This is a genomic window from Azohydromonas lata NBRC 102462, from assembly GCF_001571085.1.
GTDB lineage: Bacteria > Pseudomonadota > Gammaproteobacteria > Burkholderiales > Burkholderiaceae_C > Azohydromonas > Azohydromonas lata.
Genome location: NZ_BCTC01000009.1, coordinates 1 through 101,862, shown reverse-complemented (window position 1 = coordinate 101,862; position 101,862 = coordinate 1). Strand labels below are relative to the sequence as shown.

The window sequence follows — 101,862 nt, the reverse complement described above, 5'->3', positions numbered from 1 at the left end:
TAGCTCCCATGTGCAACATAACAGAGTTGCTTTCACTAATTCTCTTTGCGGCCTTCACTGCCGCAGCATCGCGAGCGGGCTTTCGTCAGCAGCGTTTCGCACAAGCACTTCGCTCTAGTGAGGCAGCCGTGTGGGCCGATATTTCCAAATGGCATCGCTGGCATGAAAACTCCGAACTCCATGAGTCCGCAGTGACTTTCTATATTTTGCAGGGTCTTTTTGTATCACTTCCTCAGCAAACTCTTGTCCAACAAGGTGCGCAGTGTCGTCGGTGGCACTTCGCATCCATTGTGGCTCTGGCACTGCTTGGTACTCACGCCTCAATCACTGAGGTCTTTGTACCGCTTTCATGTTTTTAGCAGGTATGGTCGGCATGAATGCCTTTTCGATGAAAATTAACCCGTCATTGCAGGGAACGGCGCCATGAAAATCGGGGCAAGGCTGGGTGGCCTCTTTGGCTTGCCTGGACCAAGCAGCAAAATGCTTTCAGGCTTAATCCCAACCCTGCTTTCCAGCGGGCCGGAAAAAGCTGCGCTTCTTCCGGCCGCTGCACTTGCACGTTAAACATGGTCGCGTTTGGGTGGAACTACATCGTTGCATTGCCATGTGCGGCGGGTTTACTAGTGGTGTTGATATTTGCAATGCGAGTCCATGCGCTGGCTCACGGTCTGTTGCCGAAACTCTCGGCTGTTGTTTGTTTGGTGTCTGGTCTAACAACAGTCGCTCTAATTGATTTGCCTTGGGTGAGCGAAGATTTACATCGCTCAGTTAGCTATTCGCTCGGAGTTATGGGGGCAGTTGCGTTGCCGTTTCTGACTGTCACTTTGGTTTTAGTCTCGGCACCGAATTTTGCAATCCAACCAGCATTTCGGAAACTTTTGGCGTGTGTATTGGCCGCAGCTTACGTTGCCGTGCTACCACCACTGGTTATGGCCGGCGCAATCTTTGGCTGCGCATGGTCCGGTGCTCCTTCATGCTTGTAGGTATTCATCTGACTCTGCGTTCCAGCGGATCGCTTTGCAGCGCACCGTAACCAACGCACACCCCCGGAGGACTCTCATGCCCACGCAACGCCCCCTGGACGATCTGCTCACCAACGCCCCGCGCCACCTCTTCTTCACCGGCAAGGGCGGCGTAGGCAAAACCTCGCTGGCCTGCGCGTGTGCGCTGCGCCTGGTGGACGCGGGCCGGCGCGTGCTGCTGGTGAGCACCGACCCGGCCTCCAACCTGGACGAGATGCTCGCCACGCCGCTGGGACGCCAGCCGCGGGACGTGGCCGGGGCGCCGGGGCTGCAGGCCATGAACATCGCCCCGGAAGCCGCGGCCGAGGCTTACCGGCAACGCGTGCTCGCGCAGATGGCCCCCGGCAGCACCGAGGCCGAGCGCGGCCAGGTGCGCGAGCAGCTCTCCGGCGCCTGCACCACCGAGATCGCGGCCTTCGACGAGTTCGTCGGCCTGCTCGCGGGCGATGCGCACGGCTTCGACCACGTCGTCTTCGACACCGCACCCACCGGCCACACGCTGCGGCTGCTGAGCCTGCCCAAGGCCTGGACCGGCTTCCTGGAAGGCAACGACCGCGGCGCGTCCTGCCTCGGCCCGCACTCGGGGCTGAAGATGCAGGAGGCGCGCTTTCGCGAAGCCATGCAGGCGCTGGGCGACGCCGCGCGCACGCGCGTGGTGCTGGTGACGCGGCCGGACGCGCCCGCGCTGCGCGAAGCCGCGCGCACCCGCGAGGAGCTGCTGGCGCTGGGCCTGGCGAACCAGTGGCTCGTCGTCAACGGCGTGTTCACCGAGGCGGCGCCGGGCGACGCGGTGGCCGCCGCGCTGCAGGCACAGCAGCACGCCGCCCTGCAAGCCATGCCCCCGGCGCTGGCGCCGCTGCCCATCAGCCACGTGCCGCTGCGCGGCTTCGACATGGTGGGATTGCCGGCGCTGCGCGCGCTGCTCAGCGACGGCGCGCCGCCCGCGCCGCCGGCCGCGCCCGCCTCGGACGGCGTGCCGGGCGTGCAGCCGCTGCACGCGCTGGCCGACGAGCTGGCGCGCCAGCCGCATGCGCTGGTGATGGTCATGGGCAAGGGCGGCGTGGGCAAGACGACCATCGCCGCCGCGCTGGCCGTGGCCCTGGCGCGCCGGGGCAAGTCGGTGCACCTCTCCACCACCGACCCTGCCGCCCACCTGGCCGCGACGCTGGAAGGCGCCAGCGTGCCGGGCCTGCGCGTGGACCGCATCGACCCGCACGCGGAGACGCAGCGCTACATCGACAAGGTGATGGCCACCAAGGGCCGCGACCTGGACGAGGCCGCGCGCGCCCTGATGCTGGAAGACCTGCGCTCGCCCTGCACCGAGGAGGTGGCGGTGTTCCACGCCTTCTCGCGCATCGTGTCGGAGGCGCGCGGCGCCTTCGTCATCCTGGACACCGCGCCCACGGGCCACACCCTGCTGCTCATGGACGCCACCGGCGCCTACCACCGGCAGATGCTGCGCGACTTCGAAGGCAGCACCGGCGCCCGCGTGGTGACGCCGCTGATGCGGCTGCAGGACGCGGACTACACCCGCATCGTGCTGGTGACGCTGCCCGAGACCACGCCGGTATCGGAAGCCGCCGCGCTGCAGGAGGATTTACAGCGCGCCCGCATCACGCCCTTTGCCTGGGTGGTCAACCGCAGCCTGGCCCCCGCGGGGACGACCTCGCCCGTGCTGGCCGGGCGCATCGCCGGGGAGCGGGTGCAACTGCGGCGCGTGGCCGACGGGCTGGCGCGGCGGACTTACGTGGTGCCGTGGTGCGCGCAGCCGCCCATTGGGGTGCGGGCGCTGGAGGGGCTGGATGCAGAGGACGCGCCGGCCGCCCGGTAGCCCATCAAGACCGGGTGAGCGGCGGCCTCACCCCCCCGACGCCGCCGCCAGCCCATTCTCGAAATGCGCCCGCATGAGCGCCTGCGCCTTGTCCGCATCCCGCGCCAGCAGCGCCTGCACCAGCGCGCGGTGCTCGCCCAGCGACTCGGCCACGCGCCCCTGGCGGAACAGCGAGTGGTGGCGGTTGAGCTTCATCACCTTGCGCAGGTCATTCACGATCTGGTTGCGCCAGCGGTTGCCCGCGATGTGCAGCAGCCGCGCATGGAACTCCTCGTTGGTGCGGAAGAAGGCATCGCGCTGCGCCTCCTGCGCCTCCAGCTGCTCGTGCAGCTTGGCCAGCTCGGCCAGCTCCGGGTCGGTCGCCTTGCGCGCCACCTCGCCCGCGGCGTCGCTCTCCAGCACGGCCAGCAGGTGATAGACCTGCGACACGTCCTGCGTGGACATCTCCGTCACGTAGGCGCCGCGGCGCAGCTTCATCGTCACCAGCCCTTCCACGGCCAGCACCTTCAGCGCCTCGCGCAGCGGCGTGCGGCTGATGCCCAGCGCCGACGTGAGCTTCTGCTCGTCGATCCAGCTCCCGGGCTCCAGCTCCCGGTTGAAGATCTGCTCGCGCAGCCGCTCGGCCACCTCCTGGTACAGCGGGCGTGCCCCAAGCGGCGCGCCCACGGCTTTGGCCGGGGCAGCCATCGATACAGCAGAGTTGGTGGCAGTGGCAGACATGTCGAACGCTTAAGTTGTATTTTGAATTATGCATCTTGTATGATGGATGGCAAGTCAGAACCTGCCCTTTGAGGAAGCACCCCCATGTCGTCCGCCCCCGAGTTCAATTCCGCCTCGCTGCAGCAATGGGCCCAGGCCGCCGCCAAGTCGGCGCCGGGTGGCGACGTGTCGTCGCTGACGTGGAACACGCCCGACGGCATCGCCGTCAAGCCGCTGTACACGTCGGCCGACCTGGAAGGGCTGAAGTTCACCGACACGCTGCCGGGCTTCGAGCCCTTCATCCGCGGCCCGCAGGCCACGATGTACGCGGTGCGGCCCTGGACCATCCGGCAGTACGCGGGCTTCTCGACGGCGGAAGAGTCCAACGCCTTCTATCGCAAGGCGCTGGCCGCGGGCGGCCAGGGCGTGTCGGTGGCGTTCGACCTGGCCACGCACCGTGGTTACGACAGCGACCATCCGCGCGTGACCGGCGACGTGGGCAAGGCCGGCGTGGCCATCGACTCGGTCGAGGACATGAAGATCCTGTTCGACGGCATCCCGCTGGACAAGGTCAGCGTCTCCATGACCATGAACGGCGCCGTGCTGCCCGTGCTCGCCGGCTACGTGGTGGCGGCCGAGGAACAGGGCGTGCCGCAGGACAAGCTCTCCGGGACCATACAGAACGACATCCTCAAGGAGTTCATGGTCCGCAACACCTACATCTATCCGCCTGAGCCCAGCATGCGGATCATCGGCGACATCATCGAGTACACGGCCAAGAACATGCCGAAGTTCAACTCGATCTCGATCTCCGGCTACCACATGCAGGAAGCCGGCGCCAACCAGGCGCTGGAGCTGGCCTTCACGCTGGCCGACGGCAAGGAGTATGTGAAGACCGCCATGGCCAAGGGCCTGGACGTGGACGAGTTCGCCGGGCGCCTCTCCTTCTTCTGGGCGATCGGCATGAATTTCTACCTGGAGATCGCCAAGATGCGCGCCGCGCGCCTCTTGTGGTGCCGGATCATGAAGGGCTTCAACGCCAAGAAGCCCAAGAGCCTGATGCTGCGCACCCACTGCCAGACCTCCGGCTGGAGCCTCACCGAGCAGGACCCGTACAACAACGTCGTCCGCACCACGATCGAGGCCATGGCCGCGGTGTTCGGCGGCACGCAGAGCCTGCACACCAACTCGCTGGACGAGGCCATCGCGCTGCCCACCGAGTTCTCCTCGCGCATCGCCCGCAACACGCAGCTCATCATCCAGGAAGAGACCCACATCACCAGCGTGGTGGACCCGTGGGCCGGCTCCTACATGATGGAGAAGCTCACGCAGGAAATGGCGGACAAGGCCTGGGCCATCATCGAGGAGGTCGAGGCCATGGGCGGCATGACCAAGGCCGTGGACAGCGGCTGGGCCAAGCTCAAGATCGAGGCCAGCGCCGCGGAGAAGCAGGCGCGCATCGACTCCGGCCGCGACGTGATCGTCGGCGTCAACAAGTACAAGCTGGCCAAGGAAGACCCGGTCGAAATTCTGGAGGTGGACAACGTCAAGGTGCGCGAGGCCCAGATCGCGCGGCTGCAAAGCATCAAGGCCACGCGAGAGGGCCAGAAGGTGCAGGCGGCTCTTGATGCCCTCACTGAAGCCGCGCGCAACAACAGCGGCAACCTCCTGGGCCTGGCCATCGAGGCCATCCGGCTGCGCGCCACCGTGGGCGAGGTCAGCGACGCGCTGGAAGTGGTGTTCGGCCGCCACCGCGCCGACATCCAGAAGGTCACCGGCGTGTACGCCGCGGCCTACGACAGCGCCGAGGGCTGGGACAAGCTGCGCGGCGAGATCGACGCCTTTGCGCAGGAAGCCGGCCGGCGCCCGCGCGTGATGATCGCCAAGCTGGGCCAGGACGGCCACGACCGCGGCGCCAAGGTGGTGGCCACCGCCTTCGCCGACCTGGGCTTCGACGTGGACATGGGGCCCCTCTTCCAGACGCCGGAAGAGTGCGCCCGCCAGGCCATCGAAAACGACGTGCACGCCGTGGGCATCTCCACGCTGGCCGCCGGCCACAAGACGCTGGTGCCGGCCATCATTGCCGAGCTCAGGAAGCAGGGCGCGGACGACATCATCGTCTTCGTCGGCGGCGTGATCCCGCAGCAGGACTACGGCTTCCTGTTCGATGCCGGCGTCAAGGGCGTGTACGGCCCGGGCACGCCGATTCCGGCCAGCGCCAAGGACGTGCTGGAGCAGATCCGCGCCGCCACCGGCCTCCAGGCCCCCGCTGCCGCCTGAGCCCAGCCCCGCCCAGTCCCTTCACCACCGTTCATAAAAGCAAGCCCGCCACCCCGGGATGCACCGCGGCCCCGGGAGGACTCGTCCTCCCGGAGGCCGCACCCTTCACCAACGCAACCGCACAGCCGCAGCAGTACATGAGCCTGTCCGACCAGGCCCTGGCCGAGGCCATCCTCGGCAACCCGGGCCCTGCGCAGCGCCGCGCCATCGCCAAGACCATCACGCTGCTCGAATCGACGCGCGCGGACCACCGCGTGCGCGCCGACGAGCTGCTCAACCAGTTGCTCGCGCACAGCGGGCGCTCGCTGCGCCTGGGCATCTCCGGCGTGCCGGGCGTGGGCAAGAGCACCTTCATCGAGGCGCTTGGGCTGTTCCTCATCGAGCAGGGGCACCGCGTGGCGGTGCTGGCCGTGGACCCGTCCTCCAGCGTCTCCGGCGGCTCCATCCTGGGCGACAAGACGCGCATGGAGCAGCTGTCCATGGACGAGCGCGCCTACATCCGGCCCTCCCCTTCCAGCGGCACGCTGGGCGGCGTGGCGGAGAAGACGCGCGAGTCGCTGCTGGTGTGCGAAGCCGCGGGCTACGACATCGTCATCGTCGAGACCGTGGGCGTGGGCCAGAGCGAGACGGCCGTGGCCAACATGACGGACATGTTCGTCCTGCTGCAACTGCCCAATGCCGGCGACGACCTGCAAGCCATCAAGAAGGGCGTGATGGAGCTGGCCGACCTGGTGGTGATCAACAAGGCCGACCTGGACGCCAACGCCGCCACGCGGGCGCGCGCGCAGATCACCAGCGCCTTGCGGCTCTTTGGCCAGCATGGCGACCCGCACCACGCGGCGCACGACCAAGCCTTGTGGCAGCCGCAGGTGCTGCAGCTCTCGGCGCTCAAGGCGCAGGGGCTGCCGGAGTTCTGGGCGGCGGTCGCCCGCTACCGCGAGCTGCAGGCGGCCAACGGCCGCTTCGCGGCGCGCCGCAACGACCAGGACCAGGCGTGGATGTGGGAACGCATAGACGCCGGCCTGAAGCAACGTTTCCGTCAGCACCCGGCCGTGCAGGCCGCGCTGCCGGTGCTCTCGCAACAGGTGCGCAGCGGCGAGGTCGCCGCCTCGGTGGCCGCGCGCCGGCTGCTGGAACTGTTCAACTGAATCAACCCGGCCGAATCAGACCGAAGTACGAGGAGAGGTACCCATGCACGACATCCAGCAGATGCTCGAAGACAAGCGCGCCAAGGCACGCCTGGGCGGCGGGCAGCGGCGCATCGACGCCCAGCACTCCAAGGGCAAGCTCACGGCGCGCGAGCGCATCGAGATGCTGTTCGACGAGGGCACGTTCGAAGAGTGGGACATGTTCGTGGAGCACCGCTGCGTCGACTTCGGCATGGCGGACAACAAGATCCCCGGCGACGGCGTGGTCACCGGCTACGGCATGATCAACGGCCGCCTGGTGTTCGTGTTCAGCCAGGACTTCACCGTGTTCGGCGGCGCGCTCTCCGAGGCCCACGCCGAGAAGATCTGCAAGATCATGGACCAAGCCATGAAGGTCGGCGCGCCCGTGATCGGCCTCAACGACTCCGGCGGCGCCCGCATCCAGGAAGGCGTGGCCTCCCTGGGCGGCTACGCCGATGTGTTCCAGCGCAACGTGATGGCCTCCGGCGTCATCCCGCAGATCAGCCTGATCATGGGCCCCTGCGCCGGCGGCGCCGTGTACTCGCCCGCCATGACCGACTTCATCTTCATGGTGAAGGACAGCTCGTACATGTTCGTCACCGGGCCCGAGGTGGTGAAGACCGTGACGCACGAAGAGGTCACGGCTGAAGAGCTGGGCGGCGCCTCGGCCCACACCAGCAAGAGCGGCGTGTGCGACCTGGCGTTCGAGAACGACGTCGAAGCCATCCTGATGCTTCGCCGTTTCTTCAACTACCTGCCCCTGAACAACAAGGAAAAGCCCCCGGTGCGCCCGTCGGGCGATCCGGCGCAGCGCCTGGACTACTCGCTCGACACCCTGGTGCCGGACAACCCCAACAAGCCCTACGACATCAAGGAGCTGATCTCCAAGGTGGTTGACGACGGCGACTTCTTCGAGCTGCAGCCCGACTACGCCGCCAACATCGTGGTGGGCTTCGCGCGCATGGATGGGCAAAGCGTGGGCATCGTCGCCAACAACCCGCTGGTGCTGGCCGGCTGCCTGGACATCAAGAGCTCCATCAAGGCCGCGCGCTTCGTGCGCTTCTGCGACGCCTTCAACATCCCCGTGGTGACCTTCGTGGACGTGCCCGGCTTCATGCCCGGCACGGCCCAGGAGTACGGCGGCATCATCAAGCACGGCGCCAAGCTGCTCTACGCCTACGCCGAGTGCACGGTGCCCAAGATCACCGTCATCACCCGCAAGGCCTACGGCGGCGCCTACGACGTGATGAGCTCCAAGCACCTGCGCGGCGACGTCAACTTTGCCTGGCCCAACGCCGAGATCGCGGTGATGGGTGCCAAGGGCGCGGTGGAGATCATCTTCCGCGAGGAGAAGGGCGACCCCGAAAAGCTCGCGGCCAAGGAAGCCGAGTACAAGGCCCGCTTCGCCAACCCCTTCGTGGCCGGCGCGCGCGGCTTCATCGACGACGTGATCCAGCCCCACGAGACGCGCAAGCGCATTTGCCGCTCGCTGGTGATGCTCAAGGACAAGCAGCTTGAGAACCCGTGGCGCAAGCACGGCAACATCCCGCTGTGATCAGGCCCCGAGGAGATAAGACGTCATGTTCAAGAAAATCCTGATCGCCAACCGCGGCGAGATCGCCTGCCGCGTCATCAAGGCGGCCAAGAAGATGGGCATCGCCACGGTGGCGGTGTACTCCGAGGCCGACAAGGACGCGCTGCACGTGGAGCTGGCCGACGAGGCCGTGCTGCTGGGCCCGGCCCCGTCGCGCGAGTCCTACCTGGTGGCCGACAAGATCATCGCCGCGTGCAAGCGCACCGGCGCCGAAGCCGTGCACCCGGGCTACGGCTTCCTGTCGGAAAACGAGGACTTCGCCCGCCGCGTGGAAGAGGAAGGCATCGCCTTCATCGGCCCAAAGCACTACTCCATCGCGGCCATGGGCGACAAGATCGCCTCCAAGAAGCTGGCCAAGGAAGCCCAGGTCAACACCATCCCCGGCTGGAACGACGCCATCGAGACGCCCGAGCAGGCCGTGTCCATCGCCAAGGACATCGGCTACCCGGTGATGATCAAGGCCAGCGCCGGCGGCGGCGGCAAGGGCCTGCGCGTGGCCTTCAACGACAAGGAAGCCTTCGAGGGCTTCTCCTCCTGCCGCAACGAGGCCCGCAACAGCTTCGGCGACGACCGCGTCTTCATCGAGAAGTTCGTGGAGGAGCCGCGCCACATCGAGATCCAGATCCTCGGTGACGCGCACGGCAACGTGGTCTACCTCAACGAGCGCGAGTGCTCCATCCAGCGCCGCCACCAGAAGGTGATCGAGGAAGCGCCCTCGCCCTTCATCTCCGACGAGACCCGCCGCGCCATGGGCGAGCAGGCCGTGGCCCTGGCCAAGGCCGTGAAGTACCAGAGCGCGGGCACGGTGGAGTTCGTGGTCGGCAAGGACCAGTCCTTCTACTTCCTGGAGATGAACACCCGGCTGCAGGTGGAGCACCCGGTGACGGAGTGCATCACCGGCCTGGACCTGGTGGAGCAGATGATCCGCGTGGCCGCGGGCGAGCCGCTGGCCTTCGGGCAGGCCGACGTCAAGCGCGACGGCTGGGCCATCGAGTGCCGCATCAACGCGGAAGACCCCTTCCGCAACTTCCTGCCCTCCACGGGCCGCCTGGTGCGCTTCCAGCCGCCGTGGCAGAACCTGGAAGCCTCCCAGCCCGGCGTGGCAGGCGGCGGCGTGCGCGTGGACACCGGCGTGCAGGAGGGTGGCGAGATCCCGATGTTCTACGACTCGATGATCGCCAAGCTCATCGTGCACGGGAAGGACCGGCTGGACGCCATCCAGAAGATGCGCGAGGCGCTCAACGGCTTCGTGATCCGCGGCATCTCCAGCAACATCCCCTTCCAGTCAGCGCTGCTGGCGCACCCGCAGTTCGTCGCGGGCGACTTCAACACCGGCTTCATTGCCGAGCACTATCCCAAGGGCTTCAACGCCTCGGACGTGCCGCACGAGGACCCGGACTTCCTGGTGGCCCTGGCCGCCGCGGCCAACCGCCGCTTCCTGGAGCGCTCGGCCGGCATCAGCGGCCAGCTCAAGGGCATGAGCGTGGGCATCGGCGAGGAGTTCACCGTCATCGTCAAGGGCCCGCAAGGCCAGAACCAGCACCGCAGCGTGACGGTGAAACCCAACGGCGTGCTGGCCGTCACGGTGGAAGGCAAGCGCTACGAGCTGGAGAAGGACTGGCGCATCGGCTCCATCCGCGCCAGCGGCGCCTGCAACGGCACGCCCTTCACGGCGCAGATCGAGCGCAAGGGCGTGTGGCTGCGCGTGGCGCACAACGGCCTGGTGATCGAGGCCATGGTGCTGTCGCCGCGCAGCGCCGAGCTGGCCAAGCTCATGCCCTACAAGGCGCCGCCCGACACCTCCAAGTTCCTGCTGTCGCCCATGCCGGGCCTGCTGGCGGACCTGCTGGTGCAGCCCGGGCAGCCCGTGCAGGCCGGCGAGCGCCTGGCCGTCATCGAGGCCATGAAGATGGAGAACATCCTCGTGGCCGCGCAGGACGGCGTGGTGGACGCCGTGATGGCCAGCAAGGGCGAGAGCCTGGCCGTGGACCAGCCCATCCTGAGGTTCAAGTGATGACTGCCGTGACTTCCAAGCCGTTCAGGATTCTCGGCATCCAGCAGATCGCCATCGGCGGGCCCGACAAAGGCAAGCTGAAGTCGCTGTGGGTGGACATGCTGGGGCTGCAGGTGAAAAGCACCTTCGTCTCCGAGCGTGAGAACGTGGACGAGGACATCTGCGCCTTGGGGCAAGGCCCGACCGCCGTCGAGGTGGACCTGATGCAGCCGCTGGACCCCGAGAAGAAGCCGGCCGTGCACGCCACGCCGCTGAACCACGTGGGCCTGTGGGTGGACGACCTGCCCAAGGCCGTGGAATGGATGGCGGCCAACGGCGTGCGCTTCGCCCCGGGCGGCATCCGCAAGGGTGCGGCGGGCTACGACATCTGCTTCATCCATCCCAAGGGCAACGAGGAGTTCCCCGTGGGCGGCGAAGGCGTGCTGATCGAGCTGGTCCAGGCCCCGCCGGACGTGGTCGCCGCGCTGGGCTGACGGCGGCCGGGGCGGCCGCGGCGGACTTTTGTTCCAGCCCGGCTTGGGCTGGACGAACAGCTTGCCAACGCTTGTAGGAGGCCCGCTTGCGGGCCGAATCCCCCACGGCCTCCGCCGTTCGGCTCGCAAACGGGCCTCCTGCAAGCCAGGCAAGCGCCCTGGCGCCGGCTGCGAAAATCGGCCTTTGTCTCCCCAACCGGAAGCACCCCCATGAGCACCAACGCCGAGTGGCAGCGCCGCAGCCTGGCCAGCCTCTGGCACCCCTGTACGCAGATGCAGCGCGCCGCGGCCGTGCCCCCGCTGCCCATGGTGCGCGGCCAGGGGCCGTGGCTGTTCGACGCCGAAGGCAAGCGCTACTTCGACGCGCTGAGCAGTTGGTGGGTCAACCTCTTCGGCCACGCCGATGCGCGCATCGCCGCGGCCCTCAAGGACCAGCTCGACACCCTGCCGCACGTGATGCTGGCCGGGTGCACGCACGCGCCGGCCGTGGAGCTGGCCGAGCGCCTTGCCGCGCGCACCGGCGGCGCGCTGGGCCATGCCTTCTTCGCCAGCGACGGCGCCTCGGCCGTCGAGATCGCGCTGAAGATGAGCTTTCACGCTTGGCGCAACCGCGGGCTCGCGGACAAGCAGGAGTTCGTCTGCGTCAGGCAGGGCTACCACGGCGAGACGCTGGGCGCGCTGGCCGTGACGGACGTGAAGGTGTTCCGCGACGCCTACGACCCGCTGCTGCTGCGCGCGCACCAGGTCGGCTCGCCGGACGCGCGCCAGGCCCGCGCGGGCGAGACGGCGGCCGACGTGGCCGCGCGCGCCGCGGCGGAGGTGCAGGCGCTGTTCCAGGCGCGCGCCGGCCGCATCGCCGCCCTCATCGTCGAGCCGCTGGTGCAGGGCGCCGCGGGCATGGCGATGCACGACGTGTCGTACCTGAAGGCGCTGCGCGCGCTGTGCACGCGCTTCAACGTGCACCTCATCGCCGACGAGATCGCCGTGGGCTGCGGGCGCACGGGCAGCTTCTTCGCCTCGGAACAGGCGCTGCCGGTGGGCACCTCGGACGCCGACCGCCGGGCGGCGTGGCCGGACTTCATCACGCTGTCCAAGGGCATCAGCGGCGGCTTCCTGCCGCTGTCGCTGGTGCTGAGCACGGACGAGGTCTACGCCGCCTTCCTGGACGAGGACGTGGCCCGCGGCTTCCTGCACTCCCACTCCTACACCGGCAACGCCCTGGCCTGCCGCGCCGCGCTGGCGGTGCTGGACCGCTTCGAGCAGGACGACGTGCTGGCGCGCAACGCCGCGCAGGCCGAGGTGCTCACCGCCTCGCTTCAACCCTTGTGGCAGAACGACCCCCGGGTGGAACACCCCCGGCGCTGCGGCATGATCTGGGCCTTCGACGTGAAGGCCGAACACGCCGGCGGCAACTTCGCCGAGCGTTTCCATCTGGCGGGGCGGCAACGCGAGCTGCTGATCCGCCCCATAGGCCGCACGGTGTACCTCATGCCGCCTTACGTGCTGGACGAAACCCTGTCGCCCTGGCTGGCGCAACAGGTGATGGCCACGCTGCAGGACGTGCTGGACCAACCCGATGCTGATCGCACACATCAACCGCCAACTGCTTGAGCTGGACGCCGCGGCGCTGCGCCGCCGCCTGCGCGTGGCCGAATCGCCCTGCGATCCGCTGCAAGCCTTCGAGGGCGAGCATGGCGGCCAGGCGCTGCTGGCCTTCTGCAGCAACGACTACCTGGGCCTGGCCCACCACGGCGCCCTGGCGCAGGCCATGGCCGAGGGCGCGCGGCTGTGGGGCACCGGCAGCGGCGCCTCGCACCTGGTCAGCGGCCACATGCGGCCGCACGCGCAGGTGGAAGACCTCGTCGCCCGCTGGTTCGCGCCACACATCCCGCACGCCCGCGCGCTGCTGATGTGCAGCGGCTACATGGCCAACCTGGCGCTGACCACGGCGCTGGGCGACGGCAGCGCCACGCTCTTTTGCGACAAGCTCAACCACGCCTCGCTCATCGACGGCGCGCGGCTGGCCGACGCCGAGGTGAAGCGCTACGCCCACGGCCGGCTGGACGTGCTGGCGCAGCAGCTCGCCGCGTGCACGACGCCGCTCAAGCTCATCGTGACGGACGCCGTCTTCAGCATGGACGGCGACATCGCCGACCTGCCGGCGCTCCTGAAGCTGGCCGAGGCGCACGACGCCTGGCTGATCCTGGACGACGCCCACGGCCTGGGCGTGCTGGGCGAGCACGGCCACGGCGCGCTGGAGCATTTCAAGCTGCACAGCGAGCGGCTGATCTGCATGGGCACGCTGGGCAAGGCGGCGGGCGTGTCCGGCGCCTTCGTGGCGGCGCACCCGGCCATCATCGAATGGCTGATCCAGAAGGCCCGCAGCTTCATCTACACCACGGCCATGCCGCCGGCGGTGGCGCACACCATCCTGGCCAGCCTCAAGCTGATCGAAAGCCCGGAAGGGCGCGCCCGCCGCGCGCGGCTGCTTGGGCTGATCGAGCAACTGCGCACCGGCTTGCGGGCGCTGCTGGCCGCGCAGCCGGGGTGGACGCTGGGCGAGAGCGCCACGGCCATCCAGCCGCTCATCGTGGGCGACAACGAGACGGCCCTGCGCCTGTCCGCCACGCTGCGCCAGCAAGGCATTTACGTGCCCGCCATGCGCCCGCCCACGGTGCCGCAAGGCACGGCGCGGCTGCGCATCACGCTCAGCGCCGCGCACACGCCGGCGCAGGTGCAGCGGCTGCTGCTGGCGCTGGCCCAGGCCATGGGAGAACCGGCATGAGCGTGGACATTGCCAATACCACCAACGCCGGCGCCGGCGGCCTGCGCGGCTGCTTCGTCACGGGCACGGACACGGGCGTGGGCAAGTCCCACGTCAGCGCCGCGCTGCTGCACTGGTTGACGGCGCGCGGCCACAAGGCGGCCGGCTACAAGCCCGTGGCGTCCGGCCTGGACGCGGGCCCGGACGGGCGGCTGTTCAACGAGGACGTGGAGGCGCTGCGCCGCGCCGGCAGCGTGCCGCTGCCCGCCTCGCTCATCGGCCCCTGCCAGCTCAAGACGGCCTGCGCCCCGCACATCGCCGCCGAGATCGACGGCGTGGCCATCGACCGCGTCGCGCTGCTGCGCGGCGCGCAGGCCGTGGCCCAGCACGTGGACTACCTCGTGGTGGAGGGCGCCGGCGGCCTGGTGATCCCCTTGGGCGCCGACTGGGACAGCACCCAGCTCATGGGCGCGCTGCACCTGCCGGTGGTGCTGGTGGTGGGCCTGCGGCTGGGCTGCCTGAACCACGCCATCCTCACCGCCGACGGTTTGCACCAGCGCCGGCTGGGCCTGGCCGGCTGGGTGGCCAACGTGATCGATCCGGACATGCCACACCTGCAGCGCAACGTGCAGACGCTGCGCCATGAGCTGGACCGCCGTTACCAGTCGCCCTGCCTGGGTGTCGTCCCTTTCTTGACCAAACCCCAACCCGCCGCCGTTGCCCAGCACCTGGACGGCACCGCGCTGCAGGCCCTTTTCGGCCTGGAGTGACAATCGACCCTTTGTCGGAACACCTCCGAACACCTCCGGAAAGCAGTAACGAAGCCATGAGCACCGTCGCCACCATCTCCGTCGAATCCCTGCGCCGCACGGCTCCCGTTGAAAAGAAGCCGGGCCGCTGGTCGGTGGCGGACGTGCAGGCCCTGTACGACCTGCCCTTCATGGCGCTGATGTTCAAGGCCCAGCAGGTGCACCGCGAGCACTTCGACCCCAGCGAGGTGCAGCTCTCCACGCTGCTGAGCATCAAGACCGGCGGCTGCGCCGAGGACTGCGGCTACTGCCCGCAGTCGGCGCACTTCGACACGGGCGTGGAGGCGTCCAAGCTCATGTCCATCTCCGAGGTGCTGGGCGCGGCCCAGGCCGCCAAGGACCAGGGTGCCTCGCGCTTCTGCATGGGCGCGGCGTGGCGCAGCCCCAAGGAGCGCGACATGGAGCGCGTGACCGAGATGGTGCGCGGCGTGCGCAGCCTGGGCCTGGAGACCTGCATGACGCTGGGCATGCTGGACAAGGAGCAGGCGACGCAGCTCAAGGACGCCGGCCTCGACTACTACAACCACAACCTCGACACCTCGCCGGACAACTACAACAACATCATCCACACGCGCACCTACCAGGACCGGCTGGACACCCTCTCCAACGTGCGCGACGCCGGCATCAACGTGTGCTGCGGCGGCATCGTGGGCATGGGCGAGACGCGCGAGCAGCGCGCCGGGATGATCGCCGAGCTGGCCAACCTGGAGCCCTACCCCGAGTCCGTGCCCATCAACAACCTGGTGCCCGTGCCGGGCACGCCGCTGGCCGGCAGCGAGCCGCTGGACCCGTTCGAGTTCGTCCGCACCATCGCCGTGGCGCGCATCACCATGCCCACCACCATGGTCCGCCTCTCGGCCGGCCGCGAGGACATGGACGAGGCGCTGCAGGCCCTGTGCTTCATGGCCGGCGCCAACTCCATCTTCTACGGCGAGCGGCTGCTGACCACGGCCAACCCGCAGGCCGAGAAGGACCGGAAGCTGTTCCAGCGCCTGCAACTCAAACCCCAGGGCCAGCGCCCCGAGGTGCAGGCGCACGTGGACGTGTCCGCCGCGGTCGCCAAATGAGTGCCTTGCTGGCGCCGCGCGAGGCGGTGGCGCCCTTCGTCGACCTGGAGTTCCTGCAGCAGGACCCCTATCCCGCCTACGCGCGGCTGCGCGAGGCGGGAGCGCTGCTGTGGAGCAATGAATTCTTCGGCGGCGCCTGGCTGCTCACGCGCCACGCGGACGTGGAATCCGCCCTGCGCGACCCGCGCCTGTCGGCCCGCCGCACGGGCGGCTGGGTGATGCGCGCGGCCGAGCCGCAGGGCCGCGACGAGCTCACGCCCATGCAGCGGCTGTTCACGCGCTGCCTGCCCTTCCTGGACGCGCCGGACCACACGCGGCTGCGCAAGGTGCTGCAGCCGGCCTTCCGGCCGGACCGCATCCAGGCGCTCAAGCCCGTGACGCAGGCGCTCATCGACGAGCTGCTGGACGAGGCGGGCGACGAGTTCGACTTCATGGAGGCCATCGCCCGCCCGCTGCCCGCGCGCGTGATCGCCAAGCTCATGGACGTGGACAGCGCCATCTACGCCGACTTCACGGCCTGGAGCGAGGACATCGCCGCCTTCCTGGGCGCGGTGAACCCGACGCAGGCGCAGGTGCGCGCCGCGCAGCGCAGCGTGGTGGCGCTGGCCGGCTACTTCGAACGCGAGCTGCTGCCCGCGCGCCGCCAGCACCCGGGCGACGACCTGGTGAGCCTGCTGCTCGCCGCCCAGGCCGACGGCCAGGTGGAGGACGGCGCCGAGCTGCTGGCGCAGTGCGCCATGCTGCTGTTCGCCGGCTACGAGACCACCCGCCACCTGCTGGGCAACGCCGTGCACGCGCTGCTGACGCACCGCGCCCAATGGGAACGCCTGTGCGAGCAGCCGGAGCTGCTGCCCAACGCCGTGCGCGAGCTGCTGCGCCACGACACCCCGGTGCAATGGAGCGGCCGGCGCGTGATGGCGGACTTCACGCTGCACGGGCAGCGGCTCCAGCGGGGCGAGCTGGTGCTGGCCATGATCGGCGCCGCCAACCGCGACCCGGCGCGGCATGAGATGCCGGAGCTGCTGGACGTGGCCCGCGCCAACCCGGGCGCGCTGTCGTTCGGCACCGGGCCGCATGTGTGCCTGGGCGCTTCACTGACCCAGCTCGAAACCCAGACGGTGCTCGGAGCGCTTTTGAAGAGGCGGCCGGGGCTGAAATTGAATGGGGTTTCAGTGAGGACGCAGAGTCCGTTGTACCGGGGGTTTGTGAGATTGCCGGTGGCGGGGTGAGCCCCAGGCACCGCCCTTATCTCATCCATCCCATGGACGAAGAAAAGGCCGCAACAAGCGGCCTTTTTTGTGGATTTTTGCCTGCACCACAAAATATACCCACAAGCCACCACAAACCCTGCCTGGGTTTCTAGAGCCGAATATGATCAATGACTTTCGTTCAAAACGCTTATCATTGAAAGCAGCAAATATTATCAATAAAACCTTCAGGTACAATATTTGCTCTTATAAATTAGCAACCAATATCCGTTCTTGAACGCACCCGCCCTGCCATGAAAACCAAGCCCACTCGCCGCTTTGTCCAGTCCTTGCTTTCACTGGCTTTCGCTTCCGTTCTCACTGCCTGCGCCACCAGCACGGCCCCCGGCGCCGTGGGCATTCAGCGCCAGCAGTTATTGATCGTCCCGGCCGAGACGGTGAATGCCGAAGCCGCCCAGGGGTTCAAGCAGCTCTCCTCCACTGCCAGCAGCAAGGGCAAGCTCAACAACGACCCGGCCCTCACGCGCCGCGTGCGTGACATAGGCAACCGGCTCATACGCGAGGCCCCGGTATTCCGCCCCGATGCGGCGCAGTGGGCCTGGGAAATCAATGTTTTTGATTCGGACGAGGTCAATGCCTTTTGCGCCCCGGGCGGGAAAATCGGCGTCTTCACCGGCCTGGTGCGCAAGCTGCAATTGACCGACGACGAATTGGCCGCCGTCATGGGCCATGAAATCGCCCACGCGCTGCGCGAGCATTCGCGCGAGCAGGTTTCCCAGCAAACCGTGTCCGGCGCCGTCGTCGAAGGCTTGGCGGCCGCGTCGCCCAACAACGCCGGCATCGTCGGCACCCTGGGCAATGCCGGGGCGCAGCTTTTCCTGCACCTGCCCTTCTCGCGCGACATGGAATTGGAAGCCGACGTCATGGGCCTGGAGCTCATGGCCCGCGCCGGCTACGACCCGCGCCAGGCGCCGCAGGTCTGGAAAAAGATGCAGCGCCTCTCCGGCGGCCAGGAGCCCGTGCAGTTCTTCAGCACCCACCCCAACAGCGCCAACCGCATCGCCGCCCTGGAAGCCAACGTGCCCAAAGTGCTGCCGCTGTATGAGGCGCGGGTGGGACGGCCGCTTTCCCGCTGAGGTGCCGCTGAGCAGTGGTCCGCCGCATCGCGCGGCGGCATTTCAATTCACCGGCCCGCCAGTTTCCTGATCAATCGCTTCAACCCAGTCCCGACACTTTTCATGGACGCGGCCGCGGTGTTCCCCCGGGCCCGAATGCCTTCCCCCCAGCCCTGCATCCACTCCTTGGCCATGGGCGAGCCCACGGGATAAGGACACTCGCTGTTCACCACCTGCCCGGCCAAGAATCCCTCATTCCACACCGCATTCCTCTTTTTCGACAAAACCACTGCTTTCAAAATTCACCCTGATTTTTTCCGACGTCCATGGCCCGCTTGTTTCTCGGGCTGTCCCGACGTCGCCGTGCCGCCTCTTCGGCCATCTGGGCCGTTTGTTGATCTGCAGCAAGGTGTTTTGCCGGTATTTCTCACGGTGCGGGACCGTCAAGGGGCTGTGATTTGTGCAGCATTGCCGGGTTCATGACCGGCAGGCCCACGGGCCCCGGCCCGGCCTATATTGCTGGCCCCATCTCCCAAGTCGATCGAAAGGACAGGACCATGCTTCAACTCGTGGGCATGCTGGATTCGCCCTACGTCCGCCGCACGGCGGTGTCGCTGCAAATGCTTGGGCTGCGCTTCGAGCACCGGCCGCTGTCGGTGTTCCGCCACTACGACGAGTTCCGCAAGATCAACCCCGTCGTGCGCGTGCCCACGCTGGTGAGCGAGGACGGCGTGGTGCTGTCCGACTCCACGCTCATCCTGGACTACGCCGAATCCCTAGCCCACCCGCGCAGCCTCATGCCCACGGACCTGCTGGCGCGCCAGCAGGCGCTGCACGTGCTGGGCCTGGCGCTGGCGGCGGGCGACAAGAGCGTCGCCCTGTTCTACGAGCGCAACCTGCGCCCGCCGGAGAAGCAGCACGAGCCCTGGGCCGGGCGCATCGCCGAGCAGGTCCGCGCCGCCTACGCCGCCCTGGACCAGCATTTCCAGCAGCACCCGCCCAAGGCGGACGGCGACACGCTGCCGCAGCCCGCCCTCAGCACTGCCGTGTTCTGGCACTTCACCCAGCGCGCCCTGCCGGGCCTGGTGCCGCCCGCGGACTGCCCGGCGTTGGCCGCCCTGTCCGACCTGGCCGAGGCGCTGCCCGCCTTCCGCGCCGCGCCGCACGGCGAGGACGCCGTGCGGGCGCAGGGCTGAGGCCCGCTTCCCATTCGCTGTCGGCCAATCCTTCTGGCCGGGCCAACAGTTGCAGAAAGCAACGGCCTCGCGACGGCACCGGTGCAAGGCCGATGCCGTTGCGCTTAAACGAGGCTGAAACGCGGCGGCGACGGCAGCCGCCGAAACGCCAGCATCGCGACGGCCACCCGCCACGCGGGCCTCTTCCTTGCTGACACCCGGGTGTCGCCCCGGGTCTGCATGCTGGGGAAAAGGATGCGTCGTGAGACCGGCCTTCATGTTTGCCACAGGCATCGAAAACTCCTGTCCCACCATAGACGGCGGCCGCACGCGCCGGGACGAGATGGACGCCTGCGGCCACTACGCGCGCTGGAAGCAGGACTTCGACTGCGTGCAGGAGCTTGGCCTGTGGTTCCTGCGCTATGGGCCGCCCATACACCGCACCTGGCTCGGCCCCGGGCGCTGCGACTGGTCCTTCGCGGACCTGGCCTTCAACGACCTGGCGGCGCGGGACATCGTGCCCATCGTGGACCTCTGCCATTTCGGCGTGCCGGACTGGCTGGGCAACTTCCAGAACCCCGATTTCCCCGAGCTGTTCGCGGGCTACGCCAGCGCGTTTGCCCGCCGCTTCCCGTGGGTGCAGCTCTACACGCCGGTGAACGAGATGTTCATCTGCGCGCTGTTCTCCGCCGCCTACGGCTGGTGGAACGAGCAACTGCGCAGCGACCGCGCCTTCGTCACGGCGCTCAAGCACGTCGTCAAGGCCAACGTGCTGGCCATGCGGGCCATCCTCGACGTGCGCCCGGATGCCCTCTTCATCCAGAGCGAATCGTCCGAGTACTTCCACGCCGACAACCCGCGGGCCATCGGCCCGGCGGAAGTGCTCAATGCCCGCCGCTTCCTGTCGCTGGACCTCAACTACGGCCGCCGTGTGGACTCGCAGATGTACGAGTACCTGCTGGACAACGGCATGACGCGCGAGGAATACCACTTCTTCATCGGCCAGGCCCTCAAGCACCACTGCATCATGGGCAACGACTACTACGTCACCAACGAGCACCGCGTCTGGGAGGACGGCCGCACCGCCGCGGCCGGCGAGGTGTTCGGCTACGACGAGCTCACACGGCAGTACTACGACCGCTACCGCCTGCCGGTCATGCACACCGAGACCAACCTCGCCCAGGGCGCCAAGGGCGACGAGGCCGTCTACTGGCTGTGGAAGGAATGGGCCAACGTGCTGCGGCTGCGCAACGACGGCGTGCCCATCCTGGGCTTCACCTGGTATTCGCTCACCGACCAGGTGGACTGGGACACGGCGCTGCGCGAGGTCAACGGCCGCGCCAACCCGCTTGGGCTGTACGACCTGGACCGCAAGATCCGGCCCGTCGGCCAGGCCTACCAGAAGCTCATCGCCGACTGGCGCGAGGTGCTGCCGACCCAGAGCGTGTGCCTGCGCGTGCCCGTGGTGCGGCCGCGGCACTACGCGCAGGCCTGCGGCGCCGCTGGCGAGCATGCGGACGCGCCGGCCGCGGGGGCCCGCACGCCCACCGAACCACACAACCTGCAAGGAGGCTGAACATGCGCTTCCAGGACAAGGTCGCCATCGTTACGGGCGCAGCCAGCGGCATCGGCCTGGCCGTGGCCCGCCGCCTGGGCCAGGACGGGGCGCGCGTGCTCGTCGCCGACCTGGATGCCGCCAAGGCCGAGGCGGCCGTGCAGCAGTTGCGCGGCGACGGCGTGGCCGACGCCCTGGCCCACGCCTGCGACGTGGCACAAGAAGACCAGGTGGCCGCCACCGTGCAGGCGGCGCTGCAGCGCTGGGGACGGCTGGACATCGTGGTCAACAACGCCGGGCTGATGGTGTTCAAGCCGCTGCAGGAGCACACGGCCGAGGACTGGATGCGCGTGCTGCACGTGGACCTCATGGGCGCCTTCTTCTTCACGCGGCAGGCCTTCGAGCACATGCGCGCGGGCGGCGCCATCGTCAACGTGTCCAGCATCCACGCCGAGGAGACCACGCCACTGGTGGCGTCCTACGCGGCGGCCAAGGCCGCGCTGCTGTCGCTCACGCGCTCCACCGCCATCGAGGGCAAGGCCAGGGGCATCCGCGCCAACGCCATCCTGCCCGGCGCCGTGGACACGCCGATGCTCTGGGACAACCCGAACCTGAAGGCGGGCATAGAGACCGTCAACCGCGCCGACGTCGGCCGGCCGCAGGACATCGCCGCGGCCGTGGCCTTTCTCGCCTCCGACGACGCCGCCTTCGTGCAGGGCGCGGCGCTGCGCGTGGACGGCGGGCGGCTGGACCGCCTGTAGTAGCCCCCCCGCCCCCGCCCCCGCTCCCGCGGCAAGGGTCAGCGCGCGAACCTGCGCGCGCCGGCCACGCAGCCTATGACGGCCACCGCGGCCACCTGCATCAGCCAGGTCACCTGCTCGTGCAGCAGCAGCGCGGCCAGCGTGAGGCCGAAGAAGGGCTGCAGCAGCTGCAACTGCGACACGGCGGCCACGCCGCCCTGGGCCAGGCCCCGGTACCAGAACACGAAGCCCACCAGCATGCTGAACACCGACACGTAACCCAGGCCCAACCACGCCGGCGCCCGTATGCCTTCCAGCGACGCCGGCGCCGTGAGCCAGGCCAGGGGCAGCATCACCGGCAGCGACAGCACCAGCGCCCAGGAAATCACCTGCCAGCCGCCCAGGCGGGCCGTCAGCCGCGCGCCCTCGGCATAACCCAGCCCGCAGGCCACGATGGCGGCCAGCATCAGCGCGTCGCCCACCGGGGCCGCGTCAACGCCCTGCACCAGCGCATAGCCCGCGATCAGCCCGCTGCCCAGCATCGAGAACAACCAGAAGGCCCTGCGCGGCCGCTCCCCGCCGCGCAGCACCGCGAAGACGGCGGTGGCCAGCGGCAAGGCGCCGATGAACACCATGGCGTGCGCCGAGGTGATGTGCTGCAAGGCCAGGGCCGTGAGCAGCGGAAAGGCGACGACGCAGCCCAAGGCCACCAGCGCCAGCGGCACGAGGTCCTGCCCGGCCGGGCGGCGCTGCCGCCACGCCAGCAGCAAGGCGCCGCCCAGCAGCGCGGCGAGCACGGCCCGCGCGCCGGTGAGAAACACCGGGTCGAAAGCGCCCACCGCCAGCCGCGTCGCCGGCAGCGAGCCGCTGAAGATCACCACCCCTGCCAGGCCGTTCAGCCAGCCACGCGTCGTCCGTTCCACTCGAAGCTCCTTCAACAGCCTCGTTTATGGCTTCGAGGGGCCCCGCTCACCAGGGACAATGGCATACGGTTTGAAGAAACTGTTATGCCACACCATCCCATACAGATTGAGGCGGACGCGGCCACCGCCACGCGCGCCGGCACCCGCATCGCCGACGTGATGCAGGCCATACGCGGGCGCATCGCCGCGCGCAGCCTGACGCCGGGCGAGAAGCTGCCCTCCATACGTGCGCTGGCCGCGTCCATGCAACTGTCCACGTCCACCGTGGTCGAGGCCTACGAGCGCCTGTGCGCGGAGGGCGTGATCCGCTCGCGCCCCGGGTCGGGCTTCTTCGTGGCCGGGGCGCTGGCGCCGCTGTCCATGGCCGAGATCGGCCCGCGGCTGGACCGCGCGGTCGATCCGTTCTGGGTGTCGCGCCAGGCGCTGCAAGCCCAGGACGGGATGCTCACGCCGGGCTGCGGCTGGCTGCCGCCGCACTGGCTGCCGCAGGAGGCGCTGCGCCGCGGCCTGCGGGAACTGGCCCGCGCCGACGACGCCGCCCTGGCCGACTACGCCTCGCCGCAGGGCCTGCCGGCCCTGCGGCAGTGGCTCGCGCGCCGGCTGGCCGAGCGCGGCGTGGAGGCCAGTGCCGACCAGTTGCTGCTCACCGACTCCGGCACGCAGGCCATCGACCTGGTGTGCCGCTTCCTGATCGATCCAGGCGACACGGTGCTGGTGGACGACCCCTGCTACTTCAATTTCCTCGCGGTCCTGCGCGCCCACAGGGCCCGCATCGTGGGCATCCCCCACACGCCCACGGGCCCCGACGTGGAGCACTTCGCCCGCGCCGTGGCCGAGCATGCGCCGCGGCTGTACCTGACCAACGCGGCCATCCACAACCCCACCGGCGCCACGCTGTCGCCGGTGACGGCGCACCGAATCTTGAAGATCGCCGACGAGGCCCGGCTGACCATCGTGGAGGACGAGGTCTTCGCCGACCTGGAGACCGAACCCGCCCCGCGGCTGGCCGCCTTCGACGGCCTGCAGCGCGTGGTGCAGGTCGGCAGCTTCTCCAAGACGCTGTCCGCCGCGGCGCGGGTGGGATTCGTCGCCGTGCGGCGCGACTGGGTGGAGGGCCTGGTGGACCTGAAGATCGCCACCAGCTTCGGCAGCGGCCACCTGTCGTCCGCCCTGGTGCTCAACGTGCTCCGGGACGGCCACTACCGCAAGCACGTGGAGGGGCTGCGCGTGCGCCTCGCGCGCGCCATGCTGGAGGTGGGCTCGCGGCTGCAGGAACTGGGCATCGAGCCCTGGCTGCAGCCCAAGGCGGGCCTCTTCCTGTGGTGCAGGCTGCCGCCGGGCACGGACGCCGCCGCGCTGTCACAGGCCGCGCTGGCGCAGGGCATCATCCTGGCCCCCGGCAACGTGTTCAGCCCCTCGCAGTCGGCCCATGAATTCATGCGGTTCAACGCCGCACAGTCGTTGGACGACCGGCTGTTCAACTTCCTGCGCAAGGCCCTGGGCAGCGCGCGCGGGCCAGCGGGCTGAGCCTGGGCCTCAAACTCCCGGCATGGAGTACCCCGTTTTCGTGATCGCCCTCGGCGCCGTGCTCGCCGGCTTCGTGCAGGGCCTGTCGGGCTTTGCCTTCGGCATGGTGTCCATGTCCATTTGGGCCTGGACGGTGGAGCCGCGCCTGGCCGCGGTGCTGGCCGTGTTCGGCGGGCTGACCGGCCAGGTGATCGCGGCGGTGACCGTGCGCCGCGGCTTTGACGGGCGGCGGCTGGCGCCTTTCGTCATCGGCGGCCTGCTGGGCCTGCCGTTGGGGCTGTGGCTGCTGCCGCGGCTGGACGTTGCGCTGTTCAAGGCGCTGCTGGGGACGCTGCTGGTCACCTGGTGCCCCTTGATGCTGGTGGGCACGCGGCTGCCGCGCATAGAGGCCGGCGGCCGGCTGGGCGACGGCGCGGCCGGTGCGCTCGGCGGGCTGCTGGGTGCCCTGGGCGGCTTCACGGGCGCGATTCCGACGCTGTGGTGCACGCTGCGCGGCTTCGACAAGGACGCCCAACGCGCCGTGATCCAGAACTTCAACCTCGGCATGCTGGCCGTGACCTTCGCCAGCTACGTGGGCGGAGGCATGGTCACGCTGCGCATGCTGCCGATGCTGGCGCTCGTCGCGGCCGCCGTGCTGGTGCCCGTGCTGCTGGGCGCGCGGGTCTACGTGGGCCTGAGCGAAGCGGCGTTCCGGCGCGTCGTGATGGTGCTGCTGACGCTGGCGGGCATCGCGCTGCTGGCCTCGGCGCTGCCGGTACTGTGGCGGCGCTGAGCTGGCGCGCTCACCCTTCGCCGCCCGCGCCGCACGGCGGGATGAGCGCCTCCCAGTAGGGCGGCGTGCCGAAGGTCTTCTGCAGGCACTGCACGAAGGCGCGCAGCTTGGCCGAGGTGCGCCGCCCTTCCGGATGGGCCACGTAGATGGACTCGGCCGCGGCCCGCAGGCCCACGTCGATCACGCGCAGGGCGCCGCTGCGGATCGCGTCGCCGGCAATGAAGGTGGGCAGCAATGCGATGCCCATCCCGGCCACGGCCGCGTCGCGCATGACGTCGCCGTTGTTGACGCGCAGGCCCACGCCGGCGCGCACCACCTGCACGCCCTGCGAACCTTCCAGGCGCCAGTCCGCCGCGCCACGGTTGACGTAGAAGATGCCGCGGTGGCGCTGCAACTCCTGCGGCGAGCCGGGCGTGCCGTGGCGCTCCAGGTAGGCGGGGGCGGCCACCAGCAGGCGCCGGCTCGGCGCCAGCTCCCAGGCCACCAGCCGCGAGTCCTGCAGCGCGCCGTGGCGCACCACGGCATCGAAGCTGTCGGCGGCGGCATCGACGCGCCGGTCATCGAGCTCCAGCGTCAGCTCCAGCTCCGGGTGCTGCGCCAGGAAGGGATAGAGCGCGGGGCCGAGATGCATGCGGCCAAAGGTGACCGGCGCCGAGACCCGCAAGGGGCCGGAGAGGGTGCCGCGCCGCTGCGCCATGTCGGCCGTGGCTTCTTCCACTTCGCGCACGATGCGTGCGGCCCGCTCCAGGAAGGCCGCCCCGTCCTCGGTCAGGCTGAGCTTGCGGGTGGTGCGATGCAGCAGCGGGGCGCCCAGGGTGCGCTCCACTTCGGCCAGCCTTTCGCTGACCACTGACTTCGACAGCCCCAGCCGCCGCGCCGCCTCGCTGATGGAGCCCGCCTCGGCCACCACCACGAAACTGGCCAGTCCATCGAGCTTCAGCATCGTTCGGTCGTTCCGGAAAACAAGTCCATTTTTCGCACTCTATTCCGAACGCCCCTGGCCGGACACACGGCGCTCCACCTTTCAACGAGCTTCAGGATCAAGCCACGCCACTTCGGGGCGGGCGACGCGAGCGGGCAGCCGGCGGCGGCGTGGACAGCCGTTCATCCACGGCGAAGTCCGCCGAGGGCTCTATCAACTGGTTGCCCCAGGACGCCACCAGCTGCTGCACGGTCTCGGCCACGATGCGCGACGCGGGCGACAGCTTGCCCTGCCTGGGAAATCCCAAGGTGACGTGGCGAACCAGGTCCGGCTTGACCAGCCGGCTCACCTGCAGCTCGCCGCGCTCAAGCTCCGCCTTCAGCGAGTACGGCCCAAGCACCGAGTACAGCCCGGGCGTGTGGATGACGAGCTCCTTCTGCACGGTCAGGGAGTCCGCCTCCACCACGGCGTTCAACTTGAAGCCCAGGCTGCGCGCCGTCTCGTCCAGGGCGTGGCGCCAGTGGCCGGGACGGCGAGGCAGGACGAGCCGCAAGCCCGCCAGCCTTGCAAAGTCCACCGTGGGCTCGCTGGTGAGCGCGTCGCCCGGGGCCGACACCACGTAGGTGTGCGCCACGCACAGCAGCTTTTCCTCGCGCCCGCTCGGCCGCTGGAAGCGGAACAGGATGGCCAGGTCCACGGTGCCGCTGTCGAGCATGGCGTCCAGCTCCGTGCCCTGCGCCTCGCGGATGTTGAGCCGGATACCGGGATGCTCGGCCTGCAGCCGCTGGAACAGGCTCGTCATGAGCGGGTGGGCCGCCGTGGGCACGATGCCCAACTGCACTTCGCCGACCACTTTGCCGGCGTCCGCCCGCAGCTCGTCCATGAGCTGCTCGGTGTCCTGCAGCCAGTGGCGCAGCCGCTTGGCCGTGTACTCGCCGAACTCGGTCAAGGTCACGCCACGGCCGGTGCGCCGGAACAGCGGGCTGCCGCACTGGGCCTCGAAGTCGCTGACCTGGCGGCTGATGTGCGACTGCACCGTCTGCCGCCGTGCAGCCACCTTGCTGATGCTGCCGGCCTCGGCCACCTCCAGGAACAGCCGGACACTGGCGAGATTCATGGTTTACCCCTATGATCCATGCCTGATAAGGCAAATCTGAATCCTGTGAATTCTATCTAGGCGGAAATCAGGCCGGTTTCTACAGTCCGCTCCATACGCTGACAGCGCCCCTCCCACCCCGGCGCGAAACCCAGCGATCCACAAGAGGAGCCGCTTTTGAAACTCGCCAGCTTCACCCACCAAGGTCGCGCCGCTTACGGCGTGGTCCAGGGCGACCAGTACCTCGTTCCCGCAGCCGACTTCCTGAGCCGCTTTCCCGACCTGGCCTCGGTGCTGCGCGCCGGCGCGCTCGCTGAGCTGGAGGCCGCGGTGCGCAGCGGCGGCACGCCGGTGCCGACGCAGGCCGTACAGGCGCTGCCGGTGATCCCGGCGCCGGGCAAGATCTTTTGCGTGGGCCTGAACTACAAGACCCACGTGGCCGAGATGAAGCGCCCTGACGCCGACTACCCGGCCATCTTCGTGCGCTTCGCAGACAGCCTGATCGCCGCGGGCGACACGATGCTGCGCCCGCCCTTCTCCGAGCGCTTTGACTACGAGGGCGAGCTGGCCATCGTCATCGGCAAGGGCGGCCGCCACATCGCGCAGGCCGACGCCTTCAGCCACATCGCCGGCTACGCCTGCTTCAACGACGGCTCCGTGCGTGACTGGCAGCGCCACACGCACCAATGGACGCCGGGCAAGAACTTCCCCGGCACCGGCGCCTTCGGCCCGCACATGGTGACGGCCGATGAAGTTGCCGACGTCAACCAGCTCACGCTGCAGACGCGCCTGAACGGCGAAGTGGTGCAGCAGGCCTCGCTGTCGGACCTGATCTTCACCATTCCCGTGGTCATCGAATACCTCTCGCGCTTCACGCCGCTGTCCCCCGGCGACGTGATCGCCACCGGCACGCCCGGCGGCGTGGGCGACAAGCGCACCCCGCCGCTCTACATGAAGGACGGCGACGTGGTGGAGGTCGAGATCACCGGCCTGGGCACCCTCCGCAACCCCGTCGGCACGGCGGCCTGACGCAGCGTCCGCACTCCCGGATCATCACCATGGCAAACAAACCCCAACTGCGCATCGCCGTCGACATCGGCGGCACCTTCACCGACATGGCGGCCTTCGACGAGGCCAGCGGCAAGCTGCTCTTCGGCAAGGCCCTGTCCACGCACGGCGAGCTCGTCAAGGGCATCCAGGCCACCATAGACAGCGCCGACATCGACTGGCGCGACGGCCACCTGTTCCTGCACGGCTCGACCATCGCCATCAACACGCTGCTGGAGCGCAACGGCGCCAGGACCGCGCTGCTGATCACCGAGGGCTTCCGCGACATCTACGAGATCGGCCGCGTCAACCGCCCCGACGCCTACAACCTGTTCTTCAACAAGCACACGCCGCTGGTCAAGCGCTCGCTGCGCTTCGAGGTGGCCGAGCGGCTGCGTGCCGACGGCAGCACCCACAAGCCGCTGGACGAAGCCGCCGTGCGCGAGCTGGCCCGCGAGCTCAAGGGCGAGGGCGTGGAGGCCGTGGCCGTGCTGCTGCTGCACTCCTACCGCAACCCGGCTCACGAGCAGCGGGTGAAGCAGATCATCCAGGAGGAGATCCCCGGCGCCTTCGTGTGCGCCTCGCACGAGCTGTCGCAGGAGTACCGCGAGTTCGAGCGCGTCTCCACCGCGGTGGCCAACGCCTACGTCGGCCCGCGCGTGTCCGAGTACCTGGGCCAGTTGGAGAACCACCTGGGCAGCAAAGGGTTCGACGGCGACTTCTACATCGTGCAGTCCACCGGCGGCCTCTTCCCGGTGGAGCATGCCAAGGTCGGTTGCGTGCGCATGCTGGAGTCCGGCCCCGCGGCCGGCGTGATCGGCGCGCAGGCCATCTGCGCGCAGCTGGGCATGGGCGACGCCATCGCCTTCGACATGGGCGGCACGACGGCCAAGGCCGGCGTGATCAGCGAGGGGCGGCCGCTGACCACCGGCTCGGCGCTCATCGGCGGCTACGAGCGCGCGCTGCCCATCCAGATCCCGATGATGGATATCCACGAGGTCGGCACCGGCGGCGGCTCCATCGCCCGCGTCGAGACCGGCAATGCGCTGCGCGTGGGTCCGCAAAGCGCAGGCTCCATCCCCGGCCCCGTGGCCTACGGCCGCGGCGGCACCGAGCCCACCGTGACCGACGCCAACCTGCTGCTGGGCCGCCTGGACGCCGAGCACTTCCTGGGCGGCGAGCTCAAGCTCGACCTCGACGGCTGCCAGAAGCAGATGCGCGAGCGCATCGCCAAGCCGCTGGGCCTGGACCCGACGGAGGCCGCCGACGGCATCCTGCGCATCGCCGTGACGCAGATGTCGCACGCCGTGAAGGCCGTGACCACCGAGCGCGGCCTGGACGCCGGCAGCTTCACCATGGTGGTGTACGGCGGCGCCGGCCCGCTGCACGCCTCGGCCATTGCGCGCGAGATCGGCATCCGCAAGGTGCTCATTCCTTATGCGCCGGGCTACTTCTCGGCCTACGGCATGCTGTTCTCGGACCTGCGCTACGACTACGTGCGCTCGGTCTTCCGCAAGCTCAACGACGTCTCGTTCGACGAGATCGAGGCGGCCTACAAGAAGATGGAGGACGAAGGGCGTGCCGCGCTGGCGCAGTCCGGCGTCAAGCCTGACGGTGTCGTCATCGAGCGCGCGGCCGACATGCGCTACGTCGGCCAGGAGCACGCCGTGACGGTGGACCTGCCCATGGCCTTCTTCGAGTCCAAGGACCGCTCGGCCATCAAGCAGCAGTTCGACGAGCTGCACAAGGTGCGCTACGGCACCTCGGCGCCCAAGGAGCCGGCCGACCTGGTGAGCCTGCGCGTCACGGTGCTGGGCACCATGAAGAAGCCGCCCAAGCACAGCGTCGAGGCGGGCAGCGCCACGCCGGAGAAGAGCGCCATCCGTGCCGTCAAGCCGGTGTACTTCCGCTTGGGCGGCTGGGCCGACACGCCCGTCTACGTGCGCGACCACTTGCGCGCGGGCAACGTCATCGCCGGCCCGGCGCTGATCGAGGAGCACGCCTCCACCACGGTCGTGCAGCCCGGCGACGAGCTGCGCGTCGATGAGCTCGGCAACCTGCAAATCTCCATCGGGAGCGACCGCTGATGAGCACCGCCACCACCACGGGCACCAACACCATGGCCACCACCGCCGCCGCGACCGTCGATCCGGTCACCGTCGAGATCATCCGCAACGGCCTCTACGCCGTGACGGAGGAGATGAAGACCAACCTGACCCGCACGGCCTACAACCTCATCATCTACGAGGCCCTGGACTTCACGGTGGGCCTGTTCACCAAGGAGGGCGACACCGTCTCCATCGGCCTGGGCCTGCCCATGTTCATCCGCGGCATGTCGGAGACCGTCAAGGCCAAGATCCGCCACTTCGGCTACGACAACATCAAGCCCGGCGACATCCTGGTCACCAACGACGCCTACACCACCGGCAGCCACCTGAACCACTTCACGTTCACCATGCCGGTGTTCCATGAAGGCAAGCTGGAGGGCTTCACCTGCTGCATGGCGCACTGGCTGGACGTGGGCGGCACACTGGGCAACGTGACCACCGACATCTTCAGCGAGGGGATACAAATCCCCATCATGAAGTACCAGCGCGAGGGCGTGGTCAACCAGGACCTCATCGACATCATCGCGATGAACGTGCGCCTGGCCGAGCGCGCCCTGGGCGACCTGCGCGCGCAGATCACGGCCATCACCACTGGCGAGCGCCGCTACGTGGAGCTGCTGCAGCGCTACGGCGCGGATGCCGTCAATGGCTCGATCCGCCAGATCATGGACGCCTCCGAGGCGCTGGCACGCAAGAACACGCTGTCCATTCCCGACGGCACCTACGAGGCCGAGTCCTTCATGGACGACGACGGCCTGGACATCGGCAAGCGCATCCCCATCCGCGTGAAGGTCACCGTCCAGGGCGACGAAATGACGGTGGACCTCTCCGACGTGAGCAAGCAGGTTCGCGGCTTCTACAACTCGGGCTTCACGACCGGCATCGCCTGCGCGCAGGTGGCCTACAAGTGCCTGACCACGCCGACCGATTACCCGGTCAACGACGGCTCGTTCCGGCCGCTGAAGGTGGTCATGCCCATGGGCACCGTCATCAGCGCCGAGCGCCCCTACCCGATGCGGGTGTGGATGACCTTCCCGATGACGGTGATCGACACCATCTTCAAGGCGCTGGCGCCCGCCATCCCCGACCGCTCCATCGCCGGCCACCACGCCGACCTGGTGTTCCCCAACATCCACGGCATCTCGCCGGAAGACGGGCGCCTGTTCATCGTGGGCATCGGGCCTCTTGGCGGCGGCTGGGGTGCGAAGTCCAAGGAGGACGGCGTGTCGGTGACGGTGTGCATCAACGACGGCGACACCCACAACAGCCCCACCGAGCAGCTCGAAGCCAAGTACCCGGTGCTGGTGGAAAAGTACGAGATCCGCAAGGACAGCGGCGGCGCGGGCCAGTACCGCGGCGGCCTGGGCGCGGAGATGGTGGTGCAGGCGCTCTCGCCCTTCACCGTCACCACCCGCATCGATCGTGTGCACTGCAAGCCCTGGGGCCTGGAAGGCGGCGGCGACGCCATGGGCAACGGCCTGGCCGTGCGCCACAAGGGCGAGTGGAAGACCGACCACCCCAACGCCAAGATCTTCAACGTGCGCCTGGAGCGCGGCGACGCCTACAAGATGCTCTCGGGCGGCGGCGGCGGCTTCGGCAACCCGCTGGATCGCGAGCTCGACCAGGTGGCCGAGGACGTGCGCGAAGGCTACGTGAGCGAACAGGTGGCGCGCGAGGTCTACAAGGTGGTCCTCGATCCCAAGGGCAAGGTGGATGCCGACGCAACGCTCGCGCTGCGCAAGGCAGGCCCTGCCGGCGCCGGTGGCGCCGCCGACGACCTCGCCTGGGCCGGCCAGTGAGCACCGCCGTGGCCGACGACCTCGCGCACCGGGCCGACGCGCTGCTGGATCTCTGGAGCCGGCTCTCGGCCCACCACGTGGTGCTGGGCTCGGGCTGCGCCTGCGGCGTGGGCGGCGTGAGCCTGCGGCTGGAGGACTTCGAGCTCGACATCGTCGGCTACCTGGAGGACGCCGGCCTGCGCTGCGACGTGGCGGCGGTGGTCGCCTTCTTCCAGGCGCTGCAGGCGGCGCCGCAACCCTCGCAGCCGCTGCTGGCCCTGCTGCACGACATGCAGCAGGAGCGGCTGCCCGGCGAGGTGGCGGCCTGGCTGCTGCCGCGGCTGGAGCGCACGCTGCGCTCCTTTGCCGAGCTGCACGGCCCCAAGGGCCAGGGCTGAAGGCGATGAGCGGGCATTTCACTTCGCTGCTGGCCGCCGCGGCCCACGAGGAGAGCGGCGAGCGCGTGCCCGTCACGGTGCTCACCGGCTTCCTGGGCAGCGGCAAGACCACGCTGCTCAACCGGCTGCTCAAGCTGCCGGACCTGCAGGGCACGGCCGTCATCGTCAACGAGTTCGGCACGGTGGGCATCGACCAGGACCTCATCGCCCAGGCCAGCGACGACACCATCCTGCTGCCCAACGGCTGCCTGTGCTGCGCCCTGCGCGGCGACCTGGTCGAGGCGCTGACGCGTCTTTCCGAGCAGGACGAGATCGCGGGTGCACCGCTGCGGCAGGTGCTGATCGAGACCAGCGGCTTGGCCGACCCGGGCCCCATCCTGCGCACGCTCATGGGCGACCCCGCCGTGCGGCCGCGCTTCGCCGTGGCCGGCGTGGCCTGCACGGTGGATGCGGTGCTCGGCATGGGCACGCTGGACGCGCATCCCGAATCGGTGCAGCAGGTGGCAGTGGCCGATGCGCTGCTGCTGACCAAGCTGGACCTGCTCGACGGTCCGCCCGCGCCGGCGCTGCTGGAGCGGCTGCAGTCCCTCAACGCCAACGCCACCCTGCACCTTGACCGCGAACGGCTGCCCGTGGCCCTGCGCGACCTGATGCAACGCCAGGACGCCTTGTCGGCCGCTGCGGCGCAGGCGGATGCGCGGGCCGAGACGCCGTTCTACAGGCCTGTCAACCCGGCCATCCCGACTGACCAGGCGCCGCGGCACCGCGACGGCATTGCGTCGTTCGTGCTGGTGCGCGACGAACCGCTGCCGCGCGAGGCCTTCTTCGCCTGGATGGACCTGATCGTGGCCAGCCGCGGTGAGGACCTGCTGCGCGTCAAGGGCCTCGTGCACCTGGCGGAGCAGCCCGAGCAACCGCTCGTGATCCACGGCGTGCAGCACCTGTTCCATCCGCCCACGTCGCTGCCGGCCTGGCCCGGCACCGACCGGCGCACGCGCATCGTGTTCATCACGCGTGGCCTGGATGCCGAGGCGCTGGGGCAGACGCTGGACGTGCTCGTGCGGCGCCACATGAGGAACCGGCGCTCCGCACCCTGATTCCTAAAACCCCCAACAACCCGTAGGAGACAAGATGAGGCTGCAGAGTTTTCTCGCGGCAGGACTGGCCCTGCTCGTCGCGCCGGCCTGGGCCGAGGCACAGAAGTTCCCGGAGAGCGGCAAGACCATCCGCGTGGTCGTGCCCTTTGCCGCCGGTGGCGGCGTGGACAACGCGGCGCGCCTGCTCGGCGAGCAGTTGCGCAAGCAATTGGGCGTGACGGTGATCGTGGACAACCGCGCCGGCGCCAACGGCACCGTGGGCGGCAAGGCGGTGCAGATGGCGCCGGCCGACGGCTACACGCTGCTGTTCTCGGCCTCCACGCACGTGCTGGCCAAGCAGGTGATGAGCAATGCGCCCTATGACCCGCAAACCGACTTCGCGCCGGTGGCCCGCGTGGGCGAGGCGCCGCTGATGCTGGTGATCTCGCCGCAACTGCCGCAGGACAAGCTCGGCGACGTGCTGGCCGCCGCGAGACAGCAGCCCGAGAAGTGGATGGCGGCCATTCCCGCCGCCGGCGCGGCCAGCCACCTGGCCACGCTGCTGCTGGCCAAGCAGGGCAACGTCAAGTTCACCTACGTGCCCTACAAGGGCACGCAGCCGGCATTGGCCGACGTGGCCGGCGGCCACGTCAACCTGCAGTTCGACTCGATGATCTCGCTGCTGCCGCTGGCCAAGGCAGGCAAGGTCAAGCCGATTGCCATCAGCTCGATCAAACGCAGCGAGCTCGCGCCCGCCGTGCCCACGGTGCAGGAAGCCGGCGTGCCCAACTTCAACGTCGTCACCTGGTACGGCGTCTGGGCCCCCAAGGAAACGCCGGCCGAGCGCGTCGCCGCGCTCCATGCCGCGATCAACACCGCGGTGGGCGAGCTCGGCAAGTCCGGCGCCTTCGCCAAGCTCGGGGTCGAGCCCGTGACCGAAAGCATCGAGCAGTTCAAGCGCTACATCGCCAGCGACGTGGCGCAAAGCGCCGAGTTGCTCAAGGGAGCGGGCTTCAAGCCTGAATAAAGGAGACAAGGGACATGTTCAAGCAAACCATTTGGGCCGCGGGCCTGGGCGCGGCCTGCGTGGCCGCCATCGCGCAGTCGTCGGTCACCCTAGGCGGCACCATGGATGTGGGCGTGCGCCATGTGAAGAACGGGTCGCTGGGCTCCAACACCTCGGAAGTCAGCGGCAACAACACGACCAGCAAGCTCATCATTCGCGGCAACGAAGAGTTGGGCAACGGCCTGAGCGCCGGCTTTTACCTCGACGCCACCATCCTGGGCGATACCGGCCAGGCCGGCGCCGCCACGCCCGCAGGCCAACTGTGGGACCGGCGCTCCACGGTGAGCGTCGCGAGCAAGACCCTGGGCGAGCTGCGCCTGGGCCGCGACTGGGTGCCGACGCACCTTGTCTGGACCTCGCTGGACCCCTTCTCCACGCTGGGCATTGCCGGGGCCAACAGCTTCCGCAACTTCGCGGCCTCGCGGGCGCTGGGCCAGGCTTTTGGCGCCTTGCCCGACGCTCAGCAGGCCAACCCGACACTGCGGGTGAGCAATGCGATCGAGTATTTCCTGCCCGGCGGCCTGGGTGGCTTCTACGGCCAGTTGGTCGTCACGCTCGACGAGCGCGGCACCACGGCGGCGGGCTCCACCAAGGGCCGCGGCTTTCGCCTCGGCTGGGCCGGCAAGGGCCTGGACGTGGGCGCGGCCCAGTTCACGACCAGCAACGCCACCGGCGGCGAGAACTTCAAGGACCAGGTCTACGGCGCGGGCTACGACTTTGGCTTCGCGCGGCTGAGCCTGGCCCAGCGGCGCTGGGTGTTTGGGCCGGACCGCAGCGTCAACACGCTGCTGGCGGCGCAGATTCCTGCCGGCCCGGGCTTCGTCAAGCTGACCTACCTGCGCCTGGACCAAAAGGGCGCCACCGCCGCCCAAAGCGCCAACGACGCCCACCTGATAGGCGCGGGCTACGTCTACAACCTGTCCAAGCGCACGGCGCTGTATGCGCACGCCTCGCGCATCTCCAATGATGGCGCGGCGAGCTTCGCCGTGGCAGGTGGCCCGGCCGTCAGCGGCAACCCCGCGGCGGCCAACTACTTCGGTGGGCAGCGCTCCACGGCCTACGAGCTGGGCCTGCGCCACGACTTCTGACGCGGCTGCGCGGTCAGCTCAAGAGGTAGCTCAGGAGGCCGGTGCTGCCGTTTGGGCGTCGGCCTCTTCCTGGGCGTCCAGCCCCCAGGTCGCCCAATCCTCGCCAAACAGCTCAGCCGGGTGCGGCGAGCGCACGGAGCCGTTGCCGCAAGCCATGGCGTCGGACGGGCAGTACTTGTCGCAGCCCCAGCACACGCGGTGCGGGTTGGCGGGCGCTATCGGGAATTTCTTGGCCATGTCGGCATTGAAGCCCCCAGCGGCCCAGCCCGCCTTGAAGTAGTTCAAGCGCGGGCATACAAGCACCGGGCCGCGCAACGCCTTCAGTCCCCTGCCGCGCCGGCGCTGTCGTCCAGGCAGCGCCGCACCTCCGCGTACAGCCCCTCGCTCTGGAAGGGTTTGCGCAGCAGCCGCACGCCGGGCACGGCCGTCCACAGCAGCTCGCGCTCGGCGTGGCCGCTCACGAAGACGATGGGCAGCTCCGGCTGCAGCGCGCGCAGCCGCCGCGCGACCTCTATGCCGCTCATGCCGGGCAGCCCAAGGTCCAGCAGCACCACTTGCGGATTGAAATCCGCGTAGGCCGTGAGCGCCGCGCCGCCCTCGGCCGCACTCAGCACCTCGTAGCCGTTGCCGCGCAGCAGCTCGGCCATGGTGCGGCGGATGTCGGGCTCGTCGTCCACCACCAGGATTCGCTCGCCCCGCCCGGCCAGGTTCAGCGGCATCTCCCGCTCGGCCAGCGCGCCCAACGCCGCCCCGCTGCCCGCGGCCAGCCACAGCGACACCTGCGTGCCCTGCCCCGGCTCGCTGGCAAGGCGCGCCCCGCCGCGCGACAGCCGCGCCACGTTGGCCACCTGCGCCAGCCCAAGGCCCGTGCCCCGCCCAACGGGCTTGGTGGTGAAGAACGGGTCGAAGGCCTTGGCCAGCACCTCCGCGGGCATGCCCACACCGGTGTCGGCCACCGTGATGACGACGTAGGCGCCGGCCGGGAGATCGCCATCGGCCTCGCCCAGCTCGCGCGCGCGGGCGTCGATGTGGATGCTGCCGCCCGCGGGCATCGCGTCCTTGGCGTTGAGCACCAGGTTCAGCAGCGCCAGCTCCAACTGGTTGGCATCGGTCACGGCAACCAGCTCGCCACCCTCCTGCACGGCGATGTCCAGCGCGATGGCGCTCTCCACCGCCTGCCTGAGCCAGTCGCGCATGCCCAGCAGCAGCGTGCGCACGTCGGTGGGGCCGGTCACGAGGTCGTTGCTGCGCGAAAACGCCAGCAGCCGCAGCGTGAGCTGCTTGCCGCGCTCGGCGGCGGCCAGCGCCTTGTCCAGCAGCGCGCTGATCTTGGCGTCGCCCGCCATGCGCTGCACCAGGTGGATGTAGCCCACCATGGACGCCAGGATGTTGTTGAAGTCGTGCGCCATGGTGCCGGTGAGCTGGCCAATGGCTTCCATCTTCTGCGACTGCACCAGCACGGCCTCGGCGCGTTCGCGCTGCGCGATCTGCTCCAGCAGCCGCACGTTGGCCTGGTGCAGCGCGCGGGTGCGCTCCTCGATGCGGCGCTCCAGCGTCTCGTTGAGCTGGCGCGTGCTGCTTTCGGCGTCATGCAGCCGCAGCAGCGCCCGCACGGCCGCGACCAGCTCGTCCGGGTCTATGGGCTGTATCAGGTAGGAGTCGGCACCGCCTTCCAGGCCCCGCGCGCGGTCCGCGGCGCTGGTGAAGGTGGCCGAGGTCTGCAGCACCATGGTCGTCGGCCAGCGCTGCTTGATCTGGCGGCACACCTCGATGCCGTCGATGTCCGGCAGCCTCACGTCCAGCAGCACCAGCGCCGGGCGCCGTGCCTCCATCTGCGCCAGCGCGTCGCGGCCGCTGACGGCGTCGGCCACGTCAAAGCCCGCATGGCGCAGGCTGCGGCTCTTGGCGTAGCGCGCGGCCTCGGTGTCGTCGACGTTGAGGATGGTGGCCCGTGCGTTGCCGCCCACGGAGGCGGCAGGGCTGCTGTTGGCGGTCATGCGGTCCTCCTGCCTTGACTGACGATGTCCTGGATGAGCGTGGTCAGCCCTTCGCGCGAGACATCGTGCTTGGGAACGATGGCGTAGGCCGCGGCCAGCGCGCGCTTCTGGTCCAGCGACAGCGACTGCGAAGTGCACACCACCACCGGCGTTGCGCGCAAGTGCTCGTCGCCGGCCAGGGCTTGCAGCACGCCGAAGCCGTCCAGCCTGGGCATGTGAAGGTCCAGGATCACCAGGTCGGGGCGGCTGTCGCGCACCAGTTGCAACCCCACCTCACCGTCGCCCGCCTCCAGCACGCGCAGACCCGCGTCCTGCGCGATGTGGCGGATGACGTACCGGAATGCTTCTTCGTCATCGATCACCACCAGCTGCGCAGCATCCGGCGTGCCCTGCCCCTGCGAAGAGGTGGCGGCAAACTGCCCGTAGCGCACGGGCAGGAACAGCTCGAAGGCGGAGCCCGCGCCCACGGCGCTCTCCAGCAGCGTCACGTCCCCGCCCATGAGCTGCGCCAGGCGGCGCGACAGCGGCAGCCCCAAGCCCGTGCCGCCGCGCTGCAGCACGCCCTCGACCTGCTTGAACTCCTCGAACACGTACTGCTGGTGCTGCGGCGCGATGCCTATGCCCGTGTCCCGCACCGTGAACACCATGCGCGCGGCCGTGGCGTCGTGCCGCACGGCCACGCGCACCTGGCCCTGCTGCGTGAATTTCAGGGCGTTGGAGATCAGGTTGCGCAGCACCTGCGCGACCTTGGCCTCGTCGGCATGCAGCACCGGCAGGCCGGCCGGGTCGTCGAAGAACAGGTCCACCGCCGGGTTGACCAGCAGCGGCTTGAGCGAGCCGCGCAGCCCGGCAAACAGCGCGTCCACGGTGAAGTCGGCGGCGCGGATGTCGAGCTTGCCGGCCTCGACCTTGGCCAGGTCCAGCAGGTCGTTGACCATGTCCAGCAGCCCCTGGGCCGAGCGGCGGATGTACTCCACCTGGCGCTGCTGCTCGCTGTTGAGCTCGCCGTCCACGCCGTCCGTCAGCAGCCTTGAGAGCGCCAGGATGGAGTTCAGCGGCGTGCGGAACTCGTGGCTCATGTGCGAGAGAAAGCGCGACTTCATGTCGCTGGCGCTGCGCAACTGCTCGGCCTTCTGGTCCAGCTCCGAATACAGCGCCACCACGCCGCGGTTGGTCTCCTCCAGCTCGCGGTTGAGGCGCTGCGTCTCGACCTGGCGCTCCTGCAGGTCCGTGAGGCTCTCGATCAGCTCCTGGTTCTGCTCGTGCAGCACCACCAGCGGGTCCGCGCGCGCACCGCCCAGGCCCGCGCCTATGGACTGCAGCGCCGCCGCCGTGAGCCGCGCCCCGGCCGCGCGCGGAATGCGCTGCCACAGCCGCACCGTGGTGCCCGCGGGCGTGGACTCGATCTCGAAGCGATCCACCAGCCGCCGCGCGCTGGGCAACCCCGTGCCGCGGCCCGGGGCGAAGCTGCGGGCACCGGAGAGCAGCGCCTCCAGGTCGTCGATGCCGCGGCCCTGGTCCGACACCGTCACGCACAGGTGCTGCGGCTGCGCCGGGGCGTCCACGGCGTACTCCACCTCGCCGCCGCCGGCGTGGGCGAAGGCGTTGCGCGCGATCTCGGAGACGGCGGTGGCGATGCGCGTCTGCGCCTGGCGGTCCAGCCCGAGCCGCTCGGCCACGCGGTGCGCTCCCTGGCGCGCCAGCACCACGTCGGCGGCGGCGGCCACGGACAGCCGCGCCAGCGTTCGGTTCATGGCAGGGCTCCCTTCACGACGGGCATGCGCGCCAGCACCGCCGTCGCGTCGTCGCGCCCGCGCGCGAAGTCGCGGTAGAGCACGGCGGCTCCCAGCAGCGGGTGCATGCGGGCCAGGCCGGGGTAGGCGTCCAGCGACCAGCCGCTGGACAGGCCGTCCGAATGCATGACCAGCACGCCGCCCGGCGCGCAGGGGTAATCAAACGCCTGGATTTTTCGCGCGTTGTGTCCGGCCGTGCCGTTGTGCGAGACCATGCGCCGCGCGGCGCCCCCGGGGACGACGACGCTGGCGGCGATGTTGCCCAGCCCGGCGAAGGCCACCGTGCCGCTGGCCGGGTCCATGCGCGCCACGGCCACGGCGCCGCCGCGCGTGTGGCGCAGCGCCTGGTGCACGGCCTGGATGATCTGCGCGGGCGGCTCGTGGCGGCTGCGCTGGAACTGCGCCACGGCCTCGTTGGCGGCCACGGCCGCCTCGGTGCCGTGGCCCAGGCCATCGACCATGAACACGATGCGGCAGCCGTCGGCCGCATCGTGCGCGGCCCAGGCGTCGCCGCAGGCCTGCTCACCGGGCTTGGCGATGCACACGCCGCCCACGGCATCCTCCTGCCGCGGCTCGCAGGCGCTTTCCCCCTTGCGCGAAAGGCAGGCCATCACCACCGTGCCCTTGGCCGGCCAGGAGGCGACGTGAAATGCCTGGGCCAGCCGGCGCACGGCACCCAGGCCGTTGCCGGCGGTGCCGGCGGAGGAATAGCCGTCGGCCAGGCAGCGCGGCACGTCGGCCATGCCCGGGCCCTTGTCCAGGGCCAGGAGGTCGATGTGGTCGCTGCCGCAGCCCACCAGCAGCCGCCCGCCGCCGCCGTGCTTGATGAGGTTGGTGCCCAGCTCCGTGGCGACGATGGCCAGTTGCCCGGCACGCACCTCGTCGAAACCCAGCGCCGCGCCGGCGGCCACGGCACGCCGGCGCGCCTCGGCCACCGCGCTGGAGTCGTTGACCATCACTTCGAACATGCAATCCGCCTTTTGCGCCTTGTGCGCCTTTGTGCGCGTCGGCTTACTTGAAGCGCGCGATGGTCACGCGCGTGCCCTGGCCGGGCGTGGATTCGATGGCGAACTCGCTGGACAGCCGCTTGGCCCCGCCCAGCCCCAGCCCCAGGCCGCCGCCGGTGGTGAACCCGTCGCGCAGCGCGGCGTTGATGTCGGGGATGCCCTGGCCCTGGTCCTCGAAGCACAGCCGCACGCCGCGCCGCGGGACCGTGACGAGCTCCACGCTCACCGCGCCGCCGCCGCCGTAGTCCAGCGTGTTGCGCGCGAGCTCGCTGGCGGCGGTGACGATCTTGGTCTGGTCCACCAGGCTCAGCCCCGCCTCCACGGCGAGCGCGCGCACGCGCTGGCGCACCCTCACCACGTCCTCGGAGCTTCGGATGTCGAGGCGGTCAGTCACTGCCGTCATCATCTTCGTCGCCGGCACCGCGCCAGGCGTGGCGGGCGGACGTGGCGATCAGCGCCAGCCCCTTGTCCACGTTGAGCGCGGTCTTCACGCCGTGCAGGGACAGGCCCAGCTCCACCAGCGTGATGGCCACGGCCGGGCGCATGCCCACCACCACCGTGTCCGCATCCAGGATGCGCGACACCGAGGCGATGTTGTCCAGCATGCGGCCCATGAAGCTGTCCACGATCTCCAGCGCCGAGATGTCTATGAGCACGCCGCGCGCGCCCACGGCGACGATGCGCTGGGTGAGGTCCTCCTCCAGCGCGGAGGCCAGCTCGTCGTGCATGTCCACCTGGATGGTGACCAGCAGCACGTTGCCGAGCTTCAGTATTGGAATGCGCTCCATGGGCTCAGCCCTGGTGGGCATTGAAGCCGGCCGGGACGTCCGCCGCGCGCCGCTTGGCCACCGTGCGGCCCTGGCGCGAGAGCGCCAGCGCGAAGGCGTCGGCCAGCGTGGCCTTGGACACCACGTCCAGCTCCACGCCCAGGTGCACCATGGTCTGCGCGATCTGCGGCCGTATGCCGCTGATGATGCAGTCGGCCCCCATGAGCCGCGCCGCGGCCACCGTCTTGAGCAGGTGCTGCGCGGTGAGCGTGTCCACCGTGGGCACGCCGGTGATGTCGATGATGGCGATGCCCGCGCTTTGCTGGACGATGGACTCCAGCAGGTTCTCCATCACCACCTGCGTGCGCTGGCTGTCCAGCGTGCCGATGAGCGGCAGCGCCAGGATGCCGTCCCACAGCTTGATCACGGGCGTGGAGAGCTCGGCGATCTCCTGCTGCTGGCGCACGATCAGCTCCTCGCGCGTCTTCTGGTAGCCCTCCATGGTGTAGAGGCCCAGCTTGTCCAGCAGCAGCCCCAGGCTCCAATTGGCCTGCAGCGTGGCCTGCGCGTCGGCGCCGCCGTGGCGCGTGAACACGTCGAACAGCGGCTGCTTGAGCGAGAAGATGAAGAGGGTGGTCTCGCGCGGGGAAAAGCCCTGCGTGGCCCGCGAGGCCGAGATGTCGGCCAGCAGGTCGCGCACCGCGGCGAAGGCGGAAGAGTCGATGTCGTGTGTGCCGCCGCTCAACGCATCGCGCAGCAACCGCAGGAACTGGCTGCATTGCGTCTGCAACTCACCTTCGCGTATGCGGCCGCTTTGCAACGCCCCGTCCTCCTTGAGCTGCTGCAGCCACTGCTGCAGCACCTCGGCTTCGTGGGCATTGAGCAGTTGTGTGGTGACCTGCGTGCCGGCCTGTGCCATGGGTGAACCTCTCCTCTAGGGTTATCAAGGACATGATAGGGGGATTGGCGTCCCTCCCCAGGGGGATTGCATGCGTTGGAGACACACCGGGATTCAGCAGGGCCTAAGGGTTGCTCCCTAAATTGGACCACGCTGACGCCTTGCCGCCGCACCGGCGGCGCCTCCGGCGCAATCACCACCAGGAGACCTTTTCATGAATGCAGAGGAAAAACTTCGCGTCGCGCGTCTGGTCACGCGGCTGGCCCGCCAGGCCGAGGCGCCGCAGGACGAGGACGCCGCCCTGGAGCTGGCTGCGCTGCTGAAGGTGCGCCCCGACGCGCCCTACCTGCTGATGCAGCGCACCCTCATGCTGGAGCTCGCGCTGGAGCGCGCCCAGGCCGAGCTGGAACAACTGCGCCAGGCCCGCTCACAAGCGCAGGACCCAGCCCAGCCGCACAACCCCTACCAGGCCAGTGCGGGCTACGAGCCCTCGCAGCCCGTGCCTTCCGCGGTCCAGGCGCCGCAGCGCCCGTCCGCGGCGCCATCCGGCGGCTGGCAGCCCGGGGTGAATACCGGGCCGGCCCTGGGCAATCTCCCGGGTTACGGCCAGGGCGTATCCACCAGCGCCGCACCTTCTGCCGCGGGCGGTTTCCTGCGCAACGCCGCGGCCGTGGGTGCCGGCGTGTTGGGCGGCAGCCTGCTCTTTCACGGGCTGGACTCGCTGTTCCACAGCCACGGTGGCGGCCAGGCCTCCAACGGCCTGCTGGACCAGGGCGGCAGCGCCGGGCTGCTGTCCGGCGACATGCAGGCGCCGCTGGACGCCATCAGCGGCAACGACTTCCTGGACCCGGCCAACGATCCGCTCGCCAGCGGCGGCTCCCTGCTCGGCGGCGACATGCTGGGCGACGGGGGCGAATTCGATGACGGCGGCGACGACTGGGCCTGAGGCCCGCCGGGCACACTTGCGGCCGTGGTTTGCTCAAGCGCTCAGGCGCTGATGCGTTGATTCGCTGAACGGAGACCTTGTAGAGATGCGCCTGCTGCTGGTGGAAGACGACACGATGATCGGCGAGGCCGTGCTGGACCTGCTGCGCGCCGAGCACTACGCCGTGGACTGGGTCAAGGACGGCGAGATGGCCGAAACGGCGCTGCGCACCCAAACCTACGACCTGGTGCTGCTGGACCTGGGCCTGCCGCGGCGCGACGGCCTGGAGGTGCTGCGCGGCATGCGCGCCCGCAAGGACCGCACGCCCGTCCTGATCACCACCGCGCGCGACGCCGTGGCCCAGCGCATCGAGGGCCTGGATGCGGGCGCCGACGACTACCTGCTCAAGCCCTACGACCTCGACGAGATGCTCGCGCGCATACGCGCCCTGCTGCGCCGCGCCGCAGGCCGCGCCGAGCCCGTGTACGAGCACCTGGGCGTGGCGCTCGACCCGGCCACGCGCGAGGCCACGGTGGGCGGGCAGCCGGTGGTGCTGTCCGCGCGCGAATGGGCCGTGCTGGAGCCGCTGATCGCGCGCCCGGGCATGGTGCTGTCGCGCACGCAACTGGAGGAAAAGCTCTACGGCTGGAAGGACGGCGTGAGTTCCAACGCCGTGGAGGTCTACATCCACGGCCTGCGCAAGAAGCTGGGCGCGGAGCTCATCCTGAACGTGCGCGGCCTGGGCTACATGGTGCCCAAGGCGTGAAGGAGGCTGCGGCCATGCGGGCGTCTTCCTTGCAGCATTCCCTGCGCACGCGGCTGCTGGGGCTGCTGCTGGTGGCCATCGTGGTGTCGGCACTGGCGCAAGGCGTGGTGGCCTACGGCACGGCGCGCGCCGAGGCCGACCAGATCTTCGACTACCACATGCAGCAGACGGCCCTGGCGCTGCGTCCGGGGCTGACGGCGCGCGGCGCGCTGCCGCCGGACGTGGACGTGGACGAGGCCGAGAACTTCGAGTTCATGGTGCAGGTGTGGACGGCCGACGGGCTGCGCGTCTTCCAGTCCGCCCGCCGCGCCGCGCTGCCGCAGCGCGCCGTGCTGGGATTTTCCGACGTGAAGGCGCAGGGCACGATCTACCGCGTCTTCTCGCTGCAGACGCGCTCGCAGGTGGTGCAGGTGGCGCAGGACATGGCCGTGCGCCGCGAGATGGCGCGCAACCTGGCACTGCGCACCGTGGCGCCCATCGTGGTGCTGGCGCCGCTGCTCATGCTGGTGGCTTGGGCCGTGGTCAGCAGCTCGCTGGCGCCCGTGCAGCGCGTGCGCCGCCAGGTGGCCGCGCGTCAGGCCGACGACTTGAGCGAGGTCGGCGCGCATGATTTGCCCGACGAAATTCGTCCCCTGGTCAACGAGCTGAACTTGCTGTTTGCGCGCGTGCGGCAGGCATTCGAGGCGCAGAAGAGCTTCGTGGCCGACGCGGCGCACGAGCTGCGCTCGCCGCTGGCCGCGCTCAAGCTGCAGGTGCAGGGCCTGCAGCGTGCGGGCGACGATGCCGCGCGCGAGCGTGCCGCGCAGCGGCTGAACGCCGGCATAGACCGCGCCACGCGGCTGGTGGAGCAGCTTCTGGTGCTGGCCCGCCACCAGGCCGGAGCGGCTGCCGTGCCGGCGCAGCCCGTGGCGCTGGCCGAAGTGGCGCGCATGGCCGTGGCCGACGCCATGCCCGCCGCGCAGGCGCGCGGCATGGATTTGGGCGTGCCCCAGGCCGACGCGGGCGAGGTGGACGGCCACGCCGAGGCGCTGCGCATCCTCATGCGCAACCTGCTGGACAACGCGCTGAAGTACTCGCCCGAAGGCGGCACGGTGGACCTCACGGTGCGCCGCGAGGGCGCGTCGCTGCTGCTGGCCGTGGAGGACAGCGGCCCGGGCATTGCCGAGGAGGAGCGCGAGCGCGTGCTCGACCGCTTTCACCGCGTGCCCGGCACCGAGGCGCCGGGCAGCGGCCTGGGGCTGGCCATCGTCAAGGCGATTGCCGAGCTGCATGGGGCGGCGCTGCGGCTTGGGCAGTCGCAGCGGCTGGGCGGGCTGCGGGTGGAGGTGGAGTTCAGGGCGAGGGGGTGAAGGGCAGACGAAGCAATGTCGGGGGTCGTTGACGTCTTCATGCATCACGTGAGCCAAAGGGGCTCGCCTTCCACTTCGTCATTCCCGCAAAGGCGGGAATCCAGGCGGCCCCACACCAGAGCGCAGGAACGCAGGGTTTTGCCCCGTGGTGCACCAACACCTGTTCTCACGGCCAGCTTGGGGACCGCCTGGGTCCCCGCCTACGCGGGGATGACGAAGTAGTGGGCGCGGCTTGCGGCTTGCGGCTTGCGGCTTGCGGCTTGCGGCTTGCGGCTTGCGGCTTGCGGCTTGCGGCTCAGTTTTCCCTGGCTGCAATGCGGCGCGAGCGCGCGCCATCTCCTTTCAGCCCACCCTCAAAACCCATCATCAGAACTTAAGTACCACCTAAGCGCCCTGCTGCACATTGGTTGCATGTCAAACGACAAACCTGTTCGAGGAGTGCGATCCATGAGCACCGTTTCCCTCTCCCCTGCCCGGCTGACGCTGTCGCTGCTGGCGGCCGGCGTGATCGGCGGCGCCGGCGCCACCTTCATCAGCAGCCACCATGCGGGGGCGGCCATCCCCGCCAACACCGCTCCCACCGCGGCTGTGGCCGCCGCGCCCATCGCGCCCGTCACCGGCGCGCCGGACTTCTCGCAGATCGCCGAGCGCCACGGCGCCGCCGTCGTCAACATCACCGTCACCGGCATGCGCTCGGCCAGCAACGACGAGGACGAAGACCAGGCCGCCGCGCCGCAGGGCGCCATGCCCCCGGGCATGAGCCCGAACGATCCCTTCTACGAGTTTTTCCGCCGCTTCGGCCCGCCGGGCTTCGCCGCGCCCAACCCGCGCGCCCAGCAGCAGCCCATGCGCGGTCAGGGCTCCGGTTTCATCGTCAGCGCCGACGGCGTCATCCTCACCAACGCCCACGTCGTCCACGGCGCCAAGGAAGTGACGGTCAAGCTCACCGACCGGCGCGAGTTCCAGGCCAAGGTGCTGGGCGAGGACCCCAAGACCGACGTCGCCGTCATCAGGATCAACGCCAAGGATCTGCCCGTCGTCCCGCTGGGCAGCACGCGCGAGCTGCGCCCGGGCGAATGGGTGGCGGCCATGGGCTCGCCCTTCGGCTTCGAGAACAGCGTCACCGTGGGCGTGGTCAGCGCCAAGGGCCGCTCGCTGCCGGACGACGGCTACGTGCCCTTCATCCAGACCGACGTGGCCATCAACCCCGGCAACTCCGGCGGGCCCCTCTTCAACGCGCGCGGCGAGGTGGTGGGCATCAACTCGCAGATCTACAGCCGCTCCGGCGGCTACATGGGCCTGTCCTTCGCCATCCCCATAGAGCTGGCCACCAAGGTCAAGGAGCAGATCGTGGCCACCGGCAAGGCCAGCCACGCGCGCTTGGGCGTGGCGATCCAGGAGGTCAACCAGAGCCTGGCCGACTCCTTCAAGCTCGACCGCCCCGAAGGCGCCCTGGTGGCCAGCGTGGACCCCGGCGGCCCGGCCGACAAGGCGGGGCTGCAGGTGGGCGACGTCATCCGCAAGGTGGACGGCCAGGCCATCGTCTCCTCCGGCGACCTGCCCGCCGTCATCGGCCAGTCCCGCCCGGGCGAGAAGGTGGCGCTGGAGGTGTGGCGCCACGGCAAGCGCGAGGAGATCAGCGCCAAGCTCGGCGACGCCGCCGAGAAGCCGGCCAAGGTGGCCGAGGCCGAGCAGGCCGCCCCCGGCCAGCAGGCGAAATTGGGCCTGGCGCTGCGCCCGCTGCAGCCGCAGGAGCTGCGCGGCAGCGGCGTCACCAACGGGCTGGTGGTGGAGCAGTCCTCCGGCCCGTCGGCGCGCGCCGGCGTGCAGCCCGGCGACGTGCTGGTGGCCATCAACGGCACGCCGGTCAAGAGCGTGGAGCAGGTGCGCGAGGCCGTGGCCAAGTCCGACAAGTCGGTGGCGCTGCTCATACAGCGCGGCGACAGCCGCATCTTCGTGCCCGTGCGCATAGGCTGATTCCTTCCCCCGCCGCCACCTTCCAGGGCGGCGGCACTTTGAGGCCGGCGGTTTCGCCGGCCTTTTTTTGTGGGCGGACGGCTGCGCCTGGGGCCTGCAGCTTCCTCACGCCGCCGTCTCCCGCCCCTGCAGCCGCTCCAGCCGGTAGCGCAGCGTGTCGCGCGAGATGCCCAGCAGCCGCGCCGCGGCGCTGACGTTGTGGGCGCTGCGCTGCATCGCCTGCTCGATGAGGTGGCGCTCCATGCGCTCCAGGTTCAGCTCCTCGTCCGCCAGCCCCAGGCCCGCGGACATCCCCGCCGACAGCGAAGGCGCCAGCGCCTGCGGCGCCAGGTGCAGCAGCGCGGGCGTGACGGCCGCATCCTGCGCCACCAGCACGGCCTGCTCCATGGCGTTGCGCAGCTCGCGCACGTTGCCCGGCCAGGTGTGGCGGCGCAGCGCGGCCTGGGCCTCGGCCGTCAGCGCCAGGCCCGGCTTGCGGTAGCGCGCCCCGTGCAGCGCCAGGAAATGGCGCGCCAGCTGCACGATGTCCTCGCCGCGCTCGCGCAGCGGCGGCACGCGCAGCTCCACGATGCGCAACCTGAAGTACAGGTCCGCCCGGAAGCGCCCCTCGCGCACCATGTCCTCCAGCGGCCGGTTGGTGGCGCTGATCACGCGCGCCGTCACCGGCGTGTCGCGCAGGCCGCCCAGGCGGCGCATGCGGCGGTCCTCCAGCAGCTTCAACAGCTTCACCTGCGTGGACAGCTCGGCCTCGCCGATCTCGTCCAGGAACACGCTGCCGTCCCCGGCCGTCTCCAGCAGCCCCACCTTGCGCTGGCGCGCGTCGGTGAAGGCGCCGCGCTCGTAGCCGAACAGCTCCGCCTCCACCAGTTGCGCCGGCAAGGCCCCGCAGTTCAGCTCCACGAAGGGTTTACTTCTGCGCGGCCCGTCGAAGTGCAGGGCGCGGGCGACCAATTCCTTCCCGGTGCCCGTCTCGCCGACCACCAGCACGGCGGGCAGCTCGCCGTCCTGCAGCCTTGATTCGGCCTCCAGCAGCGTGCGCAGCGTCTGCTTCATCGCGCGCATGGGCGGGGAGTCGCCCACGATCTTGTCCAGCCCGCTGTCGCGCGCCTCGCGGGCGCGGTAGTAATCGACGGCCTGCTCCAGCCGGTCCTGCCGCGTGAGCCGCTCCAGCAGCAGCTTCACCTCGCCCAGCACCAGCGGCTTCGTCAGGAAATCCGCCGCGCCGGCCTTCATGGCCTCCACCGCCAGCTCCAGGCTGCCGTGGCCCGTCATCATCACCACGTGCATGCCCGCGTCCGCGGCGCGCAGGCGCTTGAGCGCCTCCAGCCCGCTCATGCCGGGCAGGTTGTGGTCCAGCAGGACGACGCCGGGCTTGAAGTCCTCCAGCAGGGCGAAACCTTCCAGCGCCGAGCCGGCCACGCGCACCTCGCAGCCCGCGCGCTGCAGGTAGACGCTCAGGTTGCGCGCGAGCGCCGTTTCGTCCTCGATGATCAGGATGGCCTGCGCCATGGCGTTTCTCCTTGCACGGTGTCCGCGCGCCGCAGCCGCATGCGTGCCCGCGTGCAGCCGGGACGGCTGTCGATGTCCACGTCGCCGCCCAGGCGCTGCAGCGCGCGCTTGACCAGCGCCAGCCCCATGCCCAGGCCGCGAGGCTTGCTGGTGTGGAAGGGTTTGAACACGTCCACGAGCCGCTGGGCCTCTATGCCGGGGCCGCTGTCGGTGACCTCGACCACGACGTGATCGCCCTCGGTGCAGGCGCGCAGCGCCACGCGGTCGCCCGCGGCGGTGGCCTCCAGCGCATTGGCCAGCAGCGAGTTGACGAGCTGCACCAGCACCACGGCCTCGCCGTGCACCGGCGGCAGCGCGGCGCCGGCCTCGAAGGTGAACTGCTTGCCCTGCGCGCTGAAGCTCGGAGCGAAGCGCTCGGCCGCCTCGCGCAGCGCCGGCGCCACCTCGGCCGTGCCCTGCACCTCGCCGGGCTGGCGGGTGTAGCTCAGCAGCGTGCGCACCAGGTGCTCGATGCGGTCCACGTGCGCCACGGTCTCGCGCGCGATCTCGCCCGGCGCCTCCGCGCCCAATTCCACCTGCAGCTCCGCGCCGGAGCGTATGGAGGCCAGCGGGTTGCGGATGCTGTGCGCCACGGAGGCGGCAATCTCCCCCACCAGCGCCAGCGCCTCGGCCTCCACCATGCGCGCGCGCTGCTGCTGCATGAGGCGGCTGGCACGGCGCACCAGCCCCAGCGTGGACAGGTACAGCACCACGCCGCCGGCAATGGCGCTGGCCCACACCATGAGCGCGCTGCTGCGCAGCACGGCGTTGAGGCTGCTGGGCAGCCGGTACAGCTCCACCACGCCGATGGGCGGGCCCGCGTCCATGGCGCTGGGGTAGACGGGCAGGTAGTTCTCGACGAAGTGGGTCTGCGTGCGCGCCAGCCGCTCGTGCTCGGCCTTGCCCACGGGCTGGTCGCCGGAGACCTGGCCGCGGTGGACGACGGTGTGGCCCTGCAGCGCCTCCTCCAGCTCGTCGTTGTGCTCGAAGCGCCGGCCGATGAGCGCCGGGTCGCTGGACCACAGCACCCGCGCATCCGGCCCCCAGACGTTGGCGCGCAGCACGTCAGGCATGGCGGCGATGTGGCCGAAGAACTCCTCGAAGCCCGCGCGCGAGCCCGACGCCTCGCCGCGCTCGAAATAGTCCTGCACGCCCTGCGTGTCCACGATGCTCTGGACGAGCTGGCGGCTGAGCTCGGCGTCGTGGCGCAGCAACTGGCTCTCGATGTAGCGCGCCAGCAGCGCGGCCTGCGCCACGCTCACCAGCGCCACCGCGATGAAGCTCACCAGCGAGAAGCGGTGCAGCAGGTTGAGCCGGCCGGCCAGCCGCAACGGCGCCCAAAGGGCCGCGAGAAATGCGGGAGCTGTCATGGCGGCATTACACCTTGCGCGGCCGGGCCTGCGCCGCGAGCGCGTCCACTTCGCCAGCCCGGCGCCACCGGCCCATGCCCAGACCTCCTTGCACAAGTTGCCTGCGTCGGCCCGCGCCCAAGCGGCGTGCTGCCGTCTGCGGCACAGACGCATGGCGGCTTGCTGGAGGCGTGCCAGCGGCCGGCGCCCATGAAATCAAGGCCTTGGCGGCGCAGTGCTGCGGCGGCTGGGTGAATTGACCCACCGGGGCCGCGAGTTTTGCCCCGATGGCCCAAGAGCCTGCACGCCATGGCGCCGCGCTTTCCGGTGGGAGTTGGCGGTGCGTGCGGATTCCTGCGCCGTGCCCGCCCGGGCATGCGCCTGGCCGGTGCTAGCCTCCCGCGGTCCTGGCGCATGGGCTGCCGCGCGCAGGACCTGCACGAGGAGCCTGGCGCAGCGCACCACCACAGACACCGCCCGCGGGATGCCGACATGAATCAAGCCGAGGCCGACGACCCAGACATTTGCGCCGCGCCCGCCGCGCAGCCGCCGGACGTGCACCAGCAGTTGCAGGCCGCGCTGGCGCAGCTCGACGAGGAACGGCGCTTTCGCACCCGTTTCCTTTCCTCTCTGGCCCACGAGCTGCGCAACCCGCTGGCCTCGCTGCGCAGCGGCTTTTCGCTGCTGCAGCGGGTCAAGGGCAGCCAGGACGCGCTGGCCGCGCAGGTCAACCCGCTCATAGACCGGCAGCTCAGCCACCTCATGCGGCTGATGGACGAGGTGGACGACCTGGCCCGCGCCCGCGCCGGCCAGTTGCCGCTGCACCGCGAGCGCTTGAGCCTGCAGTCCGTGGCCGAGGCGGCCGCCGCCGCGGCCCAGCCCTTGCTGTCCGCTCACGTGCAGTCGCTGCACGTGGACGCCGGCCCAAGCGCCATGTGGGTGGAGGGCGACGCGCCGCGGCTGGCCCAGGCGCTCACGGCGCTGCTGCAGGAGGCCTCGCGCCATGCGCCCTCGGCCGGCGCGCAGATCAGCCTGGCCGTGCACGGCCGCGGCGGCAGTGCCATGGCCACCGTGGCCGAGCACGCCGGCGGGCTGCCGCAGGACGGCCTTCAGCCTCCGCGCCCCGAGGACGACCTGCTGCACAGTGCCGACCAGGCGCCGGGCGTGAGCCTGTCGCTGGCGCGGCTCGTCATCGAGCTGCACGGCGGACGGCTGTGGGCGCAGGCACACCCGCACGGGTTGGGCCGGGTCCTGGTCGCGGCGCTGCCGCTGGCGGCGGACGGCCCGGTGCAGCCCGGCGCCTGAGCGCCGGAGAGCCGCCCCAGGCTCACACCCGGCGCAGGAACAACCGGAAGCCGCCGCCCGGGGTCGGCAGCGCGCGCAGCGCCAGCAGTTTCACGTCACTGCGCATCGCCCGGAAAATCATGGCACGGCCCAACAGTCCGCCTTATTCGTTCGTCAAAGCCCGGATTCAGCCACCACGCGCGCCTTGCCAATCTCCGGATCGAAAACCACGTATTGACCGCCTTCATAGTAGGTCGAGTGGTAAAGCATGGGCTGGCCACTGGCCATGAGGCGTTTGTAGATATTGAGCGAGACCTTGAATATCGGGTCGCCCTCTTCCGCCACGGAGCGCGCCTTGGGCACGGGGCGGTCATTTTTCCTGACCAGCGTATAGGCCACGGTGTCGTCCGCAAAGCGGCGTGCCTCCGTGGCCCACTGTGGATGGTTGATATCCATGCCGATGTGAGGCGACAAGGGTGACGCGTAGCTGTACAGCAGTTTGCCCTGGTCGGACATGACGGTAATGGACAGCCTGGCCAAATGGCATGGGCCCGGCCCGATGCTAACCGTGAGCCGGTCTTGCGCCGTGGGAGCGGCAAAAGGAATCGGCCTGCTCACGGAATACTGGCATGGCTCATCCGTGGGCGATCTGGCCTGCACGGCAATTGACGATGCGCTGATGAAAAAGGCAACCAGGAATTTCAAAGGAGTTTTCATTGGTTTACTTGTAATTCTCACTTCACAGACCCACGGAAATATTCATGCCGCACTCAACAGCCTCGAAATGCCATTCGAAAGATTTGAGTGACAACTATTCCACGCAACCAGCCGTTGCCGCAATAAAACGAGAAACATTTGAGTTAAAGCAAATTATTTTCAGAAAAACCAGATTTTTCCCCACTTAAAATTCCCGTTCGAACATATTTCCCCTCACCTGAAATCCCGGCTCCCCGCCACAAACCTGCCCAGCAGCCCGGTCAGGTCCAAAAGGTGCCCGGCGACCAGGGCGCAAACTTCCCCTTCCCTCTGCCACCGCCCATAAACCGCCAGCAGCCGCGAGCGCAATAAGACCTCGCGCTGGCGCTCGCGGATGCGCTTCCAGCACACCACCTGCACCACGCCGGTTTCGTCCTCCAGGGTCACGAACACCACGCCCTTGGCCGTGCCGGGCTGCTGGCGCAGCGTCACCAGGCCGCAGGCGCGCACCAGTCGGCCGTGCGGCTGTTCCAGCAACTGCGCCGCGGACAGCAGGCGCCGCTCCTCAAGCAGCGGGCGCAGCAGCGCCAGCGGGTGGCGGCGCAGCGTCAGGCCCGTGGCGGCGTGGTCGAAGACGATTTCCTCGCCCTCCGGGGCGGGCGGCAGCTCGATGAAATCCTCGTTCACCGGCGCGTCGCCCAGCAGTGCCGGCAGCGTGGTCCACGCCGCCGCTTCCCATACCTGCTGGCGGCGGTGCCCGGCCAGGCTCATCAGCGCGTCGGCGCCGGCCAACAGGCGGATGTCGCGCGCATCCAGCCGGGCGCGGCGGGCCAGGTCTTCCGCGTCGTCAAAGGGACGCATTGCGCGGGCCTGGGCGATGCGCATGGCCGCCTCCTGGCTTAGGCCCGCCACCATGCGCAGGCCCAGGCGCACGGCGGGGCTGCTTGGGCTGCTTGGGCTGCTTGGGCCGATGGGACCAATGGGAACGACGCGGTCGTCGGGACCACTGCAGCGCTTGCGGGCTTGCAAAGCGTTTGCTGTGAGCTGGCCGGCACCGCCCCCTACTTCGTCATTCCCGCGCAGGCGGGAATCCAGGCGGCCCCCAAGCGGATCGGGAGAAATCACTTTGGCGTGAGCGGCGTCCTGGGTTCGTGCGGCCTGCCGGTGCTCTTGCGCTCTGGCGTGGGGCCGCCTGGATCCCCGCCTGCGCGGGGATGACGAAGTGGGGGGCGAAGCGCCTTGGCTGTCGGGATGCCATGGGTCATCGGTTTGCGGGCACCCTTCCGCCCCTTCCACCCCTTCCTGCCTTTCTGCTTCTGCCGCCTCCGCTGCCTGTGCCTGTGCCTGTGCCTGTGCCTGTGCCTGTGCCTGTGCCTGTGCCTGTGCCTGTGCCTGTGCTGCCTCCGCCGCCGCCTTCGCTGCCTCGCCCGCCTCCGCCTCCAAGCCCGCCCCCTCCAGCGTGCAGTCCCAATCACTTGCCATCACGTCCGCCGCTCGCACTTCCACGCCATGCCGCCGCGCGTCCTGGACGAGCTGCCAGGGTGTGTAGAAGCCCAGCGGCTGCGAATTGAGCATGGCCGCCAGAAAGGCTGCCGGGTGCCGGCACTTGATCCAGCAGCTCGTGTAGACCAGCAGCGCGAACGAGGCCGCGTGGCTCTCCGGGAAGCCGTACTCCGAAAAACCCTTGATCTGCTCGAAGATGGCCGTGGCGAACGCCGGGTCGTAACCCCGCTGCGTCATGCCGCGCACGATCTTGTCGTGGTACTGCTCCAGCCCGCCCTTGCGCCGCCACGCTGCCATACTGCGGCGCAGTGCGTCGGCCTCGCCGGCCGTGAAGCCCGCGGCCAGGATGGCCACCTGCATCACCTGCTCCTGGAACACCGGCACGCCCAGCGTGCGGCCCAGCGCCTGCCGCAAGGCCTCGCCGGGATAGGTCACCGCCTCCTTGCCCTCGCGCCGGCGCAGAAAGGGGTGGACCATGCCGCCCTGTATCGGCCCGGGGCGGACGATGGCGACTTCGATCACCAGGTCGTAGAAGCAGCGCGGCCTCAATCGCGGCAGCATCGCCTGCTGGGCGCGGCTCTCGATCTGGAAGACGCCCACCGTGTCGGCACGGCACACCATGTCGTAGGTGGCGACGTCGTCGTCCGGGATGTCCTGCAGGCCGAAGGCGTGGCCCTTCAACTGGCCGATGAAATCCAGCGCCTTGCGCAGGGCGGTGAGCATGCCCAGCGCCAGCACGTCCACCTTGAGCAGGCCCACGGCGTCCAGGTCGTCCTTGTCCCACTCGATGACGGTGCGCTCGGCCATGGCGGCGTTCTCGATGGGCACCAGGCGCGACAGCGGCCCCTGCGTCAGCACGAAGCCACCCGTGTGCTGCGAGAGGTGGCGCGGAAAGCCCAGGAGCTGGTCGACCAGCGCCGTGAACTGGCGCATGAGCAGCGAGCCGGGGTCCAGGCCCAGCTGGGCGAACCGCTCGGCGCGCAGTTGGGCGCCGTCCCACCACTGGTGGTCGCGGGCCAGGGCCTCGACGGTGGCGTCGGCCAGGCCCAGCGCCTTGCCCACGTCGCGCACGGCGCTGCGCATGCGGTAGGTGATGACGGTGGCCGCCAGCGCGGCACGGTCGCGCCCGTACTTGCGGTAGAGGTACTGGATGACCTCCTCGCGCCGCTCGTGCTCGAAGTCGATGTCGATGTCCGGCGGCTCGTTGCGCTCGCGGCTGATGAAGCGCTCGAACAGCAGGCTCATGCGCGCGGGGTCCACCTCGGTGACGCCCAGGCAGAAGCACACCACCGAGTTGGCCGCGCTGCCGCGGCCCTGGCAGAGGATGCCGCGCGAACGCGCGAACTCCACGATGTCGGCCACGGTCAGGAAGTAATGCTCGTAGCGCAGCTCCCCGATCAGCGCCAGCTCGTGCTCTACCTGCGCCTGCACCGCCGGCGGTATGCCGCCCGGCCAGCGCCGCCCCGCGCCTTCCCAGGTGAGCTGGCGCAGCCAGGTGGCGGGGCTGTGGCCCGCGGGGACCAGCTCGCCGGGGTAGTGGTAGCGCAGCTCGTCCAGGGAGAAGCCGCAGCGCGCGGCCACTTCCAGCGTCTGCGCCAGCAGCTCCGGGGCGCAGGTCTGCGCCAGCCGCAGCCGCGTGCGCAGGTGCCGCTCGGCGTTGGGCTGCAGGCCGAAGCCGCACAGGGTGAGCGGGCGGCGCAGCCGCGTGGCGGTGAGCACGTCCTGCAGCGGCTTGCGCGAGCGGCGGTGCATGTGCACGTCGCCCGCGGCCACCAGCGGCACGCCGGTGCGCGCGGCCACCTCGCGCAGCCGCTCCAGGTGCAGGGCGTCGTCCACCTGCCGCAGTTGGCTCACCAGCAGCCAGCAGCGGTTCGTGAAAGTCCAGGCCAGGCGGCGGGCCAGGCCTTCGATGGCGGGCACGTCTGCGCCGCGCGGTGGGGCGGCCAGCACCAGGCAGTCGGCCAGGGCATCGGGGTCCAGGCTGGAGAGGCGCAGCGGCGCGTAAGTGCCCTTGTCGCCCGCGCGGCGCAGCCGGGTGATGAACTGGCAGAGGTTGCCGTAGCCGTTCAAGTTGCAGGCGAGCAGCACGAGGGTGGCGGCGGCGTCGGCGGCGTTGGGGGCCGGTGCGTCCTCGCCCTCCTCGGCCTGCAGCCTGAACTGGGCACCGACCAGCAGCTTGAGCTTGTGCTGCTTGGCCGCGACGTGGGCGCGGACGATGCCGGCGAGCGAACACTCGTCCGTGAGCGCCAGCGCGCTGTAGCCGAGTTGGGCAGCGCGCTCGATCAGCTCCTGCGGGTGGCTGGCGCCGCGCAGGAAGCTGAAGTTGGAGAGGGACCAGAGCTCGGCATAGGCGGGCAGGCCGGGGGTGGGCGCGGTGATGTTCTTGTTGTTGGGGGGCATGGAAGGCAGGGTCAGAGCCGGGCAAGGTCGGCGTGGGACCGTGGTGACACGGCCAGCCAGGGGCGCACACGCAGTGCACGCCAACCCGTGAGCGGCCGCCGGAGGCGGACGCGCAGCGCCCCCCGATCCGTCATTCCCGCGAAGGCGGGAATCCAGGCGGTCCCCAAGTCGGCCGTCAGCTCATGGGGCGGCGTACCGGGGACAAAACCGCGGTGATCCTTTGTTGTCTCTACGCTCTGGCGTGGGGCCGCCTGGATTCCCGCCTCCGCGGGAATGACGAAGTAGGTTGCGTGCCCAATCAGCTTGCGGCTGATGCGCAGAGCTACTTTCGGCATGCAGCGTTTGGCCAGCCTCCACCCTCTCTTCCCCTTCCTCCCCCTTTTCTCCTGTCCCCCGCCGTGCCGCCGCATCCCAGCTTGGGCCCTCACGCAAAGCTCCCATGCAAATACCAGGCGCTCGCCTCGTCGGCCAGCCGCGTCTGGAAGATCCACAGCAGCCCGGCATGCGGGCTCCAGGCCAGCCAGTAGTCGCGCTGCACGTGGCCGCTGGCGATGGCGCTCTGGCCGCCTGGCCCGCCCGGCGTGCCCTGGCCGCCCGCGCTGCCGTGCTCCAGGCCGGCCTCCTCCCCCAGCCGGTGCCACCAGCCGCCCTCTATGCGGTGCGGCCCGGCCACGAGCTGCAGCGGGCCCTGGTAGACGGGCCGGTTGTCCTTGAGCGCCAGGCGCAACGGTTGCGCCAGCACGAAACCGGGCTGCGGCAGCAGCGTGGCCTGCGCGGGCGGCAGCGCGCTTGGGCGCGGCGCGCCCTGCTGCACGCTCAGCCAGCGCTGCATCCACTCCGGCCGGTGGTCGGCCACCAGCAGCGGCCGGCGCACGCGCTCCTCGCCCAAGCGCGCCGACAGCCGCTGCAGCACCTGCGACAGCGGCTCGCCCTCGTCACGGCCGTCCGGCAACAGCCCGGCGCCGGGCGCTGCCAGCGGCTGCCACTGCTGCAGCCGCAGGCCCAGCGCGCCCGCGGGCGCCAGCAGCGCGGTGCGGTGGAGGTGCTCGCCCAGCAGCCGCTGCAGGAAGGCCACGTCCCGCGTCGGCTCGGCCGTGCGCAAGGTGAGCTCGCCACCGGCGCCGGCCGCGCGGCTGCGCATCGCGTCATGCGCCCAATACAGGGTGAAAGCCGTGGCCCCGCCGTGGCGTGCCGCCAGCCAGCCGCACAGCGCCAGCAGCAGCCGCCGCGCGGCCTGCGCCAGCGCGGGAGCCTGCTCCACGCGCCAGGGCAGCTCCAGCTCCAGGGCGAAGGTCTCCGGCAGAGTGAACCAGCGCCAGGCCTCGGGGCGCAGGCCATAGGCCTGGTCCAGCGCCTGCAGCAGCTCCCCGCCAAAGCGCCGCGACAGCCCTCCGCGCGGCAGCCGGCGCAGCCCGCCCAAGGTGCTGCAGCCCGTGCGCAGCAGCGTGGGCACGTGCGCGCGCGCCGCGCTCAGGGTGTGCAGCGCCAGGCCATCCAGCAGCGCACACAGCGGCGCGGCGGCGGGCTTGTCGGCCAGCGTGGCGGCGTCCATGGCGCCGTCGGCCTCGGTACAGCCCGCGTGCCCCGCGCGCGCCAGGGCCAGCGCGGCCAGCCCGGTGGAGGCGCCCCAGCTCAGCGCGCAGGCGCCCAGCTCCAGCGCCTCGGCCGCCATGCGCGCGCGCAGCGCCGCCGCGCCGCCGAACAGGCGCAGGCTGGCGCGCAGCTCCATTAGCACCGCCTCCTCCACCCGCGCCACGCGCGGCGTGAACTGCAGGGCCCAGTGCGACAGCGCCGCCAGCGCGGGCGGGTCGCCGGCTGGCGCGCCCTCAGTGGGCGGTGCGGGCGTGCAGGCGGCGGCCCACAGCATGCTCGGCCTCCGTGGCGGACCTTTGGGCGGCCAGCGCCGGCTGCACCGGCGCGGCCACATGGGCCAGCGCGGGCGCCGGCCCGGGCGCCACCCGCGGCGCCGGAACGTGCCGGCTGGGGGCGACGGGCTGCGGCGGCAGGCCCGCGCCGCGCCAGGCGCGCGCGGGCAGCACCGCGCGCAGCCCGGGGGGCACGGCCAGCAGCTCGATGTCGCCCTCGTGCGCCGGGCCGCGGCGCTTGAGCAGGTGCACCTTCAGCGCCCAGGGCGTGGCGCCCGGCGCGGCCAGCAGCCGCAGCGGTGCGGCCGAGGCTTCATGCCGCGCGGCGGCCGGGCGGCAGATGAAGGCCGGCCGCTGGCCGCCGCCTTGCGCGCACCCCTGCAGCCGCCGCAATTGCTCAGGCCGCGCCTGCGGCAGCCAGGCCACCACCACGGCGCCGGCGGCGCGCAGCAGTTGCTCGGTGCACCACAGCTGTTGGGCCGGGCTGTCGGCCTGCACCCACACGAGCTGGCGCACGTCCAGGCCCATTTGCAGCAAGCCCGGCGCGTTGGGCTGGCGCGGCGGGTTGACCAGCGCCAGCCGCTGGCCGCGCGCGGCCAGCGCGGCCAGCGCCGGGCCCAGCAGCCGCCACTCCAGCACGGCCGGCTGCGGCTGCAGCAGCTCCGTCAGCGCCCCGCCGGGCCAGCCGCCGCCGGGCAGCTCGCGGTCCAGCGCCTCAAACCCCGTGGCCCAGGCCGACACCGGCGGCTGCCCCATCTCGCTGCCCCGCCACAGGCCCGCCGCCACCGCGGGCGGCAAGGACGCCAGGGAATGGGAAATACCGAGTGGCGACGAGCGGGGTAATGCCATGGGTGTCTTGAATACTGTGTTTTCATACAGTATCCGACACTTTGGGCCGTTTGCGCACTGCCGGTAGTGCGTGCGCAACAAGTTTTCTGCAAGGGGCCGCCTGGATTGACGCCTGCGCGTACACAACGGACGGGGAACGGGTGAATCAGGACGTCGTTATGGCGGCCCGCCCATCAAGATTCAGGAACCATTTGAATCTCATGGCCGGCGACTTATTAATACCAGCCAATACCGGCACCCGCCGCAAAATCCCCGGACAAAACACCAACGAACAATTTCCTGCTTACGCCATTGCCCCCAGCATCGCCAATACCGCCGCATGCGTATACCGGCTGGCCACGTCCTCGATAAACCGGTTGAAGTCGACATGCGCCGTGTCGTCCGCGCGGTCGGACACCGTGCGCATCACCGCGCAGGGCACGCCGAAGTCATGGCAGACCTGCGCCAGCGCCGCGCCTTCCATTTCCACGGCCAGGGCGTCGGCGTGGTCCGACTGCAGCGCCTGCGCCTCGGCGGCGCTGCTCACGAAACGGTCGCCGCTCACGATCAGCCCGCGGTGCACGCGCGGCCCGTGCGCCACGCCGCAACCGGCCAGTTGCACCGTGCTCAGCTCCGAGCAGGTGCCCGCGGCAATGGAGGACAGTACCCGCGCGCAGGCGATCTCCAGCCGGCGCGACAGCAGCGCGTCCGTGCCGAAGCGCGAGCGGCCATAAAGAGGCACCTCGAAGCGCGCAAAGATGGGCGAGGCGTCCATGTCGTGCTGCAGCAGCGTGTCGGCCACCACGATGTCGCCTATGCGCACGCCCGCGCCCAAGCCGCCGGCCACGCCGGTGAAGACGATGGCGTCCACCTGGAAGTGCTCCAGCAGCACGGCCGCCGTGGTGGCCGCGGCCACCTTGCCGATGAGCGAGCGCACCAGCACGACGTCGTGTCCGCACAGCGTGCCCACCCAGAACTCGCGCCCGGCACGGCGCACGCACTGCGCATTGGGCAGCGAGGCCAGCAGCCCGCGCAGTTCCTGGTCAATGGCGCTCACGATGGCCAGGCGACCCATAGCTCATTCCTCCCGCGGGCAAGCCCCGCTGTCCCTGTGTATGAAGACGTGCGCCGGCACAGCAGGCCGGCGCGCGGGCGGGAGTATGGGCCCTGCCGCGCGGGCACCGCGGCCGCGGCGCGGGCGGCGCGACGATCAGAACAGGTCCACGTCTCCGCCGTAGTCCGCGGCCACTTCCAGCCCGGCCTGCGCCATCGCGGCCGGGCCGGTGACGCGGTTGCGCCCGCTGGCCTTGGCCAGGTGCAGCGCACGGTCGGCACGCTCGATGGCGCTGGTGGGCAGGTCGCTTGGGCGCAGCTCGGTGAAGCCGATGCTCACCGTCACGCGCTCGGCCTGCGGGTAGTGCTGCTGCGACACCTGCTCGCGCACCCGGTCCAGCACCTGGCGGGCGGACTCCTCGTCCACGGCCTCCAGCAGCACCACGAATTCCTCGCCGCCGAAGCGGAACAGCCCTTCCTCCGTGCGCAGCGCCGTGCGCATCACGCGCGAGGTGATGAGCAGCACCTCGTCGCCCACCAGATGGCCGAAGGTGTCGTTGACCTTCTTCATGTGGTCCAGGTTGAGCACCGCCATGTAGTGGCTCAGCGGCGGCTCGGCTGCCTCGCCTGCGGCCGCCGCGCCGGGAGCGGACCCCAGCACGATGCGCATGAAGCACTCGTTGAAGGTCTTGCGGTTGAACAGCCCGGTGAGCGCGTCGCGCTCGCCGTAGTCCAGCAGCGCCAGGAAATTGCCGTACAGCCGGACGATGGCGCGCGCCGTCTGCCGCGTGTGGCGCCCAAGCGCCCCGTTGCTGCGCACTTCCACCACGCCCACGCCTTGCCCCGTGACCACCAGCGGCAGCAGCATCACCGTGGGATGGCCATCCACCTCCAGGATCTGGTGGCGGCGCAGGCACTCCATCCAGGCCGGGTCGACCTCCTCCACAAGGTGCGCCTCGAAGCGCGTGACCATCCCCGTGTCCCTGGCGCGCCGCCCCCGCCCGGTGATGGGCACGCGCGAACGCCATTGCAGCGACTGCGAGTCGCCCGTGCAGCGGTGCAGGGCCACCGTGGCCGGCGCCAGCAGCTCGCGCAGCGTGTCCAGCAGCAACGTGTCGGCCCGCTCGCGGTCGCGATGGCCGGTGATGTCAGCGAGATGGTCTATCAGTATGGTCATTTGCGTTGCATTTTGTCACCGGCTCGGCAGCCGCTCTCGCCGCAAAACGCGGCGCGCAGGCGCTTCACCCAGCCTGTTTGCGCTTGGGCAAACTCGGCCACCGCTTGTTTTCGGCGTTTGCAGCGCCGAATGGAGGCCGAGGAGGGGCTGCAAACGTGCAAGGTTTGCAAAACAGGCGTTCCCGATGGGTCATGCAACGGTGCCGGCGGTCCTGGACGGCGCCGTGGGCCGCGAAAGGCTCAGGCGCCCACCCTCACTGCGCCCCGGGCGCGAACACGCGCAGCCGGTGGCCGTCCGGGTCCTGCGCGGCGAAGGTGAAGCCGAAGTCCATGGCCGTGGGCGGCTGGATGACGGGGATGCCGCGCGCCGTCCAGTCGGCGTGGCGGGCCTCGACGGCCGCCTTGTCCGGCACCGCGAAGGCCAGCTCCATGCCGCCCGGCGCGGTGGCCGCGGGCACCACGCCGCCGGCGCCCCACAGGCCCAGCATCACGCCGGAGTCCAGCGCGAACAGGGCAAAGGTCGGCGAGCTCTCCACCGGCGCCTTGCCCAGCAGCGCGGCGTAGAAGCCGGCGCTTTCCACCGCGCTGCGCACGTACAGCAGCAGGAAGTTGGGGTCGGACTTGAGGGCCTGGCCGGCGAGGGCGGCGGTGGCGTCGGCAGTGTGGGCAGTGGCGGCGGTGTTCTGGGTCATGGCGGCTCTCCCGTGGCGTTGAAGCCAAGTGCTTGTCGAAGGCCTCCATGCTCGCGGCGGGGTGTGACAGATTCCGTCAGCAGCGTGCAGCGCCCTTCCCGCACGGCGCACGCCGCGTGCGCCACTTCAGGGTTGCGCGACGCCTTCGCGCTCGCGCCAGTCCTTGAGCAGCGCCTGGCGCCGGCGCGGGTAGCGCTCCTCGCGCGGGCGCAGCGCGGCGATGCGGTCGGTGCGGAAGTGGCGGATCTCGCCGCGCAGCTCGCAGTGCGCCACCAGCACCTGCACGCGGTCGAAGAAGCCCAGGGCGAAGGGCCACACGGTGCGCGTGCTGCAGCGGCCCTGGGCGTCGCGGTAGTCCAGCTCCAGGCGGCGCTCCAGCCGGATGGCCTCGCGCAGCGGCGGCAGCAGCGCGGCCTCGCCGGCCACCAGCGGCGCGCTTGGGCCGGCCAGCAGCGCGCTGTCCTCCAGCTCGCGCTTGAGCGGCGCGGGCAGCACCGCGCCCACCTTGGCCAGCAGGTCGCGCGCGGCGGTGGCCAGCCGCGCGTCGCCGCGCTCCATCACCCAGCGCGAGCCCAGCACCAGGGCTTCGAGCTCGTCCACCGAGAACATGAGCGGCGGCAAGGTGAAACCCTCGCGCAGCACGTAGCCCAGGCCGGGCGCGCCATCGACGTGCGCGCCCTGCGCCTGCAGCGTGGCGATGTCGCGGTACAGGGTGCGCAGCGAGATGCCCAGCGCCTGCGCCAGCGCCGCGCCGCCCACGGGGTGGCGGTGGCGGCGCAGCAGCTGCAGCAGGTCGAGCAGGCGTTGGGAGCGGGACAAGGGTTGGGCCGGTGGGTGGCGAGGCCGGGCATTGTGCGCACGCGGGCCTGCGCGCGGCTGACGCGGCGCGGGCGGCACGTTCGCGTGCGGCGCCGCCGCCGGGGCTGGCGGCGGATTGAAGGCGGGCTGGGGCGTCAGGCCGCGGGCGCCGCGCCCGGCGTGTCCGGCACATGCGGCGCGTCCGGTTCCATGCGCGGCCGCTGGTCCATCAGCTCGTCGAACAGGCCCTGCGCCGCGGCGGACAGGCCGCGGTCGCGGCGGCGGATGGAGAAGATCTGCCGCTGCAGCCCCGGCGCGTGCAGCGGCCGCGTCACCAGCGCCGGGTGCTCGAAATGGAACAGCGTGAGCGCCGGCACCACCGTGATGCCCAGCCCCGCGCGCACCATGCCCGCCACGGTGCCCAGCTGCTCCAGTTCCATCACCGGCCGCAGCACCACCGTGCCGGCCCACAGCGCCGACTCGATGTGCTGGCGCACGCTGCTGTTGCGCGCCAGATGGATGAAGGGCTCGCCGGCCAGGTCCGCCAGCACCACCACGGGCCGCGCCGCCAGCGCATGGCCGCGCGGGCACACGAGGTGGAAGCGGTCGGCGCAAAAGGGCTCCACCAGCAGCTCCGGCGCGGCCGAGCGCACCGCCGCCAGCGCGAAGTCGGCCCGCCCGCCGCGCACGCGCTCCACGCAGTCCTCCGACAGCGCATCGGCCACGTCCAGTTCCACGCCGGGGTGGCGGCGCCTGAAGCCGGCCAGCAGCGGCGGCAGCCAGCCCGCGGCCAGCGCCGGCAGCGCGGCCAGGGCCACCCGGCCGCGCCGCCGTGCCACGTGCTCGCCCAGGTCGGCCACGCTCAGCGTCAGGTCGCGCAGCAGCCGCTGCGCGCTGTCCAGGAACAGCGCCCCTTCGGCCGTGGGCTCCACGTGGCGCGTGCTGCGGTCGAACAGCCGGGCGCCCAACGCCTCCTCCAGCGCGCGTATGAGCGCGCTGAACGCCGGCTGCGACAGGTGCAGCCGCGCCGCGGCGCGCGTGAAGTTGCGCGTCTCGGCCAGCGCCACGAAGGCGCGAAGCTGGCGCGTGGAGAAATCCGGCTCGCTCATCGCGTGCCCCGCCGTCGACTATTCATTTGCTTTGCCTATGAATTGATCCAAACAAACGAATTCTCCAATTGAATCGCCGCTCCTACAGTGGTTTGCATCGTCCCAGGCACGGGCCCGCAGCCCGCACCCGCCATGCAAGACACCTTGTTGATAGGTTGCGCCGCCGGTTTTTCCGGCGACCGCACCGACGCCGCCCGCCCGGTGGTGGACACCCTGCTGCGCCGCGGCCTGCCGTCGGTGCTGATCTTCGAAACCCTGGCCGAGCGCACCCTGGCGCTGGCGCAACTGGCGCGCCGCGCCGACCCGGAAAGCGGCTACGAGCCGCTGCTGGCGGACATGCTCGCGCCCGTGCTGGCCGACTGCCTGGCCGGCGGCATACGCATCGTGGGCAACTTCGGCGCGGCCAACCCGCACGCCGCCGCGCGCCGCGTGCTGGCGCTGGCGCGCGAGGTGGGCGCACGCGTGCCGCGCGTGGCCGTGGTCAGCGGCGACGACGTGTCCGGCCCCGCGCACCGCGACGCGCTGCGGCAGGCGCTGGGCGCGCGGGCCGAAAACCTCGACGTCGCCAGCGCCAACGCCTACTTGGGCGCGGAGGCCATCGCGCAGGCGCTGCGCGAGGGGGCGGACGTGGTGATCACCGGCCGCGTGGCCGACCCCTCGCTCACCGTGGGCCCGGCGCTGGCGCATTTCGGCTGGGCCCTGGACGACTGGGACCGCCTGGCGCGCGCCACCATGGCCGGGCACCTGCTGGAGTGCGGCGCGCAGGTGTGCGGCGGCTACTTCGCCGACCCGGGCATCAAGGACGTGCCCGGCCTGGCCGAGGTGGGCTACCCCATCGCCGAGCTGGACGCCGACGGCGGCTGCCTCATCACCAAGGCCGAGGGCACCGGCGGCTGCGTGGACGAGCACACCGTCAAGGAACAACTGCTTTACGAGTTGCACGACCCGGCGGCCTACCTCACGCCGGACGTGGTGGCCGACATTTCGGACGCCTGGGTGGAGACGGTGGGCGAGAACCGCGTGCGCCTGCACAGCGTGCGCGGCCACGCGCGGCCGGCCACGCTCAAGGTCAACGTGTTCCACGCCCAGGGCTGGCTGGCCGAGGGCGAGATCTCCTACGCCGGGCGCGGTGCCGAGGCGCGGGCGCGGCTGGCCGGCGACGTGCTGCGCCGCCGCCTGGCTTCCTGCGCGCCGCTGCGCGTGGACCTCATCGGCGTGGCCAGCGTGTTCGGCGACGACGCCGGGGTGTGGCTGAGCCGCCAGAGCGTGGGCGACGCGCGCGACGTGCGGCTGCGCGTGGCGCTCAACCACGCCGACAAGGCGCAGGCCGAGCGCCTGGCGCGCGAGGTCACGGCCCTCTACACCTGCGGCCCGGCCGGCGGCGGCGGCGTGCGCACGGGGCTGCGCCAGCGGCTGGGCACCGTCTCCCGCCTGCTGCCGCGCGAGCTCGTGTCGCCGCAACTGGAATTCATCGAATGAAGCAAGCCGACTCCACCGCGCGCCGCGTGCGCGTGCCCCTGCTGCGCCTGGCCCACGGCCGCACGGGCGACAAGGGCAACATCTCCAACATCAGCCTCATCGCCTGGCACCCGGCGCTCTACCCGGTGCTGCAGGAGCAGGTCACCGAGGACGCCGTGGCCGCGCAGTTCGCGCACCGCCGCCCCGCGCGCGTGACGCGCCACGCGCTGCCCAAGCTGCACGCCATGAACTTCGTGCTCGAAGGCGTGCTCGACGGCGGCGTCAACGACGCGCTCAACCTCGACAGCCACGGCAAGGCGCTGGCCTTCCTGCTGCTGGACATGGACGTCGAAGTGGCTGAAGGCCTGCTGCCGCTGCTGCGGCCCGCGCCCTGACGCCTCCCACACAACATCACCCGGAGACAAGACCATGACCGATTCGGCCCACGCCCCCACCTCCACCCGCCGCCACGCCCTGGCCGCCCTGGCCGCCGCCGGCCTGGCGCTGCTGGCCGCCCCCACCGCCATGGCACAGGGCAAGTACCCCGAAAAGCCCGTGACCTTCCTCGTGCCCTTCGCGGCGGGCAGCGCCACCGACCAGCTCGCGCGCGCCCTGGGCCAGTCCTTCACCGAGCAGACCAGGCAGGCCGTGGTGGTGGACAACAAGGCCGGCGCCAGCGGGATGATGGCCGCGCAGGCGGCCGCGCGCGCCGCGGGCGACGGCTACACGGTGCTGATCACCACCAACACCACCCACGCCGCCAACGAGCACCTCTACAAGAAGCTGCCCTACGACCCGGTGAAGGACTTCGCGCCCGTCACCGGCCTGGCCAAGGGCGGGCAGGTGCTGGTGGTGCGCGCGGAAGCGCCGTTCAAGACCGTGGGCGACGTGGTGGCCGAGGCGAAGAAGCGGCCCGGCAAGCTGAGCTTCGGCAGCGGCAGCTCCTCCAGCCGCGTGGCCGGCGAGATGTTCAAGCAGCTCAGCGGCACCGACATCCTGCACGTGCCCTACAAGAGCAACCCGCAGGCGGTGACGGACCTGCTGGGCGGGCAGATCGACCTGATGATCACCGACACCGCCACCGGCGTGCCGCAGGTCAAGGCCGGCAAGCTGCGCGCGCTGGGCACCTCGACGGCCAAGCGCAGCCCGCTGCTGCCGGAGGTGCCCACCATCGCCGAGGCCGGCGTCAAGGGCTACGACATGGGCTACTGGTTCGCGGCCTACGTGCCCGCGGCCACGCCGGCGCCGGTGGTGGCGCGGCTGGGCGAGCTGCTGGCCACGGCGGTGAAGAGCGCGGCGGCGAAGAGCTTCTTCGACTCCACCGGCGCCGAGCCCTGGACCACCACGCCGCAGGAACTGGCCAGATTCCAGGCCGATGAAACACAGAAGTGGGGCCGCGTCATCAAGGCGGCGGGGATAGAAGCCGAGTAAGCGGCGATCCGGCCCCCTGTTCCCGAAAGGTCACGGCGCCCATTGGGCGCCGTGCTTATTTGGGAACGCCCGCCACGCGCGCCCGGCGCGGGTGGCTTGGCCGGCCGGCCTGCTCGGCTAGCATCGCGCCTGCGGCGCTGGTGCGCCCAAAGCAAGCCGGACGTATTCAGGAGCAAGCAGTTTGAAGACTATTGGCCTCATCGGTGGCATGAGCTGGGAATCCACCGTGCCGTATTACCGCATCATCAACGAGACGGTGAAGGCGCGCTTGGGTGGGCTGCATTCGGCCCGCATCCTATTGCACAGCGTGGATTTTCATGAGGTTGCCCAATTGCAGCGCGACGGCAATTGGCCCACGGCCGGCGTGATGCTGGGCAAGGCCGCCAAGGGGCTGGAAACCGCGGGCGCCGACATACTGGTGCTGTGCACGAACACCATGCACAAGGTGGCGGCGGATATCGAGTCGGCGGTGAGGATTCCGCTCATCCATATTGCCGACCCCACCGGCGAGCAAATCCGCCAAACAGGATTTGGCACGGTGGGCCTGCTGGGCACGCGCTTCACCATGGAGCAGGATTTCTACAAGGACCGCCTGCGCCAGCGTCACGGCCTGCAGGTGCGCGTGCCGGATGCGCACGACCGCGAGCTGGTGCACCGCATCATTTACGAGGAATTGTGCGTGGGGCAAATCCGCTCCGAATCGCGGCGGGAATTTCGCCGCGTGATGGCCCAATTGGTGGCGCACGGCGCGCAGGCCATTATTTTGGGCTGCACGGAAATTTCGCTGCTGGTTTCGGCACAGGATGCCACCGTGCCGCTGTACGACACCGCGATGATGCATGCGGTGAAGGCGGCGGAGTTGGCGCTGGTAACAGACTGAGCGCCCATTCGGGTTCATCATCACGGCCCCAACAGTTACCGCGGCCCGCGCCACCAGCCATGGAACAATTTCTTGCCAACGTCGTCTGGCATGCGCTCTCCGGCGCGCATTTGAAATATTCCATCGGCACGGACAGCGCCAGGCGCTACGCGCCGGGCTTTTCGCCCATCATTGGTTTTGCCGATCCGCAGCGACCTGATTTCCAGGCACTGCGCCCTTTTTGCGAAACCGGCGAGCATTTTTATTGCGATGGCTGGTCAGGTCCCGTGCCGCGCGGCTGGCGCCTGGAACAGGAAGCCACCATGTTCAAAATGCTGTGGGATGCGGAATTGCCCGACGCCGATGCGGCACCGGAGGCCACGCAACTCGGCCCGGAGCATGCCCCGCAGGCACTGGAATTGGCCACGCTCACCCAGCCCGGCCCTTTTGGCATCCGCGCCCTGGAATTGGGCGAGTATTTCGGCATTTTCGATGGCGGCCGCCTGGTGGCCATGGCGGGCGAGCGCATGGCGGCGGGGCCGCTGCGGGAAATCAGCGGCGTGTGCACGCATCCTGATCATCAGGGCCGCGGCTGGGCGCAGCGGCTGGTTTTAAAACTGCTGCGGCGGGAAATGCGGCGCGGGGAAACGCCGTTTTTGCACGTGATGAGCGCCAACGAGGGCGCGCGGCGGCTGTACCGCCGGCTGGGATTCACGGAGGTGCGTGAATCCGTGGTGCGCGTGGTGGCGCCGCTTTGATTCGTGAACCAAGGCTCAGAACCCGCACGATTTGACTGCCGGCCAGGGCCGCCCCCGCCATCCAATTGAACATATTTTTGGAGACGCCATGAAACTCAAATTCCCGGTGAAAAAGATATTGCTGGGCACCGCCGTGCTGGTGGCGGTGGGCACGGTGGTGGCGCAGGCCTCCGGCCTGACGCGCACGCTGGTGGCGCGCAACGACGTGTCCTTCGCGCCCAACCGCGAGGCGGTGGTGGTGCGCGTGGACGTGGCCGCCAACGCCGCCGCGGGCCGCCACACCCACCCGGGCGACGAGGTGGCCTACGTGATGGAAGGCCAGTTGCAACTGACGGTGGAAGGCCAGGCGCCGCGCTTGGTGAAGGCCGGCGAATCCTTCACCGTGCCGGCCGGCGTGCCGCACGACGCGCACAACGACGGCGCGGGCACGGCCAAGCTGGTGGGCGTGTACCTGGTCGAAAAGGGCAAGCCGCTGGTGGCGCCGGCGCCGGCGCCGGCGCCGGCTGCGGCGAACTGAGGCCTGTTGAGGCCGTGAAGGACGGGCCTTGCGGCCCGCTTCACATCCCCGGGCGCGCCTGCAGCCCGCGCCCGCGCGTGAGCCAGTCGGCGTCGAAGCGCTCCAGTTCCTCGCGCGCGGCGTCCAGCAGCGCCGCGGGCTCCAGCACCGGTACCTTGAGCTTGCGCACTGCCGTGGGCACGGCGGTGACGAGCACCTCGTCCAGCAGCGCCACGCGGATGCCGCGGCGGGCGTAGATCTCCACCAGCTCTTCCCAGCAGGCGCCGTCGGCCTCGAACTGGCCGATGAGCAGCACGTTGCAGCGCTTGGCGCGCATGGTGCGCAGCACGCTGGGGTAGTCGTCGCCCAAGTGGGCGCGCAGCTCGATGCGCAGCTCGTCGCGGAACTCGAAATCCACCAGCGCGCTCTCGCCCGGCGCTTCGCCGTCCACGCGCACGCGGCACTGGGCGTAAGCGCTGAATTGCACATGGGCGCCGTCCACCTCGAAGCAGGCCGGCTCCAGCTGCAGCACGGGCTCCCACCAGCGCTCGGCCACCTCGCCCTGCGGCGCCACGGCGGGCATGACGTCCAGCGGCGTGCCGGGGCACTCCACCACCAGGCGCGGCAGCTCGCGCTCCAGCGCCTGCAGCACGCGGGCTTTGTGGCGCAGGTGCTGCTCGGGCACGGGGTCGCCCTCCTCCAGCGGCTCGTGCAGCCCGTAGTCCTGGTAGCGCAGCGCGATGCGCGCGGGCAGCCGCGACTGCCAGCCGCGCACCAGGGCGTCCGGCGACACGGCGGCGGCCAGTTGCGCCGGCAGCTCGGGGTTCACGCGCAGCAGCAGGCGCAGGCAGAAATCGTTGTGCAGGAAGCGGTTTTGCAGCCGGTTCTGCTCCGGCGTGCTCGCCGGCGGGCCGAAATGTTTGTGCAGCCACTGCAGCAGTTGCGGGTGGTGGCGGCGCAGGTGGGCGTGGCGCGCGCCCATGAGCCACAGCGCGTACTCGGCGTGCACCAGCAGCAGCGACAGCGGCTGGTCCTTGTACTTGCCGTAGGGAATCAGTTCGAGCGCGGGTGCGGGCGCCTTGCGGCGCGCCTGGGCGGGCGCCGGCTTGCCACCGGACGGCGCCTCCGCGTCGAAAAGACCATGCTGCATCCCCATTGCTCTCCCTGAACCCGCCTGACTGCTGCGAGGGCGGGATTGTGCAAGACGCGCGCGACCCCGCAGGCGCGGGGGCGTGATGAAAGTCCTTCACAGCGGCAGGTGTGGGCGAAAGTGGAGCGCAGGCACGCAGAGAAAACGCCGTCATCCCGGCGCAGGCCGGGATCCACGAACGCTGTGATGCCGCCCTGGACGCGTTGCGGTGCGTTAGGCGGCACATCACGTCAGCACCACGGTGCGCGTGGATTCCGGCCTGCGCCGGAATGACGGCGTGGCGTCTTACGGCCTCCAGCCCGACACGCGAAACGCCTTCAAGCCTCTTCCTGCTCCCTTCCCGCCTCCACCGCCTCCCGCAGCCGTTGCTGCACCTGCTCCGACGGCGCCGGCGTGCGCCAGGTGCGCTGCTCCACCAGGCGTGACGACGAACCCTCGGCCGCGCCCAGGGGCGCGATGTCCAGCTCGGCCAGCCGCGCCAGCAGCTCGGCCAGCACCTCCTCGCGGTGCAGCGTCCAGGTGGAGGCAAAGCAGCGCCAGAACACCCAGCCGGCGCGCTCCAGCACGCGCTGGCGGGCGACGTCCTGCTGCCAGCGCTCGGGGCCGTGGAAGGCGTCGCCGTCGCACTCCACGGCCAGGCGGGCGTCGTGCGCGCCCTCCACCACCATGTCGATGCGGTAGGCGCCGGCCCGCACCTGCGGCCGCACGCGGTAGCCGCGCTGCACCAGGGCGTCGAACACCTCGCGCTCGAAGCCGCTTTCGCACAGCGCGCGCAGCGGCCGGCCGTCCTCGTGCCCGTGGCCGCCGCCGGGCAGCGGGTTCTCGAAGTGCGCCAGCAGCGTGCGCCGCAAATCCTTCTCGGACAGCTCGTCCATGCGCACCGAGCGCACCAGCACCATGCGGTCGCGCGCACGGCTGGCGGCCACGTTGAAGCGCTGGTCGGCGCCGTTGCCTGCCAGGGCGCGGCACTGACGGGCATCGACCACCAGCGACAGGAACATCACGTCGCGCTCGCTGCCCTGGAAGGTGCGCGCATCGCCGCAGGCGAACTGCCGGCGCAGCAGCTCCGCGGCATCGAAGCGCGCGCGCACCACGGCGTCTATGTGCCGCGCCTGCTCCAGCCCAAGCAGCGAGACCACGCCCAGCGTGCGGCCGGCCAGGCGCTCGTCGGCCAGCAGGGCGGCGATCTCATCGGCAATGGCCTGCGCCTCGGCGTCGTTGCGGTCGCGGTGGTCGCGGCGGCCCTCCTCCACGAACAGGTCCACCAGCGGCGGGTCGATGCGCTCGGCCGCGCGCGGCACGCGCAGCGGCAGCACGCCGTGGTCGTAGAAGTTGCGATTGGCGTACTCGATGATGGGCGCCACGCAGCGGAAGTGCTCGCGCAGCATCACCTGCTGGCCGGCAAAGACCTGGGCCGCGAGGTCGTAGAGCGACTTCTCCGGCGTCATCGCGGCGGCGAAGGGTTGGTCGGCCAGGAAGCGCTGGCGCAGATCATCGATGCGCGCGCTGCTGATGAAGCCGCCCTCGGGCGAGACCTGCTTGTGGTCGCCCACCACCAGGATCTTCTTGCCCCGCGCAATGGCGGGCAGCGCCCACAGGTCGGACTGGCTGGCCTCGTCCACGATGACCAGGTCGAAGGCGCCGATGTCGGCCGGCATGGATTCCGACACCCGCGCGTGGCTCATGATCCAGCAGGGCACGGCCGGGGCCGCGTCCAGCATGGCGGCCTGCGCGTCGCGCCGGTAGCGCGCGGCGTTTGGGCCCGTGCCCTGGCCGATGCGGTGCAGGGCGTTGGCGTAGCCGGCCAGCGCCGAGAGCACCTTGGGCGAGGCGTTCATGCGCGTGGCCAGCCAGGCCGCGCGGGCCACCACGTCCTCGTAGAGCTTTGATAAGCCCTGCTCCAGCTCGGCGCGGCGGGCCCACAGCCGCGTGAGCTCGCCGCGGCCCTCCAGCGTCTGCAGCGCGGCGCGGGCGCGGGCCCAGGTCCAGGCGGCGCGCCAGTCGGCGGGCAGCACGGCGTCGTGGGCCGCGCCTTCGGCGGGCTCGCTGCGCAGGCGCTGCGCCAGGCGCGCGGCGCCCGCGGCGGCCAGGCGCTGCGCGGCCACGCGCACGCACTCCAGCGCGGGCTGCAGGGCGGCCAGGCGCTGCGTCTCGGCGCGCAAGGCGGCCTCGCGCGCGCAGAAGGCATCGCTTTCCACGTCCGTGCGGCCCAGCCACTGGCCGATCAGCTCCTGCCACTGCGCGCCCAACGGGCCGCCGGCCGTGAGGTTGAGCAGCAGCGCCTGCTGGCGCCGCGGCGCGCCGGCCAGCGCCTCGTGCAGCACGTGGCGCCTGAGGATTTTTTGAAGCCGCTGCAGATGCTCCACCGTCGCCACGGCGCCGCTGCCGGGCGCGGGCAAGGGGTTGGCGGACAGCAGCACGGCAGCGCGCCGGGGCAGCTCGGCGTCCACCTCCAGCGACAGCCGCAAGGCCAGCCCGGCGATGAGCGCCAGCCGCTCCAGCTTGCGCAAGGCGCCCGCGCCCTGGCGCAGCTCCGGCAGGCCCAGCTCCGGCGCCAGGCGCTGCCAGCGCACCAGCAGGCTCTGGAGCTCCATCTGCAGCGCGAGGAAGCGGGCGACGTGCAGCCAGTCCTGCCGCGTGGCGGGCTCGCGGCCGTCCACGCGCATGGCGGCCACGTGGCGGCGCGCGTCGGCTTCGCCGAAAGGCAGCCAATTGAAGGCCTTGCCCGTGCGCGCGGCGCGCTCCACGGCCTCGCGGGTGCGGGCGCAGGCCAGGGCCTCCTGCGGCATGTCCACCGGACGCTGCAGGAAGTCGCCGCGCGCGGCGGCCAGGCGCGGCACCTCGACCAGCAGCGACTGCAGCGCCTGGCGTTCGGCCTCGAAGCCGGGCTCGCCGAGCTGGCGGCGCAGCGCCTGCGCCCAAGCCTGGTCGGCGTGCTCCAGCGCTTGGGCGGGCTCCAGGGCCGCTTCCACGGCGGCCAGCAGCGCGCGCGCCTCGTTGATTTCGCCTTGAAGGGCGGGCAGCGCGCCGCGGGCCAGCTCGCCCTCGATGCGCCGCAGCCGCTGCAGCGCCTGGTGCAGCGGGGCCAGCACGTCCGGCGCGGGCAGCGTGGCGGGCGACGGCGGCGGCTCGGCGAGGCAGCGCAAATCCTCGCCCAGGCGGCGGCGGGCTTCGCGCAGCTCGCGGGCTTCGTCCTCGGTCAGGGGCGCCGGCGGCGCGCCGGCGGGCAGCTCGTCGTCGAACCAGGCGAAGCGGGCCTGGCCGTCACGCACCAGCTCGGCAAGCTGTTGCGCGCGCAGCGGCGTGCCGTCGAGATCCACGCTGGCGAGCTGGGCGCGGGCGATGTCGTCCACGCGGCGGTCCAGGCGCGAGAGCTCGGCGTGGGCCAGGGCGATGGCCTCGTGCGCGGTGGCGATGCGGCGCTGCGCCTGCAGCGGGTCCAGTTGCGAGACGCGGTGCTGTATGGCCTCGATGGCGCCCTGGAACTGGCGCAGCCCCTCGCGGTCGCTGGACAGCAGCGCGACGGTGAGCGGACGCACCTCGGCCGGGATCTTGGCCTGCAGCACCTGCAGCGCCGGTTCGCCGCGCGAGGTCACCAGCACGCGCCGGCCCGTGGCCAGGTAGTGGCAAATGATGTTGGCGATGGTGTGCGTCTTGCCCGTGCCGGGCGGACCCTGCACGGTCACGCCGTCGCTGCGCTCCAGGCGCTGGACAATCGTGACCTGCTCCTGGTTGTAGGGCAGCGGGAAATACAGCTCGCGGGCCGGCCCGTCGCCGTCGGACGTTCCCTCGCCCTCGCCGCGGCTGGACAGGCCGCGAAAGTGCACGGCCTGCACTTGGGCCGGTTCGCCGTCCGGCGGCGTCACCAGCGCGGCCGGGCCGCCGGGCAGCGTTTGCGCCGCCTCCAGGCCCAGGCGCAGGCGGCGCAGGTCGTCGACGAGGAAGTTGTAGGACTGCGGGCGCGCGAACAGCGCCCAAGCGTCGGTCACGACGAGGTGCGCGCCGGCGTTGGGCACGGGGGCGCCGCTGGCCAACACGTCCAGGAAGCGGCCCTGGCTGTCCAGGCTGCCGGCGATGCGGCGCAGCAGCGGCTGCAGCGCCGGCATGTGGAAAGGCGACGGCGGCACCTCTTGGGCGTGTTGGGCGAGCCAGTCGCGCCCGGTCTGCTCCAGCTCGCAGGCACCGGGAACGAGGCAGGCGATGAGGGCATCCAGCTCCAGCCGCGGTGCGGTGGTGCGCGGGCGCACCTCCAGCGCGAGCGTGGCGGCGTCCAGCGACAGCTCCACCGCCTGCGTCAGCAGCGGGTAGCGGAGGGTGAAGTCTTCGCTTTCCCAGCGCAGCCGCCAGGTGGCCACGCCCAGGCCCCAGACCAGCTCGACGGGCTTGCCGGTCTGCTGGGCTTGGAGCTGGTGCATGAGGGCGAAAAGCTCGCCGTAGAGCTGCATGCTGAGCCGCCGCGGCGCCTCCGCCTCGGCCCAGGCGAGCCAGCGGGCGCTGATGTCGTCAAAGGCCGCCTGCACGGCGTCGCGAAAGCGCGCCTGGGCCTGGACGATGCGCCGGCGCAGCGCCTCGTCGGCCGGGAGCGCGGGCATGTCCTGCACGGCCAGGGCGCGGCTGGTGGCGCTGCCCGGCGCGGCGGCCGTGGTGGGTGCCAGACGCTGGGCGAAGCGGGCGATGTCTTCCAGGTGCAGGGCGAGCTGCACCGGGTTCAGCGCGGGCGGCGGCCCGCCGGGGTCGGCCGAAACGCTGATGAGGGCGGCGAAACGCTCGGCGACGGCGGGAGCGGCGACGGGTTCGAGCCGCGGCACGCGCAGCCACAGCGGCTCGCCGCCGTCCGCCTGGTCGAATTCCAGCCCGGGCAGGCCCAGCAGTTGGGCCGGCTCGCGCAGGAAGAAGTTGGCCAGGCGGGAAAGGTTGAAAGCGCGCGGATCGACGTCGCGAGCCTGTTCAGCGATGTATTCGAACAAGCGGCCGAGAAGGTCCCGGGCTGTCGTCATGCGGGGAGGCTCCAAGAAACATTTGGTAACTACAAGAGCGCCGGCCGGCGAACGTCTACGCCCCGGGCTGGAGCCAACCCGGCGCGCCTGCGCCGGCGGCGCTGGGGCGGCATGAGGCCGCCACGGGCCGCCTCGCACGGGGCGAAAGGTAACAGAGGGTGTGGCTCATAGCATGAGCCAGTACGGCCATACCGGTAAGAAAGCGCAGCTCGGCCCGATTCGAAGGCCTGCGGTGCAGACAGGCGCGATGGCCCAGCACATTCGTTGACCTGCATCAGGGTCTTCACCGGCCACGCAATGAGAAGGTCCGCCGATCTTTGATCGACGATACGTTTTGTTTGATCATTACAAATTAGTAACTAAATCAAACAATGAAGCTTTGGCCAAAACGCGGCTGGAGACCGGCAACTGCATGGATTTGTCAGTCAACATGCTGCTTCAGAGCACACATGGTCCCTTGGGTCTGCGCTTCACAAGCACGGAACGGCTGTAGGCGGCAAGTTTTTTTGTTAACAAATCACGCTCTGCTACGGCAGCATTGGCTTAAGTAGTAACACAAGTATCTAATTGGATCTTGTGTAATAAAATTTTTCTTAGCGACATTCAGTCGCCCTACATGACGGGAGTGCCAAGGAATGAGCGACTACTGCATCGAAATTGACGGAGATACTCTCACTCAGGTAGAAACCGCTCGAAAGTCCATCATGGAGCGGTATTGTGAAACTCTGAAAGCGGGCTTGCCCATGGACGAGATGCGCAATTCCGGCACCTATTTCTACCTGGAGAGTATTGAAGAGTATCTGGGTGGCGCATGGGTAAAGGTCACCGGCCATGGCGAAATGCTCATGTTCGGCGGCTACTCCTATCTTGGCCTCAACCGTCATCCTAAAATCAACGAAGCGGCCGTTGAAGCCATTGCACGTTATGGCACCGGTGCACATGGTGCCCGCCTGCTGGCAGGCACCACGGAAATTCATCGCGAGCTGGAAAGCTCGATTGCGCGCTTCAAAAAGACCGAGTCGGCCGCCCTATTCTCCAGCGGTTTCCTGGCCAACCTTTCGGCGATCACTTTCCTGGTGGGCCGTGGCGACATCGTGATCTGCGACAAGCTCGACCATGCCAGCATCCTGGACGGCTGCATGATGTCGGGCGCGCGGATGATCCGCTTCCGCCACAACGACATGGGCCACCTGGAGAGCTGCCTGCGCGAAACGGCAGGTCACAAGGGCCGACGCCTGGTCATCGTCGATGGCGTCTACAGCATGGATGGCGACATCGCCGACCTGCCCGCCATCAGCGGGCTGTGCAAAAAGCATGGCGCCTTGCTGATGGTGGACGAGGCCCACTCCGTCGGCATGCTGGGCGCCACGGGACGGGGTATAGAGGAGCATTTCGGGCTACCCCCTGACACCATCGACGTCAAAATGGGCACGGTGAGCAAATCAATTCCGAGCCTGGGTGGATATATTGCCTCCAGCGCCAGGCTCTGCGATTTGCTTCGCCACACCGGGCGGGGCTTCATTTACTCCGCGACCGTGCCGCCCGCGTCGGCGGCAGCGGCCGTGGCCGGTATCAAGGTGATTGAAGAAGAGCCCTGGCATGTCCAGAATCTTCATCGGAACATGGCCTATTTCGCCAATCGCCTGCGCCAGGAAGGTTTTAATTTCCTGGAGAGCCCGACGGCGATTTTCCCCATCGTATTCGGCGACAACCTGCGCACCAGCACGATGTCCAAGGGTTGCCAGTCGCGAGGGCTGTATGTCCAGGCCATTCCGCACCCCGTGGTGCCGGAAGGCACGGCCCGGCTGCGTGCTGCCGTCAACGCCAACCACACGCTGGAGGATCTTGACTTTGCGATCAAGACCCTGCAGGACAGCCGCGCGGCCATGGAGAGCCTCGGCTGAGAGCCCTCGCGGCGGCCGGCACGGGGCGCGGCCGGCCTGGGCGCAGGCCGGCCCGCAACGGTTCAGTGCCGGTTCTCGGACAGCCCCGTGGCCGAGCTGGACGCTCCCGACACCAGCGGCACGCCGCTGCCCGTGGACGAGGTCGGTGACGACCCCCAGCTCCCCGGCGTCCCGTCGCCCGCATTGAGCTGCGTCGTCTGCGGGCTGGCCATGCTCGCCGCGCTGGAGAGCTCGTCGACGCGACCTGGCTCCAGCGCGCTGCCGCGGCTGGAGCCCAGGGTGGCCGCGCCCTTCTTCTTCAGGTAGGCCGACGCAGCCACCGCGCCGACGACGATGCCGATCAGGAATCCAGGCATGTTGACCTCCACATAAGGAACTGAGCCCTTCACTAGGCAAAGTGCGTTCCCTGCCCCTCGCCCGCCGCCCGCGACGCGCAGCGGCTCACCACCGCCCGCAGCGCGTCCGGCTCCACCGGCTTGGTCAGGTGCGCGTCGAAGCCGGCCTCGGCCGTGCGCAGCCGGTCGCGCTCGGCGCCCCAGCCGGTCAGGGCCACGAGGGCGGCGCCGCAAAGCTCGGCGTCGGCGCGCAGCCGGCGCGCGACCTCGCAGCCGTCCATGCCCGGCAAGCCCAGGTCCAGCAGGACGAGCTGCGGCCGCAACGCCGCCGCCTGGCGCAGCGCCTCGGGGCCATCGGCCGCCCGCGCCACGCGGTGCCCAAGCGCCTCCAGCAGCGACACCAGCATGGCCGAGCCGTCCGGGTTGTCCTCCACCACCAGCACGCGCAGCGCAGCGGCGCGCGGCGGCGGTGCCTCGTGCACCTGGGCCTGCGGCGGCACTCCTGGCCGCGCCACCGCCTGCGCCAGCGGCAGCTCGACGGTAAAAGTGCTGCCCTCGTCCAGCCCGTCGCTGCGCATGCGCACCGCGCCGCCGTGCATCTCGGCCAGGCGCTTCACCAGCGACAGGCCGATGCCCAAGCCGCCCTGGGCACGGCCGGCGCTGTGGTGGAGCTGGGTGAACATCTGGAACAGGCGGCCTTGCTGGTCCGGCGGCACGCCCACGCCGTTGTCCGCCACCTCCACCACGGCCCGGCCGCCCGCCGCCCAGCCGGCCAGGCGGATGTCGCCACCGTCCGGCGTGTACTTGGCGGCGTTGCTCAGCAAGTTGCCCACCATCTGCACCACGCGGGCGGGGTCGGCGTCCAGCAGCACGTCCTCGCCGGGGAGCTCCAGGGCCAGGCGGTGGCGCGCGGCGTCCAGCGCGGGGCGGGCCGTCTCCACGGCCTCCAGCAGCAGGGGGCGAAGCGGGACGCTGCGGCACTGCAGCGTGATCAGGCCGCGGCTGATGCGCGAGACGTCCAGCAGGTCGTCTATGAGCCGCGCCATGTGCGTGGTCTGCCGCTCGATGACGCCGTGCGCCTGCGCCTGCCGCCCCGGGTCGGCCGACAGGCGCAGCATCGCGATGGCGTACTTGATGGGCGCCAGCGGGTTGCGCAGCTCGTGCGCCAGCGTGGCGAGGAACTCGTCCTTGTGCCTGTCCTGCTCGCGCAGCTTGGCGTCGGCGCGCACGCGCTCGATGTGCGCCCAACTGCGCTCCACGACCTCGCCCACCATGGAGATTTCCTGCGGCGTCCAGCGGCGCGGCACGTCCTGGTGAACGGCCATCATGGCCACCAGCCGGCCTTGCTTGACCAGCCCGGCGCAGATGACGGCCTTGATGCCTATGGCGTTGAACATGCGTCCGCCGCCAGCGTCGCCCAGCTCGCGGTCCACGTCGTTGACCACCAGGTGGCGGCCATTGCGCAGGTTGGACGTGGCCTGCGGGCCGAACAGGTCCAGCGAATACACGCCCGCGCTGCTGGGCACGCCCGCGCGCGACCAGTCGCTGCGGATGGTGAAGCGGTCGTTGTCGGCCTCCACGTCGGCATAGGCGCAGCGCATGGCGCCCAAGTGCTCGCCCAACAGGCGGGCGGTGACGGCCATGGTTTCCGTGGCGTCGGTCAGGCCGCGGGTGGCCTGGCCTATGCAGTCGAGAAAGCGCAGCCGCTCCTCGCTGGCGCGCAGCGCGGCCTGCGCGCGGCGCTCGGCCGTGACGTCCACGCAAGTGCCCACCCACTCACGCACGGCGCCGCCGCAGAACACCGGCGCGCCCTGGGACATGACTTCGCGGTACTGGCCATCGTGACGGCGCAGCCGGTAGTGAAGGACGAATACGCCGCCCGCCTCCACGGCCGCGTGCCAGCGGCGCAGCACGCCTTCGCGGTCCTCGGGGTGCACGGCCTGGCTCCAGCTCCAGCCGCGGTACTCGTCCAGGTGCTGGCCGGTGAAGGCTTGCCAGGAGGGGTTTTCGACGTCTATGCGCCCGTCGCTGGTGGTGTGCCACACGATGGCGGTCGTGGGCGGCAAGGCCGCGGCGGGCGCAGCGGCCCGCGCGGGCGGAAATTCATCGTCTGGTGCAAAGGAAGGGGCCGGCATGACCCGGGCAAGGCAGCAAGCGGCCGGCCCGGCCCGCACCTTGTGCGTGGGCGCACGACCAGGGCGCGCCACGGCTCAGGCCGCCTTCGCCAGCCCCGCCAGCACGCCGGGCTCGAAGTGGCGGTCCACGTAGTCCGCCAAGCCGTCGAACACCGTGTCCAGCGCCGGCACCTGCACGCCAAAGAGCGCGCGCAGCACGTCGGCCGACTCGAACAGCCCGTGCGCGTACACGCCCAGCACGTGGCCGCGCTGCCAGCCTATGGCCTGGCCGTCCGCATTGCGCAGCGCCACGGCGCATTCGCCCACGGCCTGCGTGCGGCCTTGGCGGATTTCATAGCCGTCAAACGCGACGTCCGAAAGCCCCGCCCAGGGCTCGGCCAAGCCGTCAAAGCGCACGCGGCCCGGGCGCAGCAGCTTGTCGCGGTCGAACGTGGTCTCGACGGGCAGCAGATCCAGCCCCTGTGCGGCGCCATCCACGCCGTGGGGGTCGTGCAGCGCGCGGCCCAGCATCTGCAGCCCGCCGCACACGCCCAGCAGCGGGCGGCCTTGCGCGGCGTGACGGCGGATGGGCGCCTCCAGCCCCTGGGCGCGCAGCCAGGCCAGGTCGCCGCTGGTGTGCTTGGAGCCGGGCAGGACGATCCAGTCCGCGCCGCTCAGCTCGGCCGGCGTGCGCGCCCAGGACAGGCGCACCCCGGGCAGGCGGCGCAGCGGCTGGAACTCGTCCAGGTTGGACATGCGCGGGTAGGCCACCACGGCGATGCGCACGCCCTCGCCGCGCGGGGCGGTGTCGTAGAGGCCGTCCTCCTCCGGCAGGCCGTGCTCGCGCCACATGGGCAGCACGGCCACGGTGGGCACGCCGGTGAGGGCGTGCAACTGCTGCGGCCCCGGCGCCAGCAGCGAGGCGTCGCCGCGGAAGCGGTTCAGGACGAAGCCGCGAAGGAGCGCGCGCTCTTCAGGCGGCAGCAGCGCGTGCGTGCCGTAGAGGTGGGCAAAGGCGCCGCCGCGGTCGATGTCCGTCACCAGCAGGCAGGCCGCGCGGGCCTCCAGCGCGGTGCGCATGTTCACGTAGTCGCTGCTGTGCAGGTTGATCTCGGCGGGCGAGCCCGCCCCTTCGATCACCACCACGTCATGCGTGGCCAGCAGCTCGTGCAGCGCCGCACGCGCGTGCGGCCAGAGTTGATGGCTGCGCTCGCACCAGGGCACGGCCATGAGGTCCGCGCGCACCTGGCCCAGGACGACCACCTGGCTGGCCGTGTCGCGCTCGGGCTTCAGCAGCACGGGGTTCATGCGCACGTCCGGCACGGCGCGCGCGGCCAGGGCCTGGAAGTACTGCGCGCTGCCGATTTCTCCCGCGCAGCCCAGCAGGCCCGGCACCACGCGGGCGTTGTTGCTCATGTTCTGCGCCTTGAAGGGCGCGACCTTCAGCCCCTGGCGTGCGTACCAGCGGCACAGCGCGGTGGCGAGCCAGCTCTTGCCCGCCCCGCTGGTGGTGCCCAGCACCATCACGGCTTGTCCCAACCCCGTTCTCCTTGGATGTCACAGAGGGATTGGACACGACGGCGCAGGCGCCGCCGCGTGCCACGGGGACGCGTCACAAGCCACCCGCCGCTTGGACGGCAGATGCAGGCCAACGGCGGAAAGTTGGCAATTGATTTTCCAGGCCGGCCGCGTGGCAGGGCAGCCGCTCAACTGGTTGCAAGGGTGCTGCCCCAGCAACCTGGGTACCTGGGTAACTGGGCATAAATCACGGCAATGGCATCTTCCTGACAACAACATTGGCTCAAAAATAGAAACATAAATTCACAATTGTTTTCTAACGTAAAAATCAGGGAAGTTGCGGTGCGGAATACGTTTTGGACAGCCTTGGCCTGTGTGGCGCTATCGGGTCTCGCGTCATGTGGCGGTGGCGGTGGCGGTTCATCCACGCAAGCTGCGGTGACGCTGTCGCCGTCGCTTCTGTCGTCCAATTTTCAGACGGGCACGTCAGCTACGCTCACGGTGCGAGCCACGGCCACCGATTCTTCCGTCTTCGATACGGCAGTGTTTGCCTACGTGGTCGACAGCCAGCACGTGCTGACGAGCAGCGTCGAATTGGCCCAACTCGACAGCAAGACCTACTCCACCACGCTGCACTCTTCAGCCTCCATCCGGAGCGGTCACCACACTGGGACGTTGCAGGTCAAGCTGTGCAAGGACGCCAACTGCACATCGCAGTACCCCGGTTCGCCGCTGTCGTTGCCCTATGACTTCACCGTCACCGCCGCGCCATTGAGCGTCGGCGCCACCGCTTCCACCGCCGCCACCGTGCACCGGGGCGCGACGGTGTCGCAAGCCGTGCCGGTGAGCGTGAGCGGCCCGGAACTCCCGTGGACGGCCACCGCCAATGCTTCCTGGCTGAGAGTCAGCGGTGGCAGCGGCACCAAGCCCGGCTCGTTCACGGTGGGTTATGACGCCACCGGCCTTGCAGAAGCCGAGTACGCCAGCACCGTGACGGTGCGCTCCAGCGACGGCCAAACTGCCGAAGTCCCCTTCTCGCTCACCGTGCTGCCCACGCAGTTCACGATGACTGGAGGCGTACCGACTTTCACCGCCATCAACGGGGCACCGATTCCGGCACAAGAGCTGGCTTTCGAACTCGACAGCAAAGTGGCGTCCCCGTGGACGGCCACGACTTCCGCGGCCTGGCTGGTGGCGTCGCCCTTGAGCGGCACCACGCCGGGCTTGATCACGCTGCAACCCGATCCCAGCCGAGGCCCGCTGGCCAGTGGCACACATGCGGCCAACATCGTGCTGTCGTCGCCCGGCGTCATCAACAAGACGGTGACCACCGGACTCTCGCTCGCGCGTGCCTCGCTATCGTCCGCGGCGGATGCCGTCACGCTGGGGGGCCCCAAAGGCCGTGACCTCACGTCTGCAGCGGCGCTCAATGTGTCCTTGAACACCGGCGCCAAAGCATGGCCGTTCAGCTTGTCGCCCCTGCCGGCGTGGCTTTCTTCGACCACGAAGGCGGGCTCCGTCGCAGCCGCAGGCACGAGCCTGTCGTTCGCACCGAACGCCGCCGGCGCGACGCCCGGGTCGGTGACGTCCACCGTGACGATGACCGCCACCGTCAACGGCGACACAGTCACACGGCCCGTCACGGTGAACCTGAATGCCGACCAGCGCCGCCTCCTGGTGTCGGAGTGGGGCGTTGCGTTCGCCAGCACGCCAACCGGCTCGGTCCTCACGCGCACCGTCATGATCACCGACAACTTCAAGGGCAACGCCGTCGGCAACTGGTCCTGGTCTTCCGACAGTGTCTGGCTGACCGCGTCCAGCAGCGGCGGCACCAATCTGCCTACGCAACTGACGCTGATCGCCGACCCTTCCTCCTTGGCTACCGGCTCCGTGAGCTATGCCAACGTCACGGTGAGCGCGCCGGGTGTGGAGGCGGCGGTCATCCGCGTGGCGCTGTACAAGGACGCAACGGGCCTGACCAGCATGGTCAAGCTGCCGCAGGACTACGCCGAACTGATCGCCGACAAGATCCGCCCGCATGTCTATGCACACCGCGGGGGCACGTCCATCGACGTCTACAACGCCTATACGGCACAGAAGATCGCCACGTTGAGCGGTGTCGGCGCCGCCCTGGGCAAGATGGCCGTCTCGCCGGATGGCAGCAAGCTCTTCGTGCTGGACACTGCCGTCCGGTCGCTGAAGGTGGTTGACTTGTCCACGAAGGACATCACGTCGTGGCCTCTGGTCAACGGTGTTTCGACGAGCACGACCCTGCTGGCCATCCGGCCCAACGGCGTGGAGGTCGTGCTCGTCGGTGACGGCACTGCATATGCCGCAGGCCGCAGTCTGGGCGTGACGGATATCGTCGAATCGCTTGCAGCATCCTCTGATGGACGCAAGGTCTATACGCAGAACCGCGGGATCAGCCCGGCCAGCATCGCGGCCTACGATGTCGACTACTCGGCGATGGCGGGCGGCGTGCTGATAGTGGCCAAGACGGCGGACGGTTGGTTTGTCAACGGATCGTCCAACGGACGAGATATCGCCGTCAGCGGCGACGCGAGCCGTCTGTACGTGGCCAGCGGGGCACCCTATGCCTGCACGTCGGTGGACCCGACGAGTCTTGCCTTTGTGGGTAGCCTGCCGGGCGGCGACGCCTACCCTAACAACGTGGAGGTCACGCGCGACGGGCGGGTCATTTGCGGCATTTCCGGGTGGTATTCGAGTGGCGACTTCTGGGTTCACTCGCCCGCCGGGGCGCTCCTGGGACGCTACAAGATTGCCGGTTATGCACGTGAAATGAAGGAATCGCAAATGGTCGTGACGCCCGACGGCCTGGTCGTCGTCGCGCTGACCGATGATCCCGTGATGGCCTTTGTCCCCATTGGACCGTGAAGGGATATCGCACATCGCCTGGGCGGGCAGACGGCGCGCCGCCCGATGCCGCCACGGCATGAGCCGCTGAAGCGCAAGAACGGCTGGCATCTGGTCGAGGCCGCTGGGGACGCTTTGCCGGACGGGATGCAGGACTTCTTGGCACGCACGCGCTGGGATGCCCACACGCTGCGCGACGTGTTGCGCAGCTACGTGATCGAGCACTTGGCTGACCCCGACGGCGTGCTGGTCCTCGACGAGGCGGGCTTTCTAAAGAAGGGCGACAAGAGCGCAGGTGTGCAGCGCCAGTATTTGGGCACCGCGGGCCGCATTGAGAACGGCCAGGTCGGCGTGTTGTTGAGCTACGCAGGAGCCAGGGGCTACGCCTTCATCGACCGAGCGCTGTACCTGCCAGCAGACTGGGTCGCTGACGAAGCTCGATGCGCCCAGGCGCACATCCCGGCGTCCATAGGCTTTGCAACCAAGCCTGAACTGGCGCGGCAGATGCTCAGGCGCGCCTTCGACGCTGGAGTGCCGTATGCGTGGGTCGCCGGCGACAGCGTCTATGGCAGTGACTCTGGGCCGCGAGCAGTGGTAGCCAAGCATGGGCGGGGCTACGTGCTGGGCGTCACCAGTAGTCAGCAGTTCTACTGGCCGCATCACCGCACGGAGGCCGAGATCACCAAATGACCTCCCGCAGCGGACGTGGCAGCGCCCATCCGCGCGCGCAGTACGGGGGGAAATCAGCGCCCGTACTCTGGCGCAACTCTTGCCGTTCACCGAGCCGGAGGTGCGCCGGCTTCTCATCGCGTTTGTGTTCACGTCGCACCCGGTGGGCGAAGCGATCCTGGCTTGGTCTCATTGGCGACGACGCCATCAGCAATGCGCCAAGCAATGCCACTGGACGCACCGCCTTCGTAAAGGCAAAGCCCGGCTGTAGTGCTAGCCACGTGGTGTCGCCGGCGCCAGGCGCGGGTGGAGTGCCAGTGCCAGCGGCACGATCGCCAGCGCCGTCAGTGCCGTCGTCACGGTTGCCGTTTGGATGCCCATGTAGTCCCCCCAAAAGCCATAGACGATGGGCGACAGCGCGCCTGAAGCGATGGTGCCCGTGTAGAACACGGCGAAAGCGCGCTCGATGCCGTCCGGCCGAGCGAGGTCCGGCACCGTGCCGTAGAGCACCGACGATGTGCCGTTGAGCATCAGGCCCAGGAGCGGGAGCAGCACGAGTGCCGGCCCCAGCGGGCACAGCAGCACGGCCACGATGCATGCCGCCGTGCCGCCTTCGGTCACCAGCACCGTGCCCGTCACGCCGAGGCGCTCGCCCAGCCACCCGCAGACGAACTTTCCGGCAGCGCCGCCGATGAACACCATCGCCAGGGCCGTGCCCAGCATGGGCGGCGAGATCCCCTTGGCCTGCAGCAGAAAGGGCAAAAAAGTCAGCATGCCCATGCGCACCGCGGTGTCGAGCACGCCTATGGCCAGCAGCAGTTGGAAGCCGCGGCTCGATGCGTCCGGCACTTCCCTTTTCTGACGCTGCACTTTCGGCGTGTCGTGCGGCAGAGACGGGAGGAAAAGTGCAATGCTTGCCGCGACCAGGACACCCAGTGCGGTGACCACCCACAGCGCATGGCGCCACGGCATCCCGGCCACGAGAAACGACAGGGCTGCCGGCAATGCGGCCTTGCCCAGGTCGCCAGCGAAGTTGTAGATGCCCAGCGGTCCCCGGGCGCGTGGGCCGTAGGCGTGCGACACGGCCGAAGAAGCCAGTGGATGCTGGGTACTGGACCCGCAACCGGCCACCGCCAGCGCCACGCACAGGCCGAGCAGGCCTCCCGATAGGCTGGCCGCCGCATAGCCCAGTGCCGCCAGCAGCGTGCCCAGCGCCAGCACCGTTCGACGCCCGATCCGCTGCGACAACCGGCCGGCCGAGAGCTGCAGGCAGGCCATGGTGCCGCCGTAGACCGCGCGCAGCATGGCCAGCGCGCCGTAAGTCAGGCTGAATTCCGTCTGCCACACCGGCAGCAGCACGTAGATCAGGTCGGTGTAGCCGTCGTGCAGGGCATGCGCCGTGCAAGACAGCCACAGCACCCGGTTCGCCTTCGGCGTGGCGTGCTGGCGCCCAGTCGAATCGGGAGCGAGGGAGGGCGTCGTCATGCGCTGGATCGTAAGCATTCGCAAGCCACGCCACCACAGACGTAATATTGCGTCTATGGGGAGAAAAAGTCCCACCAACACCGAAGAGGCCGAAGCCGGCGTGGAGCGCTCGCGGCTGCCGCCGCTCAATGCGCTGCGCAGCTTTGAAGCGGTGGCCCAGCACGGCAGCTTCACGGCCGCGGCGGCCCAACTCAACGTCACCCATTGGGCGGTCGGCAAGCAGATCCGCCTTTTGGAAGATTGGTTCGGCAAGCCGCTGTTCGAGCGCCGCGCGCGCGGCGTGCGCCTGACCGACGAAGGCGCGGCCCTGCTGGGTGACGTCAGCGATGCCTTCGACCGGCTGGCCACGGGCACCGCCCGGCTGCGCGACCGGGGGTCAGCTCGGCGCCCCTCGGGCACCGTTCGAGTCAGCGCCCTGGTCAGCTTCGCGGTGAGCTGGCTGCTGCCACGGTTGCCCGATTTTTGCGGGCAGTTCCCCGAGATCGACGTGCAGGTGTCCACCACGTCGCGCAGATTGCGCTACGTAGGCGGCACCTTCGACATCGGCGTGCGATCCGGGCATGAACAGAGCGTCGGCCTGGAGTCGCGTGTACTGATGGCAGACGTGCGCCTGCCCGCGTGCAGCCCGGCCCTGCTGACGCAGCACCCGATCCGCGACGTCGCCGATCTTCGCCACCACACGCTGCTGCACTCCGCCAGCACCAAGGGCGCCTGGATGCGATGGCTGCGCGAGGCGGGCGCTTCCGGGCTGCGGCCGCTGCGGCAGATGGAGTTCGAGCACGTCTTCCTGCAGCAGGCCGCCGCGGTGGAAGGCCTGGGCGTGGCGCTGGCCTCACTGCCGCTGATACGGCGCGATCTTGCCGCCGGGCGTCTTGTGTGTCCGCTGCCGGCACAGACCTGGCGCGCACCGGACTACGTGATGGTGCTTGCCACCGAGCGCGAGAGCGACGCGGCCGTGTCGGCCTTCAGAGATTGGCTGGTGCAAGCCGCGGCGCAAGAGCCGGGCATGCCCCCGACAGCATGACGCCAGGGAGATTGGCCAAGTGCCCTGAGACGCCGCGAGCCTTGTCGCCAGGCGTTTGGGAAACCGACGCTCAGTGCCCGCGCCCTCGGTGCCGCCACACCCACACCAGCAGCGCCAGGCCCACGAGCGCGCCCATGAGCGCCATCTGGTAGCGCTGCAGCTCGCCCAGCAGCGCCTGCGCGGCAGCGCCAAAGCTCCAGCCGATGCCGCCCACCACCGCGGCCCAAATCACGGCGCCCACGCCGTTGTAGACGATGAAGCGCCAGGCCGGCAGCGGCGAGGCGCCTATGAACAGCGGCCCGGCGATGCGCAGCCCGTAAGCGAAGCGCAGGCCGATGATCAGGGGCGCATGCCAGCGCTCCAGCAACGCTTGCACGCGCTCAGCCTTGGCATGGAGCTTGGGATAGCGCGCCAGCAGTTGCGGCCCGCGCCAGCGGCCCAGCCAGAAGTAAATCTGGTCGCCCACCATGGCCATGACGGTGGCGAGGCCGAACACAGCCCAGGGGTTCAAGTGGCCCTCATGCGCAGCGAAGCCCGCCAGCACCAGCAGGGTCTCGCCTTCGAGCAGGCAGCCCAGCGCCAGCATCCAGTAGCCGTGGGTTTCGATGAGCGCGCTCAGGTCCATGCACCACCTCCTTGCACCGCGGGCCGCTTCAGCAATTCGCGAGCCGGGCGCCCGCGCGCGCAGGGCCATCGCAGGGCTGGCGCCGGCCCCCCCTGCATCACCGCCGCCCCGAGCTGCGCCTACAGCCGCTCGAAGATGCCCGCCGCCCCCTGCCCCGTGCCCACGCACATGGTCAGCATCCCGTAGCGCCCGCCACGGCGGCGCAGGCCGTGGATGAGCGTGGCCGCGCGTATGGCGCCCGTGGCGCCCAGCGGGTGGCCCAAGGCAATGGCGCCCCCGTAAGGGTTGAGCTTGCCGCGGTCCAGCCCCACGCTGTCGATCACGGCCAGCGCCTGCGCCGCGAAGGCCTCGTTCAGCTCGATCCAGTCCAGGTCGTTCTGGGAGATGCCCGCGCGCTTGAGCGCGGCCGGAATGGCCTCGATCGGCCCAATGCCCATGATCTCCGGCGGCACGCCCTTCACCGCGAAGCTCACGAAGCGCGCCAGGGGCTGCAGGTTGAAGCGCTTGACCGCAGCCTCGCTGGCCAGGATGAGCGCGCCCGCGCCGTCGCTGGTCTGCGAGCTGTTGCCCGCGGTCACCGAGCCCTTGGCGGCGAACACCGGCTTGAGCTTGGCCAGCCCCTCCAGCGTGGTGTCGAGGCGCGGGCCCTCGTCGGTGTCCACCAGGCGGCTGGTCTTCACCACGTCGCCGGTGTCCAGGTTGGGCCGGCGCTCTATCACTTCCACCGGCGTGATGGCGTCGCGCGCCTCGCCGCCGGCAATCGCCGCCACGGCCTTCTGGTGCGACGCGAGGGCGAACTCGTCCTGCCGCTCGCGGCTCACCTTCCACTGCGCCGCCACCTTCTCGGCCGTCAGGCCCATGCCGTAGGCGATGCCCACGTTCTCGTCGCGCGTGAACATCTCGGGGTTGAAGGACGGCTTGTTGCCGCCCATGGGCACCAGGCTCATGGACTCCACGCCGCCGGCGATCACCACGTCCGCCTCGCCCACGCGTATGCGGTCGGCCGCCATCTGGATCGCCGTGAGGCCGGAGGCGCAGAAGCGGTTGACCGTCGCCCCGCCCACCGACGAGGGCAGGCCGGCCAGCAGCACCGCCATGCGCGCCACGTTCATGCCCTGCTCGGCCTCGGGGAAGGAGCAGCCGACGATGGCGTCCTCGATGGCCGCCGGGTCCAGCGACGGCACCTGCGCCATCGCGCCGCGCAGCGCGGCGATGAGTAAGTCGTCGGGCCGCGTGTTGCGGAAGCAACCCCGGCCGGACTTGCCTATGGGCGTGCGCGTCGCCGCGACGATGTAGGCCTCCTGAACTTGCACCGTACTCATGTCGTGTGTTCCTCGCGGGGTTCAGTTGCGCACGGGCTTGCCGGTCTGCAGCAGGCCCATGATGCGTTCCTGGGTCTTGGGGTGTGCCAGCAGCGTGCAGAAATGCTTGCGCTCCAGGGCCATGAGGTAGTCCTCGGTCACCAGCGTGCCCGCGTCCACGTCGCCGCCGCAAACCACGTCGGCGATCATGCGGGCGATGCGGAAGTCGTGAGCGCTGATGAAGCCGCCGTCGCGCATGCCCACGAGCTGGGTCTCTATGGTCGCGATGCCGGAGCGCCCCGCCACCGGGAAGCTGCGCCGCAGCGGCGGCCGGTAGCCGCAAGCGGCCAGGGCCCGCACCTCGTTGAGCGCGACATAGAGCAGCTCATCCTTGTGCGGGACGACGAGGTCGCTCTCCAACAGGTAGCCCAGCCGGCGCGAATCCAGCGCGCCCGTGCCCACCGTGGCCATGGCGGCCGCCGTGAAACCTTCCTTGAGGAAGGGCAGCAGGTCCGTGTTGGGGGCGGCCGCACCCTTTTCCGCGGCACGGCGGGCGATGTAGGTCAGGCCGCCCGCGCCCGGGATCAGGCCCACGCCCACTTCCACCAGGCCGACGTAGCTCTCCATCGCCGCCACGCGCCGCGCGCAGTGGACGATGAGCTCGCACCCGCCGCCCAGCGCAATGCCGCGCAGCGCAGCCACCACCGGCACCTGCGCGTAGCGCACGCGCAGCATGAGCTGCTGCAGCTTCTTCTCCTCCGGGTCTATGCCCGCCGGCCCCTTGGCCATGAACACCGGCATGAGCGCTTCGAGGTTGGCGCCGGCGGAGAACATGTCGTCCGGCGACCAGACCACCAGCCCCTTGAAGCGCTCTTCCGCAAGCTCCACGGCCTTCATCAGCCCTTCGGTGACGGTTGGGCTGATGAGGTGCATCTTGGAGGTGATGCTGGCGATGAGCACCTCGCCGTCCAGCGTCCAGGCGCGCAGCTCCTCGTTCCTGAACAGTTCCGTGCCCGACTGCAGCGCGTTGGCGCCCAAGCCGGCCACGCTCTCGGGAAAGAGCTGGCGCTCGTACACCGGCAGCGCGTGCTTGGGCACGAAGCGGCCCTGCGACGCGCTCCACGAGCCCTCCGGCACGTGCACGCCGCCGCGCTCGGCCACCGGGCCCTCGAACACCCAGGCCGGCAGCGGCGCGCTGGACAGCGTCTTGCCCGCGGCGATGTCCTCGCGAATCCACTGCGCCACCTGCGTCCAGCCCGCGGCCTGCCACAGCTCGAAGGGCCCCTGCGCCATGCCGAAGCCCCAGCGCAGGGCGAGGTCCACGTCCCGCGCCGACTCGGCAATGTCGTGCAGGTGCACGGCCGCGTAGTGGAAACCGTCGCGCAGGATGGCCCACAGGAACTGCGCCTGCGGGTTGCTCGCCTCGCGCAGCAGCTTCAGCCGCTCCGGCGCCGGCTTCTTGAGCATGCGGCCGATGATCTCGTCGGCCTTGGCGCCGGAGGGCACGTAGTCGCGCTTCTCGGGGTCCAGGTGCAGGATGTCCTTGCCCACCTTCTTGTAGAAACCCGCCCCCGCCTTCTGCCCAAGCGCGCCCTGGGCGATCAGCCCGGCCAGCACGGGCGGCGTGGCGAAGTGTGGGTTGAACGGATCGTTGGGCAACTGCTCCTGCATGGTGCGCACCACGTGCGCCAGCGTGTCCAGGCCCACCACGTCGGCCGTGCGGAAGGTGCCGGAGCTGGCGCGGCCCAGCTTCTTGCCCGTGAGGTCGTCCACCACGTCGTAGCCGAGCTTGAAGCGCTCGGCCTCCACCATGGTGGCCAGCATGTTCATCACGCCCACGCGGTTGGCGATGAAGTTGGGCGTGTCCTTGGCCCGCACCACGCCCTTGCCCAGCCCGGTGGTCACGAAGGTTTCGAGCTGGTCCAGGATGCCCGGTGCGGTGCGCGGCGCGGGAATCAGCTCCACGAGCTGCATGTAGCGCGGCGGGTTGAAGAAGTGGATGCCGCAAAAGCGCTCCTGCACGCTGTCCGGCAGCCCCTGCGCCAGTTGCGTGATCGACAAGCCGGACGTGTTGGAGGCCAGGATGGCGTGCGGCGCCACGTGCGGGGCGATCTTCGCGTAGAGGTCCTGTTTCCAGTCCATGCGCTCGGCGATGGCCTCGATCACCAGGTCGCACTCGGCCAGCAGCGCCAGGTCGTCCTCGTAGTTGGCCGCGCGTATGAGCGCCGCCTCCTCGGCCAGGCCAAGCGGCGCCGGCTTGAGCTTCTTGAGGTTCTCCACCGCCTTGACGGCGATGCCGTTCTTGGGCCCTTCCTTGGCCGGCAGGTCGAACAGCACCACCGGCACGCGCACGTTGATGAAGTGGGCCGCGATCTGCGCGCCCATCACGCCGGCGCCGAGCACGGCGGCCTTGCGGACCTGGAATCTCATGGGGTCGTCCTCCGGTAAAGGGTCAAGCCGCGGGGCTCAGAACAGCGCCTCGTCCATCGCCATCAGCGGCTGCGCCCCGCTGCGGGCGCGCCGGATCAGCATCGCGGTCTCAGGCAACAGCTTGGCAAAGTAGAAGCGGATGGTGGCCAGCTTGGCGCGGTAGAAGGCGTCCTCGCCCTGCTTGCGCACGGCAATGCGCGCCTGCAGCACGAAGAGGTAGGCGAACACCAGATGGCCGCACACGCGCAGGTAGTCCACGGCGGCAGCGCCCACCTCGTCGCGGTTCTGGAAGGCCTTGAAGCCCAGCTCCGTCGTGAGCTTCACGACCTTGTCGCCCAGGTCGGCCAGCGGGTTGATGAACTCCTGCAGCGACTCGTTGACGCCTTCCTGCTCGATCAGCTCGCGCACTTTGGCGGCAAAGATCTTCATGCGCTTGCCGTTGTCGCCCAGCACCTTGCGGCCCAGCAGGTCCAGCGCCTGGATGGTGTTGGTGCCCTCGTAAATCATGTTGATGCGCGCGTCGCGGACGAACTGCTCCATGCCCCATTCGGCGATGTAGCCGTGCCCGCCATACACGCCCAGGCATTCGGACGTGGCCGTCCAGCCGTTGTCGGTGAGGAAGGCCTTCACGATGGGCGTGAGCAGCGCCAGCAGCTCGGCGGCCTCGTTGCGCTCGTCTTCGTCTTCGCAGGCATGCGCCTGGTCCAGCAGCAGCGCGCTGTACATGGCCAGCGCCCGCCCGCCCTCGGCATAGGCACGCGCGGTCAGCAGCATGCGGCGCACGTCGGGGTGGACGATGATGGGGTCGGCCGGCTTGTCCGGCGCCTTTGGGCCGGAGAGCGCGCGCATCTGCAACCGGTCCTTCGCGTAGGCCACGGCGTTCTGGTAGGCCACCTCGGTGAGGCCCAGGGACTGCATCCCCACGCCCAGCCGCGCGGCATTCATCATCACGAACATGGCCTGCAGGCCCTGGTTGGGCTGCCCAACCAGCGTGCCGTGCGCGCCCTCCAGCACCATCTGGCAGGTGGCGTTGCCGTGAATGCCCATCTTGTGCTCCAGCCCCGAGCAGAAGATGCCGTTGCGCGCACCCAGGGCGCCATCGGCCTGCGGCATGAACTTGGGCACCACGAACAGCGAGATGCCCTTGCTGCCCGGGGGCGCGTCCGGCAGCCGCGCCAGCACCAGGTGCACGATGTTGGCCGCCAGGTCGTGCTCGCCGGCGGAGATGAAGATCTTCTGCCCCGTGAGGCGGTAGCTGCCGTCGGCCTGCGGCTCGGCCTTGGTGCGCAGCAGGCCCAGGTCCGTGCCGCAATGCGGCTCGGTCAGGCACATGGTGCCGCTCCACTCGCCGCTGGTGAGCTTGGGCAGGTAGAGCTGCTTTTGCTCGTCCGTGCCGTGCGCGTGCAGGCATTCGTAGGCGCCGTGCGACAGGCCCGGGTACATGGTCCAGGCCTGGCTGGCGGAATTCAGCATCTCGTACAGGCACTGGTTGAGCACGATGGGCAGACCCTGCCCGCCGTACTCGGGGTCGCAGGACAGCGCCCCCCAGCCCCCGGCCACGAACTGCCCGTAGGCCGCCTTGAATCCGGTCGGCGTGCGCACCTCGTGCGTCGCCTTGTCGAGCGTGCAACCTTCGCGGTCGCCCACGGCGTTGAGCGGCGTGACCACCCCGGCGGCGAACTTGCCGGCTTCCTCCAGCACGGCGTTGATGGTGTCGGCGTCCACGTCCGCATGCCGCGGCAGGGCCTTGAACACGTCGGCAACCTGCAGCATCTCGTGCAGGACGAACTGCATGTCGCGCAGCGGAGGCGTGTACGTGGGCATGAGACTCTCCTTGAGGTGCAGGGATCGTTGCGCCGCTCAGCCGCGCGCGGCGGCAGGGGCCTGGGACATGCCGGCCGAGGCTTGGTCACCAGCGGCCCAGCGCTCGACGATGCGGTTGAAGCCCAGGCGGGCGCGGCGCGGCGCGTCGGTGCGGCGCAGCAGCCGCGCGTCGTGGTGCACGGCCAGGATGAGCCCGTGGATCTCGAAGCGCAGTTGCGCCGGCTCGGCGTCAGAACGCAAGTGGCCTTCGCTCACGGCCAGCGCAATGGCGCGCTCCAGCGCCGCGTGCCAGCCGCCCACCATGGCCACCAGCGCGTCGCGCACGGCGCCCGGGCGGTCGTCGAACTCCACCGCGCCGCTGATGTAGATGCAGCCCGCGGCCAGCTCCGCCGTCACGCGCTCCAGCCAGTTTTCGAACAGCACCCGCAGCCGCGGCAGCCCGCGCGGCTGGCGCAGCGCGGGCTCGAACACCTCGGCCGAGAAGCGCCGGTGGTATTCGTGGATCACGGCGATCTGCAAATCCTCGCGCGAGCCGAAGTGGGCGAACACGCCGGACTTGCTCATGCCCGTGCGCTCGGCCAGCAGGCCTATGGACAAGCCCTCCAGCCCCGCATGCAGCGCGTGCGCCAAGGCCGCCTCCAAGATGGCCGCGCGCGTGGCCTGGCCCTTGGTGGGCCTCGCCGGCGTGCCTGGCGCGTCAGCCGTCCGGGAAGAAGTCATCGTGGGGTGCCGCCTTAAAACGAACGTTCGTTCTATTTTAGACAGCACCCTTTCCCCGTCTCAAGGGGGGTTTTTACGGACGGGGGATGGACTCAGAAGGCTTGCGAGTACTGCACGCCCAGGAGCCAGATGCGGTTGTCGTAGCTGCCGTTGACGGTGCCACGGCTGGGGACGACGGGCGGTGTGCCGGTGGGCGACTGGTTGTTGTTGATGTCGGCGTCCTTCATGAAGATGTAGGCCACGCCGAAGTCCACCCGGCTGTCCGTGGAGGGCCGCCACTGGGCGCCGGCCGACAGCCAAGTGCGGTTGGCATCGGGCAGCGACACCAGCGTGGTGGCCGCCCCTTGCACCGGTGTGCGGTCGAAAGCCAGACCGCCCTTGAGCGTCCAGGCGCTGTTGAGCGTGTAGTTCGCGCCCAGGGCCACGCGCCAGGAGTTGCGGAAGTCGGCTTCCAGCGTTTGCGCGGTGCCGCCGGCGGCGCCCGACGGGGAAACGGGCCTGGCCACACTGGTGGAGCGCACGAGCTTGACGTCTTGGATGTCGTTCCAGCGTGTCCACGACACATCGCCCAGCACCTCCCACTGCGAGCTCAGCCGCTGCGCCACGGAGGCGATCAGCGTCTCGGGCAGTTTGATACGCGTGTACGCATCGCTGTTGCCGATGCTGCCGACGGCCTGCGCCAGCGGTGCCGGCGCGCCGGGCGAGTAGGTGCGCAGATCGCCGCTGAGCGTGTGCTTGATGGCCGAGCGGTAGGACACGCCTATGCGCGTGTCGGCGCTGGGCTTGAACAGGGCGCCGACGTTCCAGCCCCAGGACCAGTCGTTGGCCCGGAACAGCACCGTCGAGGTGTTGAGCGGCAATACGACGCCCGGCGCCACCGGCAGCGGCTGGGTGCTGATGCCACGCAGGTAATCGGCGCTCATGCGCTGGTAGTTGAGGCCCGCACCCAGCGAGAGCGTGTCGTCGACCTTGAAGGCCAGCGAAGGGTTGATGTTGAGCGTCTTGACGTCGAAGTGGATGGCGTGCGCCGCGCCCACCCATCGGCTGTCGTACTCGGTGCGCAAGCCGAAGGGCACGCTGAGGCCCAGGCCGCCCCAGAGCCGGTCGGCGAGCTTCCAGCTCAGGTAGGCGTTGGGCACGAGATTGGTTGTGCCCGCATTGCCGCCATTGCCCGAGCCGGCCAGCGTGTCCACCGCGGAGCCGCGGTCATGAAACTTGGCGCTGGCACCCACCAGCGAGCCGCCCAACGAGATCTCGCGGTCGCGCAGCTCCGTCATGCCCGCAGGGTTGAAGTAGATGGTGCTGGCGTTGTCGGCCACGGCCGCCGAGCCGGCATAGGCCGTGCCTATGCCGCTGGCGTTCTGCTCCAGCAGCTGAAACCCCGCGGCCTGCGCCAGCGAGCAGCCCAGCAGCCCAAGCAGCGCGGCCGGCACGGCCTTGAGAGCCGGCTTGTGCAAGCGGGGGTTCAGCGGGTTCTTGGTCATGCCTGGTCTCCTGCGTGATGACATGTCGGACGTGAGGAACATCAAGATGGATGCGCGCGCGACGCGGCGCACGCGTTCCGTATGGCAAGCATGCGGGTGAAGTCCATGGCACGCCGTACGTGAGAACGCCAGCCTGTGGCGCATGGGCAACGACGCGCCACGCGGCAAGGCACGTACCCAGGACGCTGCCAGGCGCAGCCCCGTGCAAATCCCGGGTCCGGCGGGCCTGCAGGGGCCGGGGAACAGGCCTTGCCGGAAGCCGCCATCGCGCGCCCGCCGGGACGCGCCCAGGAACAGCAGCAAGGGAGCACGCGCATGGCCGAAAGCCGGGCGGCGATCTACGGCGCCATAGGCGCCAACGTGGCGATCGCGGTGACGAAGTTCGTGGTGGCCGGCATCACCGGCAGCTCGGCCATGCTGTCCGAGGGCATCCACTCCGCCGTGGACACGGGCAACGGCGTGCTGCTGCTGGTGGGCACCAAGCTCAGCGAGCGCCCGCCCAGCCCCGAGCACCCCTTCGGCCACGGCAAGGAGCTCTACTTCTGGAGCCTCATCGTGGCGGTACTGATCTTCGGCATCGGCGGGGGCGTGTCGCTGTTCGAGGGCATACAGCACATGCGCCACCCCGAGCCCATGACGGACGTGCGCTGGAACCTCATCGTCCTGGGCGCGGCCGTGCTGTTCGAGGGCGCGAGCTTCCTCGTTGCGCTGCGCCAGTTCCGCCGCGAGAACACCGGGCGCCCCTTCTGGCAGGCGCTGCGCTCCAGCAAGGACCCTACCACCTACACCGTGATGGCCGAGGACTCGGCCGCGCTGCTGGGCCTGCTGGTGGCCTTCGTGGGCATAGGCGCCAGCCAGTGGCTCCACGAGCCGGCGCTGGACGGCGCGGCCTCGGCGGTGATCGGCCTCATCCTGGCCGGCGTGGCCATCCTGCTGGTGCGCGAGTCGCGCGGGCTGCTCATAGGCGAAGGCATACGCGCCACCACCGCGCGCGACATCCGCGCCCTGGCCCTGGCGCAGCCCGGCGTGCGCGAGGCGGGCTGGCCGCTGTCCATGTACATCGGCCGCGACGAGGTGCTGCTCACGCTGGAGCTGGTGTTCGACGAGGATGTGCCCGTGCAGCACGTGGCCGCCGCCACCGCCGCGCTGCGCCGCGACGTGCAGGCGCGCTTTCCCGTGATCAAGCGCATCAGCGTCCAGCCCGTCACGGCGCTGGCGGTGAAGGCGCCCACCCCGGAAGACATGCCCGCGCCCGCGGCACCCCTGTGAGGGCATCGCGCGCCGGTGGCCTGCCCACGTGGCCCGTGCCTATTGCTCCTGCGACGGGTGCCCCGGCGGCGGGCGCAGCGCCTGCGCGATGCCCCACCACGCCAGCGCCCACGCCGCGCCTATGGCCCAGCCGGCCAGCACGTCGCTGGGCCAGTGCACGCCCAAATAGACGCGGCTGATGCCCACCAGCAAGGTCAGCACCACCGCCACGCAGACCACGTGCAGCCGCAGCCGCCGGTGCGGGAGCTGCCGCGCCACCAGCGCCGCCAGCGTCAGGTAGACCAGTGCCGACAGCAGGGCGTGCCCGCTGGGAAAGCTGGGCGAAAGCACGTAGGCGCCGTGCGGCACCAGGTCCGGCCGCGGCCGGTCGAACAAGCCCTTGAGCAGCCAGGACAGCAGCATCCCGCTCAAGCTGGACGCCAGCACCGACGCGGCCGTGCGCCGCAAGCCCGCCAGCAGCAAATAGCTGCACACCGCCAGCAGCACCAGCCCAAGCACGCCATGGCCGCCCAACCCGGTGAGGTCGCGCATGAATTCCTCGAACCAGCGCGGCCCAAGCGGGTCCGACGGGTCGGCCGGGTTGCGCATCGCCAGCAGGATGGCGCGGTCCAGCGTGTGCAGCTCGCCCTCGCCCACCTCCTCGCTCAGCGCGATGAAGGCCCACAAGCCCGCCGCTGCCGCCAGCAGCGCGGCCAGCACCCGCGGCTCCGGGCGCCGCGTCCACAAATTTCTCATGTCGCTCCTTTGGCCCACACCGGGCCGCCACCGCGCGGCGGTGCACAGGGCAAGAGGCTCGCCCGCCGGCCCGGGTTCCCCGGCAGGGGCCCCGAACCACGGCGCCCCCGCGCACGTTACCTCCTGTCCCAACGGCAACCGCGCCACGGCTGGACAAGGCGCAACCCGGCGCGCTATGCCTGCGCTGCCGCGTCAACAGGCCGCCAATCAAGCAAGCACGACACAGGAGGACGACGATGAGGCTGGGATCCGCACTCGGGACGCTGGCGCTGGTGCTGGTGTCCGCCGGCGGCGGCTGGGTGCTGCACGGGCTGGCGCAGCCGGACCCCGCACCGCCCGCCGCCCCGCAACAGCCGCCGGCCTCCATGCCCACGCAGGGGCGCTCCAACGGCTCGCTCATGGCCTTCCCGCAGGCCGACCCCGCGCCAGGCGCGGACGACGTGGTGCAACTGCACCCCGACGGCAGCGCCAGCCTGCAGGTGCAGCGCAAGCCGCCGGCCTGGGTGCTGGCCGAGCTCTGCCGCCAGGGCGCGCGCGGCCTGCCCGGCTGCACCACCACCACCGCGCTGGACACGCCCATGCCCGCCGCACCGTCCCCCGCGCCGGGCACGGCGCCCGCCAGCTACGGCAGCGACAGCGAGGTGCTGCGCCGCCTCAACGACGCCAGCGAGCAGGTGCGCTTCGAAAGCCTGCAGCAGGCCCGCGGCAACGGCGTGCTGGTGCCCAAGGAGACGCTGCTGTCCATCATGCGCAACGACCCCTCCGAGCGCATGCGCCAGGAGGCCTTCGAGGACTACGTGGACGCCAGCTCCGGCACGCTGCAGGAGCTGCGCGCGGCCATGCAGGACGCACTGCGCGTGCCCAACACCGTCATACAGACCCAGGCCCGCGAGCAGTTGGACCTGCTGGAGCGCGCCGAGCGCGAGGACGCCGAATCCCCCGTGCAGCGCGAGCGCTGAAGACGGCCACTTGGCGCGCACCTTGCGCCGGCTTTCGCCGCAGCGCCGCCCGCCGCGTGGGACGGGCGCCGCCGGGGGGTGGGCAATAATTGCGCGTTTGCCCAGGGCGCGGCTCAAGAGCTTGTTCGCACGGGCGCGCAAGGGGCCTGTATCCGCCGGGCCCGCCATCCCCCTCGTCTTTCTTCAGCACCCACGATGCCCGCATACCGTTCCAAGACTTCCACCGCCGGCCGCAACATGGCGGGCGCCCGCTCCCTGTGGCGCGCCACCGGCATGAAGGACGATGACTTCTCCAAGCCCATCATCGCGGTGGTCAACTCCTTCACCCAGTTCGTCCCCGGCCACGTGCACCTGAAGGACCTGGGCCAGCTCGTGGCCCGCGAGATCGAAGCCGCCGGCGGCGTGGCCAAGGAGTTCAACACCATCGCCGTGGACGACGGCATCGCCATGGGCCACGACGGCATGCTGTACTCGCTGCCCAGCCGCGACATCATCGCGGACTCGGTGGAGTACATGGTCAACGCGCACTGCGCCGACGCCATGGTGTGCATCTCCAACTGCGACAAGATCACCCCGGGCATGCTCATGGCCGCCATGCGGCTCAACATCCCGGTGATCTTCGTCTCCGGCGGCCCCATGGAAGCCGGCAAGACGCGGCTGGCCAACCCCGTCACCAAGGCCATCGAGCTGCGCAAGCTGGACCTGGTGGACGCCATGGTCATGGCCGCCGACCAGGCCTACTCCGACGCCGACGTGGCCGAGGTCGAGCGCTCGGCCTGCCCCACCTGCGGCTCCTGCTCCGGCATGTTCACGGCCAACTCCATGAACTGCCTGACCGAGGCGCTGGGCCTCTCGCTGCCGGGCAACGGCACCGTGGTGGCCACGCACGCCGACCGCGAGCAGCTGTTCAAGCGCGCCGGCCGCCGCATCGTGGAGCTGGCCCGCCAGTACTACGAGCAGGACGACGAGCGCGTGCTGCCGCGCTCCGTGGGCTTCAAGGCCTTCGAGAACGCGATGACGCTGGACATCGCCATGGGCGGCTCCACCAACACCATCCTGCACCTGCTGGCCATCGCGCGCGAGGCGGACATCGCCTTCACCATGGCCGACATCGACCGCCTCTCCCGCGTCGTCCCGCAGCTCTGCAAGGTGGCGCCCAACACCAACAAGTACCACATCGAGGACGTGCACCGCGCCGGCGGCATCTACGCCATCCTGGGCGAGCTCCAGCGCGCCGGCAAGCTGCACACCGACGTGCCCACCGTGCACGCGCCCACGCTGGGCGAGGCCCTGCGGCAGTGGGACGTCACCCTCTCGCAGGACGAGGCCGTCCAGACCTTCTACAGGGCCGGCCCCGCCGGCATCCCGACCCAGGTCGCCTTCAGCCAGGACACCCGCTGGCCCAGCCTGGACCTGGACCGCGCCGAAGGCTGCATCCGCTCCTACGAGCACGCCTTCTCCAAGGAAGGCGGCCTGGCCGTGCTCACCGGCAACATCGCCCTGGACGGCTGCGTGGTGAAGACCGCCGGCGTGGACGAGAGCATCCTGGTCTTCGAAGGCACGGCCCACGTGACGGAGTCGCAGGACGAGGCGGTGGAGAACATCCTCAGCGGCAAGGTCCAGGCCGGCGACGTGGTGATCGTCCGCTACGAGGGCCCCAAGGGCGGCCCCGGCATGCAGGAAATGCTCTACCCCACGAGCTACATCAAGTCCAAGGGCCTGGGCAAGGCCTGCGCGCTGCTCACCGACGGCCGCTTCTCCGGCGGCACCTCGGGCCTGTCCATCGGCCACTGCTCGCCGGAAGCGGCGGCCGGCGGCGCCATCGGCCTGGTGAAGGACGGCGACCGCATCCGCATCGACATCCCCAACCGCAGCATCGACGTGCTGCTGTCCGACGAGGAGCTGGCACACCGCCGCGAGGTGCAGAACGCCAAGGGCTGGAAGCCCGCCCAAGCGCGCCCGCGCAAGGTGTCCGCCGCCCTCAAGGCCTACGCCAAGCTGGTGATGTCGGCCGACAAGGGCGCCGTGCGCGACCCGTCGCTGCTGGACGACTGACGGCTGCGCCTGCGGTGGGCCGCCCGGCCCGCCCGCTGCCTGTCCAGGCCGCTCCCCGGAGCGGCTTTTTCGTTTCCGGCGCTTTACAACGTTTGTCGGCGGCGCAAGGCCCGGTATCCAGCCCGCACCAAGTGTTGCGGTGGTGAACAGCGTGTTTCTTTGGTCTCGGCGGTGCACGCCGCTGCCACCGCGCGGGCCCCTCCACGGTAGGAACCGGCCTGGAGGAAGACGGGGTGGCGCCACCCACCGGCCGGGGCCGCATCCCGCCCCCATGAGCAGGTCCATGGGTGCCACCGCACGGTGGTGGTGGCCCAACCGGCGTACACCTACCTTGTAGACATGCAGCGATGCCATACCAGCCGGCGCACCCCATGTGCCCGCTCCTGGCCGTCGCCCGCCAACACAAGGAAACGAACCCGCTGGAGCCGCTCATGAAGATTTCCAAAGGACTGGGCACGTTGGTGCTGATGGCGCTGTCGGTGGGCGCGAGCTGGGTGCTGCTGGCGCCGGACGCCGTGCCGCCCGCCGCTGCGGCCCCCGCCACGGCCACGGCGGCGGCGGACGGACGGGGCTTTTCGGTGCTGGCCTGGCCGCAGCCCGTGACCGAGGCGCCCCACGCCACCGCCGTCACCGCGCCGGCCGGCGCCGCCTTGCCCGCGACACCGGCGCCCAAACCGCACACCGAGCCGCCCACCCAGCCGGAGACCGACCCCATGGAAACCACCTTGGAAGACGATCCGCCGCCGCAATGACCCCGCGGGCTGGACGGATACCTGAAATGCCTTGAACCGCCGCGCCGCCCTGGATCACCCAGGAGCGCCACACGGCCAACAGCGAAGGAGTCGGGCATGAACGCAATCCATGGCGCAAGCGCACTGGCGCTGGCGGCGGCTTCGGCCGCGCTGGGCTGGGCCCTGCATGCGCCCGCGCTGCACACGGCGGCGGTGCTGGCGCCGTCTTCCGAGGCGTCCAGCTTGAGCCCCTCCCCGCTGGCCTGGCCGCGGCCGGAGCAGGAGGGCAGCGGCGACGGCACCGCCCCCAGCGTGCGCCTGCACGAGGACGGCAGCGCCAGCGTGCAGGCGCTGCGCCAGCGGCCATTGTGGATACTGGACGAGCTTTGCCGCCAGGGCGCGGCCCTGCGCCCCGGCGCCTGCACACCAGCCATGGGCGACGCCGCCAATGCCAGCGCAGCCTCTCCCGCCGCCGCCCCGCTGGCGCAGGCGCTGCGCGACGGCAGCGAGGCCCAGCGCTACGACGCGCTGGTGCAGTCGCGCACGGCGGGCGTGCTGGTGGCCGAGGACGTGCTGATGCGCCTCATGGCCGAGGGCCCTTCCGAGCGCGTGCGCCTGGCCGCCTTCGACAGCTACATGGAGCTCAAGTCCGGCGACGTGGACCACCTGCGCAGCGGGCTGCAGGCCGTGCTGCGCATCCCCTACACGCCGCTGCAGGCCCGCGCCCGCGAGCAGCTCGACGGCATAGAGCGCCTCTACGACCAGGGCGTGGCGCTGCAGCAAGGCCAGCGCCAGCCCTGACCCCTTTCCCCGCCCGCCGGCGCCGCCGGCCGTGCCGCCCCCGCGCGGCGCGGCCCGCACGCGGGCGGCGACCTTCCCGCGGCACCGCGCCCTGCCGGGCCCCGCGCGGCGACTGCTTGATACGGCCCGGCCAAGGAGCACACATGAAGCTCACATCCGTTTTCGCGCCGTCCCGCACCGTGTTGGCTGGCCTGTTGGGCGCGGCGGCACTGGCCGCGGCCGTCCCGGCGCAAGCCGAAATCCTGGTCACCATGTCGCGGCCCGGCAATTTCGCCGGCATCACCGCGGGCGGCCAGCTCATGCCGCTGACGCCGGCCGGCGCCAACCAGACGCCAGCCTTCTTCGTCCCGGCCGGCAGCCGCTTCCTCGTCAGCTACACGGCCGAGTGCGCCAACGACGCGGCCACCACGTCCTCCTGGGTGAGCCTGGACATTCGCGCCGTCAACGTCGCCACCGGCGCCATCACCGTGCTGCCGCCCACCAACGTCGCCGGCAGCCAGGACGCCTTCTGCACGTCCAACGGCACGGCGGGCTACGACGGCTGGACCACCACCACCGTCATCGCCACGGGCGTGCAGTTGCCCGCAGGCAATTACCGGCTCCAGGTGTATGCCCGCACCGTCAACGGCGGCTTCGGCTGGCTCAGCGACAGCTCGCTGACGGTCTGGCGTTGAAAGCCCGCACCCGCGCCACACGCCTGGCGCCGCACGGCGGCGCCCGCGGCGGCAAGGCAGGCCGGCCCGCAGCACCCCTGCGGGCC

General features: G+C 70.1%; 81 protein-coding genes and 1 pseudogene. 47 read left to right on the top strand and 35 right to left on the bottom strand.

Annotation, left to right across the window (positions count from 1 at the left end; translation table 11 throughout):
* On the top strand, window positions 1–359 hold a 359-nt coding region (locus ALA01S_RS34375; RefSeq protein ID WP_218011431.1), incomplete at its 5' end, for a hypothetical protein.
* 700 nt (window positions 360–1,059) lie between these two features.
* Window positions 1,060–2,853, top strand: a complete 1,794-nt coding sequence (gene arsA / locus ALA01S_RS05635) for an arsenical pump-driving ATPase (protein WP_066333249.1) — start codon at window positions 1,060–1,062, stop codon at window positions 2,851–2,853.
* 27 nt (window positions 2,854–2,880) lie between these two features.
* Here the strand turns inward: arsA and ALA01S_RS05630 are convergent, their stop codons facing one another.
* On the bottom strand, window positions 2,881–3,540 hold the full coding sequence (locus ALA01S_RS05630) for a GntR family transcriptional regulator (protein ID WP_066333247.1): 660 nt from the start codon (window positions 3,538–3,540) through the stop codon (window positions 2,881–2,883).
* 117 nt (window positions 3,541–3,657) lie between these two features.
* Between ALA01S_RS05630 and scpA the strand changes: the two genes are divergently transcribed.
* The 14 genes from scpA (at window position 3,658) to ALA01S_RS05555 (ending at window position 21,536) form a co-directional block, all read left to right on the top strand.
* Entirely contained in the window at window positions 3,658–5,832 is a 2,175-nt protein-coding gene (scpA, locus tag ALA01S_RS05625; RefSeq protein WP_066333245.1) for a methylmalonyl-CoA mutase, read from the top strand.
* A gap of 137 nt (window positions 5,833–5,969) precedes the next feature.
* Window positions 5,970–6,980: a methylmalonyl Co-A mutase-associated GTPase MeaB gene (gene meaB / locus ALA01S_RS05620; RefSeq protein WP_066333242.1), complete on the top strand. Its 1,011-nt coding sequence runs from the start codon at window positions 5,970–5,972 to the stop codon at window positions 6,978–6,980.
* Between the two features lie 43 nt (window positions 6,981–7,023).
* Window positions 7,024–8,556 carry an acyl-CoA carboxylase subunit beta gene (locus tag ALA01S_RS05615; RefSeq protein WP_066333239.1) on the top strand — a complete coding sequence of 511 codons (1,533 nt, stop codon included), beginning with the start codon at window positions 7,024–7,026 and terminating at the stop codon, window positions 8,554–8,556.
* Between the two features lie 25 nt (window positions 8,557–8,581).
* Window positions 8,582–10,609, top strand: a complete 2,028-nt coding sequence (gene accC, locus ALA01S_RS05610) for an acetyl-CoA carboxylase biotin carboxylase subunit (RefSeq protein WP_066333236.1) — start codon at window positions 8,582–8,584, stop codon at window positions 10,607–10,609.
* On the top strand, window positions 10,609–11,082 hold the full coding sequence (locus ALA01S_RS05605; RefSeq protein ID WP_218011430.1) for a VOC family protein: 474 nt from the start codon (window positions 10,609–10,611) through the stop codon (window positions 11,080–11,082). The genes accC and ALA01S_RS05605 overlap by 1 nt, the downstream gene beginning before the upstream one ends.
* A 210-nt stretch (window positions 11,083–11,292) precedes the next feature.
* Window positions 11,293–12,693, top strand: coding sequence for an adenosylmethionine--8-amino-7-oxononanoate transaminase (bioA, locus tag ALA01S_RS05600; protein WP_084267251.1), 1,401 nt, complete (start codon window positions 11,293–11,295; stop codon window positions 12,691–12,693).
* Window positions 12,659–13,867: an 8-amino-7-oxononanoate synthase gene (gene bioF / locus ALA01S_RS05595; RefSeq protein WP_066333225.1), complete on the top strand. Its 1,209-nt coding sequence runs from the start codon at window positions 12,659–12,661 to the stop codon at window positions 13,865–13,867. Before bioA ends, bioF begins: the two co-directional genes overlap by 35 nt.
* On the top strand, window positions 13,864–14,616 hold the full coding sequence (gene bioD, locus ALA01S_RS05590; protein ID WP_066333222.1) for a dethiobiotin synthase: 753 nt from the start codon (window positions 13,864–13,866) through the stop codon (window positions 14,614–14,616). Before bioF ends, bioD begins: the two co-directional genes overlap by 4 nt.
* A gap of 56 nt (window positions 14,617–14,672) precedes the next feature.
* The gene (gene bioB, locus ALA01S_RS05585) at window positions 14,673–15,722 is read left to right on the top strand and encodes a biotin synthase BioB (protein ID WP_066333218.1); all 1,050 of its coding nucleotides are present in this window, start codon (window positions 14,673–14,675) and stop codon (window positions 15,720–15,722) included.
* A complete protein-coding gene (locus ALA01S_RS05580; protein ID WP_066333216.1) occupies window positions 15,719–16,951 on the top strand; it encodes a cytochrome P450 in 1,233 nt (410 codons plus the stop codon). Before bioB ends, ALA01S_RS05580 begins: the two co-directional genes overlap by 4 nt.
* A 272-nt stretch (window positions 16,952–17,223) precedes the next feature.
* The gene (locus ALA01S_RS05575) at window positions 17,224–18,066 is read left to right on the top strand and encodes a M48 family metallopeptidase (protein WP_066333214.1); all 843 of its coding nucleotides are present in this window, start codon (window positions 17,224–17,226) and stop codon (window positions 18,064–18,066) included.
* A gap of 536 nt (window positions 18,067–18,602) precedes the next feature.
* A complete protein-coding gene (locus tag ALA01S_RS05565) occupies window positions 18,603–19,241 on the top strand; it encodes a glutathione S-transferase family protein (RefSeq protein WP_066333210.1) in 639 nt (212 codons plus the stop codon).
* A 256-nt stretch (window positions 19,242–19,497) separates the two neighbouring features.
* Entirely contained in the window at window positions 19,498–20,796 is a 1,299-nt protein-coding gene (locus ALA01S_RS05560) for a family 1 glycosylhydrolase (protein WP_084267250.1), read from the top strand.
* A 2-nt stretch (window positions 20,797–20,798) separates the two neighbouring features.
* Window positions 20,799–21,536, top strand: coding sequence for an SDR family NAD(P)-dependent oxidoreductase (locus tag ALA01S_RS05555; protein WP_066333208.1), 738 nt, complete (start codon window positions 20,799–20,801; stop codon window positions 21,534–21,536).
* A 38-nt stretch (window positions 21,537–21,574) separates the two neighbouring features.
* On the opposite strand, the gene ALA01S_RS05550 is transcribed toward ALA01S_RS05555, so the two are convergent.
* A complete protein-coding gene (locus tag ALA01S_RS05550) occupies window positions 21,575–22,438 on the bottom strand; it encodes a DMT family transporter (RefSeq protein ID WP_066333206.1) in 864 nt (287 codons plus the stop codon).
* A gap of 84 nt (window positions 22,439–22,522) precedes the next feature.
* Between ALA01S_RS05550 and ALA01S_RS05545 the strand changes: the two genes are divergently transcribed.
* Together ALA01S_RS05545 and ALA01S_RS05540 are read left to right on the top strand one after the other, a co-directional pair.
* Window positions 22,523–23,965: an aminotransferase-like domain-containing protein gene (locus ALA01S_RS05545; protein ID WP_066333204.1), complete on the top strand. Its 1,443-nt coding sequence runs from the start codon at window positions 22,523–22,525 to the stop codon at window positions 23,963–23,965.
* Window positions 23,966–23,987: 22 nt separating this feature from the next.
* Window positions 23,988–24,737, top strand: coding sequence for a sulfite exporter TauE/SafE family protein (locus tag ALA01S_RS05540; protein WP_066333201.1), 750 nt, complete (start codon window positions 23,988–23,990; stop codon window positions 24,735–24,737).
* 10 nt (window positions 24,738–24,747) lie between these two features.
* Here ALA01S_RS05540 and ALA01S_RS05535 read toward each other — a convergent pair whose 3' ends face one another.
* Window positions 24,748–25,680 (bottom strand): LysR family transcriptional regulator, encoded by a 933-nt coding sequence (locus ALA01S_RS05535; RefSeq protein ID WP_066333199.1) that lies wholly within the window; start codon window positions 25,678–25,680, stop codon window positions 24,748–24,750.
* 97 nt (window positions 25,681–25,777) lie between these two features.
* Entirely contained in the window at window positions 25,778–26,776 is a 999-nt protein-coding gene (locus tag ALA01S_RS05530) for a LysR family transcriptional regulator (RefSeq protein ID WP_084267249.1), read from the bottom strand.
* 156 nt (window positions 26,777–26,932) lie between these two features.
* Between ALA01S_RS05530 and ALA01S_RS05525 the strand changes: the two genes are divergently transcribed.
* Genes ALA01S_RS05525 through ALA01S_RS05495 form a run of 7 tightly spaced genes read left to right on the top strand, consistent with a single transcriptional unit; the run spans window position 26,933 to window position 35,316 of the window.
* Window positions 26,933–27,784 carry a fumarylacetoacetate hydrolase family protein gene (locus ALA01S_RS05525; protein WP_066333195.1) on the top strand — a complete coding sequence of 284 codons (852 nt, stop codon included), beginning with the start codon at window positions 26,933–26,935 and terminating at the stop codon, window positions 27,782–27,784.
* A 29-nt stretch (window positions 27,785–27,813) separates the two neighbouring features.
* Window positions 27,814–29,889, top strand: a complete 2,076-nt coding sequence (locus ALA01S_RS05520) for a hydantoinase/oxoprolinase family protein (RefSeq protein WP_066333192.1) — start codon at window positions 27,814–27,816, stop codon at window positions 29,887–29,889.
* A 32-nt stretch (window positions 29,890–29,921) separates the two neighbouring features.
* Window positions 29,922–31,709, top strand: a complete 1,788-nt coding sequence (locus tag ALA01S_RS05515; protein ID WP_157118783.1) for a hydantoinase B/oxoprolinase family protein — start codon at window positions 29,922–29,924, stop codon at window positions 31,707–31,709.
* 8 nt (window positions 31,710–31,717) lie between these two features.
* Window positions 31,718–32,086 carry a hypothetical protein gene (locus tag ALA01S_RS05510; protein ID WP_066333264.1) on the top strand — a complete coding sequence of 123 codons (369 nt, stop codon included), beginning with the start codon at window positions 31,718–31,720 and terminating at the stop codon, window positions 32,084–32,086.
* 5 nt (window positions 32,087–32,091) lie between these two features.
* Window positions 32,092–33,183 (top strand): CobW family GTP-binding protein, encoded by a 1,092-nt coding sequence (locus ALA01S_RS05505; protein WP_066333180.1) that lies wholly within the window; start codon window positions 32,092–32,094, stop codon window positions 33,181–33,183.
* A 34-nt stretch (window positions 33,184–33,217) separates the two neighbouring features.
* Entirely contained in the window at window positions 33,218–34,189 is a 972-nt protein-coding gene (locus ALA01S_RS05500; RefSeq protein ID WP_066333178.1) for a Bug family tripartite tricarboxylate transporter substrate binding protein, read from the top strand.
* A 14-nt stretch (window positions 34,190–34,203) separates the two neighbouring features.
* On the top strand, window positions 34,204–35,316 hold the full coding sequence (locus ALA01S_RS05495; RefSeq protein WP_066333175.1) for a porin: 1,113 nt from the start codon (window positions 34,204–34,206) through the stop codon (window positions 35,314–35,316).
* Between the two features lie 30 nt (window positions 35,317–35,346).
* Here the strand turns inward: ALA01S_RS05495 and ALA01S_RS05490 are convergent, their stop codons facing one another.
* The 7 genes from ALA01S_RS05490 to ALA01S_RS05460 all read right to left on the bottom strand — a co-directional run bounded on the left by ALA01S_RS05490 (window position 35,347) and on the right by ALA01S_RS05460 (window position 41,799).
* Complete coding sequence (locus ALA01S_RS05490) at window positions 35,347–35,553, bottom strand: DUF3079 domain-containing protein (RefSeq protein ID WP_066333262.1); 207 nt, start codon at window positions 35,551–35,553, stop codon at window positions 35,347–35,349.
* A gap of 83 nt (window positions 35,554–35,636) precedes the next feature.
* Window positions 35,637–37,313, bottom strand: a complete 1,677-nt coding sequence (locus ALA01S_RS05485; protein WP_066333172.1) for a response regulator — start codon at window positions 37,311–37,313, stop codon at window positions 35,637–35,639.
* The gene (locus ALA01S_RS05480) at window positions 37,310–39,067 is read right to left on the bottom strand and encodes an ATP-binding protein (protein WP_066333169.1); all 1,758 of its coding nucleotides are present in this window, start codon (window positions 39,065–39,067) and stop codon (window positions 37,310–37,312) included. The genes ALA01S_RS05485 and ALA01S_RS05480 overlap by 4 nt, the downstream gene beginning before the upstream one ends.
* Window positions 39,064–40,074 carry a SpoIIE family protein phosphatase gene (locus tag ALA01S_RS05475; RefSeq protein ID WP_066333166.1) on the bottom strand — a complete coding sequence of 337 codons (1,011 nt, stop codon included), beginning with the start codon at window positions 40,072–40,074 and terminating at the stop codon, window positions 39,064–39,066. The genes ALA01S_RS05480 and ALA01S_RS05475 overlap by 4 nt, the downstream gene beginning before the upstream one ends.
* A 43-nt stretch (window positions 40,075–40,117) precedes the next feature.
* On the bottom strand, window positions 40,118–40,516 hold the full coding sequence (locus ALA01S_RS05470; protein WP_084267248.1) for an ATP-binding protein: 399 nt from the start codon (window positions 40,514–40,516) through the stop codon (window positions 40,118–40,120).
* A complete protein-coding gene (locus ALA01S_RS05465; RefSeq protein WP_066333160.1) occupies window positions 40,500–40,901 on the bottom strand; it encodes an STAS domain-containing protein in 402 nt (133 codons plus the stop codon). Before ALA01S_RS05465 ends, ALA01S_RS05470 begins: the two co-directional genes overlap by 17 nt.
* Window positions 40,902–40,905: 4 nt before the next feature.
* Entirely contained in the window at window positions 40,906–41,799 is an 894-nt protein-coding gene (locus ALA01S_RS05460; protein ID WP_066333155.1) for an STAS domain-containing protein, read from the bottom strand.
* Between the two features lie 193 nt (window positions 41,800–41,992).
* Between ALA01S_RS05460 and ALA01S_RS05455 the strand changes: the two genes are divergently transcribed.
* From ALA01S_RS05455 to ALA01S_RS05440, 4 genes are all read left to right on the top strand, one after another.
* Entirely contained in the window at window positions 41,993–42,724 is a 732-nt protein-coding gene (locus ALA01S_RS05455) for a DUF2076 family protein (RefSeq protein WP_066333153.1), read from the top strand.
* Between the two features lie 85 nt (window positions 42,725–42,809).
* A complete protein-coding gene (locus ALA01S_RS05450) occupies window positions 42,810–43,469 on the top strand; it encodes a response regulator transcription factor (RefSeq protein ID WP_066333150.1) in 660 nt (219 codons plus the stop codon).
* A 14-nt stretch (window positions 43,470–43,483) separates the two neighbouring features.
* Complete coding sequence (locus ALA01S_RS05445; protein WP_066333259.1) at window positions 43,484–44,818, top strand: ATP-binding protein; 1,335 nt, start codon at window positions 43,484–43,486, stop codon at window positions 44,816–44,818.
* Between the two features lie 447 nt (window positions 44,819–45,265).
* Entirely contained in the window at window positions 45,266–46,795 is a 1,530-nt protein-coding gene (locus tag ALA01S_RS05440) for a DegQ family serine endoprotease (protein WP_066333148.1), read from the top strand.
* Window positions 46,796–46,900: 105 nt separating this feature from the next.
* On the opposite strand, the gene ALA01S_RS05435 is transcribed toward ALA01S_RS05440, so the two are convergent.
* Window positions 46,901–48,304 carry a sigma-54-dependent transcriptional regulator gene (locus tag ALA01S_RS05435; RefSeq protein WP_066333145.1) on the bottom strand — a complete coding sequence of 468 codons (1,404 nt, stop codon included), beginning with the start codon at window positions 48,302–48,304 and terminating at the stop codon, window positions 46,901–46,903.
* Window positions 48,286–49,713, bottom strand: coding sequence for a sensor histidine kinase (locus tag ALA01S_RS05430; protein ID WP_169805856.1), 1,428 nt, complete (start codon window positions 49,711–49,713; stop codon window positions 48,286–48,288). Before ALA01S_RS05430 ends, ALA01S_RS05435 begins: the two co-directional genes overlap by 19 nt.
* Before the next feature lie 471 nt (window positions 49,714–50,184).
* Here ALA01S_RS05430 and ALA01S_RS05425 point away from each other — a divergent pair, with 471 nt between their 5' ends.
* Window positions 50,185–50,997, top strand: a complete 813-nt coding sequence (locus ALA01S_RS05425) for a sensor histidine kinase (protein ID WP_157118781.1) — start codon at window positions 50,185–50,187, stop codon at window positions 50,995–50,997.
* 153 nt (window positions 50,998–51,150) lie between these two features.
* Here the strand turns inward: ALA01S_RS05425 and ALA01S_RS05420 are convergent, their stop codons facing one another.
* Complete coding sequence (locus tag ALA01S_RS05420; RefSeq protein ID WP_066333137.1) at window positions 51,151–51,492, bottom strand: hypothetical protein; 342 nt, start codon at window positions 51,490–51,492, stop codon at window positions 51,151–51,153.
* A gap of 7 nt (window positions 51,493–51,499) precedes the next feature.
* On the opposite strand from ALA01S_RS05420, the gene ALA01S_RS32590 reads away from it, so the two are divergent.
* Window positions 51,500–51,784, top strand: coding sequence for a hypothetical protein (locus ALA01S_RS32590; RefSeq protein WP_157118780.1), 285 nt, complete (start codon window positions 51,500–51,502; stop codon window positions 51,782–51,784).
* A 122-nt stretch (window positions 51,785–51,906) separates the two neighbouring features.
* Here the strand turns inward: ALA01S_RS32590 and ALA01S_RS05415 are convergent, their stop codons facing one another.
* From ALA01S_RS05415 to ALA01S_RS05380, 8 genes are all read right to left on the bottom strand, one after another.
* Window positions 51,907–55,575: an error-prone DNA polymerase gene (locus ALA01S_RS05415; RefSeq protein WP_084267245.1), complete on the bottom strand. Its 3,669-nt coding sequence runs from the start codon at window positions 55,573–55,575 to the stop codon at window positions 51,907–51,909.
* A 424-nt stretch (window positions 55,576–55,999) separates the two neighbouring features.
* Window positions 56,000–57,442, bottom strand: a complete 1,443-nt coding sequence (locus tag ALA01S_RS05410) for a Y-family DNA polymerase (RefSeq protein ID WP_066333124.1) — start codon at window positions 57,440–57,442, stop codon at window positions 56,000–56,002.
* Window positions 57,402–58,289: a translesion DNA synthesis-associated protein ImuA gene (gene imuA, locus ALA01S_RS05405; RefSeq protein ID WP_157118779.1), complete on the bottom strand. Its 888-nt coding sequence runs from the start codon at window positions 58,287–58,289 to the stop codon at window positions 57,402–57,404. The genes ALA01S_RS05410 and imuA overlap by 41 nt, the downstream gene beginning before the upstream one ends.
* Before the next feature lie 283 nt (window positions 58,290–58,572).
* Window positions 58,573–59,343, bottom strand: a complete 771-nt coding sequence (locus tag ALA01S_RS05400; RefSeq protein WP_066333115.1) for a 5'-methylthioadenosine/adenosylhomocysteine nucleosidase — start codon at window positions 59,341–59,343, stop codon at window positions 58,573–58,575.
* Between the two features lie 135 nt (window positions 59,344–59,478).
* Complete coding sequence (locus ALA01S_RS05395; RefSeq protein ID WP_066333113.1) at window positions 59,479–60,498, bottom strand: GGDEF domain-containing protein; 1,020 nt, start codon at window positions 60,496–60,498, stop codon at window positions 59,479–59,481.
* 253 nt (window positions 60,499–60,751) lie between these two features.
* On the bottom strand, window positions 60,752–61,189 hold the full coding sequence (locus ALA01S_RS05390; protein ID WP_157118778.1) for a VOC family protein: 438 nt from the start codon (window positions 61,187–61,189) through the stop codon (window positions 60,752–60,754).
* Window positions 61,190–61,315: 126 nt separating this feature from the next.
* Window positions 61,316–62,008: a helix-turn-helix transcriptional regulator gene (locus ALA01S_RS05385; RefSeq protein WP_066333112.1), complete on the bottom strand. Its 693-nt coding sequence runs from the start codon at window positions 62,006–62,008 to the stop codon at window positions 61,316–61,318.
* Window positions 62,009–62,142: 134 nt separating this feature from the next.
* Complete coding sequence (locus ALA01S_RS05380; protein ID WP_066333110.1) at window positions 62,143–63,096, bottom strand: LysR family transcriptional regulator; 954 nt, start codon at window positions 63,094–63,096, stop codon at window positions 62,143–62,145.
* Window positions 63,097–63,228: 132 nt separating this feature from the next.
* On the opposite strand from ALA01S_RS05380, the gene ALA01S_RS05375 reads away from it, so the two are divergent.
* From ALA01S_RS05375 to ALA01S_RS05350, 6 genes are all read left to right on the top strand, one after another.
* A complete protein-coding gene (locus ALA01S_RS05375; RefSeq protein ID WP_066333107.1) occupies window positions 63,229–64,575 on the top strand; it encodes an acyclic terpene utilization AtuA family protein in 1,347 nt (448 codons plus the stop codon).
* Window positions 64,572–64,949, top strand: a complete 378-nt coding sequence (locus tag ALA01S_RS05370; protein ID WP_066333104.1) for an AtuA-related protein — start codon at window positions 64,572–64,574, stop codon at window positions 64,947–64,949. Before ALA01S_RS05375 ends, ALA01S_RS05370 begins: the two co-directional genes overlap by 4 nt.
* Window positions 64,950–64,983: 34 nt before the next feature.
* Complete coding sequence (locus ALA01S_RS05365) at window positions 64,984–65,985, top strand: Bug family tripartite tricarboxylate transporter substrate binding protein (protein ID WP_066333102.1); 1,002 nt, start codon at window positions 64,984–64,986, stop codon at window positions 65,983–65,985.
* 181 nt (window positions 65,986–66,166) lie between these two features.
* Window positions 66,167–66,865, top strand: coding sequence for an aspartate/glutamate racemase family protein (locus ALA01S_RS05360; RefSeq protein ID WP_066333099.1), 699 nt, complete (start codon window positions 66,167–66,169; stop codon window positions 66,863–66,865).
* 59 nt (window positions 66,866–66,924) lie between these two features.
* A complete protein-coding gene (locus tag ALA01S_RS05355; protein ID WP_066333097.1) occupies window positions 66,925–67,602 on the top strand; it encodes a GNAT family N-acetyltransferase in 678 nt (225 codons plus the stop codon).
* Between the two features lie 88 nt (window positions 67,603–67,690).
* Window positions 67,691–68,119 (top strand): cupin domain-containing protein, encoded by a 429-nt coding sequence (locus tag ALA01S_RS05350; RefSeq protein WP_066333094.1) that lies wholly within the window; start codon window positions 67,691–67,693, stop codon window positions 68,117–68,119.
* A 40-nt stretch (window positions 68,120–68,159) separates the two neighbouring features.
* Here the strand turns inward: ALA01S_RS05350 and ALA01S_RS05345 are convergent, their stop codons facing one another.
* Both ALA01S_RS05345 and ALA01S_RS05340 read right to left on the bottom strand, forming a co-directional pair.
* On the bottom strand, window positions 68,160–69,248 hold the full coding sequence (locus tag ALA01S_RS05345) for a hypothetical protein (protein ID WP_066333091.1): 1,089 nt from the start codon (window positions 69,246–69,248) through the stop codon (window positions 68,160–68,162).
* A gap of 317 nt (window positions 69,249–69,565) precedes the next feature.
* Window positions 69,566–74,245, bottom strand: coding sequence for a PDDEXK-like endonuclease domain-containing protein (locus tag ALA01S_RS05340; protein ID WP_066333088.1), 4,680 nt, complete (start codon window positions 74,243–74,245; stop codon window positions 69,566–69,568).
* A gap of 635 nt (window positions 74,246–74,880) precedes the next feature.
* On the opposite strand from ALA01S_RS05340, the gene ALA01S_RS05335 reads away from it, so the two are divergent.
* Window positions 74,881–76,149 (top strand): aminotransferase class I/II-fold pyridoxal phosphate-dependent enzyme, encoded by a 1,269-nt coding sequence (locus ALA01S_RS05335; RefSeq protein ID WP_066333085.1) that lies wholly within the window; start codon window positions 74,881–74,883, stop codon window positions 76,147–76,149.
* 62 nt (window positions 76,150–76,211) lie between these two features.
* Here the strand turns inward: ALA01S_RS05335 and ALA01S_RS05330 are convergent, their stop codons facing one another.
* The 3 genes from ALA01S_RS05330 to ALA01S_RS05320 all read right to left on the bottom strand — a co-directional run bounded on the left by ALA01S_RS05330 (window position 76,212) and on the right by ALA01S_RS05320 (window position 80,122).
* Window positions 76,212–76,505, bottom strand: a complete 294-nt coding sequence (locus tag ALA01S_RS05330) for a hypothetical protein (protein ID WP_066333082.1) — start codon at window positions 76,503–76,505, stop codon at window positions 76,212–76,214.
* Window positions 76,506–76,537: 32 nt separating this feature from the next.
* Window positions 76,538–78,550 (bottom strand): hybrid sensor histidine kinase/response regulator, encoded by a 2,013-nt coding sequence (locus ALA01S_RS05325; RefSeq protein WP_169805855.1) that lies wholly within the window; start codon window positions 78,548–78,550, stop codon window positions 76,538–76,540.
* A gap of 144 nt (window positions 78,551–78,694) precedes the next feature.
* Complete coding sequence (locus ALA01S_RS05320) at window positions 78,695–80,122, bottom strand: cobyric acid synthase (protein WP_066333069.1); 1,428 nt, start codon at window positions 80,120–80,122, stop codon at window positions 78,695–78,697.
* A gap of 432 nt (window positions 80,123–80,554) precedes the next feature.
* On the opposite strand from ALA01S_RS05320, the gene ALA01S_RS05315 reads away from it, so the two are divergent.
* Entirely contained in the window at window positions 80,555–83,011 is a 2,457-nt protein-coding gene (locus tag ALA01S_RS05315) for a BACON domain-containing protein (protein ID WP_157118777.1), read from the top strand.
* Between the two features lie 63 nt (window positions 83,012–83,074).
* A pseudogene (locus tag ALA01S_RS05310) lies at window positions 83,075–83,635 on the top strand (IS701 family transposase); the annotation flags it as partial.
* Between the two features lie 297 nt (window positions 83,636–83,932).
* On the opposite strand, the gene ALA01S_RS05305 reads toward ALA01S_RS05310, so the two are convergent.
* Window positions 83,933–85,144: an MFS transporter gene (locus ALA01S_RS05305; protein WP_066333062.1), complete on the bottom strand. Its 1,212-nt coding sequence runs from the start codon at window positions 85,142–85,144 to the stop codon at window positions 83,933–83,935.
* 55 nt (window positions 85,145–85,199) lie between these two features.
* Between ALA01S_RS05305 and gcvA the strand changes: the two genes are divergently transcribed.
* Window positions 85,200–86,168 carry a transcriptional regulator GcvA gene (gene gcvA / locus ALA01S_RS05300; RefSeq protein ID WP_066333061.1) on the top strand — a complete coding sequence of 323 codons (969 nt, stop codon included), beginning with the start codon at window positions 85,200–85,202 and terminating at the stop codon, window positions 86,166–86,168.
* 70 nt (window positions 86,169–86,238) lie between these two features.
* On the opposite strand, the gene ALA01S_RS05295 is transcribed toward gcvA, so the two are convergent.
* The 6 genes from ALA01S_RS05295 to ALA01S_RS05270 form a co-directional block, all read right to left on the bottom strand.
* Window positions 86,239–86,793, bottom strand: coding sequence for a DedA family protein (locus tag ALA01S_RS05295; protein ID WP_066333051.1), 555 nt, complete (start codon window positions 86,791–86,793; stop codon window positions 86,239–86,241).
* 119 nt (window positions 86,794–86,912) lie between these two features.
* A complete protein-coding gene (locus ALA01S_RS05290; RefSeq protein WP_066333048.1) occupies window positions 86,913–88,115 on the bottom strand; it encodes an acetyl-CoA C-acyltransferase in 1,203 nt (400 codons plus the stop codon).
* Window positions 88,116–88,136: 21 nt separating this feature from the next.
* The gene (locus ALA01S_RS05285; RefSeq protein ID WP_066333045.1) at window positions 88,137–90,524 is read right to left on the bottom strand and encodes a 3-hydroxyacyl-CoA dehydrogenase/enoyl-CoA hydratase family protein; all 2,388 of its coding nucleotides are present in this window, start codon (window positions 90,522–90,524) and stop codon (window positions 88,137–88,139) included.
* Between the two features lie 36 nt (window positions 90,525–90,560).
* Window positions 90,561–92,348, bottom strand: coding sequence for an acyl-CoA dehydrogenase C-terminal domain-containing protein (locus tag ALA01S_RS05280; RefSeq protein ID WP_066333043.1), 1,788 nt, complete (start codon window positions 92,346–92,348; stop codon window positions 90,561–90,563).
* A 36-nt stretch (window positions 92,349–92,384) separates the two neighbouring features.
* Window positions 92,385–93,068: a TetR/AcrR family transcriptional regulator gene (locus ALA01S_RS05275; protein ID WP_066333039.1), complete on the bottom strand. Its 684-nt coding sequence runs from the start codon at window positions 93,066–93,068 to the stop codon at window positions 92,385–92,387.
* Window positions 93,069–93,160: 92 nt separating this feature from the next.
* Window positions 93,161–94,552, bottom strand: a complete 1,392-nt coding sequence (locus tag ALA01S_RS05270) for an OmpP1/FadL family transporter (RefSeq protein ID WP_218011428.1) — start codon at window positions 94,550–94,552, stop codon at window positions 93,161–93,163.
* A 315-nt stretch (window positions 94,553–94,867) separates the two neighbouring features.
* Between ALA01S_RS05270 and ALA01S_RS05265 the strand changes: the two genes are divergently transcribed.
* The gene (locus ALA01S_RS05265; protein WP_066333251.1) at window positions 94,868–95,821 is read left to right on the top strand and encodes a cation diffusion facilitator family transporter; all 954 of its coding nucleotides are present in this window, start codon (window positions 94,868–94,870) and stop codon (window positions 95,819–95,821) included.
* 39 nt (window positions 95,822–95,860) lie between these two features.
* Here ALA01S_RS05265 and ALA01S_RS05260 read toward each other — a convergent pair whose 3' ends face one another.
* On the bottom strand, window positions 95,861–96,556 hold the full coding sequence (locus tag ALA01S_RS05260) for a phosphatase PAP2 family protein (protein WP_066333037.1): 696 nt from the start codon (window positions 96,554–96,556) through the stop codon (window positions 95,861–95,863).
* A gap of 236 nt (window positions 96,557–96,792) precedes the next feature.
* Here ALA01S_RS05260 and ALA01S_RS05255 point away from each other — a divergent pair, with 236 nt between their 5' ends.
* From ALA01S_RS05255 to ALA01S_RS32580, 5 genes are all read left to right on the top strand, one after another.
* Window positions 96,793–97,515, top strand: a complete 723-nt coding sequence (locus tag ALA01S_RS05255) for a hypothetical protein (protein ID WP_066333034.1) — start codon at window positions 96,793–96,795, stop codon at window positions 97,513–97,515.
* Between the two features lie 195 nt (window positions 97,516–97,710).
* Complete coding sequence (gene ilvD, locus ALA01S_RS05250) at window positions 97,711–99,570, top strand: dihydroxy-acid dehydratase (protein WP_066333030.1); 1,860 nt, start codon at window positions 97,711–97,713, stop codon at window positions 99,568–99,570.
* Window positions 99,571–100,001: 431 nt separating this feature from the next.
* Window positions 100,002–100,322, top strand: a complete 321-nt coding sequence (locus ALA01S_RS05245; RefSeq protein ID WP_157118776.1) for a hypothetical protein — start codon at window positions 100,002–100,004, stop codon at window positions 100,320–100,322.
* A 96-nt stretch (window positions 100,323–100,418) separates the two neighbouring features.
* A complete protein-coding gene (locus tag ALA01S_RS05240) occupies window positions 100,419–101,102 on the top strand; it encodes a hypothetical protein (RefSeq protein WP_066333021.1) in 684 nt (227 codons plus the stop codon).
* A 143-nt stretch (window positions 101,103–101,245) separates the two neighbouring features.
* Complete coding sequence (locus tag ALA01S_RS32580) at window positions 101,246–101,776, top strand: hypothetical protein (RefSeq protein WP_066333018.1); 531 nt, start codon at window positions 101,246–101,248, stop codon at window positions 101,774–101,776.
* Window positions 101,777–101,862: the final 86 nt, after the last annotated feature.

Coding starts and splice junctions, on each gene's coding strand:
- arsA (WP_066333249.1), top strand. CDS start 1,060: ATGCCCACGCAACGCCCCCTGGACGATCTGCTCACCAACGCCCCGCGC.
- ALA01S_RS05630 (WP_066333247.1), bottom strand. CDS start 3,540: ATGGCTGCCCCGGCCAAAGCCGTGGGCGCGCCGCTTGGGGCACGCCCG.
- scpA (WP_066333245.1), top strand. CDS start 3,658: ATGTCGTCCGCCCCCGAGTTCAATTCCGCCTCGCTGCAGCAATGGGCC.
- meaB (WP_066333242.1), top strand. CDS start 5,970: ATGAGCCTGTCCGACCAGGCCCTGGCCGAGGCCATCCTCGGCAACCCG.
- ALA01S_RS05615 (WP_066333239.1), top strand. CDS start 7,024: ATGCACGACATCCAGCAGATGCTCGAAGACAAGCGCGCCAAGGCACGC.
- accC (WP_066333236.1), top strand. CDS start 8,582: ATGTTCAAGAAAATCCTGATCGCCAACCGCGGCGAGATCGCCTGCCGC.
- ALA01S_RS05605 (WP_218011430.1), top strand. CDS start 10,609: ATGACTGCCGTGACTTCCAAGCCGTTCAGGATTCTCGGCATCCAGCAG.
- bioA (WP_084267251.1), top strand. CDS start 11,293: ATGAGCACCAACGCCGAGTGGCAGCGCCGCAGCCTGGCCAGCCTCTGG.
- bioF (WP_066333225.1), top strand. CDS start 12,659: ATGCTGATCGCACACATCAACCGCCAACTGCTTGAGCTGGACGCCGCG.
- bioD (WP_066333222.1), top strand. CDS start 13,864: ATGAGCGTGGACATTGCCAATACCACCAACGCCGGCGCCGGCGGCCTG.
- bioB (WP_066333218.1), top strand. CDS start 14,673: ATGAGCACCGTCGCCACCATCTCCGTCGAATCCCTGCGCCGCACGGCT.
- ALA01S_RS05580 (WP_066333216.1), top strand. CDS start 15,719: ATGAGTGCCTTGCTGGCGCCGCGCGAGGCGGTGGCGCCCTTCGTCGAC.
- ALA01S_RS05575 (WP_066333214.1), top strand. CDS start 17,224: ATGAAAACCAAGCCCACTCGCCGCTTTGTCCAGTCCTTGCTTTCACTG.
- ALA01S_RS05565 (WP_066333210.1), top strand. CDS start 18,603: ATGCTTCAACTCGTGGGCATGCTGGATTCGCCCTACGTCCGCCGCACG.
- ALA01S_RS05560 (WP_084267250.1), top strand. CDS start 19,498: ATGTTTGCCACAGGCATCGAAAACTCCTGTCCCACCATAGACGGCGGC.
- ALA01S_RS05555 (WP_066333208.1), top strand. CDS start 20,799: ATGCGCTTCCAGGACAAGGTCGCCATCGTTACGGGCGCAGCCAGCGGC.
- ALA01S_RS05545 (WP_066333204.1), top strand. CDS start 22,523: ATGCCACACCATCCCATACAGATTGAGGCGGACGCGGCCACCGCCACG.
- ALA01S_RS05540 (WP_066333201.1), top strand. CDS start 23,988: ATGGAGTACCCCGTTTTCGTGATCGCCCTCGGCGCCGTGCTCGCCGGC.
- ALA01S_RS05535 (WP_066333199.1), bottom strand. CDS start 25,680: ATGCTGAAGCTCGATGGACTGGCCAGTTTCGTGGTGGTGGCCGAGGCG.
- ALA01S_RS05530 (WP_084267249.1), bottom strand. CDS start 26,776: ATGAATCTCGCCAGTGTCCGGCTGTTCCTGGAGGTGGCCGAGGCCGGC.
- ALA01S_RS05520 (WP_066333192.1), top strand. CDS start 27,814: ATGGCAAACAAACCCCAACTGCGCATCGCCGTCGACATCGGCGGCACC.
- ALA01S_RS05515 (WP_157118783.1), top strand. CDS start 29,922: ATGGCCACCACCGCCGCCGCGACCGTCGATCCGGTCACCGTCGAGATC.
- ALA01S_RS05505 (WP_066333180.1), top strand. CDS start 32,092: ATGAGCGGGCATTTCACTTCGCTGCTGGCCGCCGCGGCCCACGAGGAG.
- ALA01S_RS05500 (WP_066333178.1), top strand. CDS start 33,218: ATGAGGCTGCAGAGTTTTCTCGCGGCAGGACTGGCCCTGCTCGTCGCG.
- ALA01S_RS05495 (WP_066333175.1), top strand. CDS start 34,204: ATGTTCAAGCAAACCATTTGGGCCGCGGGCCTGGGCGCGGCCTGCGTG.
- ALA01S_RS05490 (WP_066333262.1), bottom strand. CDS start 35,553: ATGGCCAAGAAATTCCCGATAGCGCCCGCCAACCCGCACCGCGTGTGC.
- ALA01S_RS05485 (WP_066333172.1), bottom strand. CDS start 37,313: ATGACCGCCAACAGCAGCCCTGCCGCCTCCGTGGGCGGCAACGCACGG.
- ALA01S_RS05480 (WP_066333169.1), bottom strand. CDS start 39,067: ATGAACCGAACGCTGGCGCGGCTGTCCGTGGCCGCCGCCGCCGACGTG.
- ALA01S_RS05475 (WP_066333166.1), bottom strand. CDS start 40,074: ATGTTCGAAGTGATGGTCAACGACTCCAGCGCGGTGGCCGAGGCGCGC.
- ALA01S_RS05470 (WP_084267248.1), bottom strand. CDS start 40,516: ATGACGGCAGTGACTGACCGCCTCGACATCCGAAGCTCCGAGGACGTG.
- ALA01S_RS05465 (WP_066333160.1), bottom strand. CDS start 40,901: ATGGAGCGCATTCCAATACTGAAGCTCGGCAACGTGCTGCTGGTCACC.
- ALA01S_RS05460 (WP_066333155.1), bottom strand. CDS start 41,799: ATGGCACAGGCCGGCACGCAGGTCACCACACAACTGCTCAATGCCCAC.
- ALA01S_RS05455 (WP_066333153.1), top strand. CDS start 41,993: ATGAATGCAGAGGAAAAACTTCGCGTCGCGCGTCTGGTCACGCGGCTG.
- ALA01S_RS05450 (WP_066333150.1), top strand. CDS start 42,810: ATGCGCCTGCTGCTGGTGGAAGACGACACGATGATCGGCGAGGCCGTG.
- ALA01S_RS05445 (WP_066333259.1), top strand. CDS start 43,484: ATGCGGGCGTCTTCCTTGCAGCATTCCCTGCGCACGCGGCTGCTGGGG.
- ALA01S_RS05440 (WP_066333148.1), top strand. CDS start 45,266: ATGAGCACCGTTTCCCTCTCCCCTGCCCGGCTGACGCTGTCGCTGCTG.
- ALA01S_RS05435 (WP_066333145.1), bottom strand. CDS start 48,304: ATGGCGCAGGCCATCCTGATCATCGAGGACGAAACGGCGCTCGCGCGC.
- ALA01S_RS05430 (WP_169805856.1), bottom strand. CDS start 49,713: ATGACAGCTCCCGCATTTCTCGCGGCCCTTTGGGCGCCGTTGCGGCTG.
- ALA01S_RS05425 (WP_157118781.1), top strand. CDS start 50,185: ATGAATCAAGCCGAGGCCGACGACCCAGACATTTGCGCCGCGCCCGCC.
- ALA01S_RS05420 (WP_066333137.1), bottom strand. CDS start 51,492: ATGTCCGACCAGGGCAAACTGCTGTACAGCTACGCGTCACCCTTGTCG.
- ALA01S_RS32590 (WP_157118780.1), top strand. CDS start 51,500: ATGGACAGCCTGGCCAAATGGCATGGGCCCGGCCCGATGCTAACCGTG.
- ALA01S_RS05415 (WP_084267245.1), bottom strand. CDS start 55,575: ATGCCCCCCAACAACAAGAACATCACCGCGCCCACCCCCGGCCTGCCC.
- ALA01S_RS05410 (WP_066333124.1), bottom strand. CDS start 57,442: ATGCTGTGGGCCGCCGCCTGCACGCCCGCACCGCCCACTGAGGGCGCG.
- imuA (WP_157118779.1), bottom strand. CDS start 58,289: ATGGCATTACCCCGCTCGTCGCCACTCGGTATTTCCCATTCCCTGGCG.
- ALA01S_RS05400 (WP_066333115.1), bottom strand. CDS start 59,343: ATGGGTCGCCTGGCCATCGTGAGCGCCATTGACCAGGAACTGCGCGGG.
- ALA01S_RS05395 (WP_066333113.1), bottom strand. CDS start 60,498: ATGACCATACTGATAGACCATCTCGCTGACATCACCGGCCATCGCGAC.
- ALA01S_RS05390 (WP_157118778.1), bottom strand. CDS start 61,189: ATGACCCAGAACACCGCCGCCACTGCCCACACTGCCGACGCCACCGCC.
- ALA01S_RS05380 (WP_066333110.1), bottom strand. CDS start 63,096: ATGAGCGAGCCGGATTTCTCCACGCGCCAGCTTCGCGCCTTCGTGGCG.
- ALA01S_RS05375 (WP_066333107.1), top strand. CDS start 63,229: ATGCAAGACACCTTGTTGATAGGTTGCGCCGCCGGTTTTTCCGGCGAC.
- ALA01S_RS05370 (WP_066333104.1), top strand. CDS start 64,572: ATGAAGCAAGCCGACTCCACCGCGCGCCGCGTGCGCGTGCCCCTGCTG.
- ALA01S_RS05365 (WP_066333102.1), top strand. CDS start 64,984: ATGACCGATTCGGCCCACGCCCCCACCTCCACCCGCCGCCACGCCCTG.
- ALA01S_RS05355 (WP_066333097.1), top strand. CDS start 66,925: ATGGAACAATTTCTTGCCAACGTCGTCTGGCATGCGCTCTCCGGCGCG.
- ALA01S_RS05350 (WP_066333094.1), top strand. CDS start 67,691: ATGAAACTCAAATTCCCGGTGAAAAAGATATTGCTGGGCACCGCCGTG.
- ALA01S_RS05345 (WP_066333091.1), bottom strand. CDS start 69,248: ATGCAGCATGGTCTTTTCGACGCGGAGGCGCCGTCCGGTGGCAAGCCG.
- ALA01S_RS05340 (WP_066333088.1), bottom strand. CDS start 74,245: ATGACGACAGCCCGGGACCTTCTCGGCCGCTTGTTCGAATACATCGCT.
- ALA01S_RS05335 (WP_066333085.1), top strand. CDS start 74,881: ATGAGCGACTACTGCATCGAAATTGACGGAGATACTCTCACTCAGGTA.
- ALA01S_RS05330 (WP_066333082.1), bottom strand. CDS start 76,505: ATGCCTGGATTCCTGATCGGCATCGTCGTCGGCGCGGTGGCTGCGTCG.
- ALA01S_RS05320 (WP_066333069.1), bottom strand. CDS start 80,122: ATGGTGCTGGGCACCACCAGCGGGGCGGGCAAGAGCTGGCTCGCCACC.
- ALA01S_RS05305 (WP_066333062.1), bottom strand. CDS start 85,144: ATGACGACGCCCTCCCTCGCTCCCGATTCGACTGGGCGCCAGCACGCC.
- gcvA (WP_066333061.1), top strand. CDS start 85,200: ATGGGGAGAAAAAGTCCCACCAACACCGAAGAGGCCGAAGCCGGCGTG.
- ALA01S_RS05295 (WP_066333051.1), bottom strand. CDS start 86,793: ATGGACCTGAGCGCGCTCATCGAAACCCACGGCTACTGGATGCTGGCG.
- ALA01S_RS05290 (WP_066333048.1), bottom strand. CDS start 88,115: ATGAGTACGGTGCAAGTTCAGGAGGCCTACATCGTCGCGGCGACGCGC.
- ALA01S_RS05285 (WP_066333045.1), bottom strand. CDS start 90,524: ATGAGATTCCAGGTCCGCAAGGCCGCCGTGCTCGGCGCCGGCGTGATG.
- ALA01S_RS05280 (WP_066333043.1), bottom strand. CDS start 92,348: ATGCCCACGTACACGCCTCCGCTGCGCGACATGCAGTTCGTCCTGCAC.
- ALA01S_RS05275 (WP_066333039.1), bottom strand. CDS start 93,068: ATGACTTCTTCCCGGACGGCTGACGCGCCAGGCACGCCGGCGAGGCCC.
- ALA01S_RS05270 (WP_218011428.1), bottom strand. CDS start 94,552: ATGACCAAGAACCCGCTGAACCCCCGCTTGCACAAGCCGGCTCTCAAG.
- ALA01S_RS05265 (WP_066333251.1), top strand. CDS start 94,868: ATGGCCGAAAGCCGGGCGGCGATCTACGGCGCCATAGGCGCCAACGTG.
- ALA01S_RS05260 (WP_066333037.1), bottom strand. CDS start 96,556: ATGAGAAATTTGTGGACGCGGCGCCCGGAGCCGCGGGTGCTGGCCGCG.
- ALA01S_RS05255 (WP_066333034.1), top strand. CDS start 96,793: ATGAGGCTGGGATCCGCACTCGGGACGCTGGCGCTGGTGCTGGTGTCC.
- ilvD (WP_066333030.1), top strand. CDS start 97,711: ATGCCCGCATACCGTTCCAAGACTTCCACCGCCGGCCGCAACATGGCG.
- ALA01S_RS05245 (WP_157118776.1), top strand. CDS start 100,002: ATGAAGATTTCCAAAGGACTGGGCACGTTGGTGCTGATGGCGCTGTCG.
- ALA01S_RS05240 (WP_066333021.1), top strand. CDS start 100,419: ATGAACGCAATCCATGGCGCAAGCGCACTGGCGCTGGCGGCGGCTTCG.
- ALA01S_RS32580 (WP_066333018.1), top strand. CDS start 101,246: ATGAAGCTCACATCCGTTTTCGCGCCGTCCCGCACCGTGTTGGCTGGC.